Source organism: Methylobacterium oxalidis (assembly GCF_007992195.1).
GTDB lineage: Bacteria > Pseudomonadota > Alphaproteobacteria > Rhizobiales > Beijerinckiaceae > Methylobacterium > Methylobacterium oxalidis.
Window position 1 is genome coordinate 1 of the sequence record NZ_BJZU01000028.1, and the last position, 106,588, is coordinate 106,588.

Here is a 106,588-nt window from a genome sequence, read left to right on the forward strand (position 1 = left end):
CCGCACTGCTGCATCCTGACTTCAGGCCACGTTGCGTACCGGCCCGACCAGCGTCGTCGGGCCTCGCGACGGCGCTCAATACCGTGAGGCTCGTGGTCGACCATCTACTTGCGAACAATGAGCTAGGCCGGACGTTGGCCGGGATAGGCAATCGGAGGCGCCCATGCTCCAGAACGCCGAAGCCGAGTTAGCCCGCTACCAATTCATCGTGTATCCGCCGCCAGTGCCGGGCGCGCCCTGGCTGAGCGTCTGCATCGGCCCAGACGGGCGCGTGCTCGACTCCGAGGCGTTCGCCACCTTCGAGGAAGCCGATCTCGTGACCTTCAGGGCAGAGGCGGTGCTGTTCGACAGCATTGTGCGACAGATGGAGATCGCACACGTGTACGCCGTCGAGAGAGCCTTGCATTAGAGAGCCGCTGGCGGTCTTTCTGAAGCGATCCTGAGGCCCTCAGGATGCGATCGGAGTGGTCCTGTCAGGATAGGGGGAGGCACCACTGCTCGGCTTCCGCTTAGAGGCTGCAACCCGCGTCACACGGCAGATCGGCTACTATCTGTTCCACGCTCTGGATGGCTGACGTCCGCGGACACGCCCCGCCAGCCCGTGATCAGATCGGGCGGCGGGGCAGCTTCGGCTCATGCTGATCAGCGCAGCCTTGGTGCCGCGGCCTTGCACCGTATGCGGTGACCCGCCATGAATATGGCTGTTCGGAGAGCAGGATGAGACGACCTTTGGTCTGGGCTGTCCCCTTGCTTCTCGTCAGCTCCGTGCATGTCGAGGCCATGAGTGGGAACGAGCTTCACGAACTCTGCAAGGCGCCATCGACCTCGCAACGGTACGCTCTTGGCCTTCGATACACATTAGGCGAGATGAGCGCTGCAGACGCTTCGGGCAGTGCCCGCCGCTCGTACTGCCGAGCCTACGGCATGAAGGTGGAGCAGGCTCATCGAACGGTATGCCGGTGGCTGAAGCTGAACCCGCGACATCGGCATGAGGCGGCTGGTCCGCTGGTGGGTTCCGCTTTGAGAGAGATCTGGCCCTGCGCGAAGCAGCTGTGAGCCTAGATGTTTGATCCCGCGGTGTGGTGGTACGGTCGACCACCATGCTGCGAGGGATGCGCTATGGGCCAGGTTCTCCACGGCAGCGCCCGCACGACGGAGGCGGTCCGTCGCGCAATACAGCTACGTCAAGAGAGTGTGAGGGCGGCCGCCAGGCGCTACGGCGTCAGCCCCACGACGGTGCAGAAATGGCGCGCCCGGCAGACGACAGCGGACGCCGCCATGGGGCCGAAGAAGCCGCGCTCCACGATCCTCACGCAAGAGGAGGAGGCCATCATCGTCGCCTTCCGGCGGCATACTCTGCTGCCACTGGATGATTGCCTCTACGGCCTGCAGCCGAGCATCCCGCACCTGACCCGCTCCAGCCTGCACCGCTGCCTGGAGCGACACGGCATCAGCCGCCTACCCGAGATGGAAGGCGACAAGCCCAAGAAGAAGCGCTTTGCCGATTACGCCATCGGCTACGTGCACATCGACATCGCCGAGGTCAGAACTGAGGAAGGCAAGCTCTACCTCTTCGTCGCCATCGACCGAACCTCGAAGCTCGCCTTCGTCAAGCTGGAGGCAGAGGCCAACCGCTACACCGCATCGGACTTCTTACGTGCGCTGGTCGCGTTCGTGCCGTACCAGATCCATACGGTTCTCACCGACAATGGCGTTCAGTTCTGCCATGCCCCGCGCAACCGTTCAGGCCCGACCGCCCTCTACAGCCGGCACATGTTCTATCGCGTCTGCCACGAGCACGGCATCGAGCACCGCCTGACCAAGCCCAACCACCCGTGGACGAACGGGCAAGTCGAGCGGATGAACCGCACCATCAAGGACGCCACGGTCAAGCGCTACCACTACGAGACCCACGAGCAGATCCGGGCCCACCTGCAGCTGTTCGTGGATGCCTACAACCATGCCCGCCGGCTGAAGACCCTGCGGGGCCTCACACCCTACGAGCATGTCCTGCAGGTCTGGACGAAAGAGCCCGAACGCTTCAGGCTCAACCCGTCACACCACATCCCGGGACCATACACCTAGTACGAGCGCTCGATCCGTTCGGGACGCACGGTGCAGCCCTTAGGCGCCACAATCTTGTGCGAAGGCCGGGTCGAAGCCGTCGCCGCTCGATAGGCGGTGGGGGTGCCGCTCGGCACGGCAGGGCGCACAGGCGCCTCAACGGCCTCATGCAATCTCACGACCACCTGGATCGTCTTCGGCTCCTCCGGCTTGCTCTTCTGCACCCAGGCCCGGACCGTCTTCGCCTCCTCACCGTCGTGCGGCTTGAGCCAACTCATTGGATCGGATGGGTTCGGCATGTCGCTCATGGTTGTGTCTCCCGGACCAGCACAAGACGGAATAGGGCTCGCGAGCACATCAGCCCGGTCCTCGTGATCAGTGCTCCGCCAGCAGGTAGGGAATGCGCATGATCACGTCAAGTCTTAGCACAAACAATTCTCAAGATGTGATGTGATTTGCATTCATAGAAGTTTGGCGAATAGTAGCGATAAGCTGATGACTTTGACGAATGGGTTCGAACTGACCTGTAGCGCCATGTCCGATCCGCGCGCCCAGCCACGGATCAGGAGAGCCGACCTACTCCAGCCGTACCGCTCGGGTCGACCCGTTGGATAGCGCAGATCTCTTAGGGTCATGCTCGCGCGTCTTCGGAGTTGTGAGGGGCATTCATATCCCTCAGAGAACACAACGGCACCCTGTGTACTCGGCCTAAGTTGACAATTCGCCCGTTCTGTGAGATATTGCGGGCATCATCAAAGTTTTGCGTCTGGAGCCGCTACGGGGGAAGCCTGTGGCGGCTTCTGTCGTTTCGACATCAGGAGGTTCAACATCCGTTACACCGCTCTCCGCCTGTCCGAGCAACTTTGGGCAGAGCTTGCGCGGCAGGCTGCACAACGCGGATTGCCGCTTAGTACCTTCATCCGTTCACAGCTGGCCGCCAACATCGGAGCGCCTGTGAACATTCACGTAGTATCGAGCAACAGGAAACTGGCAGATGGCCGGTAGGTCACGCTTATACAAAGATCAGAGGACAGTCGAGATTAAGCTAGTCATCTCAGAGGACATGCGCATACAGCTTCGTGAGCTTGCGCTCACTTACGGTCTGGACGCCTCGGCGTACGTGAGATCGCTCCTGGCGACGCATCTTATCAGGGTGAAGGCCAGCCAGAGGGATGGGGTGCTCTGATGGCCGAGGCTACCCTTCGGGCGCTCGCCGGCCGGCTCTTGAAGGCTGAGATCGCCGCCCGCCGCGCCAGGGATGTGGAGGCCGTCGAAAAGGCTGTCGCCCCGCTACTTCGGCTCGATGCCGAGGGCGCCTTCATCGCGGTTGATGCCGCAGGCAATCCACTGGCCGGCCAGGGCCTAGATGACGTTCTGGCGAAGGTTCAGGCCGATCGTCCCGAGTTGTTCGAGGCAGGTGGGAAGGCTGCGGGCACCACCTCAACGACCAATCCGTTCGCTCAGGGGCCAGCCTACAGCGTCACAAACCAGATGCTGCTCTGGCGAGCCGATCCGGAGCGGGCTGAACATCTTGCGGCAGAAGCCGGCTTCAAGATCGGCCGGAATTAGCAAGGATTTTCCGATGAGTTTCACAAGTATTCCGGGCGGCTGGCGTGATCGTGCGAAGAAGGTCCGCGAGGCGCAGGAGCGTCGGGATCAAGCCGCTGAGATCCGCGCCGAGCGCGCCCGTATGGCTGAGGAGCACCGCGCTCTCTCCGAGCGGCAGATGGCCGAGGCCGAGGCTGCCCGCGCTGTCGCACGGGTGAGTTGCCCTTGCTGTGATGCGGGACATGTCACGGTTGATTTCGCTGAGCGCATCTACCGCGCGCTTGAACGGCTGCCCTCCCATTCCAAGCCCGACCCGGCCGTGCTGGAGCACCTGTTCGCCATCGCGCAGGGTGTCACCCCGCCCGCTGCGTCACGCCGGCCATATCTAACCGTGCAAGTGTCGCGTCCCCGAACAGTCGAACAGGCCGCTGCAAGAGCGGAAACGGCCGATCCCATCACGCATGTGACGGGCCCCGCGCCAGCCACGAAGGGCAAGGTGAAGCCCTCGCCTGAACTCGAGTTCACCGCAGACGGCGCGCTGATCGAACCATAGAATCGCGGTCGAAGGCGCACCCGGGATTAGGCCATGATCGCCGCGCCGAGCCTCCCGCGAAGGCGGCCGAGTTGCCATGCCACGCGACTCGGCCGCTCCCCTCTCGCCGATGCTGAGAAGCCGCCGATCACCATCCCCTTCATGGACTGGTACAGGGGGAACAGAAACCCATCACCCGGGCAGTGTGTCTGCTCTCGTCCCTGGATAGGGCGAGCCTCCGGATCACGCCCAGCCGGACCTGCAGCTTGCGTCTCGGCCTGAAACTCTGCCAGCACTCACGAGCCGGTCCCCAAAAAGGATCTTTAGAATTATTCTAGACAATATGAAGAAGCCCCGCCTCCGCGAGTGAGACGAGGCTTTCAAGAAGATGAGGAAGGTGTTGAGCGTTCCCGACAGCAGGCGTCGGGTAGGGGGAGCTTCAGTACCTGCCACCAGGAACGCCCGCGCGGGACTTGGATCGGCAATATCCGATGATCAACCCTTCTGTGCGGAAGCGTCTGAATCCGTTGAAGACTATGCCCTGAGCTGACCCGGACCGTGTTGCGGCACGACTCGGTGTGAGTGAGCATCGTCCCGCGTCTTGCACAGTTCGACTGCCGACTCGAAGCGTGCTCGCGCCGCGAGTTCGGTGGCGACGGTCCCCACGATGACCGGCTCTCCGTCTCGGTCGGTCGTCACTTGGTACGGCGGCGGCCGTAGGTCGTCTTGCTCCATCGCTTCCTCGCCCTGCAAGCTCGGGAGATGTTCCGGCGCCGGAAGCGGTCAAGCCGCGCGCTTGGCAATCTTCGCGATGGTCGCCCGGCTGCATCCGGTGGCGTCCTGGATCTGCGACCAACTCATGCCCTTGTCGAGCATGCCAGCGATTGAGGCGTTGCGCTTGGTATCCTCGGGGCGGCCCCGGTAACGGCCCTCTAGCTTGGCCTTGGCCTGTCCCTGTTCCTGCCGACGACGACGATCCTCATAGTCCTTGCGCGCGACGGCAGCGAGGGTGTCGAGCATCATCGCATTGACGGCCTCGAACATGCGAGCCGTGAACGGGTCGGCTTCCTTCGTCGCCATGATCCACGAGGTAGGCAGATCGAGTGCCACCACGCGCAGCTTCCGAGAGGCGATCTCGCCCTTCAACGTCTCCCAATCCTCGCTGGTGAGACGGGACAAGCGGTCAACCTGCTCAACCAGGATCATGTCGCCGGGGCGAGCGTCGCGCAGAAGGCGAAACAGCTCGGGCCGAGCGAGCTTCGATCCAGACTCGTTCTCCACGTACCATGCGGCTATGCTCAGGCCGCGGTCGGCCGCGAAGGCGTCGAGCTGGGCCCGCGCACGCTGCGCATCCTGTTCCGTGGTGCTGGCTCTCAGATAGGCCCGGACGAACATGGCGAACCCCGACGGTTCAATTAGGATGGTTCACTGATACTCGGTTCACTTTGAACGGTCAACCGACATTTGGTGAACCAGCCTAGCTCCAGTTCAAGATCGGCACACCCAAACTGAACCGGACGGCATTCCTAAGATGGCCAGTTTACCAGCGGAGGTTTGATCCATCTGCCGGGAGCGTGGTTGCCCGAGGATAGCCCCGCGAGTCGTCCCATGCCGCAGTTCTTCTTCCATCTCCGTACGCTTCAAGGGCTGGACGCCGACGACATCGGCTTGGAACTGGCCGACGCGGAGACCGCGTACCTCTGCGCCTATGAAGCGATACCGACCATGAGCGCTGACTACGTGCAGCAGGCCCATGACCCACGTCAGTTTGAGTTCGAGATTACTGACAAGGTGGGACGCGTCCTGTTCGAGCTGCCGTTCACGGAAGCCCTTGAACACAGGCCCACCGGGCGCTTGCTGCGGCGCTGACCGGCACCGACCGCCCACAGGGCCACTCGATGCCAGTCATGCCTCCCTCGTGCCGCTGCTCCGGCACTTGGCCGAGGCTGCCTGCCGCACCTGACACTTCCCCGCAGTTGTCGTGAAAGATGATCTCTGCCGCGGCCAGACGAGAGGGGTGGGGTCTTTTTTGTGACAGGTAGGGGGGTGGGTCAGCAGACCCCCATATGTTGTATATTAAAATTCTTCCGGAATACCACCCCCCTCTAACTGGTGATGACTGGCCACATTGCGGCCTCTCGCCGGTCGATCACTTGCGCCAGCCAGTCGAGATCATCCTGGCCGGCCTCTTTCCTCATGGAAACACTATGTCCGATGACAATTTAAAGCTCGGCATCGAACTCGACGTTGCAGCTCGCGGCGCCGATATGGTCGACCAGCTTCGAGCCAAGCTCAGGGCCCTCGACTCTGCCGTCCGCTCCATCAACGCCAATCTGCGCTCGGCCGCTCGGTCTGCCGACCCTCTTGGTAGGGGATCAGCCAGTTCGAAGCGGACTCCCGATCCCGCCCGGCAGACGCGCGAGGCGATGCGGGACCTCAAGAGCCGGTTCACCTTCGAGAGTCGGATGGCGGCACAGCGAGTCCGTGAGCAGCGGGCCGAGACCCGCGAGTGCATCGCACGGATGAAGGAGCAGCGCCGGGCCGAGACAGAATCCCTTCGGGCGGTCCGTGTGCAGACGCAGGAGCAGGCCCAATCCTTCCGGGACCGCATGTCGTTCGCTTCCCGCATGATCCGGCAGCAAGCCCGAGAGGAAGCCGCCCTTGATCGAGACCGCCAGCGCTCCGCTCGGGAGACGATCCGCCTCGACTCGTACCGCTACGGCTTGCGCGAGCGGGAGGAGCGTCGACTCCACCGTGAAGGTATCCGGCAGGATCGAGAACGGGCGAACCTGCGCAGCTCAGCCCTCGATAACGCCCGCTCGGCCGCCTCCCATGGCCGGGACACCTACCAGCGCCTGACCCGCACAGGTGCCGGTGCAGCTCTCGCCGGAACCGCAGCCTCTGCCGCGCTGGCTCGCCGGGCCCTGACAGCCGAGGCCGATATCGACAGCGCGGAGATCAATGCGCGCATCTATGGTGGGCTGAGCAAGGATGCAGCTCGCCAGCTCCGCGATCAGTGGGCCTCCCCGCTCGCGGAACAACTCGGCGTCTCAACGGCAAAGCTTCTGACGAGCTACACCGATGCGCTCAAGGTCGGCATTCCGGCGGAAGGGGCCAAGCAGTTCTCCTCCCTCGCGACGCAGACCAGTGAGGCGTGGTCCGTCCCGTTCGAGACCGTCACCGACACCCTAGGTACGGTGAACTCGATCCTGACCAGCACGGGCGAGGCGTTCTCGTTTGACCGCCTCAAGAGCGTTGCCAACTCCCTGCAATATCTCGCGGCGAAGCAGTCGACCACGCCCGAGAAGCTGATCTCGTTCTTGCAGCGCGGCGCGGGTGCCTCGCAGGTGCTCGGCATGTCGCAAGAGGCCGGGTTGGCGTTCGGCTCGGCATCGACATCGCTCGGCAACCAAGCCGGGCAGAGCGGACGGCTGTTCGACTACATCGCGGGCCGGCTCGTGAAGATGCCGGACATGGTGAAGAAGCACGGGCTCGAAGGCAAGCGCGCAAAGGAGCTGGTCCGGTATCTCGGTTACGGCAGTGTTGGGGAGATGGACCGCCGCCGCCGTGCAAGCCCGGACGAGTTCCTGCCCGACTTCATGGAGCGCTTCGCCAAGATCAAGGATCAGAAGAAGCAAGAACAGTTAATACAGTTCTTCGCTGGGCAGGAATGGTTGGGCGAGTTCGGCCGCATGGTCAAGGGCATCGCCACGTACCGCGAGGCCGCAAACCTTGCGAAGGAAGCGAAGGGACTGGATGCGATCGGCGAGGTGTGGAAGCTCCACAGCCTCAAGCTCGCCTTCGTCTTCAAGCAGATCAAGGCTGGTTTCCTCAACATCATGGGCGAGTTCGGCAAGGTGCTCTCGCCACTGGCCCGCCAAGTGGGAGATTTCTTCCTCGATTGGTCGCGCAAGCTCCAGGGCGGCGGTCTTCAGGCTCGCTTCCGGGCTGCGATCGATGGTTTGATCCAGGGCTTTGGGTTCAAGGATCTGCCTGACATGCTCCGCGGCGTGTTCGGGGCTCCCGGTGAGGGCAATGCGGGCGCCATCTCGCAGTGGCGCAGCACCGCTCTGGCCTTTGCCGAGGGCATCACCGACACGATCAACACCCTGAAGCGGCTCTTCTCCGTCTTCACAGGCGGCGATACCAGCTCGGAAGCCATCGCCCGCTGGACGGGAAGGCTCATCACTTTCGCTGCGGCCTGTGTGATTGCGGCGCCTGCGGTGGCGGTACTCGGCGGTCTCGCCTCCGGCATCACTGCCTTGGGCATCGCGATTCTCGGCGCATGGCGCATTCTGAAAGCGGCCGGTCTCATCGGTGCGGCTGGTCCTGGCGCGGCTCCGAACATGCCGAAGGGTCCTGGTGCGGCTACCGGCGGGCTCTTCGGCCGACTCCTTGGCCGGTTCGGGATCGGCGGTGCTGCCGCGTTCGCCAGTTCATCGTCTCTATCGAAGGGCGAACAGAATGCTCTCGCTGGCCGGCTCTACCAGTGGGCGGAGGAACAGGAGAAGGCCAAGGGTGGCGCTCCCTCTCGGGCCTGGAGCGATCCACCTCTGAAGAAGAGCCTCGACAGTCTGAAGGAGTCGGTCGACGAGAACGCCAAGCTGTTGAGGCAGAACGCGGAAGGCGACTGGCGGGGCTGATCCACAAGGGCGCCCTTACCGCCGGCCAGCCAGCGCAGGCCGTCAAGGCGTCTCTCTCTGACAGCGCGTCAGTTCTCCGCAACTCGGTGATGTCCGGCGCGATCGGCGGCAGCTCGGGCCTCGGCTCGGGCGGCTTCACCTCGGGTCCGCTCTCCGGCTCGACTCCGGGCGCAGCGCTCGGCGGCGGCTCCGGACTCTCCCGTCGCGGTATCCTCAGCGGCGGTCTCAACCCGCGGATCGGCAGGGGGGCAGGCTCTGGCACAGGCTCCGGTTCCGGGGCGGACGTGCCGATCGTTACGGACGGCAAGACGATCGTCGGGCTCGGCGAGGCTGGCACCGCGCAGTACGCCAACATCCTCGGCAAGCGCGAGTCGGGCAACCGCTACGGCATCCGGAATTCCTACGGCTTCTCCGGCCGCTGGCAGATGGGTGCCGCCGCACTGTTCGACACCGGCTACGTCAACACGAAGCGCAACCGCGAGCTGAACAATCCAGGGATCTGGACCGAGAAAGCCAGGGCCATGGGGGTCGGCAACATGGCCGACTTCCTGGCCAACCGAAACGGCGTCCAGGACAAGCAATTCATCGAATACACGAGCCGCAATCTCCGGGCGTTACAGCGCATGGGCGTGATCCGGCCCGGCATGCAGGCGAACGAACTGGCCGGCTGGCTCGCTGCCGCGCACCTCAAAGGTCCCGGTGGGGCCGCCGCTCTGGCCCGAGGCCGGGACAACTTCGACGCCAACGGCACCTCAGCCTCCTCCTACCGGCGGATGATGAGCGGCGTGACCGGCGGCGCTGGTCCGTCCATCCCGACTCCCGGTGCCGATCTGGCAAAGGCCGAAGCCCTCAGATCCTCTGGCTGGACCAAGGGCCTCGGTGGCAACGCGGCGGCCGGCTTCAAACCGGGCTTCGGCGGAAATGCACCGCTCGGAGCCGAAACCCCGATCCGGCCTCAGAACACGCAGCCGATCGGTGGCGGTGCCGGTGCAGGCGCCAGCTCCTCCACGCACTCCGTCTCGGCTCCGATCACGATCAACGGCGCCGGCCAGGACCCGCAAGCCATCGCCAATGCCGTGCAGCGCAAGTTGCAGGAAGCGATGAATCGGCGAACGCACGACATCTCGCCGTCCTTCGCCTAATCATCTCAACATTGGCCGGGCTCATTCCTCGTTCAGGGGAGGAGCCCGGCTGTCACAGCCTCTCACATAACACGGACGCAACATGCCAACGGGCTACAAGCCGATCTTCGAGATCTGGAAGGGCGGCGAGAACATCACGGCAAGATTTCAGGATCGGGCCGTTCACATTGCTGTCGAGCTAGCGGCCGGCGGCGGCTCTCAGGACTCGATCGAGATCACCGTGGACGACCGTGATTGGCTCGTTGCCACGCCACGGGTGAAGGACCGGATCGTCGTCTACTTGGGCTATGAAGGTATCGGCACAAGTTGGATGGGCAGTTTCGAGGTGAACTCGGTCCGCTTCAGCTTTCCGCCGAAGTCCATCGCCGTTCGTGGCACCTCTGCCTCGTCGCTCAACGATCTGAAGACGCACACAATACAAGAGTTCAAAGACAAGACCGCTGAGGAAATCTTGGCTGAGGCTGGATCGAAGATCGGGATGAAGGTCGATGTTCACCCGAGCATTGCAGATCAGAAGATTCCCTTCCTGAACTCGGTCACTTCGATGGGATCACTAGTCGAACGCCTTGAGTCGCACTACGGCGCGGTAGCCAAGATTACCGACGGACGCGTGATCCTGACACCGCGAGCCGGCGGCCGGTCTGTGTCCGATATCGCGATGCCGACGCTTGTCCTGCGCGAGTACAGTTTTGCCGATTTGGAGATTCTGACCGACTCCCGCGGAGAGACCGCCAGGACAATTGCCCAGTATAAGGACGGCGACGGCAACACGAAGACTGTAGAGACGAAGTCGAACATTCCGGATCTGGACACGGAGGCCTCTCACACGATCGGAAACATCTTCAACTCGCAAGCGGAGGCCGAGGCGGCGGCCAAGTCCGTCCAAGCCACGCTCGATCGGTCGACCGGGCGAATCCATGGCACGTTGGCTGAGGGCGACCCGTGGTTGCGCGACGGCCAGCGCGTCGTCATCTCCGGAATCCGCGACGGCATCGATGGCAGCTACGTTCTCGACATGGTCCGCCACGAATTCACGAAGCAGGGCGCCCTTCGCACTAGCTTCTCGGGCACCGCAGGCATCGACGGTCTTGCGGCCGAGTTCGGGTCAAGCACCTGCAATGATCCCGCCTTTATCGTGCCGGGTGCCGGGCAAGTGATGGGTCAGGTGCTGCCGCCTGCGGGTGCCCTCACCCTCGACCGAACCTTCGGACCGATTCCGGCGCTGACCGGCACTGCACCGCCTGTTCCGTGAACGGCACGCGCACGAATGCGCAGCCGATTCGACAACGTGCGCGACCGCTGCTATTGGAAAGATTGCTCCGGCGAATCAGCGCAGGACGCAAATGCGGCACGAAAGGATGTCTAGCGTTTCGACGAAAGCGAAGCAACCGAAAAATCGGTAGCCATCCACAGAAACAAGGAAGGGGACGCCCCGCTGCCCGCCGACTCGGTCGAAGGGGGAAGCAGGCAGGGGGTGCCGAAGACGATATTGAACACTGATAAAACCAGCACAAACCATGAACATTTGCAAGCCTCTGGCCGTGTGAGCTTCGCGGGTCCTCTCGCCAAGATCGCCCGGTTCGAGAAGAGCCCGGAGGCAGGCTGCAAGCGCGGAGTCGGCCTCAACACGCTGATCCTCTCCGATCTCGCCAAGCTCGCCCATCTCCGTCGCGGCTTAGGTCCCTGGGACGATGCTCGCGCCGATGCAGTGTTCGACGACGCTGCGCCCCGCATCGTGGCCGGGGCTCGTGCATCCCGGAAGCTGGCCGAGCGTGAGCTGGTCGCCTGGGCGCGCCGTCACTTGCCCGAGGTGATCGAGGGATGGGGGGAAGAGTGGGTGGCGGACCGCTGCCGTGAGGTCGAGGCAGAGCGCCACGGCTCGTTCCGCACCGTGGATGAGATCGCGAAGCGGCATGGCATCAGCCAGGACGAAGTGCTTGGTGCCTGTCTGGTGTCGCTCGTGGCGCAGGATCGGCCCAAGGCGGTGCGAAAGGCTGACCGCATGAAGGTCGATGCGCTCTATCAGCGGAGCAAGCGAGCACAGGAGCCCGGCTATACCGCACGCGAGAACAGCTTGGCCGCCCGGCACCGCCGCGGAGAGTTCGGTAGCGACAGCCTGAAGACCGTGAGGCGCAAGATCAAAGCTGGCCTGATCGATCCGGAGCCTCAGGGCCAGCCTGAAGCTCGTGTGCTCGACAGCGGCGATGTCCACTTTTCGTCGGCAACAGCACGTAGTGCGTGTAAGGTGAACGACGAAATGGGGACACCCGTTTCGGCGAGCACCGCCACCTCGATCGAGGCGACATCAGCCGAGAGCGAGACCCACGGTCAGACCGCAGCATCCGCCGTAGAGATCCGCACCTTTAGGGAGGTCTTGGCTGATCTTAAGGCCGGAGCCGATGCGGCCTGGGCCGACTTCATCTCGGACGATCCCTTCTACCGCGGGATCGATCGGGCCGAGGCCGAGGATGCCGCGCTAGCAACTCGCCTGGCTCTCGCGGCCTGACGGTCCCAACCCCCAGCCAACGGGTGGAGAGGGGCAGGCGGCCTCACTCCGCCCCACACGCACTTCCGAGCCCACGGCTCGCCAACTCGCCTCCGACGCCATCCAAGGGGAAGCGGGACTTCTTGGCGGTGAGCGCCCCACGCTGCCGCCCGAGCCCTCCGATATCGGCTCGCATCGCTCGCCTGCCGACCAGCATGGGATTGAGACGGCAGCCGTGATCGTGTCCGCCAGTCTCGGTTCCTCTTCATCGGCCTGCACGGCGGTCTCGCCTCGCCTCCTGGCTGGCGTCTAGCCACGCGACGAGATCTTCCGCTGTCTCGGGCGGACGGCCAAGCACATCCTTACTTCATGGACGGCCTCTTGAGCGCTCCGGAAGAGCGCGTCGCAGTGCTCGTACCGTTTTCGTGTTATGTTCGACTACGAACGACACCCATGATGCGCGCGGCTCATACCACAACACCTTAACTTCACGGATCGAGATTGATGCACCATCGCCTGTACACCATCGCGGGATTTGCCCGCTATCCGTCCCTCGACGTGCCGGACCGTCGCTTCCTCTCCTCCGGTTACTACCAACTCGGTATCGTGGCGGCCCGTGCCGACCTGCGCGCCTTGAAGGCGGCCTGCGCCGACCTGTTCGCCCGCGCCTACGGCCATCCCGGCAGCGACCTCTCGTTTCCCATCCGCGCCGAACCCGCGGGTCGAGAGTTCGTGCAGGCTCGCACTCGCGAGAGGCCGAACATCCTCATCCCGAGAGAGCGACGCGCGATCGGCATCCTGCGAGGCGATACCGTCCGGGTGAGCGGCACGCTTCATCCGTACCAGATGGATAGCCGTTGCGGAGTCCGGTTCCTCCTTGAGGCTGTCGAGTTCCTGGCCGCCGACACTGCGAGGGCTGCCTGATGCCGCGTCCCCGCAAGGCCGCTCGGGTCGTCCCCGCCGAGATGCGGGCCGCCGCGGAGTCTGGCTACGTCGATCGGCCCGTCTACGTGCCGGCGCCGGTCACGCTTGTCGCCACCACGACCGCTGAAGTCACCGACACCATGATCGGCTTGCCTGAAGACCCAATCGCGCAGGAAAGGGCCGTTGCCTACCTGAAGGCTGCCCTCGCCTTCCGATCTCGCCAGCACACCACCCTGCCCCGGCCGGTGATCACCGCCGTCGAGGTGCCGCTGCGCGACGACGCCTTGGAGATCATCGATCTGGTGGACCGCGACCTTGCCGACGCGCTGGGCCGCCTCGTGAACCGCCCGCTCGCTCGCTTCCTGACCGAGCCGCAATGATTCGGTGGGACCCCCCGAAAGATTCGCGACTTCGGCCACGGTTCAACGCTCCCGGAAGTGCGCACGTCCAGGTCAGCGCTCACTCAACCCGCCAGCATGGCCAAGGTTCCCTCACCGGATGCCGTTTCCTGCGGCTCAGGAGCCTCCAGACGGCCGTGGGCCTGTTTCCGTCACTCGGCGTCCTCGGATTGCGGCTGCCGCCTACGGGCTTCCTATGAGCCACCCACCGCAACGGCTCTCGCCCATACGCGAGGCCGCTCCTCACCTCTTGGCCGGCGGCAACCCGCTTCCCGCCTCAACCACGTTCCACGAACATGCTGACCCACCGACCCACCGACACTGCTCCCACCGTGAGCCTCGTGCTCAGCGACGATCTCCTCGACGCGATCGAGTACCTGCGCCGCATCAGCACCGACCCCGTGATCCCAAGCCGGTCACAGGTCGTCCGCGACCTTCTCAGCATTGCTCTCGCTCGGATTCTGTTTGACGGGCCTGACGAGCTTGTTGCGGACTTCGATGCGCCGTTCTTAAAGCCCGTAATGGGGCGATGATCCGTAATGGTATCCGCCGTTCTGATTTTAGCGGCTCAGTTTTGAGCCAGCGCAAAATTGCGCTGCCAAAAGCTGCTCGGCGATGGGCTAGCCGCAAGAGGTGCATCGTGATCGGCAACATGGTGGAGCAGGCGTTTTTACAAGCCCGTCAGCGACAGCCCGAGACCGCGAAGCGCTGGAGAGACCTTTCCTGGCGATGGGGCCCGGCGCTTCCGGACTCCGCGCTCACCGGCACGATCCAGAGCCACGGCAAGCTCGATCTGCTGGTTCGCGCCCCAGAGGATGAGGTGGCTGAGCGAATCCGCGCGGGTCATACTGATGAAGGCTCACGAGACGATGATGTGATCCTGCTCTCGCATCTCTGGGTCAGTGGTGCATACGAGACGGTGCGGCTCGTTTACCAGCGCAAGATCGAGAAGGACAACGGGCCATTTCGGCGTCTGCGGCACGAACTGGCCCTGGTGCGGATGCCGATCGACAAGCACGTCGTCGCCTACACGGACAGCAAGCGCTTCAAGGCGCCGATCCCAATGATGCGCTCGCCCAATCACGGCGACGCGCCAGCCCAATACGTCTTCGACCCGAACAGCTTGGCTCGATCGCACATCATGCCAGGCCGCCCATCCGAGCGCGGATCTTTGACGTGGCTCGCGACAGACGTTGTGAGCTGCACCACCACCTGGATCGAGCGGCGCGACCTCTCCGACCGCATCCTCGCCTTTGCCGAGGCCCTGCCGATCCAGCCGAGCCGGAGGTGAGCGGTCAGACCTTCAACATGGACGACGCAGTGCACGTTGAACCGGAGATCACCCAGCGCGGCCTCGTGCCGAAGGTGCAGATCATCGACGGCGAGCTGACGGCGGACAGCCGGGACGTAGCGGCGTTCTTCGGAAAGACTCACTTCCACGTGCTACGCGACATCCGCAACCTGCACTGCTCCGACGATTTTCGTGCAATCAATTTTGATTTGGTGAAAAACGGAGCCGGAACGACCTCGCATGTGATGATGCGGCGTGACGGCTTCACGTTCTTGGTGCTTGGGTTTGACGGAGAGGATGCCGGAGCTTTCCGCGAATCCTACATCGCCGAGTTCAACCGGATGGATCAGGCGCTGCCCAATCAGACACCGCGCTGCGGATTTTCGGCAAAGCAATTTTGCTTCGTTAAAACGGGACCGGTACCACTTCGCTCATGACGATTCGTCGACATGGCTTCACATCCCTGCTCGGACGATTTTCACCTCCTCAATATTGAGGCGCCGAAAAACGTAGCAGGAACCATCGCCTCGGTTACCCCGGCTCCGCCCGCACGATCGGTATTAGCTCGTGCTCGCTGCCGTGAGTGTGCGGTGTTGCAGGCAGAGGCACCATGGCGACCGCCTCGGCCATCTGCGCGATGCTGATGTGCCGGTACCGAGCCGCAGCGCCCTTGTCGGTGTGCCCCTGAATTGCGTCGGCGATGGAGTCGGGCGCTCCAACTCGCGATGCGGCGGACTTCCACCAGTGCCGGAGTCCGTGCAGGGGAGCGACCCGTTCGCGCTTGAAGCCCTGTGCTCCAATCCACGTCGCAAGGTGGTTCGTGACGCCCTTCGACGGGTGCTTGCCCTCTCCGACCCGTTTCGCGGGCCGCAGGTAGAACAACGGCCGATGCCCACGCTCTCGGGCGAAGGTGACGAAGCCGGCCTCAATGATGGCCGGGTGCAGCGGCACGAACCGCTCCGAACCCACGTTCTTCAGAGTCGCTCCATCCGGCGAAGGCGTGATCATGATGCCGATCACGCCCTCCCGCTCGATCACCGATGAGCCCCATAGCGCAGCCAATTCGCCGATTCGGGCGCCGGTCAGAGCCGCAAGCAGCGGCAGCCATCTCCTGGCCGGCGCCTTCTGATGTGCCGTGATCGCGAGAAGCCGGGCAACCTCCTCATCCTCGTAAGGCAGCATGCTCGTGCCGGGTTTCTTCTTCCCCGAGACCACGATGCCTTGCGCGGGGTTCTCCTTCAGGAGGTCGTTGCGCACGGCGAAGTTCAGGATGGCCTTCACTGCGGCGAGCGGGCCGTCCCCAAAGGCGGTCGCATCGAGGCCGCGGGCGATCTCGGCATCCTTCCACGCGAGGATATCGCGCCGGGTGATCCGAGCTGCATCCTCATGCTTCAGATGCCTGGCCAAAGAGTTGATCACGCCCCGCCACGTCGACACGGATGACGGCGCCGGCTTCCGCTCAGCTCGCCACTTCTCGAACAGCTCCGACAGGGTGACACCCGCCCCTTTCTGCCGCGCCTCGTAGGACGGGAACCGCTCGGCCACCGGGTCGGGCCGCCAGTCGCCTCCGGCGCGCTTCTTCAACGTGGCCGCCGCGTCGAGAGCTGCCCGTGCGACCCGGCGCAGAAGATCCAGCTCCTGGTCGGTGCTCATCACCACACCGCGCCGATCGAGCGCCCAGAAGGCGAGACGCCCCACCCGCTGCACAAGAGCCTGCCCGTCGTGCTCTGGCGGTAGCGCATCAACCCGTGCCGTCAGTTCCTCGCCGGTCGCGTCTCCGAACAGGAGATCGGCCATCACGGCATCATCGCTTCGCCCGTCCGCGGGAATTGGGGGCGCTCCCGGAATGCGGCCCTCCACGGCCGCACGGGTCAGCGCCTTGAAACGCTCCCATTGCTCCACCGTGCCGGGATTCTCATCGTGCTCTGCGACGAGCTGGCGGTAGACCTCGCCCGCGAGAGCGTCCATCTGCATCTGGCTTAGGACGGCTGGACCCTGCCGCACCGCCTCGTACACGCCCTGGAGATGTGCCGCGAGAGCGAGAGCCCGAACCTTCGCCACGTCTGAATGCCGGGTCCGCAGGGAGACTTTGGCGAACTCGCCGAGGCGGAAGGAGACCGGGATCTCATCCTCGCGACCGACCGCCGGCAGGGTGAAGCTGACCACCCTCCCCTTCAGGCGCTCGGCGACATCGGTCGGCACCCGCCGCTTGAACTGCGGCAGCTCGGAATCGGCGCGGGAGGCGTGACGCTTCATGCTCAGGATCATCGAAGGCTGTGTCCCGGTTTTGTGTACCGGTTCAGCGCCAGAAACCCAATGATCTCAATGACTCAGAAGCTTAGGAAGAAATGGTGCCCAGGGGCGGAATCGAACCACCGACACTGCGATTTTCAGTCGCATGCTCTACCAACTGAGCTACCTGGGCGACCGCCGATCCGCTGTGCGGCGTCGGCTGGAGCGGGGGTATAGTGAGTGCCGCCGTTCCTGTCCAGCCTCGTCTTGCACCGTCGGCGCGGGTTTTTCCGAAGGCCGGCGCCGCTCCTACTCGGAGCGCTTCTGGGGCGGTTCGGACTCCTCCTCGTCGTCGGTCGGGATGACGTAGCGGTCGCTCAGCCAGCGGCCGAGGTCGATGTCGGCGCAGCGCGCGGAGCAGAAGGGCGCGACCGCGGGCTCGGATGGGCGGCCGCAGATCGGACAGGGCGCGGCCTTCTCCGACGCGGCGCTCATGCCATCGCTCCCCAACGCTCGCGCACGGGGAACCCCTCGCCCTCGAGGAGCGCGCTCGTCTCGGCGAGCGGCAGGCCGACCACGGCGCTGTGCGAGCCGACGAGCTTCACCACGAAGGCGCCAGCGAGCCCCTGGATCGCGTAGCCCCCTGCCTTGCCCCGCCACTCGCCGGAGGCGAGGTACGCCTGCAACTCGCGCCCCGAGAGCCTCTTGAAGCGCACCCGGCTCTCGACCAGCCGCTCGCGGCGCGATTCCTTCGGCGAGACCAGCGCCACGGCGGTGTAGACCCGGTGCTGGCGGCCGGAGAGCAGGCGAAGGCAGTCGGCCGCCTCGTCCGGAATCTCGGCCTTCGGCAGGATCCGGCGGCCCACGGCCACCACCGTGTCGGCGGCGAGGACCCAAGCGTGCCGCATGTCCTCGCGGCGGCGCGCGGCCTCGTGTGCGGCCGCGAGCTTCTCCCGCGCGAGGCGCCGCACGAGCTCCCGCGGTGATTCCGACTTGCGCGGCGTCTCGTCGATGTCGGCCGGCAGGAGCGCGTCCGGCTCGATCCCGATCTGCTGGAGCAGCGCCAGGCGGCGCGGCGAGGCCGAGGCCAGGATGAGGCGTGCCGTCCTCGCCGGCCCGGTCTCGCCCGGCGCGGCGGGAGCCTCGGGCGCAGGAATGGTGTCCATGTCTCTCCAACGCGGTGCGCGGCGCCCGAACGCGGGGCGCCCGGCTCCGGCGACCACTAATGGAAAGCCTTCCCGATGTGAACGCGGGCTGCCCGCACCGGGGCGGCAGAGGGGCGTGGACAACGCGTCCGGCTCTGATATGGTCCAGCCGTGCCGCCGCGAGGCGGCCGCGTGAGCGCGAATGCGCCGCGCGCGCGGGCGTAGTTCAGTGGTAGAACGTCAGCTTCCCAAGCTGAATGTCGTCGGTTCGATCCCGATCGCCCGCTCCAATCCCTTTCCCTATAGCTGACAGGCCCTTGCGAGGCGTTCTTCACGCGCTTCGCGCTGCCCCTGAAACGGCGGGATACAACGGGGATACAACGCCCCCTCGAATCACGGCCCCTCTCCGAAGGCCAGGGAAGGGCTAACCGTGCCCCGCGTCGGCTCTTGCCGGGCGGCCCCCGATCCCCGAGGATCGCCCCATGACGCACGCCCCCTCGAAACGCTTGCCGGCCTGAAGGCTAGCCACCCCGTCCGGAAATCCGGACGGCCATGCGTTCCGTTCGAGGGGCCCTGCCCGTGACGACCTACCTGACCTCAGACACCCACGTGGGGCATGCCGGCATGATGTCCGACCGGATGGCCCGGCCCCGCCCGTTCGCCTCGATCGAGGAGCACGACGAGTTCCTCGTCAGCATGTGGAACAACAGGATCCGCCCCGGCGACCGCGTCTTCCACCTCGGCGATTTCGCCTATGGCTGCAGCCTCGCGCACGCCAGATCCGTGTTCGATCGCCTCGCCGGGCACAAGACGCTGATCCGCGGGAACCACGAGCAGAGGGGAGAGCGCCTGCCGTGGGAGGGCGGGATCCACGACGTCCTGCGGCTCTCGATCCAGGACCGGGGCATGCCAGCACCCGTCGACCTCTGGCTGAGCCACTATGCGCATATCACGTGGCCGGACGCCCACCGCGGCCGGATCCACCTCTACGGGCACAGCCACGGCTCGATCCCGCCGACGGCCCGGTCCTGCGACGTCGGCGTCGACGCATGGGGCTTCCGACCCGTGACCATGCCCGAGGTCATGGAGCTGCTCGCCGATGTCGCCCGGCGCGAGGGCGGCCCGGCCGCGGCGGCCGCCCTGGCCGAGGCAGCCTGACATGAGGGGCGGCTACACCTACAGCGAGCCCCCCGAGGGCGCGGTCACGTGCATGACTTGCGGGCGGATGGCTATCGGGATCTCCCGCGCGGAGGCGGAGCGCCGCGTCGAGGCGGCGAACGCGAACCGGCGGCCGGGGGATGCCCGACCTCCGATCACGGTGGCTTATTTCAGCTGCTGCATGCGCCCCCGGTACAGGCTGGCCAGGCTCGGGGATTGCCCGGACGGTGCGACGTACTCGTCGGTCCTGTGCGAGCGCCTGGACGAGGGCGGCTAGCCCGAGCCGCCCCGGTTCCGGCGGTAGAGGTTCACCGTCCGCCAGATCGCCACCCGCACGGCGTCCGCGTCGTCGCCCCGTACGGGCATCGACCAGACCTCGCCCGTATCGTCGCGCCAGAACCGCATCAGAATGTAGCGCTGCCCGACCTCGCACCCGTCCATGACGTCGGGATCCCGGCGCCGGAACAGAAGCGCTCGGCCGTGCTCGACGCCGACCACCTGCCCGAGAAACTCGTCGATCGGCTCGGCGCGCTCCTCGTCGTGCAGATGGAAGGGCGGGCACGCCACCCGGTGCGGCTTGCCGAGGGCCGGCTCGAACTCGATGCGGTCCTCGGCGTGGGCCTTCGTCCAGAAGCCCATGTCGAAGGTCAGCGCGAGGGCGGGTGCCCCGGCCGGCGCGGGCGCGACCTCGCCCGCGGAGGGCGGCGCCTCGGGCTCGGGCGTCGGCTCAGGGGCCGGGACCTCCGCCTCATCCTCCTCCACGCCCTCGGCATCCATGGTCGCGACCACGGCCGCGCCCCGCTCTCGACGAAGCCGGAGCCGCTTCTCCGCGAGAGGCGTCATCGGCTTCGGCGCCGGGATCTTCGGCTTGGCGGCCCGCGCCGCGATCGCGGCCTCGGCCCGCTCGCGTCGGAGCTTGGCTCGCTTCAGTGCGAGAGGTGTCGGCGGCGAGATCGCGCCGCCGAAGTGGTGCCGCAGGACTTCGTCGATCGGGAGCCCCTGCTTCACGTACCAGGGCTTCTCGTCGGCCGGGGCCGGCGCCTCCATCATGTCGACGAGGTCGGGCGCCTTCTCTGCGGGCGGGGCGGGCGCCGGCTTCGGGTGCACCAACCGGGCGAGCTCGCGCGGCCGGTGGAAGGGCGCCGCGACGGTCTCGGCGACCCACGCGCGGTGGGCGGCGACGTCGCCGGCGGGCAAGGGCGGGCGGGCCATGGCTACTCTCCTTGCCTGGCGAGGTCGATGCTGACGAGCGCGGCGACGTCGTCTGCCGGGGCCCGGGTGACGCGGGGGCGGCGACGGCGGAGCTGTCGCGTGCCGAGCATGACGTCGGCGAGGTGACCGAACGCGCGGTCCTCGTCGGCGCCGTTGACGCCGACGACCAGGTCGGGCGTCACGACGAGCAGGCGGTCCGTGTGCCGGAGCGCGACGCGCTCGGGCGCCGCGGAGGCGACCCGGCCGTTGAGGAAGTGCTGGTCGAGACGGAGGACGAGCGCGGCGTGCTCCGCGCTTCCCACGCGGCGGACCCGCCACCCGTGGAGAAGGGCCGGCCCGGCGTCGCCGTAGGAGGGCCGAAGGACGGCGAAGCGTCCTGCGCGCGTGAGGGGCGCGGCTTTCCAGATGCGGTCCTCGGCGAGCTCTTGGGCATCGTCGATCCGGCTCGTCTCGACGACGAGGCCGGGGTCGTACGTCCTGCCGTCCGGCCCGAACGGGAGGTGATGCGGCGTGACGGTGCGGCGGGTCCAGGTCATGGCTACTCCCCCTCGTTCCAGTTGAGGAGCACGGCGGAGTGCCGGCGAGCCATCCCGGCCTGACCTTCGAGCTCCTCGGCGCGCTCGGCGAGGAGCCTGCCGAGGACCGGGGCGACCCACGGCGGGATGGGGCGCCACGCCGGGTTGCGGTCTCCGTTCGGGAGGCGCTCGGGCGCGAGCCACCGGAAGGGCAGCCGCGGATCGAGCGTCGCGCGCGACCCGTCCGGGTGATGCGGCCCGAGCAGGCGGGCGAGCGGCCGCTTGAACTCCTCGCCGAGCAGGAGGCGGGCCGCGAATTCCAGGGCGTCCGGGTGCAGGGGCAGGGCCATCACAGGTTCTCCAGGTTCAGCGTCGGGCCGTTGAGCGTCCGGCGGACGGCCGCCTTGACCCGGCGCCGGCCGACCTCCAGGCCCCGGCGGTAGGCGCGGACGAGGGCGCGGTAGGCCGCGGTCGGGAGTCCCTGCGGCACCTGCAGCTCCGGCCTCACGCTCGCTTCCTGCACGAGATCGTAGTGGCCCGGCTTCACGCAGGGGCGGAGCTCCCAGCCCCCGCCCAAGGAGCCGATCGCCTCGATGGCGACGAGGTCGGCGTGGTGCCGGGCGGCGTCCTGCAGCCGCACGCGGGCGTCGAAAAGCAGGCCGTAGGCTCGGTCGCAGGGGGCATGTCGCCCCTCCTCGTATGCGCCTATCCAGACGAGGGCGGCTCCGTACGCGTCGAGCGCCGCGTGCTCGATCGCGCTGACCGACGTGAGCCACGCCTGCGGCGCGTCGGCGGGCGGGGTGCTCGCGTCGAGCGCGGCACGGACGAGCTCCGCGACCTGAAAGTTGGCCATGGCGTGCGTCGGCACGACGGCGAGCGGGACGATCTTGCCGCCGCCGATCCGGACCGGCTTCGGGGTGGGGGTGCGGGTCGCGCGTGCCTGCTGCTGCTGGGCCGGGAGGGGGACTGGGGCCGGCCCCGGCTCGGGCCCGACTTCTTCCATGGTGAGGACCGCACCCGCCTCCCGCTCGGCCGCGCTGAACTTCGCAGGGTCCCGGCCGCCGAGCAGCGAGACGATCTCGGCGGTCGCGTCCTGCGCCCGCTTGAAGATCATCGGGAACGTGACGGTCTGGAAGACGTCGGCGTCGTCGACCCACGCCTTGACGACGCGGAAGCCGGCGGCGGGCGGGTTCTCCATCGCGACGCGGTCGTGCTCGGAGAGCTGCTCGCCGAGGATTGCGCCGGTCGCGCGGATACCGTCGAGCAGCCAGGTGTCGAGCCTGCTCGGCTTGCCGTTGACAGCCCTGCGCTCGATCTCGGCGACGGCCTCATCGCGCTCCCGGTCGTGAGCCCGGATGCGGGAGAGGATCTCGTCGCGCGAGAGGCGCTGCGGCGCGGCCGAGGCGGCCGGGGCGGCGCAGGCCTGCTGCAACTGCGCGGGCTGGGCTATCGCCGGTGCCGCCTCCTCGGCCGTGCGCTCCAGGATCTCCTCGGCGTCGCGGGCGAGGTGGGTGCGGATCTCGGTGAAGTCGCCGCAGAAGCCGGACGCCTCGCCGTGCCAGATCTGCCAGGCGCCCTGGTGCCGGTGGACCGAGACGTCGCTGCCGCCGAGGGCGGCGTCGTAGGCGCGGACGACCGCGCTCATGTTGGGGGCGCGCTCGATGCGGGAGACGGCCGAGAGGATGGAGGACTTCGTCATGTTCGCGGTGTCCCAGCGAGTGAGGGAGCTGCTCTGAAGAACTGCTCTATGTCCATCAATCTATGGACCACCCCTGCCGGGCGCAAGGGCGGCCAAGCTTTTCAGTACGAGTAGATCCCGTTCGCCCGCCGCATCGCTCTGGGCATCTCGGCTCGGGCCTCCTCGTAGTAGGCGAGCAGCCGCGCGCGGAGATCGATCGCCTCCTCCAAAAGCGGGTGCCGCGCGAATCGGGGGTGCGTCACGATGATGAGGCGGCTGCCCAGGCCGGCCCCGATCGAGGCGCGCTTCCCCCAGACCGCGAGCTCTTCGCCCGGATGGGCTGGCTCGCGTCCCTTGTAGAGGAAGCCGGCGTCGAGCTCGGCGATCGCCCGGCGCGCCTCGATGACGGCCGGGGTCAAGTCGTCGAGGTCTAGGCGCGGAGGAGACCCTTCCAGCTCAGGTTGATCCGATGGCCGGGGGTCAGCCGGGGCCGCGGGCCGCCCTCCCACCAGGGCTCCCCCCGGAGCGGAAAAGGGCGCGGCGCAGCGGCCTCCTCGACCGCCGGGGCAGTGGGCTGCTCGGGAGCGGGAGCGGGCTCGGCCGCGCCGGAGGGCAGCTTCTTCAGCAGGGCGAGTGCCATCTCGCCGGCCTCCGCAACGCCGCCGTGGAGCCGGCAGTAGGCGCGGACCGCCTCGACGGGCATGCCCTTGTACTCGGCGCTCCCGTCGCCCGGCTCGAACCAGGACTGGTGAGGGCCGAGGCCGCTCGTGTCGATCTTGGGGTCTCGGTGCCTCGGCGGGGCGTAGAACATCACCGTATCCGAACCCGGGTCCTTCGAGACGGAGATGTAGACGTTGTCCCTGAGGCGGATCTCGGTGGAGCGGACGGCTCGGGTCACTGGCTTACTCTCCCTGCGTATCTTTCGAGTTCGGCGGCCTGACTTCGATACGAATCGGCCCGCTGCGCGCAGAGCCGGGACAGCCGCGCGTCGATTGAGGCGGCCGCCGCGGCGAGCTTGGCGTGGTGCCGCCACTGCGCCACCAGCGTCCGGCTGCTCGGGCGGCGGAGGTCGCGGAGCGGCGCGCGCTTGACGACGTTGCCGGCATCGAGGCCGCCCGGCAGCCAACCCTAGTAGAGAGTGACCGTGCGGTCCGCGTCGCAGAGGGTCGTGGTCGCGTAGGGGCTCACGATCGCCGCGGCCGCCTCCCGGTGCGGGCTCTGCAGGCGGTCGGCCGCCTCCTCCCTAGCCTGCAGATCGGCGAGGTGACCTCGGCGGAGGCGCCAGCCCAGGCCTCCGCGGGGGCCCGGGGCGTACTCAGTCCACCCGTAGCTCGCGAGGACGTCCATGAAGTTTCGGGACCGCTCGTGCCAGTCCAGCGGCAGGATCCGCCGGGGGCCGTACATCGTGAGGTACAGCTCGCGCGGGCCGAAGCGCTCGCCCCCGCGCTCGGCCACGAGGCGGTCGCGGATGTTGACGTGCCACTCGTCGGGTCGGCTCATCGCGGCCTCCTTCAGAACGGGATGTCGTCGTCGGTCAGGGCGAGCTGCAGCGCGCGCGGGGGCAGCGGCGGGAAAGGCAGTTCCGGCTCGTGCTCCAGGCGCCGCTCGCGCTCGACCTCTCGGGCGTGATCGCGCGCGCAGCCCTCGGGCATCACGGTGCAGTGCCGCGAGACGAAGAACTGGCGGTCTTCGTCGAGGCCGACGTGGATGCGGTAGCGCTCGCCGGCCCGGATCCCGCGGCCGCAGCTGCAGCTGTCGCAGACGTGCGCCTTGCGGGCGACCGCGTCGCGCCAGACGCCGCCGTCGGCGAACGTGGGCTCCGGCGGATCCGGCTCGAAGTCGATGTCGGGCCCGTAGTGATAGCCGGTCAGGTCGATCACGGGCGCGTCTCCCCGGCGGGCACGTAGCTGACGACGCGCTGCAAGCCGAGCGCGTCCAGAACCGCGTCGCCGGGGGCGCGGCGCCCCTTCCGCACGTCTCCGACGTATTGCGCCGACACGCCCGCCGATGCGGCCCACGCCTGCTGCGAGCCGGCCTCCCGGATCGCCTCCTCCAACCGCAGCAGGACGTCCTCGCCCTGCATTTGCCTCACCCCGCCAGACACCACCGCCTCCTGAAAACCAAGCCTCGGATCCGCTCATGCGCTGACCCGCTGATGTGAAGGTCGGCAATTCGCCGGCAGTTGTCCAGAGTGATGGATCGGGTTTTTCAGTGAATCCACTTATTTGTATTTTGCAAGTTACAAGAAACCCGCGGCGGTTGGGAGGTTCGGCAGATTAATTTGGCCTGAAGCGCATATTTCCGAGTACGACCACTTGCGAGATGCTTGCCTGAGTGGGACGCTACGCATGTCAGCGTATTCGCTGACCCGGCCGATAGAGCCGGCCACCCCGGTTTCTGGAGACCCTCTCATGGCCCCGCCGATCGAGTTCGGCACCGTCTGGCGCTGCGTCGGCATCCACCGTCGTTACGGCAACGAGCTCCCGCTCTGGCTCTGCGACGAGCCGACCACCGCGTTCCGCGACGCCTACAAGCGGGCCCGCGGCATGCTCGTCGGCGTCGGCTACAGCTGGACCGATCGCGGGCACGACCAGCCCCGCCTCGTGGCGTGCTGGTGGGACATCGGCGTCACCGTCGACGTCGCCGCCCTGCGCGCGGAGGTCGACCGCGTGGTCGCCGAGGCGGCCTCCGAGCGCGAGGCGAAGGCCCGCCGCGAGGAAGAGCGCCACGTACTCGACGTCGCCCAAACCGAGATCGCGGCTCCCCCGATTCGTTCGGCTCTGCGCACCCTCCTCGCGGAGCGGCCGTGGACCCTTGGGCGCGCGCTCACCGAGGCCCGCGATCTCGCCGCGGCGGAGAGCTGGACGTCGTGGGGGCTCCGCAGCGCCGAGCGCTACCTCGACAACGCCGCGGGCAACATCCGCCGGGCCGAGGAGCGCCTCGGACGGCCGGCCCCGGCGCTGTGGTTCGCCCGGGCCGCGGATCCGGCCGTCCGGGTGGCCGCCCTGGAGGCCTGCCAGCACCTGAGCTCGCTCGACACTGATTGGGCAGCCGATCGCAACTCGATCGGCTGGTCGCAGGCGACGTGCTGGACCGGGCACGTCCTCTCGGAGCGCGAGGCCCTCGACCAGGGCGAAGCCGCGCACGCCCTCGCGCTGCTGCAGGGACACCGGCTGCAACTCGCCGACGAGCTCAACGTCCGCCTGTTCGGCGAGGCCCCGAAGCGGCGCCGGCGGGCCAAACCCGACGCGCCGGCTGGCGCCTTGCTAGTCTGAGGCGGACGATCACCCCGCGAGAGAGGAGGACACGATGCGGTTTCTGGGACGGTTGCTCGCGACGATCCTGCACATGATGCTGGAGATCTTGCTGCTACCGCTGACGCTGCTTGGCTGGCAGCCCAAGCCGACAGCGTCGAGCGTTGCGGCGGCCGCCCTCGACGCCGTCCGCCGCGACGAGCCGGGCGAGCCCCTCGCGCCGGTCGTGCGCAAGCCATGCCCGATGGCGGAGCTCGTGCAACGGCACGCCCGAGCGCGGCTCTTCACGCACGAGCAGCACGCCCCAGTCGATCCGCTCCCGAGCCCCCTCGCGGCATGGGTCGCCGGGCTCGACGCGACGCAGCTCGGCGAAGTTCTCGGCTGCCCCGCGAGCCGGCTGCAGCGCCATATCAACGCCGGCCTTGGCGGGTCTACGGCACTTGGCCCGTTCCGCCTACCGCCGGTCGTCGCGGACGCTGTGCCGGCGGGGATCGCCGGCAAGGGCGCCAAGGGCGGGACCGGGGGGCCGAGCCGCTCGGTCGACGTGGCCGAGCTGCTGGCAGAGCTCGGGACAACGCCCGCATACAGCTACGGCCCGAGCCGCTAGACGCGGGCCACCCCATTTACCCCGAGCCCGCCGGTCACCCCGGCGGGCTTTTTCATGCGCGGTCCCTGACTGCCGCGAGGACGTGCGAGAGGGCGTGCTCCGCTCGATCGGCGCGCTCTCGCTCGGCACCGATCGCCCTCGCGCATGAGGCGAGCTCACGGCGGAGGCGGGCGGTCTCGACCTGCGCCGCGGTGGCCTGCTGGCGCGCGAGGGCGAGTTCGTGGATGAGTTCCGAGACCGCATCGACGCCCCGGCGGCGGTCGGTTTCGACAGCGCGGAAGAGGTCCTGGACCGCGAAATGCCCCATCATCAGGCCTTGAGCCATCCGCCCCGAGACGTCCGCGGTGATGTGGGCGGCGTGGTGCGGCATGGGGACGTCTCCAGTGCGGGGCGATCTCGTGCTCCCAAGGTGGGCCTGGCCGGAGTCCCGGGTCAAGAATCTGGGGAAGCCGTCCACAATCGACGGTAAACGAACCCCTGGCCCCTTGTGCCTTGCCCTGTGCGCCCGAATCGAGCGCACGTCGGGCCGACGTCGGACCAGATGTGCCTGCCGCTCCCGGAGGCCTCCGGGCATGGGGTGTCGGCGCCGTCCCGGGGCGCGCCCCGCACGGGCGCCGAGGGGCCATCGTCCGGACGGCATCCGAATTGGAAACTCGATTCTTAAATCCGCAGCCTCGATTCTGGATCTAGGAGTAACGGGGGGATTAGTCCTCGCCTCGCAAACCACTCCCGAGGGGTCACTGTTTTTGGGGGCCTGGTGTGTTGGCCGTCTCACCGGCTAGGGCGAGCCTCCCGGGCATGGCCAGCACCCGCATCAGGCTCGACGTCTCTGCCCTTCGCCGGGCCGGGATCACGAAGGCGAAGGAACTCCGGTCGGCGCTCGACGAGGCGGTCCTCTACCTGGCGGCCTGCGCCCGGAAGCGCCTGCGCGAGGTCGCCGCCGAGGTCTTCGACCGGCCGACCGCCTTCACCCTCGATGCCTTCCGGTACCGGAAGCTACAGGGCGAGGCGCCGGCCGCGCTCGTCTACGTCCTGCCCACCGCCGCGCGCTACCTTGCCCTGGTGGTATTCGAGGGCGAGCGACGTCCCGGCGATCCGAGGACGGTGTCCCGCGGCATCCTCGTCCCTGGCCGCGATGCCGTCCTCGACCGCTTCGGCAACCTGCCCCGGTCGCAGATCTCCCAGGCCGAGGCGGAGGGGGCCCGGTGGGTCCCGACGCAGGGCAACGCCGAGATCCTGATCCTGCCGGGGCGGGACCACCCCCCGGATCATCGCGGCGGCGGAAGACGTCGCGACCTACGAGCCGAGGCTCCCCTTCTATGACGGCCTCAGACGATAAGGAGGGGGATGGCGCTCTGCACGTCAGCGTAGGGCGCGCCCCGGATCGTCGGCTGCCCGCCGTTCAACTGGCTCCGGAATGCGGTCGCCTGACGCCAGCTAACGCCACCGTCGAACGAGATTTGCACGATCGCGGTGTCGGTGAGCGTGCCGCCCGCCCGGCGCGAAGCCGACGAGCAGCGCCGTGCCGTGCCTCACGGCCCGAGTGATCGCGTGCGGGACGTGCTCACCCCTCAGTTCGCTCGGTCGCACGATGACGCGTGTGTGCGGGTAGCCCACGGGGTTGCACCATCGCCTGCCGGAAGGGGCGCCCGGACGGTGGGGCTTGCCCCAGGCGCCAAGTCGTTCCAGCGAGGGTCAGGCTCTCGGCCCGCCGTGCGACGGACAACACACCACTCATCGCGACGAGGGTGGGTCCGGTCCCCGGGAAGGGCCTGGCGCTAGGCCACGGTGTCACGCGAGATCCGGGCGAAGAGGGCCGGAACGGTCGCGGCGGGCAGGTAGCCCCGGAGCTGCAGGGCGCGAGCGGCCCGGCGTACTAGGCCCTCGACATGGACGGCGTTGGGATGCGTCCGCCCCCGGGCCCCTTGGGAGCCGGTCAGCGGCGCGTCGCGGATCGCGTCGACGATGGCGCGGTCGAGCTCGCGCGGATCCGGCAGGCCAGCGGCCTTGCGATCGGCACGCTCCTTCCGTTTCCGCTCGGCATCCTCGCGCCGGCGCTCATCGGCTGCCATCTGCTCGATGATCGCGCGATGGCCAGGGGTGCGCTTGCGCGCGGGGGAGAGAGCGGCCTCGGACATGCCCGAATGATGCTCGCCCGGGACGCAAGGATCTAGGTCGCCCGCCGTGCAGATCCCCACCACCGGACCAGCTCCATGGCGTGAAGATTTGCACCACCTTACCGCCTCGGCTTCACCCCAGTTTCCCTCTAGGCTCCAGCCTGGGGCGGATGCGGTCTCGCGATACAATACTAATTGGGCTGACCATTCTCACCCGTCCCAGCCGGCCTCCCCGCCCTCTCTACCGCCCGCCGGGTTCTATATTTTAGTATTAGGGGACCGCCGGAGCCTCTGTCCCGAGCCCGTTCGTAGCCGCCTCCGCAGAGGGGAATGGGCTTGTTCCTGCCACGCCGAGTAGTACCTTCCGGTGGTGCAAATCTGCAAGCGTGAGCTCATGCCCGCCTCGCCCGAGCCCTCCGTCCCGTCCGCCCGCTCCCGGCGAGCGCCCTTCGTCCCGGGCGTGCGCGGCGACATGGAGGCGGCGGTCGCCTCGCCGGAGGCCTTCGCCAAGGTTGCTCCGTCCGTGCCGCGCCCGGTCGCCTACCTCCTCGACCGCCGGCTCTGCGCGATCCCCCGGCTCGGCGCGCGGGACGTGGCGCTCTGGGAGTGGGTCGTCTCCTACGCGATCGCGCAGCATCCCGACGGCCTGCCGGAGCGGATCCACGAGCCGGCGATCCCCGTTCGCCCCGCCCTCGTTGCGATGAGCGGGCGCACTCGGCTCGTGCAGCCGCGCGAGCTCGCGGACAGCCTCGTGCGTCTCCTCGGGGGCGAGCGCCAGGAGCTGAGCATCGACGGTGCGTTCCGCGCGTCACTCCCGGAATGGATCACGCCGCTCCTCCGCCGGGACCTCTACGGCTACCTCGACCTGGCCGCGCTCGCGCGCTTCTCCACCAAAGGCGCGCCGCTGCTCTACCGCCACCTCGTTGGGCGCCTCGCCGCCGACCGTGTCCGCTACCTGCCGGACGCGCCTTCTCATGTCGTCACGGTGCCCGTAGCAGAGCTCGGCGAGATCCTCGGCATGCCGGCCCCGCACCGTATGGGGCCGCTCCGGATCCGCTATCTGCAGCCTGCGCTCGACGACATCGCCGACCACGTGACGGCCTTCACGGTCGAGGCCGAGGAGGCCAAGGACGAGCGGGGCCGCAACCTCGCCGTAGCGTTCTCCGTTCGCCTGCGCCCACCGGAAATGCGGACGTCAGCCGCACGGCTACTACCCGCGGAGGACCTCTCGTTCCTGCAGGCGCACCCGGACGCGCCGGCCTTCCAGCTCCGGGCGTCAACCCTGGTGAAGCTCGGAAGCGCGCTCCCCTCTCGCCGGGTGACCCAGCCGAAGGCGGGATCGCGCCGTCGGCCCGTGGCTGCCCTGGGATCGGAGATGCATGCCTGGCGGCGGATCTGGCTCGCCGCCCTGGACGAGGCGCTCACCGGCTCCGCGCTCACGCCGGGCCATGAGACGTCGCCGTACCGGGGGCAGCGCCTGCTCGAAGCGATCACGAGGGACGGCGCCGACCAGGCGTTCTGGGCCTTCGTCATGGCCGAGGTGGAGAGCCCCGACCTGCAGGCGCGCCTCGACACCGGGGCCGGCATCGAGCCCATCCGCATTCTCGCGGCAGCCGAGCGGGCCCGGATCCTGCGCTTCCGGAACGCGCGCGCCGACCGCCGCCGCGCGTTGAGGCATGCGCGGGCCGAGGGCACGCTCCCGCCCTCGACCCCGAAATCGAAAATGACCGATTTGCAGCCGATGACCGCTCCCGTCCCCGTCGCCCCCCCTGTAGCCTCAGCGCCCGAGCCCGCCGTGCCTGAGACCGATGCCGCCCTTGTGGCGCTGCTCTCGACCGAAGAGGCGCGAGCCGAGGCCAAGAAGCTGTGGTGGTATTGGCAGCCCGCATCCGAGTTCCCGCGCCTGCACGCGGCCGCGACGGCCAAGCTGCTGCTCGACGAGGATCTCGACGGGCAGTTCCCGATCTTCGCCAGGGCGGACGAGGCCATGGGGGGCGAGTACCGGGCGAACCTCGCGAAGCTTGTCTCGACCTTCGACCTGCCCCGGCAGCTGCACGAGGATCGCGTCGCGACGCGAGTGCCCGACTTCATCGACGCGGACCTTGCTGAGACGCTCGTCACCTTCCTCGGCCGCACGTTGACGGTGCCGGTGCAGAACGGTGTCACCGCCGACCCGAAGAGCACGCTCCTTCGCGACCGAGCCTTCGTCCGAGAGCGGGTGGTGAAGGCCCGGGCCGAGTGGCAGGAGCGGGCCGCGCGCCGGGGCGATGCGTACGTGCGCGGAAAGCCGCGGACGTTCGAGCAGGTCCAGCGCGAGATCTACGGCGGCGCGCCGTTGTTCGTGGCGACGGTCAAGGATCGCGACGGGTTCAACCGCGCGGCCCCGCCACCGCCGGCCCCTCCACCCCAGCCCGAGGCCAAGCCCCCGGCGAAGGCCGAGTAGGAGCGCCCTTCGGAACCTTGGCCGTGTTGCCGCGTTTGGTCCCTTGGGCCTAGACTGGTCTAGACACTATCACAATCGGTGCACCCTCTCTAAGGCGCGGCGCGCAATAGGCGATTCGGTCCTTCGCGCCGGGGGGCTGCCACATGTTCAGTGTCTCCTCGTTCACCGAGGACATCCCCTCTACGGCTCGGACAATCCAGGCGTCATCATCTTGAAGCGCGCGGTCCAAACCCACTGCGTCCTCAGCTAGCACGCCGACAAGCTCACCGTCGTCGAAATGTGCCGGGTCCGGATCTGCCGGATGGACACCCTCGCCGAGAACATCCACCGGTCCCAGGCGGCCTGGCGCAAGGGCGAGCACTGGCCGCCTCCTCGGCGGCCACTACGATTGCGCACTTCCCCTGTAGCGAGCCTACCAGATCGCCGAGGCGAGCGCCCTGAGGAAGGTCGCCTTCGGGGTCGAGACTCCACACCTTCCCAACATAGCCGCTCCCTCGCCAGCCTCGGCCGCCCAGGTCCCCTAACCCCCGGTGTGTTGTCCGTCGCACGGTTGGGCTGTCTGCTAGCCGGACGCCACCACTCGGCGCCGGCGACGCCTCAAGTCTCCCGTCGAGCGAGGATGTGCCTACCAGAGACCGTGGGTGGCGGCAGCCTCACGCGAGCTGCAGACGCCCCAGCCTACAAAACCGCCCGCGGCCGGCGCCTGGCTCGCCAAGGAGCCTAGCCCCCGCATCCTCCTGGATGCCCGCGGCCTCTACGGTAGCCGCCAGGTCGCGGCACGGCAAGTAACCCCGCCATCCTCCAGTGTACCCGTGAGGTCGGGGTCGACTTCGACTACACGGGGCCAGGTCACCACGGTTGTGGCGCACAGGCAGGTCGCTCGGGGCTGAGGCCGCCCCCGCCTCGAGGGAACTGGGGTGACAACACGTTGAGCTCGTCACCTTAGGTAAGAAGCTCAACCTCAATGTTGTCGTGGCACCAAATCTTTCCAAAAGGAGTATCAACCTCAATGTGAAAAAGATCAACCTGACCAGACCTGTGGAAGTACATCAGATTTTTGTCTTTGAGACAACCATCAACTTCGCAAATGATGTAATCGCGTTTGTCGTATCCATCTTTTGATGACCACGACTTGATGCCGATATACTTTAGAACCCGGCCTTGGTAGTCATCTTCATTTCCAATGAGGTCGCTTGGAGAGAGACGAACCTGCTCCTTCTTCGTCGGCGCGAGTGCCGACTTGGCCTGAGCCCAGGCGCGGCGCATCGCTCCAGCAATGTGAGCCCGTGCGCGTTCACCAGCAATCGAGGCAGCCTCTCTGGCCAAGTTCCAGGCCTGGCGCATGATCGCGCCGAGATCGTATCGAGTGCTCTTTGACATTCTGACGCATCCATCGAATACATAGATTTCATGCACGATGTTGTTGCCAGATTATCGAGATGTCCAGCTAACAGGGTTGTAATTGTTCGGCGCTATATCGCGTGCGGCTCAGAGAGTTGCCACGCGGCAGGGGGCGACATCTCTGTGGCCCTAGCGCGGGTCAGAAGCGGTCTTACGCGCCCGAAGTTGGACGCCTTGGCAGAAAGTGCCAAACCGCCGCCTGATCGCCGAGCGAGGCGCTATCGCGGCTGCAGACCGCTGTTCTTATCCACAGCCAAAGTACGGTTTTCCGTGGCGCCCCCGCTATCGATGTCCCGGCCGAGCCGGGAGTGGCCATTCCGCCGTTATGATGCAGCGCAGCAAGAACGGTGGTGCCTAGTCTCCGAGGAAAGGCCAGGCCGTCGGGCGGCTATCAACAAGGTCCGCTCGGCGACACGGATGAGGGCGCCGCCCTGACCGCGGAGGCCCTGAACGCCGCGATCGAGTTTCTCGACGAGTTGCTCGCGAAGCGCGGTGATGAAGATCCTGCTCCCTAGATGTTTGATCCCAGGGTTTGATGGTGCAGTTTTCTCACGAGAGTGGAAGGACGCGCTATGGGCCAGGTTCAGCACGGGAGCGCCACGACGACAGCGGCAGTCCGTCGAGCGATACAGCATAGTCAAGCGAGCCTGAGGGCGCTGGCGGCCCGTTACGGCGTCAACCCGAAGACCGTCGCGAAGTGGAAGAAGCGGTCCTCGGTGACTGACCGGAAGACGGGGCCAACGGATCCCCGGTCCCCGGTGCTGACGGCCGAGAACGAGGCGGTGATCGTCGCCTTTCGCCGACACACCCTGCTGCCACTCGACGACTGCCTCTACGCGCTGCAGCCGACGATCCCGCACCTTACACGCTCAAGCCTGCACCGTTGCCTGCAGCGCCATGGCATCTCGCGGCTCCCCGAAGTGGATGGCGACAAGCCGCAACGTGCAAAGTTCAAGCACTACCCGCTCGGCTACTTCCACATCGATATCGCCGAGGTGCACACCGAAGAAGGCCGGCTCTACCTGCTTGTGGCGATCGACCGGACCTCCAAGTTCGCCTTCGCCGAGTTGCACGAGAAGGCCACGCGCCGGGTCGCCGGCAACTTCCTGCGGGCCCTTGCTGCCGCCGTTCCCTACAAGATCCACACCGTGCTCACCGACAACGGCACGCATTTTACCGAGCCGTCCGGCAACACTTGGACGCCGGAGGAGATCAAAGCGATGCGCGCCGAGAAGGTGCTGTTCCGCTGCCACTCCTTCGAGGGCGCCTGCGCCGACCTCGACATCGAGCACCGTCTCACGAAACCGCGTCATCCCTGGACGAATGGTCAAGTTGAGCGGATGAACCGCACGATCAAGGACGCCACCGTCAAACGCTTCCACTACGACAGCCACGATCAGCTTCGGCAGCATCTCGCTGACTTCGTGGCCGCCTACAACTTCGCGCGGCGCCTGAAGACCCTACGCGGCCTCACGCCCTACGAAGCTATCTGCAAAGCCTGGACGGAGGAGCCCTCTAGATTCACCCAGAACCCGCACCACCAAATCCCGGGACCAAACACCTAGACCGGTCGTCGCCCTCTGGAAGGGCGAACTGCGGCGCGCCGGACGCCGGGAGATTGGCGGGGTCCTGATGGGCGAGGCTGTCGCCCCGGACACGTTCCGTGGCGTCGAGGCCAGCGTGCAGCGCGCCGGCGGGACCGCGACCAGCTTCGTACGCGACCTCGGGCATCATGGCGACGCGATCCGCGCGCCCTATCGAAGGACGGGCCACGACTAAACGCGGTTCAACTACCTCGGCGAATAGCACTCGCACCCGTCGTTTCCGACGGCGCCCAGCCGCGATGACCTCACCACCATGCATGAGCTTCTCGCGCAGGGCCGGATCAGCGCGACCTTCGCATGCCTGTTGATCGTGCGGCTCCGGCTCTTCCGCCGCCTCGACGTGGGAGCCTACGTCTTCACGCCCGAGGGCGGGATGCAGAGCGTGACGGTCGTGCGCGAGCGGTAGCGGCCGGCGTCGCCGACTACACCGGGGTCGCATCCTCGGCCTTGAGCGCGCCCGTCACGCGGGCCGGGTCGACGCGCAGCCTCTCGATCCAGTCCGCGAGGTTGGGCGGCCGGTACCCGGGATTGTCACGCCAGCGCGCGAAGACGCTGCCGTCGATGGTCTCGTTGATCCGCCAGGTCGTGCGCTCGGAGCCGACCGCGGGCGGCGCCCCTACCGGCCGGTGGAAGCGCGGCGTGAACAGGCGCAGGAGCCTCGGGCCGAAGGCGGCGTAGGAATCCGCGATCTCCGCGTTCGGGGCGGGCGCGTCCAGGGAGAAGCCCGGCCGAAAGGCGAGGCCGTGCTGGGCCGCCTTGTCCAGGATCCACTTCAAGGGGGCCTGGGCGAGGATGTCACTCGGGTAGCCGCCGCCGACGTTGGCGTGGGCCCCGACGAACCAGCGCTGCTCGATCGCATCGAGGCTCCGGCGCGGGCAGGTCGCGACCTTGTCGTTGTCGGCGGTCTGCGTCCAGAAGGTCGGCTCGAAGGCCCGACGCTGCTCGTCGAGGGCGAGCGCGTGGAAGGCGTAGGTGTTTGAGCGGTAGAGGTGGGTGTCGAGGAAGCGGTACTTCGCGACCCGGGTGCGCAGGCTCGACAGCGGGTTGCCGACCGATCCGACCGTGTCCCATATCCCCATGAACTTGACGTCGGCGGGCACGCAGTGGGCGACGAGCCAGCGCTCCTCGATGCCGGCGAGCCGCGCCGGGTCGGTGACGAGCAGCGTGCGGATCGTGGGCTCGGTGCGGCGGCGGTAGCGGGCGTAGAGCTGCTCGATCGAGAGCGGGGCGCCCGGCCGGAGCACGCCGCACTTCGAGATCAGGCCGGACAGGCTGCGCGCCGCGTAGGCGCCACGGCTGAAGCCGAAGATGAAGATCTCGTCTCCCTCCTCGTAGGCCTGGACGAGCCAGGTGTAGGCGTCGACGATCTCGTTATCGAGGCCGTAGCCTACGATCCCGCCGCGCACCTTCTCACCGATGCGGGTGCCGACGCCCTGGCTGTAGTAGACGAGCTGCCCGGGGGCCGTCGGGTCGCACAGCGACTTCAGGCGCCAGACGTTCGTGTTGTTGTTGAGCGTGTTCCAGGTGCCGTCGAGGAAGATGGCGAGACGCTTCATGGCGGATACCCCCCGGTATCGCGGGACGGCGACGTGAGGCGGTCCGGACCGGCCCAGGCGCAGCTCAACGCTCACGGACCGGCGACGTTCCTGATGCGTTCCTGGGCGGGCCCGGCGACGAGCGCCAGCGCCCTATCCCCGTTATCCACAGCCCTCCACCGCGCATGCCGGAGGCCAAGCTCGGCCGCTTGGCGGAACCCGGCCGCCATGTTCCACTTTTGTTCCGTTGGATTCGGAGCACGCGCATGCAGGTCTCGGGCGTCACGATCGGGTTGCCGACACCGATCCCCATCCTGGCGAAACCCGTGCGTGCCGGCTTCCCGAGCCCGGCCGACGACTTCATCGAGGAGGAGATCGACCTGCAGCGGCTGCTCGTCGCCAACCGGCCGGCCACCTTCCTGGTGCGGGTCGCCGGCGACAGCATGATGCTCGCCCGCCTCTTCGACGGCGACCTCGCGGTGGTCGACCGCTCCCTGACCCCGCGCAACGGCGACGTCGTGGTCGTCGACATCGACGGCGAGCGCTCCTTCAAGGTCTGGCGCCGCCAGGGGCCCCGGGTCACGCTCTCCTTCGCCAACCCGCGCTTCCCCGAGTTCCGGCTCTCCCCGGACGCCGTGGTCGAGGTCTGGGGCGTGGTCTCGGGCTCGGTCAACCCGAGGCGCCGGAGCGGCGAATGAGCGCCCGGGCCTACGCGCTCTCGGACGGGAACAGCTTCTACTGCTCGTGCGAGCGCGTCTTCGACGCGAGGCTCGCGCGGGTGCCGGTCATCGTGCTCTCGAACAACGACGGCTGCGCCGTCGCCCGCACCAGCGAGGCCAAGGCGCTCGGCATTCGCATGGGCGAGCCGTACTTCAAGATCCGCGCGCTGTGCCGGGCGCAAGGCGTGCGGGTCTACTCGTCGAACTACGCGCTCTACGGCGACATGTCGGCCCGGGTGAACGCGGTCTACCGGGGGTTCTCCCCGCGCATCGAGGTCTACTCGATCGACGAGAGCTTTTTGGACCTCTCGGACGTGCGCGAGCGCGACCGTGTGCCGCTCGCGCGCGACATGCGCGAGACGGTGCGGGCCTGGACGGGGATCCCGACCTGCGTCGGGATCGGGGCGACGAAGACGCTGGCCAAGCTCGCCAACCACGTCGCCAAGACGGTGCCCGAGCTCGGCGGGGTCTGCGACCTGACCGACCCGGTGCAGTACGACCACTGGATGGCCCGCATCGCGCCCGACGAGATCTGGGGCGTCGGCCCGGCCAACGCGCGCAAGCTGGAGGCGCTCGGCTGCGTCAGCGCGGCGGACGTGCGCGATCTCGACACCCGGGCGGTGCGCAAGGCGATGACGGTGGTGGGCGAGCGCCTAGTGCAGGAGCTGCGCGGGGTGCCCTGCCTCAACCTGGAGGAGCTCGCCCCGACCCGGAAGGGCTGCGCCGTCACCCGCAGCTTCTCCGACCGGGTCGAGGACCGCGCCACCATGGAGCAGGCGGTCGCCGCGCACGCGACCCGGCTCGGGGAGAAGCTGCGGCGCGAGGGGCTCGGGACCGACCACGTCACGGTCTTCTTCCACACCTCCGAGCACGACCGCGACCGGCCGCAGCGCTCGGTCTCGACGGTGGTGACCCTGCCCGAGGCCACGAACGACACCCTGGTGCTGCTGAAGGCGGCGACGCACGGCGTGCGCAAGGTCTGGCGCGACGGCTACCGCTACGCGAAGGCGGGCGTGGTCACGACCGACCTGGTGCCGCTGGCGGCCTCGCAGCGGGCCCTGCCCGGCTTCGGCCAGCTCGACCGGGAGCACGGGGTCGCGTTGATGGCGGCGCTCGACGCCTGCAATCGCCGGTTCGGGCGCGGCGCCGTGGTGCCGGCGACGGCCGGGCTCGCCGAGAAGCGCGACTGGTCGACGAAGTTCGAAATGCGCTCCCCCCGCTACACCACCCGGCTCGACGAGTTGCCGGTCGTCGCGGCGGCCTAGCCGGGCGAGCCCGGCCCCTCCCTTTAATGTGATACAACGTCAGGAGGTTGTGCTACATTAGACGGCGCTCATCCCTCGCGCCTTCGGAGGCTTTCCTCTCCGTGGGCAAAGACCGGCCCTGTTGGTCGCCAGCGCGCGGGGCCCTGCGGCGCGCTCCCCCCGATGCAGTGCGGCCAGATCGACCGGGCGAGGCCCGCAACGCGCCCGCGGTTCCCGCTAGCCGCGCTTGGTCATGTTCATGGGCATGCCCTCGCAGCAGCACCCGCCCTTCTTCCCCTTTATGGCGCCGTGGTTCATGGCCATCCCGGTCTTCATGCCGGGCTTGCCGCACATCATGGCGCCCTTGTCCTTGCCGCCGCCGCAGCAGGACATCGCCATTACCGGGGACGGCGCCATCAGCAGCAGGGCGGCCGAGGCCAGGACGATCCGCTTCATGGTCTTTCCTCCGTTTCCCGCGGGCCCATCATAGCGGTGCTCCCCTCAGCTGCTCCGTAGGGCTTCCCGCGATGGGAAGGTCAAGGCGTAGCGCAAGCCGCCCGAGCTTCCCGCACCGTCTCCGTCAACCAAGCCGCGCCGTCCGCAGGCGCAGGGCGTTGCCGATCACGCTGACCGAGGAGAGCGCCATGGCGGCGGCTGCGATGACCGGTGAGAGCAGGATGCCGAGGAACGGGTAGAGCACCCCCGCCGCGACCGGCACGCCAGCCGCGTTGTAGATGAAGGCGAAGAACAGGTTCTGGCGGATGTTGCCCATCACCGCCCGCGATAGGCGGCGCGCCCGCACGATGCCGAGGAGGTCGCCCTTGAGCAGCGTCAGGCCCGCGCTCTCGATGGCCACGTCCGTGCCGGTGCCCATCGCGATACCGACGTCCGCCGCCGCGAGCGCGGGGGCGTCGTTGACGCCGTCGCCCGCCATGGCGACCACCTGACCCGCCGCCTTGTGGCGCTCGACCACGGCGGCCTTCTGGTCGGGCAGCACCTCCGCCTCGACCTCCTCGATGCCGAGCCGGCGCGCCACCGCTTCTGCCGTGGTGCGGTTGTCGCCGGTCAGCATCACCACCCGGATCCCCTCGGCCCGGAGCGCGGCGAGCGCCTCGGGCGTCGTCGCCTTGACCGGATCGGCGATCGCGATGACGCCCGCAACCTGCCCGTCGACCCCGGCGAAGATCGCGGTGGCCCCGTCGCGCCTCAGATCATCGGCCTCGGCAGCCTGGGCCACCACGTCCACCCCCTGCTCGCGCAGGAAGGCGGCATTGCCGAGCGCCACCCGGCGGCCCTCGACCGTGCCGAGCGCGCCCTTGCCAGTCGGGCTGTCGAAGTCGGCCACGGGGGCCAGGCCGATGCCGCGATCCTCGGCCGCCTTCACGATCGCCACGGCCAGCGGGTGCTCGCTCGCGCGCTCCACGCTCGCCGAGAGGCGCAGCACGGTGGCCTCGTCGAAGCCGCCCGCCGGCACCACCCGCGTCACGGCCGGCTTGCCCTCGGTCAGCGTACCGGTCTTGTCGACCACCAGCGTCGTGACCTTCTCCATGCGCTCCAGGGCTTCGGCGTTCTTGACCAGCACGCCGGCCTGGGCGCCGCGGCCGACGCCGACCATGATCGACATCGGCGTGGCGAGCCCGAGCGCGCAGGGGCAGGCGATGATGAGCACCGCGACCGCCGCCAGCAGTGCGAAGGTGAAGCGCGGTTCCGGCCCGAAGGCCATCCAGGCGACGAAGGCGAGCGCCGCCACTCCGATGACCGCCGGCACGAACCAGCCGGCGACTTGGTCGGCGAGGCGTTGGATGGGGGCGCGCGACCGCTGGGCTTCGGCCACCATCTGGACGATGCGGGCCAGCATGGTGTCGCGCCCGACCTTGGTCGCCTCGACGACGAGCGAGCCGGACTGGTTGAGGCTGCCGCCGATGACAGAGGCGCCGGCCTCTTTGGTGACGGGCATCGATTCTCCCGTCACAAGGCTCTCGTCGACGGAGCTGCGACCCTCCACGACAGCGCCGTCGACCGGCACCTTCTCGCCGGGCCGCACGCGCAGGCGGTCGCCAACGCCGATGGTGTCGAGCTGCACCTCCTCGTCGGTGCCATCCGCCCGGATGCGCCGGGCCGTCTTCGGCGCGAGGTCGAGCAGCGCGCGGAGGGCCCCGCCCGTGCTCTCGCGGGCCCGCAGCTCCAAGACCTGCCCGAGCAGCACCAGCACCGTGATGACGGCGGCCGCCTCGAAATAGGCCGGCACCGCCCCGCCATGCCCACGCAGCGCCTCCGGGAAAAGCCCGGGCGCCACGGTCGCGACCACGCTGTAGAGCCAGGCGACCCCCGTCCCGAGGGCGATCAGGGTGAACATGTTGAGGTTGCGGCTGCGGACGGATGCCCAACCGCGAACGAAGAACGGCCAGCCGGCCCAGAGCACGACCGGGGTCGCCAGCGCGAACTGGATCCAGTTGGACGTCTGCTGCCCGAGGCGCTCCGTCAGGCCGAACAGGTGGCCGCCCATCTCCAGGACGAAAACCGGCAGGGTCAGGACGAGCCCGACCCAGAACCGCCGGGTCATGTCGACGAGCTCCTCGCTCGGGCCTTCGTCGGCGCCGACCATCGCCGGCTCCAGGGCCATGCCGCAGATCGGGCATGCCCCGGGGCCGACCTGCCGAACTTCCGGATGCATCGGGCAGGTGTAGATCGTGCCCTCGGGTACCGGGTCGGCCTTCGTCGCGGCTTGGCCGGGGTCGACATAGCGGACCGGGTCGGCCTCGAACTTGGTCCGGCAGCCGTTCGAGCAGAAGTAGTAGGGGTGGCCGCCGTGCTCAGCCCGGTGCTTCGTGGCGTGCGGGTCGACCATCATCCCACAGACCGGGTCCTTTACACGGTTGGCACCCGCGTCGTTCGCCGCGATGCCGGCCTGGTCGCCGTGCGCATGGCCGTGGGCGTGCCCGTGCCCGTGACCGGCATGGCCGTGGCCGCCCGCGCAGGCATGGCCTCCCGGGGCGGGGTGATGTCCCTGTGGCGCGTCGCTCATGACCGCTCCTTCCGCATGGCCGAGGAGGCACCGCCGGCCCACGAGCGACCCGACGGCAGCCGGCGCCTTACTGGCGGCCTTCCTTCTGGGCGTTCTTGTCGAGCCAGGACTTGAGCTCGGCGATGCTCTTCTCCTGCTCCTGGATGGTCTTCTCGGCGATCTTCTTCGCCTCGGGATTGTCGCCGTTTCTCAGGCCGACCTGGGCCATCGCGATGGCGCCCTGGTGGTGCGGGATCATCGCGCAGATCCAGGCGACGTCGGCGTCCTTGGCCATCATGCCCTGCATCATGGGGCCGTTCATCGACATCATGGCCTGCTGCAGGCCCTTCTGGGCCTCGGTCATCTGGCCGCCCATGCCCTGCATGGCCTGGGACATGTGACCCTGCATGTCCTTCATCGAATCCTCCTTGGCAGCCGACGCCGCCTTGCAGGCCGCGGGCAGCTCGAACGAGGGCCCCTGCATGGAGCCGTGGTCGTGGTCGGCGGCGAAGGCCGCCCCGGTGCCGGCGAGCGCCAAAGTCGCGGCGAGGGTCAGGGTGCGAACGAACAAGATTGCCTCCTCAGGTCGGTTGGCGGGGGCGGCCGGTCGAGCCGCCGCGTCGGGTTCAGGCGGCCATCTTCCGGCAGGTCTCGGCGCAGGCCCGGCACTGCGCGACGCAGTCCTGCATGTCGCCGACCTGCTCGCAGCTCCTGGCGCAGGCCTCGCAGATCTCGGCGCAGGCCCGGCAGGTGTGCTTGTGCTCCGGCAGGCCGATCAGCATGAAGTGCGCCGAGGTCCGGCAGATCTCCGCGCAGGCCAGCATCAGCCGGAAATGCCCCGGCTCGACGTGCTTGCCCCCGGCCGGCAGGCAGTGGTTCGAAGCCATGCCCAGGCAGGTCTGGTAGCAGCGCAGGCACTCGTCGATGCAGGATTGCATCTCGCTCGACACGTGGCTCATTCAGATATCCTTCTCGCTTGTATTTGCGAATGAGGGCACAGCTAGAGATCTGATAAAGTATTAACTCAACCAGCTAGCTACAACCTGGATATCAAACTCCTCAATCCGCGAAGCGTTCAGAAATAAATACTCTGTACGATCACGGATTTGGGAGCTTCGCCTACCTGCGCGAGGGCGACCTCACTGGGTGCCCTTCTTTTTGAGGAAGGCCTCCATCTGGGCGATCTCGACGTCCTGAGCCTTGATGATCTCCTCGGCCAGCTTCCGGATTTCGGGGTTCTTCGAGTGCTCCAGCGCGACCTTGGCCATGGCGACGGCCCCCTTGTGGTGGGGGATCATGCCGCGCACGAAGTCGACGTCGACGTCGTTCGTGTAGCGGATGTCCATGTCCCGGTGCATTTCGGCGCCGACGTCCCGGAACGCCTTCGTGGCCGGCGTGTCCGACTTGTCCGTCGCCGTCATCGCGGCGTGGTCGTGCCCGGCATGGTCGTGGGCCTCGTGCGCCAGGGCGATGCCCGAGAGGCCGAGGGTCAGGGCCGCCGCGGCGAGGGTCGAGGTCAGGGTCTTCATCGAAGGGGTCTTCCTGGTGCGTGGGATCAGTTGAACTTGCCGCTGGCGGTTGCGCCGTCCGGGCCGGTGAGCTGCACGGCGCCCTTCGGGCTGTCGCCGAGCGCCGCGGCGGCCTTGCCGGTGAGGCGGTTGCCGTCGGCGGGCTCCAGGGGCACGCGGGTCGGCTTGCCGCCGACGACGAGGATGGCCGTGCCCTTGAAGCCCGCGGCCGGGACAGGCTTCTGGCCCTCGTCGGACACGAACACGTCTACGGTCTCGCCCTTGGCGACGAGCTCGACGTGGAACTTGCCGGCGTCCGCTACCCGGCCGCCGTGCTGGCCGGAGGTCTCGTGGGCATACACGGTCGTGGCGGCGAGCAGGCCGGCGACCAGGGTCACTCGCGGTAGGATCATGCTCAGGTCTCCTCTCGGGGTTCAGTAGGCCTCGGCCTGGCGCGGGCGCGCGCCGTCCGGGGATGGGTGGACCGGTGCTTCGGCGTGGAGGGCGCGCAGCCGCTCCAGCGGCTTGCGTCCGAAGCGCAGGAACAGGACGGGGGTCAGGAAGGTGTCGAGCAGCGTCGCGCTGACGAGGCCGCCGAAGATCGTCACCGCGACCGGGTGCAGGATCTCCTTGCCCGGGCTCGCGGCATCGTAGAGCAGCGGCACCAGGGCGACGCCGGCCGAGAGCGCCGTCATCAGCACCGGGGTCAGCCGCTCCAGGCTGCCGCGCACGACGAGGTCGGGGCCGAACGGCACGCCCTCGTGCAGCGACAGGTTCAGGTAGTGGCTGATCTTCAGGATGCCGTTGCGCGCGGCGATGCCGGTTAGCGTGATGAAGCCGATCATCGACGCCACCGACAGCGGCTGCCCGACCAGCCACAGCGCCGCCACCGAGCCGATCAGGGCGAGCGGCACGTTGCCCATGATGATGAGCGCCAGCGCGGCCGAGCGGTATCGGCTGTAGAGGATGGCGAAGACCAGGGCGAGGGACAGCGCCGACAGCGCCGCGATGGTCCGGCTCGCCTCCTCCTGCGCCTGGAAGGTGCCCTCCAGGCTGGTGAAGAAGCCGGGCGGCAGCGGCTCCTTCGCCACGGCCTCGCGGATGGCCGCCACGATGGTGGCCATGTCGCTCTCGCCGTTGGTGTTGGCCTGGACGACGATGCGGCGCCGGGCGTTCTCGCGCAGGATCTGGTTCGGCCCGTCGGTCTCGCGGATGTCGGCCACCTGCCGCGCCGGCACCCAGCCCGAGGGCGTCTCCAGCAGCAGGTCGCCCAGCCCGGTCGTGGTCCGGCGATTCTCCGAAAGGCGCAGGACCACGTCGAAGCGGCGCACGCCGTCGACGACCGTCGAGACCACCCGCCCGTTCGAGAGGCGGCTGATCTGCTCGACGACCGCGGCCGGCTGGACGCCGTAGAGGGCCGCCCGGGTGTAATCGACCCGCACCTCAAGCTGCGGGATGCGCACCTGCCGCTCGACCTGCAGGTCGACGAGCCCCGGGATCGCGGCCATCCGGTCGCGCAGGGAGTTGGCGACCCGGCGCAGGGCGTCGAGGTCCTCGCCGAACACCTTGAGCGCGATCTCGGCCCGCACGCCCGAGAGCATGTGGTCGAGCCGGTGCGAGATCGGCTGGCCGACGTTGACGGCCACCGGTAGGGCCGCGAGGCGCCCGCGGATGTCGGCGACGAGCGCCTCCTTCGGACGCTTGGCGCCTTCGTCGAGCGCCACCTCGATCTCGGACGAGTGGACGCCCTCGGCGTGCTCGTCGAGCTCGGCACGGCCGGTGCGGCGGCCGACCGCCTTCACGCCCGGGATGTCCAGCAGCAGCCGTTCGGCGATCAGCCCGACCCGGTTGCTCTCGGCGAGCGAGATCCCCGGGTTGAAGGTCATGTTGACCGTGAACGAGCCCTCGTTGAACGGCGGCAGGAAGGCCCGCGGCAGGTTCCAGGCGGCCACGCCCGCGGCCACCACCGCCGCCGCGACGGTGCCGACCAGCAGGCCCTTGTGGCGGAAGGCGACCCGCAGCAGGCCGGCGTTGCCGCGCTTGAGCAGCTTCAGGAAGCGGCTGTCGTGCTCCTCCAGGTTCTTCAAGCCCGGCAGCAGCAGGGACGCCAGCACCGGCGTCAGGGTGATGGATGTCAGCAGGCTCGCCAGGATCGAGATGATGTAGGCCTGCCCCAGCGGGGCGAAGAGCCGGCCCTCGATGCCCGACAGCGCGAAGAGCGGCACGAACACCAGGATGATGATGAGCGTCGCGTAGACGATGCCAGAGCGCACCTCGTTCGAGGCCTCCACCACCACCTGGAACACGCTTTTCGGGTTGCCCGCCCGCCGGTTCTCGCCGAGCCGCCGGTAGATGTTCTCGACGTCGACCACCGCGTCGTCGACGAGCTCGCCGATGGCGATGGCCAAGCCCCCGAGCGTCATGGTGTTGATGGACAGCCCGAACAGGTGGAACACCACGGCGGTCGTCAGCACCGAGACCGGGATGGCGAGCAGCGAGATGGCCGTGGTGCGCACGTTCAGCAGGAAGGCGAACAGCACCACCGCCACCACCAGCACCGCCTCCAACAGGACGCGCTCGACGTTGCGGATCGAGGTCTCGATGAAGTCGGCCTGCCGGAACAGGACCTGGTCGGCACGGATGCCGGCCGGCAGGGTCGGCGACATCTCCTTCAGGGCGGTCTCGATGCTGCGGGTCAGCCGCACGGTGTCGACGTCGGGCTGCTTCTCGACCGAGACGATGACCGAGGGCTTGGCCATGTAGCCGGCGTCGCCCCGCTTCGTCCGGGCGGCGAAGGAGACCTCGGCCACCTGGCGCAAGTGGACCGGCGTCTCGGCGACCGTCGCGACCACGAGGTTGCGCAGGTCGTCGAGGCTCATGGTCCGGCCGATGTTCCGGATGAGGTACTCGCGGGAATGCTGGTCGGTGAAGCCGCCGCCGGCGTTGGTGCCGAACTGCGCCAGCGCCGTTTCGAGCTGGGCGTTCGTCACCCCGAGCGAGCGCATGGCGGCCGGGTTCGGGCTGACCCGGAACTGGCGCACCTCGCCGCCGATGGGGATGACCTGCGCCACGCCCGGAATGGTCAGGAGCCGCGGCCGGATGGTGAAGTCGGCGACCTCGCGCACCTGCATCGGGGTCGCGGTCTCGCCGGTCACCGCCACCAGCAGGATCTGGCCCATGATCGAGGAGATCGGCCCCATGACCGGGGTCACGCCCCGGGGCAGCTGGTCCTGCACCAGGGACAGCCGCTCCGCGACCTGCTGGCGGTTGCGGTAGATGTCCGTGCCCCAGTCGAACTCGACGTAGGTGATGGACAGCCCCACGCCCGAGACCGAGCGCACCCGGGTCACCCCCGGCAGCCCGTTCATCCGGGTCTCGATGGGGTAGGTGACGAGCTGCTCGACCTCCTGGGGGGCGTAGCCCTCGGCCTCCGTCATGATGGTGACGGTGGGCTTGTTGAGGTCGGGGAAGACGTCCACCGGCAGCTTGGTCGCGGTGAAGGCGCCGAAGAGCACCAGCACCGTGGCCATGGCGAGGACGAGCAGGCGGTTGCGGACCGACTGGCTGACGAGGAACGTGAACATCTGGCCTGCCTCCTCAGCGCACCTGGTCGAGGAGCTCGGCGCCCTGGGTCACGACCCGCTTGCCGGGTCCGATCCCCTCGGCGACCAGCACGCGGCCGCCGTCGAGCGGCTCGACCCGCACGGGCCGGGCCTCGAAGCGCTCGGCGGTGGTGTGCTCGTAGACGACGTCCTGCCCGTTGCCGGTGCGCACGACCGCCGCGCGCGGCAGCGCCAGGCCGGACTGCTCGGTGTCGGTCCCGGCCAGCACGGTGACGAACTGGCCGACGCGCAGGCCGGAGGCGTCGCCCTGCACCGCGAACTGCACCGGGATGGCCTGGTTGCGGTCCGCGAGGCCCGTGCCCTGGTAGGCGAGCTTCAGGGCGCGTCCGTCGGCGAGCCGCGCCGTGGCGTTCTGGGCCGCCGTCAGGGCGTCGAAGCTGAGGGCCTCGACCCAGAGGCGGTTCGGGTCGACGATCTGGAAGACCATGGCGCCGGGTGCCGCCATCTGGCCGGCCACCGCGGTCGCCTGCGCCACCACGCCGTCGACGGGGGCGACCAGGGTCTCGGGCTGTTGCCTGATCTTGTCGAGAGCCGCGCGGCGGTCGTGCAGCCCGTTGAGCTCGGCGACCGCGTCGTCGAGCTGGGTCTGGGCGACGGCGCCGGTCGTGGCGAGTTTCCTGAAACGCTCGACCCGACGCTCGACGATGGCGATCTGCTGGTCGAGTTCGCCCTGGCGCTGGCGCATGTCGGAGACGTCGACGGCCTGGACCGGCGGTGTCACGGTCGCGAGCACGTCGCCCTTGCGCACCTTCGTGCCGAGGCGCGGGAACAGGCCGGACGGCGGCGGCGAGAGACGGCCGCCGACCGAGGACTGCACGACCCCGCTGGCGTTCGGGTCCGGGATGATGCGGCCGGGCAGCTCGACCGAGCGGTGGAAGCTGCCCTGCTCGGTCATGGTAGTGCGCAGGACCAGCAGGCGCTGGGTCGGTTTCGGCACGAAGACGGAGCCGTCGGGCAGGCGCTGCGCGAGGTCCGACGAGGCCGGCGTGGTCTGGCGCGGCTCGATCAGGGCGGCGCCCTGCACGGGCGCGCCGTGATCCTCGTCGCCGTGCGCGAAGGCGGCGGTGCCGAGGACGATGGTGATGCCGATGGCGACCAGCGCCACCGCCGGCGCGCCACGGCGCCCGCGTGCGAGCGCCGTCACGAGCACGCCGAGCAGGAAGGCGACGGCGACCGCGGCCACCAGGGCCGGGTCCTTGGCCGTGAGCCGCTCCCGGACGTCGTGGGCGACCTCGGACAGGCGCGCCAGGGCAGCCTGAGCCGGGGCCGGCTTGGCAGGCGCCGCGGCCGCGGCGACCTTCGGGTCGGGCACGGTGACCGCCACGGTCAGCACATCGACCGCGTCGCCGGCCGTGACGGTCGCGAGGAGCTCGTGCCGGCCGGGCTTCGACAGCCACGGGGCCGGCAGCGCGTAGCCGCCGTCGGTCGTGGCGGTCGCGACCTTGGGACCGTCCGGCGTCTCGACCTCGATGGTCGCGCCGGGCACCGGCTCGTTCGTCCGGAAGCGGTCGAGGAACAGCGTCAGGGTCCCGTCGCGCGGGATGGCGACGAGCTCGAAGGCGTCCGAGAGCGCCTCGCCGCGCGGGGCGATGGTCTTCGAGACAGGGGGCTGGGCGGCGCCGTGGTCGTGGCCCTCGTGGGCGAGCGCCGGCCCCGCCAGGACGGCGGCAAGCAGCGCCACCGCGCGCAGGGCGGCGGCAAAACGGGTCGACATGAACAGGAATCCTCGCGTCGGGAAGTCCGGACGGCGCCGTTCTCGGGCGCAATCCGGGCGTCGCGCGCCTCAGGCGCGCCCTACTTCACGCGAGGGTTCGTGGGGGCTTGGGCAGGGCCTCGGGGACGGGGCCCGAACGGCCGGCGACGTCGCGCGGGATCAGCGTGACGGTTCGGAACAGGGCCGGCGACAGGGCATAGGGCCCGGACAGGACGCCGGTGGCGCAGCAGGCCATCGTCCCGCAGCAGCGGGTCTTGCAGCCGACCGGGCAGCACTTGTCCTGGCTCGGCTCGATGCGCGCGCCGTCGACCGTGGCCGGGGCGAGCGCGACCCTGGCCCATGCCGGCAGGACGGCCCGGACGGCGACCTTGGGAGCCACGGAGACCGCGGGCGCAACAGCCTTGGGCGTCGGAGAAGGGGCGACCTTCGGCTGCGCCGCGGCGTGGTGGCCGTGGTGCGCGTGCCCCTCGTGGGCCTGGACGGCGGACGGCGCGACGTAGGCGATGATCGCGAGGATCATCGCCGCCATCAGGCGCACGATTTGCCGGTCGAGGCTCATGAGTTCTGGCTTACACCGATTCCGGTGGCGGGACTATGTCCGCCGTTGAGACGTGAATGCCGGGATGAAGGTTTGGTTGCCGTCGCGGCGTTTCAAGCGGCGGCGAGCAGCGGCTCGGCCGGGTAGCCGGCGGCGGCGATGACCTGAGCGATCCGGTCTGCCGGGACGGACGCTCCCGACACCGTGACGAGCTTGGTCCTGAGGTCGACCTCGACCCGGGCGTTCGGCTCGATGCCCTGGACCGCGCGGGTCACCGACTTGGCGCAGCCGCCGCAGCCCATCTTCTCGACCTTGAAGCTATGCATGACGCACTCCCTTGGATGACGTCACACCCAGATGGGGCTTCCCATAGTGGGAAGGTCAAGGCCCCTACCTTCAGGCCGGTCGCCGCCGCGGCGAGCACCACATAACGGCAGCCCGGCCATGGGAATCGTCGTTTAAAGCCACATAACGGACCGGCTTGTCGTTTTGAGGGACTTTGCGCGCCGGAGTCGGTCCTCACCGGCACCGTGCTCACGCGGCACGTTCAGACAAGCTCCTCACCCCGGTATCGGGCAAAGGTGTACCGGCCTTCCGGACCGAACAGGACCACATCGTAAGTGGCCGGCTCCATGCCGTCGACCTCCATGCCGGGCGAGCCGACCGGCATGCCCGGTACGGCCAGACCCGTTCCCTTCGGCTTCTCGGCGAGCAGGCGCTTGATCGCGCCGGCCGGCACGTGCCCCTCGATTGCGTAGCCGCCGACCTGGGCGGTGTGGCAGGAGGCGAGGTCCCGCGGCACACCGAGGCGGGCCTTCACCGGGTTCACGGGCCCCACGGTCACCGTCACCACGAAGCCGGCCTCCCGCAGGTGGGTGACCCACTTTTCGCAGCAGCCGCAGGTCGGGTCCTTCGTCACCGCGACCTCGGGCAGGCCCGCGGCGAGGGCCCGCGGCCCCACGGCCATGCCCGCCGCCAGTCCCGCGAGCAGCGCCCGGCGCGTCGTCCTCGTGTCGGCCTTCATCGTTCGCACCCACGCTCCCATTATCGAGGGCACGATACGGCTTCCCACGATGGGAGGGTCAAGCCTCGCCTCCCGGACGCGTCAGGGCTTGCGACCGGCCGAGCGAAATGGCGCGCCACAAGTCGGCGCCCCGGCGTCAGTAGCCGTGATGGTGATGGTGATGGCCTCGGTCGAAGTGAACGGGGCGGTCGTAGCCGTGATGGTGATGCCGCTCGTAGCCATGGCGGTGGCCGTGGCCATGGTGATGATGGTGGTCCCAATGATGGTGGTGGCGATGGCCCGGACCGTGATCGTACCACTGCGCGGATGCGGCGCCAGGGAGGAGCACGAGGGCGGCGGCGACCAGGCCTGCGATGCGAAGCTTCATGGAAGGACCCTCCTCGGTTTAGATGTCTCCAGACTGGGCAAGTCGCGTTGAACCGGTTCTGAAGCCTGCGCGCAGCCTCCGTTCAGCAAACGGCGTCGCTTCCCTCGACGACGTCCGGCCGCGCCCCCCACAAGGCTATCGCCATGCCGAGATTCGCCAGCGCGAGCGCCACCAGCACGCCGTAGGCCGCGTCGGCGCCGCCGTAGGTGAGCGCCACCGCGCCGAGGGAGGGTGCCACGGCCTGCGCGATCAAGCCCGGCCGCGCCAAGCGTCCAACGAGCACCGGGTAGCGGACCGGGCCAAACAGGGCGAGCGGCACCGTGCCCCGGGCGATGGAGTAGATCCCGTTGCCGGCCCCGTAGAGCGCCAGGGCGACGCCGACCGCCGGCACGCCGGCCGCGAGGACCGCCAGGCCGGCTGCCACCAGCACCATGGCCGCGGTCAGCGTCCAGAGCGGGTGGTGCCGCCCCTTCGCAGCCATCTCGACGATGCGGGCGCCGACCTGGGCTGGGCCGATCAAGGCGCCGTAGGACACGGCCGCGGCGAGCGCGACGCCGCGGGCCTGGAGCAGGGTGATCAGGTGCACCGAGATTAGCGTCATCACCGTGCCGCCTAGCACCAGCACGCCGGCCATCAGCAGGAAGGCCCGCCGCTCGCGCGGCGTCAGCGGCTCGCCATGCCCGCGCGTCACCTCCGCACCGGGTGCCGCCACGGGCGCCGGCGGGATCAGCCCGAGCACCAGCGGCAGGGTCACGGCGAGGTGCAGCCCGGCATAGGCGAGGCAGGCGCCGCGCCAGCCGACATGGTCGACGAGGAAGGCCGAGAGCGGCCAGCAGACGGTGCTGGCGAACCCGCCCCAGAGGGTCAGCTTCGTGATGGCCGGGCGCGCCTCCGCGCCGTAGAGGCGGCCCAGGGTCGCGAAGGCCGGGTCGTAGAGGCCGCAGCCCATGCCGAGCCCGATGACGAGCCAACCGGACAGGAACACGGGCAGGTTCGGCGCCAAGCCGATCACGACGTGGCCCGCCGCCAGCAGCAGGGCGGCCGATGCCAGGACCGGGCGTCCCCCGTGCCGGTGGATGGCGATTCCCACGCGGGGCGAGGCGATTGCCGCCACCAGGAGCCCGACGGACAGGCCGCCGACCACCCAGGCGAGTGGCCAGCCCGTGTCGGCGGCGATGGGACCGGCGAGCACCGCCGGCAGGTAGAACGACGAACCCCAGGCGAGGATCTCCACCACCCCCAGGGCCGAGATGACGGCCAGCCTGCCTCGCCCGCTCATGTCGGCACCCCGCGACCGCACCGCGGGCCGGTCGCCGCCTTCGCCTCGGGTTCGGCGCCGCGGCATCCATCCGAACCGGCCGACCAGGGCGTGGCGGCCAGCGCCGCCAGGCAGCGGCCCATGATCTCTTGGCCGGTCGGGAAGCCGTCCCCGGGCGGGGCCCGGCTCGTCCACGGGCCCGCCTCGTAGCCCCGCGCAGGGAGGCGAGCGGCCGCCGCCAGACCGACCCGGCCGGCGCCGACGACTGCGCCCGGTAGCGGCGTCGTCTCTGGCATGCGCTGCTCCGCAGGTTCCGGAATTATCGAAATAACGGGCACGTCGTCAGGCCGCCTCGCCCGTCCCGGAGCAGGTCTCGTCGGCGCAGCACTCGTCCGCGAGGAACCCGACGAGGTCGTCCATGGCGGGGTAGACGGCGCGGCAGATCAAGGTGGTGGCCTGCCGCTCCTGCGAGACTAGGCCGGTCAGGATGAGCCGGTGGAGGTGGTGCGACAGCGTCGAGGCGGCGGGGATGCCGACGCGGTCCTGCAGCCGGCGCACCGGCAGCCCGGCATGCCCGGCCCGCACGAGCGCCCGGTAGATCCGGAGCCGGGCGGGACTGCCCAGGGCCTCAAGCTGCTTGGCCGCTTGTTCGACGTTCATGGAAATACATGGCCATGGAACGCGTCGGCGTGCAATGCCTTATTCGGCATCCATCGAATAACGGGGCCGCCGCCGGTCGCCTCGTAGCCTATGCACGGACATGACCCACGCAAACCTTCTCGCTGCCCTCCGCAGCCATGACGCTCTCCTCGTCCATTGCTCTCGTCCTGGTAAGGGTCAGGATCCGAAGGAGCGGGTCTATCCAGACGACCTGCAGAACGCGATCCAAGTGCTCGACCGTGGCATTGGAACACTGCCGTGTTCCCTCATCTGGCCCGCTCATCAGGCCACGTATGGCTCGGTCGGCATCGTCATCAAGCCTCGTACGTTTGCGTCCGTGAAGGGTGTCGTCACCGGAGATGGCGGCACCACTTACGATGATGCTACGGGCGAGCGCTCCAAGGGAAGAACGGTGCCGCTCACCATGCAGAACCTGCCCTCTGCCTTCACACCCACCGGCGAGCACAACGAATGGACGGTCGCGGATGCCGACTGCGTCGGCATCTACTTCGCGCCCGGCAGGTATGCTCAAGTGGCCGAGCGGACGGGGCCGCTTGGACCGGATGCCAAGTACCCCACCAACTTCAGAAACCTGACGATGGATGACGTCCGCAAGGACTTTCCCGGCTTGCCCATCTTCAGCATCGTAGAGGGGCGGGTGCTCGGCTTCGTCCATAATCCGTACTGATTTACTCCGCCGCTTCCGTCCGGCTGCTCCGTGACGCTGGCAGCCGGACGGCCCCGCGCTCGTACCAGCCTTGGCTCCGGTTCACGATCCACACCACCGAGAGCATGACCGGCACCTCGATGAGGACGCCGACCACGGTGGCCAGCGCTGCGCCCGAGTTGAAGCCGAACAGGCTGATCGCGGCGGCCACCGCCAACTCGAAGAAGTTCGAGGCGCCGATCAGCGCCGACGGGCCGGCCACGCAGTGCTGCTCGCCCGCGGCGCGGTTCAGGAGGTAGGCCAGTCCGGAGTTCAGGTAGACCTGGATGAGGATGGGGACCGCGAGCAGGCCGATCACCGCTGGCTGCGCCAGGATCTGCTCGCCCTGGAAGCCGAACAGCAGCACCAGGGTGGCCAGGAGCGCCATGAGCGAGGCCGGCCCGAGCTTGGCGAGGAGTCGGTCCAGCGCCGCCTGCCCGCCCGAGGCGAGGAGGGCGCGGCGCACGACCTGGGCGATGATCACCGGGATGACGATGTAGAGCACCACCGACAGAACCAGCGTGCCCCAGGGCACCGTGATGGCGGAGAGCCCGAGCAGCAGGCCGACGATCGGCGCGAAGGCCACCACCATGATCGTGTCGTTCAGCGCCACCTGGCTCAAGGTGAAGTGCGGCTCGCCCCGGGTCAGGTTCGACCACACGAACACCATCGCGGTGCAGGGCGCCGCCGCCAGGATGATGAGCCCGGCGATGTAGCTGTCGATCTGGTCGGCCGGCAGGTAGGGCCGGAACAGGTAGCCGATGAACAGCCAGCCGAGCGCGGCCATCGAGAAGGGCTTAACGGCCCAGTTGATGAACAACGTCACGCCGATGCCGCGCCAGTGCCGCCCGACCTGCCGCAGCGAGGCGAAGTCGATCTTGAGCAGCATGGGGATGACCATGAGCCAGATCAGGGCGGCGACCGGCAGGTTCACCTTGGCGACCTCGGCCGCGCCGACGGCGTGGAAGAAGCCTGGCATGACGTGGCCGAGCGCGATGCCGGCCACGATGCAGAGGGCAACCCAGACGGTCAGGTAGCGTTCGAACAGGGACATCGGGCTTCCTCAGGCGGTGGCGACGCGGCGGCCGTGCTCGTCGACGACGCGCTCGCCGTCCTCCTTCACGAGTTCGCCCTGCTGGGCGGGAAGCAGATCCAGCACAGCCTCGGACGGCCGGCACAGGCGCACGCCCTTCGGGCTGACCACGAGCGGGCGGTTCAGCAGGACCGGATGGGCCTCGATCGCGTCGAGGAGCTGCTCGTCGGTCAGCGACCGATTGGCGAGGCCGAGTTCCGCGTAGGGCGTGCCTTTCTCGCGCAGCACGTCCCGGACCGAGAGGCCGGCACGGGCGAGCAGTTGCTTGATGAGCGCCCGGCTCGGAGGCGTCTTCAGGTACTCGACCACGTGCGGCTCGACGCCGGCGTTGCGGATCATCGCCAGGGTGTTGCGCGACGTGCCGCAGGCGGGGTTGTGGTAGATGACGACGTCCATCACGCGACCTCCGGGCGGGCCGAGGTGGCGCCGGCGAGCTGGCCGATCTCCCGGACCTTCGACGACAGGGCGACCTGGTCGAGGCTGCCGAGCGGCAGGGCAACGAAGGCCGCGATCCGATTCTTTAGGTAGCGCTGGGCGGTGACGAATGCGCGCTTGCGCTCCATCTCCGAGCCCTCCGCCGCCGCGGGGTCCTCGATGCCCCAGTGGGCCGTCACCGGCTGGCCGGGCCAGTACGGGCACGCCTCGCCGGCGGCGTTGTCACAGACGGTGAAGACGAAATCCATGACGGGGGCGTCGGGCCCGGCGAACTCGTCCCACGACTTCGAGCGCAGGCCCTCGGTCGGGTAGTCGCTCTCCCGCAGGACCTGCAGCGCCAGCGGGTGCGGCTCGCCCTTCGGTTGGCTGCCGGCCGAGAAGGCGCGGAAGCGCCCGCCGCCCTCCTTGTTGAGCATGGCCTCGGCCAGGATCGAGCGGGCCGAGTTGCCGGTGCAGAGGAACAGGACGTTGTAGGCGGGCTCAGGCATGGAGGGTGTCCCCGGTGGTGCAGTCGCAGGCGGCGAGCGCGGCGACGGCCGGGTTGCACACCTCCGGGTGGCCCTGGCAGCAGTCGCGCATGAGGAACTGGACGAGGTCGGACAGGCCGGCATAGGCGGCGCTGTAGATGACCGACTTGCCCTCGCGGCGGGACGTGATCAGCCCGGCATGCGAGAGCTCCTTCAGGTGGAAGGACAGGTTGTTGCCGGCGACGCCCACGGTCTCCGCGAGCACTCCGGCCGCGAGGCCGTCGGGACCGGCCGTGACCAGGGCGCGCACGACCCGCAGGCGATGCTCCTGTCCGAGCGCCGCGAAGGCGGCGAGGGCTTGCCGTTCGTCCATCGAATGACCTACATATCAACTCCTGTTGAAACGTAGAGGAATCAAGCGCCTTGGACAAGCCCCAGCAGCCGTTCGCCGACGGGATGCCCAACCTCTCCGAGGCGCATTTCGAGGTGCCGACCGCCGAGCGCGTGGAGGCGTCGATGCCGCTCGCCCACGCGCCGCGCTTCCTGATCCTCTACGGCTCGCTGCGCGCGCGCTCGTTCAGCCGCTTCCTGGCCTACGAGGCGGCGCGCCTGCTGGAAGCGATGGGTGGCGAGGTGCGGATCTACGACGCCCACGGGCTGCCGCTGCCCGACGACGCCACCGCCGACCACCCGAAGGTGCAGGAGCTGCGGCAGCTCTCGATCTGGTCCGAGGGCCAGGTCTGGGTCTCGCCGGAGCGCCACGGCAACCTGACTGGCGTGATGAAGAGCCAGATCGACTGGCTGCCCTTGAGCGAGGGCTCGGTCCGGCCGACCCAGGGGCGGACGCTCGCGGTGATGCAGGTCTCGGGCGGCTCGCAGAGCTTTAACGCCGTGAACTCTCTGCGGGTGCTCGGGCGCTGGATGCGGATGATCACCATCCCGAACCAGTCGTCCGTGCCAATGGCCTACAAGGAGTTCGACGACGCCGGCCGCATGAAGCCGGGCCCCCTGTACGAGCGCGTGGTCGACGTATGCGAGGAGCTGATGAAGTTCACGCTCCTGACCCGCGGGAGGGCCGACTACCTCGTCGACCGCTACAGCGAGCGCAAGGAGCGCGAGCCGGAACGGCTCAAGGCCATCGCTTCCGACATCGGTTTCGCCAAGCCCTAGGCTTGCGTCGTCGACGATGATCGTTCGCTGGACTCCGGCCCTCACGAGTGGGCGCGGTAGGCGCGACGGAGCAGGCGCGTGCTATGCCGCGCCTGTTCCTCGACCGGGAGCGGGCTAAGGCATCAGGCGAAGTCCTCGTCGTAATACATCGAGTCGTCCACCTTGCCGTCGGTCTCAAGCTCCGGTTCCATGTAGGCGATCCGCCCTGCGACGCGCTCGAACGTCATCACAGTCGTGAAGACGATCTTGTCGCCATGGAACGCCCGATCCTGGTCGTTCTCGCCGTTCAGCGATCCGGTCAGGGTCGCGACCAGCGCGTCGTCACTCGGCTTGAAATCGTATTCCTCGATGTAGAGCTCATCGAAGTAGGCGTTCGTCGAGGCGATCTCGCCGTCCAGGGCCCCCTCGATCATCATCGGGTCGTCCTGGACGAACGCGTTGACATCGTCGCTCAGATGCCTGGACCTCCAGAACCGGCCGTCGAAGTGGCCCTGGCTCGCGAGGAAGTCGCACAGCTCGGACGTGAGATCCTCGACGCCGGGCAGGTCGGCGGGAAGCCCCCGGAGCGTTCCGACTCGCTCGTCCATTAGGCGCAGGTCCGGGATGAGGATTTCGGCCTTGCCGATGTCGCTCAGGGGAAACCTGGTTTCCGCTCGGAGCGCCGCGGCCGTCTTGTATCCGAAGAATGCGGCCACGAGTTCGTGCGCGTGAGAGGAGCCCAGCTTGTTGCCGGTCAGGAGGCGATAGCGCGCGCGCAGGTGGTCCGCGCAGTCCTTGGGAAGGGACATGGCACATCCATTTCACACCGGCGTCTTGAGTGGGTGGTCACAAGCGCTTGATGATCACCCTGCGCCGGCAGAGATGGTTGCCGTTCAGGTATCGATCCGAGATCGAGTTCGCCGCCTTTTGGGTCGCTTGCAGCCCGGGCATCGGCTCCGGTTTGGAATGTAGCCGTCGCGACCACGCTCGGCAACTGGCATCCCGCGATCGGGCGTCTGGTTATCCCGCACCGGACGGGGCTTCGGCCTGCGGGCCCCATCGGACGCGCCGCGGCGCTTGCGCCCGTCCCGCGCCCCGCTCCTGGCCTTCGCACGCGCGTCCGTGCGAAAAGCCCGGCACCAAGCTCGACAGGGCGGCAACTGGGGGGATGCGGTGATCACGATCGGGATCAGGGCGGCGCCACGCGTGGTCACCTTCGCGGTCTACGACACGGACGCCAAGACGGTCATCAACGTCGAGGAGATCAGGATCCCGGCGGCCTTTGGGACCCCCGACGGGCTGAAGTACCTGCGCAGCAACCTCCTGGACGTCCTGCGCGAGTTCCGGGTCGAGAGGGCCGGCGTGCGGCTCACCGAGCCCAGCGCGCAGTCCCTCAGCATCGACCGCGTCCAGATCGAGGGCGTCATTCAAGAGGCCTTCGCCAGCAGCGAGCTCTCGGCCTATTTCGCGGGCCCGATCGCCACCGGGGCGGCCCGCCTTGGCATCGAGCGGACGCGGTTCAAGCCACTCGCCGACGGCGAGGACGGGTACGGCATCGAGAACTGGGGAAAGATGTCGAAGGAGGAGCGGGAGGCGATCCTGTACGCCATGGGGGCCGAAAATGCTTAAGCCGTACAACAAGGCCGAGCTGACCTTTGAGCGGGTGCGGGACATCGGCGCGGACGGCCGCAACTCGGAGACCTTCCTCTCGCGCGATCACCAGCTCAACGCGGAGATCGTAACGAAGCGGATCGCGAAGGCGAGCCTGGCCTCGCCGGCCGAGTTCTTCGCGGAGTCGCAGGCCCTCTACGCGAGCGCTCATCAGAACGTCGTTCAGATCCACTACGCCTGCTACGACGAAGACCATATCTACCTAGCGATGCCGTTCTACCGCCGCGGCTCGGTGAAGGGCCTCATCACGGGCCGCTACATGACCGTCCGCGAGATCGTCACGGTCGCCTGCCAAGTCCTGAGCGGGCTTCACCACATCCACTCGAAGAAGCTCGTCCACTTCGACGTGAAGCCCGACAACATCCTGCTGTCGGACCGGGGCGAGGCGCTGGTGTCGGATTTCGGGCAGGCCAAGCAGATGAACTTCGTCGGGAAGGCCGAGCAGGACCGGCACTACACCCCCATGATCCCGCCCGAGGCCCTGGCGGAGGATCGGTTCGACCTCACCTTCGACATCTACCAGTTCGGGCTGACCCTCTACCGGATGTGCAACGGGAACGAGGCCTTCCACGCGCAGCTGGCGAAGTACGGTCCGCCGGGACCCGGTTTCGACCGGGCCGGCTTCCGGTATGACGTCCGGAACGGGCGGTTCCCTGACCGCCGGGCGTTCGCGCCGCACATCCCGTCGAAGCTCCGCAAGGTCGTCCGCGCCTGCCTGGAGACAGAGCCCTCCGATCGATACGGTTCCGCCCTAGACGTGGCCAACGCACTGGCCGACATCGACGGCTGCCTGCTGGACTGGCGCCTGGAGGCAACAGCTGATAAGAGAGTTTGGAGGAAGAACGAAAACGGAACGTCGTACGAGTTCACCGTAAACGGGGACGGGAGCTCCGAGTGCTACAAGACGAAGGACGGCGGACGGCGGCAGCGCGTGACCGCCGCATGCCAGACCAAAATCTCCGAGCGGGACGTGGAGCGGCTGCTAGGTTCCTACTGATGGCCAAGATCAAGAACGACCCGAGCCGATACGTCAGGCGCTCCAGCCTTGCTGGGCGCCCGGCCGCCTGCGCGGGCGAAAAGGGCGATCAGGCGAACCGGAAGCCGGAGCGGGACTTCCTGGCCGCCCCCATCGGCGACGACTTCTACGTGGATTTCCGACCTCAGGGCCGTCGAGACAACACATAGAGATCCGCGCGACTGCGCCGCGGATCGCATTCGGGCCGTCCGGACGTGAGACGGGGCGAGCGACCGGCCCCGCACCGGCGCGACGAAGTCACCGCTTTGCACCGCAAGGCCGGCTGTAGACCGTGCCGTCGTGCTCCAGGGCGCCGTCCGAGCGCACGACGAGATCCACATCATACGGGACCTCCGCCCCACCCATGCCGTAGCAGCGCGCGGCTCGGACGCGGCCGCCGGGGATTGTCGCGTGCCGGCAATCCATCAGGTCGATGCCGACGTCAGGGCCTGGGCCGATGGTAATGTCGGGCATGCCCGGCGCGCAGTAGCGGCCGGGTGCGGGTAGGGGCGGACGCATCTCGGGCGCCATAGGCGGCTTCACACCCTAAGGCGCATTCTCTAGGTAGGCGCAGGGTGGTTCGCTCCCGTTCGCCTAAGCATCGTCGATGAGCAACGAAGCGCCGAGAGCCGACTTCGGGCTAGTCGGACTTGGACCGCCGCTCCCGACCCTTCTCGGGCCTTCGGATTGTCTGCTTATCGGCCATCTGATTGGCCCAGAACGACCGATCCTGGCCGCAAGCGGCCTGTCCTCTTAGGGGCTCAAGCTAAGGGCAAGCGGACGTCCTACGCCGCTCAGGTGAATGCCTCAAAGTGACCCATTGCAGACGGTCGGAATGTCCGCTTCCAGGCAGTTCAATGGACCCGGTTCGGCAACTTCTGGCCAGTAGTGGCCTGTCTGCTCTGGGGAGGGCTTGCCAAAAAGAGCAGACAAGGCCCTACCGAACCAACCCAGTCGTAAAGCTCGATTGGCGTCGGCCTCAAAAATGGACACCAGCACGCCGCCAGTCACCGCCGCCCGGCGGCCTCCAAGCGGGTCCGGTCAACAATCTCGACCGCGCCTCGACGAAGTTCGATCAGGCCCGCCTCGGCCCATTGTGCCAGAATGCGGCTCACCACCTCGCGCACGCTTCCGACATCGTCCGCGAGCTTTTGATGGGTCACCGCGGCGACGCCCCGCGGATCGGCTTCAGCGAGGAGGCGTTGCGCGAGGCGCTGCTTTAGCGGTGCGAACGCGACCTCGTCGATCAGCGTGAACAGGCCGGACATCAATCGCGTGTAGTCATCCATGACGAATCTGCGGAACGCCGCGCTGTCGCCGATCAGGTGCTGGAACGTGCCGACCGGCAGGGCCGCGAGTTCGGTCCGCTCCTCGGCCACGCTCTGCGCCGGAAAGGTGCCGCCGGACAGGAGACACTGAGTGGTGAGGGGGCAGGTGCCGCCCGGGCCAACCTTGTAGATCAGCACCTCGCGTCCGCCCTCCGACATCCGGAAGATCCGCGTGCGTCCCTCCAGGCACATCAGGTAGTTGGCACACTCGCCATTTAGTTCGTAGGCGATGGCGCCTGCATCCAGCACCGGGAAATGCACGGTTCCCCGAGCGATCTGAAGATGCGCCGGGCTGAGAGCTTGAAGAAGCGGAAACCGGTCGATCCACCGCTCGACCTTTTGGGCATCCGTCATGGCTGGCGTGGTCCCCCGGCCATGACGACGGGTTGATCGTCCGGCGCGCGTTGCGTTTTCCTCCCGCCGCGCCGGATTTGTGTGACCTGGGTCACCGACCGGGTGCAGCGGCCCGGCATAGCATCGCGACACAACGAACACGATAAGGGTGCCCGCCATGCGTGGCGCCCGCCGGGAGTAAACCGATGCGCCGCTTAGCCCTCAGCTTCATGCTCGCCGTCTTCGCTGCCGGCCCCGCCGCGGCCGAACAAGATCTGCTGCTCGGAGCCGACATGTCCTCGCCTGCCATGACGAAGGCCGAGATGAGCCGCGCCGACGTAGAGGCGATGATCCAGGCCGCGGACGGTAAGCCCATCGACCTGCACGACAAGGCGCTGTCGGGCCTCGATCTCTCCGGGTTGAATCTCCGGGGCGTCAACTTACGAACTGCGCGCCTGAACAAGGCCAATCTACGCGGCGCCGACCTCAGCGGCGCAAACCTCGAACAGGCATGGCTCCTGAAGGCAGACCTTTCCGGGGCCAAGCTCGCGGACGCGAAAATGTTCGGCATCACGGCGCGGGAGGCCAACCTCAGCGGGGCCGACCTCAGCCGGTCCATGCCCATCGGCGATTTCAAGGGCGCCAACATGAGCAGCGCCACGCTGGTCGATCTCAAGGGCGGAGCCAACATCAAGAATCAGTCCATGGGTCTGATGCGGGCGGTGTTCACCTCGGTGAACCTGTCGGGCGCGAACCTCAAGGGAGCCAACCTCGGCCGGTCACGCCTGGAGTATGCGAATCTTAAGGATGCCGATCTCACTGGCGTGGTGCTGATGGGCTCAGACTTGTCCGGGGCCAATTTGACCGGTGCTACGGTCACGGGCGCGGACTTCAAGAACGTCGATGTCAGCGGCGCTCGTCTCATCGACCTCCAAGGTCAGTCCGAGGCCAAGGACTGGGCGGAGAGGGTGAACATCGACCGTGCCGTCACTCAGGCATCCGATTGATCCGCCCGTTCACCAACCTGACGGCCCGCCTCTGACCTCAACGGTTTCTGTCTCAAGAAACCTAGTCAGCGGTAATCTACAACGTTCCCTGATATCAGCGAAGCCGCAAACTCGGGTTGCCCAATCGACAAGACTGGCTTCAAGCCAAAGCACGACGTTCGTCGTCCCCAGCCAAATCATCGCATCGCGTGATCAAAATGATCGATACGTTCCATTGGATCGAACGAATGGACGCGGTCATGGTCGTGGCAGATCCAGTCCGCGAGGTGCACGCACCATGCCCGCAGCAGCCTTTCTCCGATCACGCGCGCTTGCTCTGTCTTCCATCCTGCCCGGCCTGAGCCTTTGCCTCGCGGTGACGGGCGCCGCCCTCGGGCTGGAGATGGTCGAGAAGCATATCTTCGGCCGTGCGTGGCTGGAGGCTCTGGTCCTCTCCATCGTGCTGGGCACGGCCGTCCGCACGGCCTGGAACCCTGGTCGGCGCTTCGCTCGCGGTATCGCGTTCGGCGCCAAGACCGTCCTGGAAATCGCCGTCGTCCTGCTCGGCGCCTCGCTCAGCCTCGGGACGCTGCTCGCGGCCGGGCCGGGGCTCCTCGTCGGCATCGCGGTGGTGGTGGCCCTCGCCATTGCGGCGAGCTACGGCATCGGCCGAGTTCTCGGGTTGACCCCGCGCCTGGCCATCCTCGTCGCCTGCGGCAACTCGATCTGTGGAAACTCGGCGATCGCGGCGGCGGCCCCGGTGATCGACGCGGACGGCGAGGACGTCGCCTCTTCCATCGCCTTCACCGCCGTGCTCGGCGTTCTCGTCGTTCTCGGGTTGCCGCTGCTCGTGCCGCTGCTCGGACTCTCACCGATGCAGTACGGTGTGCTCGCGGGGCTCACGGTCTACGCCGTGCCGCAGGTTCTCGCCGCAACCGCCCCGGTGGCCGCCCTCAGCGTCCAAGTCGGCACCCTGGTCAAGCTGGTCCGCGTGCTGATGCTTGGGCCAGTGGTCCTGGCTCTCTCGCTCGGGATTAGCTGGCTGCGCGCGGGGACGGGCGTGACCGTACCGCACCGCACGGCCGGCGAGCGCCCCGCCTCGGGCCGGATGCCGCTGCACCGGCTGGTGCCGTGGTTCATCCTCGCCTTCCTGGCCTTGACGGGTCTTCGCTCCGCGGAGCTCGTTCCCGAAGCGGCTTTGCACCCCATGGCCGCGGCGGCGAACGCGCTGACCATCGTGTCGATGGCGGCCCTCGGCCTCGGCGTCGACGTGCGCAGCGTCGCCAAGGCGGGACCACGCGTCACCCTGGCGGTAGTCGCTTCGCTCGCCGCCCTGACGGCCGTGAGCCTCGGGCTGATCCGCCTGCTCGGCATCGCCTGAAATAGGCCTGCCACCCGGCGCGTATGAGCGCGTTGGAGTCCGACCTTCTGCGATAGAGACACCCATGTCGAGCTTGACCGAGCGTATGGCGCGCCTGATCGTTCATGGGGAGCGCCCCTACAATGCCGAGCCACCGCTGACCCGCCTGCGGGCCCGTTACCGGACCCCTGCGGAAGACTTCTACGTCCGCTCCCACGGCGACCTGCCGGAGATCGACGCCGCCGCATGGCGCCTGTCCGTCGATGGCGCGCATGTCGGTCCCCTCGATCTGTCGCTGGCGGATCTGCGCGCGCGTTTTCCCGAGGCGACCGTCACGGCCACGATGCAGTGCGCCGGCAACCGCCGCGCCGATATGCGGGCGGTCGCCCCAGTCTCGGGCGATCCTTGGGACGGCGGCGCCATCGGGACGGCGGACTGGACCGGCGTCCGCCTCGGCGACGTCCTGCGTGCGGCGGGCGTAGCGCCAGGAGCGAACCTCCACTCGGACCTCCATGTGGCCTTCGAGAGCCAAGATGTGGTGGAGGGACGGCCCTACGGCGTCTCGATCCCGCTCGCCAAGGCGGTCGCCGGCGAGACACTGCTGGCCTTCGCGATGAACGGGGCATCGCTGTTGCCCGAGCACGGCTTCCCCGTGCGGGCCGTCGTGCCGGGCTTCGCGGGCGTGCGCAGCCCGAAATGGCTGAAGCGCATCACGGTGCAGGACCATCCCTCGACCAACCCGATGCAAGCCGACGACTACAAGCTGTTCCCGCCGGACGTGACGGCCGAGACCGCCAATCCCGCGAAAGGCCACACCATCGAAACGATGCCGCTTAACGCCGCGATCTGCGAGCCCGCGCGCGGAGCCCGGCTCAAGGCGGGCGAGACCACCATTCGCGGGTACGCCATCGCGGGAGATCGGGCGATCGTGCGCGTCGATGTCTCGGGCGATGGCGGTCGGTCCTGGCATCAAGCTACGCTGGAACACGAGGCCGGCGCTCCCTTCGCCTGGACGTTCTGGGAGATCGTGCTGGACCTTCCGTCCGGCGAGCGCGACCTCGTGGTGCGCGCCTGGGACAGCACCGGGCAGACCCAGCCGGCGCGGCCGGACGAGACGTGGAACTTCAAGGGCTACCTCAGCGCCTCCTGGCACCGTGTGTGGGTCGAGGTCGCCTGAAGGGCCGCCCCCCGTCAGGGGGCGGCACGGATCAGGTCGAGCAAGGCGTCGGCGGCGCGACTGCGGTAGCGCTCCTTGTGGCGCAGGACCCGGAAGGTTCGCGTCGGCAGAGCGAAGGGCACGGCGACGAGCGCTCCGGTTCGCAGAGAGGGTCCGACCACCGCTTCGGATAGAACGCTCGCCCCGGCCCCCGCCACGACGGCGGCGAGGACAGCCTCGTTCGACGGCAGTTCGAGGGCAACCGTGAGTGCGTCCGGTGCGATGCCCAGCGCGACGATCGCCGCCTCGAAGGCGGAGCGCGTGCCCGATCCGGGTTCGCGCAGCACCCAGGAGACTGAAGCGAGGTCGGATCGTCCCGACCGCGCGCGTGCGGCCAACGGGTGATCAGGCGCGATGACGAGGATCAGCCGGTCCTCGGCGACCGGAGTGCTCGCGAGGCTGCCGTCCTCGATCGGGCCCTCCACGAAGGCGAGTTCCGCCGTCCCGGCTCGGACCGCCTCGGCGGCTTCGGCGGTGTTGCCGATGCCGAGCCGCAGGACGATGTCGGGATAGGCCGCCCGAAAGGCGACGAGGTGCCGGGGGAGCCAGTGGCTGGCGATGGTCTGGCTCGCCTGGATGGACAGCGTGCCGCGCCGCAAGCCGCTGAGGTCCGCGAGCACCTGTTCGGCCGCCTGGGCGCGGGCGAGCACCGCGCGAGCCTCGCTGAGAAAGACGCCGCCCGCTTCGGTCAGTTCGATGCCCCGGCCGACCCGGTGGAACAACTTGACGGCGTGCCGAGTCTCCAGTGCGCTGATGGCGGCGCTGACCGCCGACTGGACGAGGTTCAGCGCCTCGGCCGCCCGCGTGACGTGCTGGCGCTCGGCAACCGCCACGAAGATGCGCAACTGGTCGAGGGTCATGGCGTCTCGTGCTCGGCGGGGGCCTTGGCCGGCGTGGTCCGGCAGGGTTCGGATACGAGCATCACCGCGCGACTTCGCGCTTGCCCGAGACCTGCGCATCGACCGCCTCGGCGACCCGGAGCAGCCGCGCCTCGTCCGTGCGGGCCGTCACCACGTAGGACATCCCGGCATCGATCCACGAGAAGGCGGCCACGTCGTCGGCGCGGGCGTAGCGGAACACGCCGCGCCCGCCGGTCGGCCCGGCCCGGCTGTACAGGGTCAGGCGGGTGCCCCGGTCGTCGTCGTACATCAGCATCGCCGCCGGCTCGTCTCCGGCGGGGAGCAGGCGCCCGCCCATGAGCCGGAATCCCTGCGCCCGCAGGTCCGGCACGGTGACGGGCCGGCCCAGGCGCGCGCTGAGCCATCGCACGAGGTCGGTCGAGCCGTCGGCGCGGACCTCGACCGGATGGGCGGCCTCGACCACGTAGGTGCGGAAGGCGGAGACGGCCGCCTGCGTCATCGGTTCGGCGTGGGCGCCCGGGCCCGGCACGGCGCCGCGCCCGGCCCACCCGGCCGCGCCGCCGAGGGCGAGCAGGAGCGCCGCCGCCGCCGCGCTCGGCCACCGACGCGGGAGGCGCATCCGGCGCGAGCCTGCGAGGTTCGCGATGCGCAGGCGGGCGGGGATCGGCTCGTCCGCCACGGGCGCGAGGCGCGCCCGCAGGCGTTCCCGCACCTCCCGGTCGGCGGCGACCCGGGCGGCTGCCTCCGGATGCGCGGCGAGCCACGCCTCGACGCGGGCGCGGCGGCCCGGATCGAGCCGTCCGTCCACAAAGGCGTGCAGGTCGTCCTCGCCGACGGGACGCGGGTCGGACGCGGTCATTTCACCCTCCGCAGATGCCCGGTGACGATCGTGGGAGCCCGGTCGAGGAAGGCGCGCAACCGGCCGCGCGCCCGGCTGAGGCGCGACATCACCGTGCCGACGGGGATCGCGAGCACGGCGGCGACCTCGGCATAGGACATGTCCTCGACCGCGACGAGGAGCAGGACGGACCGCTGCTCCTCGGGAAGCGCGGCGATCCCGTCGAGCACGTCCCGCGCGCCCACGGCCGCCTCGGGATCGACCCCGACCTCCGCGATCTCCATCAGCGCCTCCGGGCCGACCTCGATGCCCCGGCGGCGGCGCACGCCTTCGAGGTAGCGGTTGCGCAGGATCGCGAACAGCCACGCCCGCAGATCGCCCTCGCGGCGCTGCGGCCAGGCGCGGATCGCCCGTTCCAGCGTGTCCTGGACGAGGTCGTCGGCTGCTTCGCGCTGCCGCAGCAGCGCGGTCGCGTAGCGCCGCAGGGCCGGAATCTGCGGTTCGATCAGGACGGCGAGGTCGTCCAAGGGTGGTCTCCGGATCGCGGCTACGGCGATGCCCGTGCCGCTGTTCGGAACAGAGATGCCGGAATTGCCCGAACTATTCCAAGCTTGGCCCCGGCGAGCCGATCACGCATCCGTGACCGCTTGACCGGGAGCGCCGGGGAATATCCCGGCCCGGCCGGCATCTCTCCCCGCGTGACCTCGACACTGCGGGAGAGACCATGCGCGGAGCACCGACGGCGATCCTCATCACCTTGTTCATGGCCGGGGGTGTCCTGGGCGGCGGCATGATGATGCGCGCCGGGCATGCGGAGACCGCCCCCGGCGGCTTCGATGCGATGATGGCCCAATCGATGGCGCGGATGCACGCGGACATGGCGGTGTCGCCGTCCGGCGACCCCGACCGGGATTTCGCCGCCATGATGATCCCGCACCATCAGGGCGCGATCGAGATGGCGAAGGCCGAACTCGCATACGGCCGCGACCCGGTCCTGCGTCGGCTCGCGCAGGGCATCGTCGTCGAGCAGGCGCAGGAGATCGAGGTCATGCGCCGCGCCCTCGCCGAGCGACCGGTCGCGCAGACCCCACCGACGCAGCCGCCGGCCCGCCACCACCACTGAGCGGATCGCCGTCCCCCGTCCCGACCATCAGCGCGAAGAGACCTTCATGATGCGACACCTCATTCCGGCGACCCTGCTGCTCGCCCTCCTCGGCGGGACCGCGCTTGCGGGCCAGGCGCCGGGGCCCGCCTCGGCGCCGGACGTGCCGGTCGGCCCCCGCGACCGGTTCTACACCTCGGACCAGTTCTCCAACACGGTCTCGGTGATCGACCCAGCCGCCAATACGCTCCTAGGCGTGATCCGTCTCGGCGACACGACGCCCGCGAACCTGAGCCCGCTCTATCGCGGCCAGCTCCTGGTCCACGGCATGGGCTTCTCGCCCGACCGCAAGACCCTGCTCGCCGTCTCGATCGGCTCGAACTCGGTCAGCTTCATCGACACCGCCACCAACACTGTGCGCCGCACAACCTATGTCGGCCGCTCGCCGCACGAGGCGTTCTTCACGCCGGATGGGCGCGAGGTCTGGGTCAGCGTGCGCGGCGAGGACTACGTCGCGATCCTCGACGCGGGGACCGGCAAGGAGACGGGCCGGATCACGGTGCCAAACGGGCCCGGCATGACGATCTTCTCGCCCGACGGGCGTTACGGCTACGTCTGCTCCAGCTTCAGCCCCGAGACGGTCGCCATCGACGTGAAGAGCCGCGAGATCGTCGGGCGGATCAAGCAGGAGAGCCCGTTCTGCCCCGACATCGCGGCGACGCCCGACGGCAAGCAGGTGTGGTTCACCCTCAAGGACGTCGGCCGCGTCCAGGTGTTCGAGGCCACGCCGCCGTTCAAGGCGCTCAAGACCATCGAGACCGGACCGATCACCAACCACGTCAACATCGCGCGCACGAAGGCCGGGCAGTTCGCCTACGTGACGATCGGCGGCCTGAACCAAGTGAAGGTGTTCCGCACCGACGACTTCTCGCAGGTCGCGACGATTCCCACCGGCGCGCTCCCGCACGGCCTCTGGCCCTCGGGCGATGGTTCGCGGATCTATGTCGGCCTGGAGAATGCCGACGCGGTCGCGGTGATCGACACCGGCAGCAACGCGGTGATCGCCACCATCCCGATCGGCCAGGGGCCGCAGGGGGTGGCCTACGTCCCGGACGCGGTGTCGGAGGGAGCGGGTGCGCCGAACCTCCAGCCGCTGGGCGCGGCGGGCCAGTCGAGCACGCTGACGCTGGCCGGGCCGGATGGCAAGGCGGCCACGCAGGTCACGCTGTTCGACCAGGGCGTGTTGCAGACCCTGCAGGCGGCGGTGACGGGCCTCACGCCGAAGAAGCCCTACGTGCTGGCCCTCTCGGCCGATCCGAAGGGCGCCGGGCCGCTGGAGCCGCTGGCCGCCTTCATGACGAACCCGGCGGGCGCGGCCATCGTCAACGCCGTGGGCCCGATCCGGCAGGTGACGCAGAACGCGAACGAGGCCGCGCGGCGAAGCCTCGTCATCGTCGAGGGCAAGCCCGGCGAGACCGGCGCGACGGTCCAGACGCAGGCACCGCGCTGACGGGACGAGGGGGGCGGTCGCCGGACCGCCCCCTGTTTCCAGCCGCGCCTCAGTAGGTGTCGGCGAGGTAGGCGGCGATGGCCTTGGCCTGCGCCGCGTCGATCGGCGCGTGGTAGACCTTGACCATCTTGGTCACCTCGGACTCCCAGAAGGCCGCGCCTTTGCCGGGCGGCTGCATCGCGATGTAGTCCACCGAATGGCAGACGAGGCAGTTCGCCTGGGCCGCCTCGAAGCCCTCCGCGTGCGTGCCGGCCTTCGGCGCCCGCAGCTCCGCGGTCGGCTCCGGCACCGCGTAGGATTTCGGGGCGGCGAGGGCCGCGCCGGTGGCGAGGGCAAGCGCCGCCGTCAGGGCGAGGGTGGTGCGGGTCATCGTCGTCACTCCCTCAGGCCGCGCGCACGCGGGTGGTCTCGACCACGTTGCGCAGGTACCCGGCCGGGTTCCAGCGCGGCTCCATCGGCTGGCTCGCCCCGTCGTTGGCGGTTGCCCGCACCCGGATCGCGTGCGCCCCCTGCGACAGCTCCGCGTCGAGGGTCCAGGGCCGGAAGGCGTAGGGGCCGAGATCCTGCCCGAGCCGCGCTTCCGCCCAGGTCTTGCCGTCGTCGGTCGAGACCGCCACCGACTTGATTCCCGAGCCACCATCGAAGGCGATGCCGCGCAAGGGCGTGCGCCCGGCCTTCACGTCCGCCCCGTCGGTCAGGTTGGTGAGAAAGGAGCGCACGGTGAAGCGGTTGATCGGCACGGTCTTGTCCGCCGCCTTGCCGGGTTGCGTGCAGGCGCAGTCGTTGTCGGGGATGCGATAGGCCTTCTGCATCCAGAAGCCGTCGAAGGATTTGTCGAGCACGCTGATGCTCTCCAGGTGCTTGACCCAGTAGGTGCCGTAGAATCCTGGCACGACGAGGCGCAGGGGATAGCCGTTGAGCCAGGGCAGATCCTGCCCGTTCATGCCCCAGGCGAGCATCACCTGCCCGTCGCGGGCGTGGTCGAGCTTGAGCGACTTGGCGAAGTCCGGCGTCTCCGGGATCACCGGGCCGTCAAGGCCGGTGAAGGCGACCTCGACGGCGCCCGCCTTCACCCCGGCCTTGTCGAGCACCGCCTTCAGCGGCACGCCGGTCCATCGGGCGCAGCCCATCGCCCCGTTGGCGAGCTGCCCGCCGGCCATGCGCGGTTCGAAGAAGCCGCGAGAGTTGCCCGAGCACTGATTGACCGCGACGATCTCGGTCGTCGGCATCGCCTTCAGGTCGGCGAGCGAGAGCGAGACCTCCTTCTCGACATGGCCCTTGATCGCAACCCGGTAGGTCTCGGGGTCGATCTCGGTCGGGATGTCGGCGAGGTGGTAGCGCACGAAGAACGCGTCGTTGGGCGTGATGGCGCCCTCGTCGAACACCGAGAACGGGGTCTCCAGTTGCGGCGGGCGCGCGGTCATCTGGAGCAGCGGGCGCTTGCCCGGATAGGCCACCAGGGGCCGCTCGCCGTTGCCGAAGGGCAGCGTGGTGGTGTCGCCCGCGAGTGCCCGCAACGACGCGAAGCTGCCGCCGCCGAGGCCCGCCAGGGCGGTGAGACCCGCCCGCCTGATGAGATCGCGTCTGTCGAGCATCCGATTCCTCCCCGGTTTCGCGCGTGACTCCGGCGACCGGGCCCGCGACGTGCGGAGGAGGAGACGCACGTCGCCCCCGGTCTATTCGCGGCGGGTCGAAATAAATTCCGCGGCCCGCGCCGGTCAGCCGGTGCAGGGGCGTTCAGAGAGGCCGGTGGCCCGGTCCAGGGCGAGCCGCAGGCGGTCCGTCTTGGTCGGTTCGGTGAGGAGCACGGCCGCCTCGGCCAGCAGGGCGAAGCGCTCGGCCGGCACCGTCTCGGACAGGAGGACGTAGCGGCGCCCCTTGCTGTCCCAGCGCGCCACACGCAGGTCGCGGTCCCCTTGCGCGATCTCGAGTCCGGCCTGCCCGCGCGACGGCCTGCTCCAGACGGCGAGCCGGCAGCCGTGACGCCCCTCGTAACCGGCAAGCCGGCCAGCCGAACCGTCACCCTCGGACAGGTAGACCAAGCGGAAGCCCGCCGCCCCGAGATCGAGGGGGAAGCCGTTCAGGCCGCCCGCGGGCTGCATGGCGTTCGCGGGTGCGCCCGCCGCACTCCAGGCCATGAAGGCCGCGCGCGCGGCGTCGGCCGGCGGGCGAGACGACGGGGCCAGCCAGCCGGTGCCGACGAGGACGACCAGGGCCGCGGCGCACGCCCATCCGAGGGAGGCGCGGGCCATCGGCGCGCGCGGGGGCGGCACGACCGCAGCCTTCACCTCCCGTTTCACCCCCTGCTTCAGCCGGGTCAGGGTCGCGACCCGCGCGGCCAGGACCGGATCGCGGGCCAGCGTCTCCGCGACCGCGCGCCGGTCCTTCGCATCAAGTTCCCCATCGACGTAGGCATTGAGGGTCTCCCAGCGCATCACGGCCCCTCGCTCCCATCGGACGGCTCGGCGATCCGGTGCAGCATGATCCGCCTCGCCCTGTGCAGACGGCTCATGACCGTGCCGACGGGAATGCCGAGCCGTTTGGCGGTCTCCCGGTAGCTCAGGCCTTCGACGTCCACGCAGGTCACGACCTTTCGGCAGGGTGCATCGAGGGTGGCGAAAGCCTGGCGCACGGCGATGGCCTCAATCAGGCGGTCGTCGAACCCTTCGTCGGGCCAATCCACGAGATCGTCCTCGCGGCGGGTCCGGTTCCGGCGGAGCCGATCGATCCAGGCGTGGCGCACGATCCGGAACAGGTAGGCGCGGGCCGCCCGCGGTTCGCTCGGCGTCGTCCCCGTCGAGAGCGCCTTGAGGGCGCTCTGCTGCATCAGGTCGCGCGCGGCGTCGGGCTCCCGCGTCAGCGTCAGCGCGTAGCGGAACAGGCGCGGCCACGCTTCGACGAGGTGCTCACCGATGGACCGCATCCTGATGTGTCATCCTCCCCGCACTCCATAGCACATCGATGCATGTCCACACAGAGTCGCAACGGTCGTCGATGGTTGTGGATGTCGGGAGGCCTTACACCTCTGCAGCTCTACTCGGAGCGTTGCTGTTGCTGAACAATCGATTGCAAGCTCGTATGTCTGCTTTCAGGCATTGTGAGGATGCGGTTTTAAGACCGGGGTGGGCGCGAAGCTGAATGTCCGGTTCCGGGTATCGAGTTGATGTCCGCTCATGGCGCACAGCAGAACCATCAGCGTGCGAACTCCTGACCCCTTGCGGACATTCAAGCGTGCCGGCCCAGAGGTCTGCTCAGTAGGAGGAAGCGGACCTAGCAGCGGCGGCCACGACATCAGGAGGTTGTGCTACATTAAACGTGGCTTCGCGAGGTGAAGATCATCCCGTCCTTCCCTCGTCGCGCCGGCATGGCCGACCGGTCCCGCGATGGTATCGGCGCCCCCGTCCTGATGCCGGTCGGCGTCCGGTGAGGGTGGGCGCTCTCACCCCCGAGGAGGTCCATGGCGCCGCCTTGCTCGGCGACCGCTACGAGACGCACCTCGCCCTCCTCTCCTCCGACCCGACGCGGGGCCGCGACGCGGAGCTGGCCCACAGCCGGGGGGAGCTTCTCGCCGCCGGACGCGAGTGCCTCTACCTCGGGCTGCCCACCGTCGGGTCGAACACGGCCGCCGTGCTGCGCTAAGCCGCCCGCCAGGGCTTCCTCGGCGACCCGCTCCTCGTGATCGGGCCCGAGGCGCCGATCACCTACGGGCTGGCCGCCGGCTCGCGGATCGGACAGGCCTTTCCTGCCGGCGCGCCGCTCGAATTGGTCGCCGGACCGGAGGACGCCGACACGGCGGCGTTCGACGTCCTCATGACCTTTTGCGGGAGTCCGTACCGGGCATCCCGCGGCAGGGCCGGCCCGGTCAGAAACCCGGCCGGCCACGAGGTGCGCCTGCACCGGCCCGACCTGGGGGCGGAGCCCGAGGGAGCGGAATGGCTTCTCGGCGGCCAGACCGTCGCCCGCGTCGTGGTCTCCGTCGAGGGGATCCCCGCCCAGATCGTCGCGCCGGAACCGCGGACCTTCGCCCTGCGCAAGCTCTGGCTGGCCCGGCGGACCGGCCGTGACCCGGCGGATCGCGAGCGCGACGCCCGTGATGGCGCGACACTGCTCGAAGCGCTGGCGGCGGGAATGCCTGGCTTTCCCCTGCACGAGGGCTTCGCGGGCGCGCTCCCCGGCCCCCTGCGGGAGGTCTTCGACCGCTGGCAGGCAAGGCGGCAACATCCCGCGCCTTCCCCGGCGCGGGACCTCGATATCCCGTCCTCGTCCGTTGCCGCGCCGAGGACGTGAACGCTCCGTCGGGCCGCCCTAGCCGCGCCGGGTCATGTTCATGGACATGCCCTCGCAGCAGCAGCCGCCCTTCTTCCCCTTCGTGGCGCCTTGGTTCATGGCCATGCCGCCCTTCATGCCGGGCTTGCCGCACATCATGGCGCCCTTGCCCTTGCCGCCGCCGCAGCAGGACATCGCCATCGCCGGGGACGCCGCCAGCAGCAGCAGGGCGGCCGAAGCCAGTGCGATTTGCTTCATGGTCTTTACTCCTCGCTTGAATGGGACACCGGAGGGGGTGCCCCTCACATCCGCTCCTTGATACCGGAGCCGACGAGCCACCAGTTCACCGGGTAGCTGGTCAGGAACCCCGCGACCATGGCGAGCTGCATGGCGAACCAGAACTCGACCGAGTGAACCGGCGCCCGCTGCCCGGCCAGGCGCGGGAAGAGCCAGAACTGCACCAGCGCCATCAGGCCGTACATCCCCACCTGCCAGGCGATCAGCGACAGGGTGTCGGCCTTGAGGGCAGCCACCAGGCCCTCGCCTGGCGAAAGGCCCCGCATCGGCACGATGGCGTAATACTGGAACACGATCCCGAGCGCGTAGGCGAAGACGAAGTCCAGCGCCCACACGGCGTACATCTTCTCCTCGAAGGCCCACTGCCAGCCGAACCAGACCGCCACCGCCGGAACCAGGAAGGCCAGCCACTCGGCGGCGACGTCGCCCAGCATGCAGCCGCTGCCGCAGTGGAGCGCGCCCTTGCCCACCATCACCGGGAACGGCGTGCCGGTCATGTTCGGCGGCTCCTCGCCCCGCTCCTTCGCGTGGTGGTGCGCCTCCATCGTCGCGAGGCGGCCGTAGCGGAAGTAGGCCCAGACCACGGCCACCGACCCGAATAGGGCGCTGACTGGCCAGACCACGTTCATCACGGTCATGTGCTGTGGGTGCCGGACCACCTCCACCGACAGCAGCAGCGCGCAGGCGGCCCCCAGCAGCAGCGCGGCAATCGAGACGGCATGGAGCCAGCCCGGGGCGGCGAAGGCGGCGCTCAATGGTGCGCCACCAGCATCCAGACGGCCATGGCGACCATCATCAGGTTCTCGGTCAGCGAGACGAAGCCGAGCGGCACCTTGCTCGCCCCGCCGACGCAGGCGCACTTGATCTCGCGCTTGTCGAGGTAGACCGCCTTGAACACCGAGGCCGCCCCGATCGTGCCGATGAACAGCGCCACCGGGATGGAGAGCCAGTTCAGGGCGCCCGCCACCATCAGGACGCCGGCGATGCCCTCCAGGAAGGGGTAGGCGTAGGCGTAGCGCACCCAGCGCTGCGCCAGCAGGTCGTAGCCCAGGAACATCGAGGAGAAGGTCTCGACGTCTTGCAGCTTGAGGATGGCCAGCACGCACATGCTGAAGGCGATGAACCACTCGCCCGCCCGCATCGTCAGCGGCGTGCCGTAGGCGGCGTAGCTCGCCGCCAACGCCATCAAGGCGGTCATCGCGAACACGGCGACGACGGGCGTGTAGCTCGTCGCGTTCGGGTCCTGAACCTCCCTGTCGAGGTGGCGGCGCAGGTCGTCGTAGCCACCGATGCGCCGCCCGCTGATGAAGGTCTGCGGGGTGGTCTTCACGCCGTGCTCGGCCTTGAAGGCGTCGGTCTCCTCGCGCGTCGTCAGCCAGTGGTCGTCGACCGTGAAGCCCTCGCGTTCGAGCAGGTCCTTGGTCTTCAGGCCGAACGGGCAGACGTGCTTCTCCATGACCATGCGATAGACGATGGCCCTGCGGGTGGTGTCGAGCATGGATCGGCTCCTCGTTGCCGGCGGTCCTGTTCGAGGGACAACCCGCGAACCGTCGGATCGGGCACGGGCGGCAATGATGCGTCTGCCGGCTCCGCCCGGAGGCCCGCCGAAACCGGTGACGGTCAGCCTGCCAAATCGCCGGCAACGTTGGCCACCGCCAGCAGGCAGAGACCCGCGAGCAAGGACGTCGCGACTACGGCCAGGACCACATCGGAGGCGCGCGGCGCCGCAGGGCATGGTCCGAAGGCGAGCTTCCGCCAGTGGCCTTTGCGAAGCATGGAACGGGACATGATGGGTCTCCTTCGCCCGGTTCGCTCCGGGGCGTGCGAATCGGGCTAGACCGTCGGCGTTCGCGAACGACCGGCATCAGGACACGAGGATACCGGCCAGGCCGACGAGCAGGAGCAGACCCACCGCCATCCCGCACGCAGCCGACAGCGGCCACGGGGTGGAGCCGTCGCCGTTGTCGTTGGCCGGACCCGGCAGCTCGCTCGGCCAGCGCCGCCACCGTCGGCAGGTCGACGGGGCCTGCAGGACCGACGGGCCCGATCCGGCGTCAGGGCGATGGCGACACGACATGACCTGGATATCGGATGCCGCGGCCGCCAGTGGCAGTGCCGCCAAGGACGCATCGGAGGTCGGCTTCGGCCGATGCCAGGCCACCGCCGAGGCGTGCCCAGTCCTCGATGGACACGTCCGCCGGGATCGTCGGCACCTGGGCGTCGCCCGTGCCGACCGCGCTTCCGGTCTCCGCCCGTCTTCCCCAAGCGAGCCGAGCCTTCCGAACGATGGTTGCCCTCATGTCTCTCCCTCGTCCCTGTGACCGGATCGGACGGGCACCGCCGCCCGCACGATGGCGGCAGGGTCGGCGGCTCCGGTTTAAGCTTTCGTGAACCAAACCGGCCGCGCAAGCCGACCCCGAGGACGCGCCCAGAGGCGTGTCAGGTTTGTCCTGACAGGAATACGGTCTTCTCCGACTGCGCGCCCATCCCCGGCGCCACAAATCACCCTATGGGCGGGGAGAGGGACGCCGAGCCCGAGCGTCCCCGGCGGTCCGGCGCAGCAACGTCCGGCCCGCGGGCTAAGGCATAGGCCACCCCGTCGAACCCGTCACGGTCGTGGCCCGCAAGGGTCAGTCACCACCATCACGGAGCTGATACCCGATGAAACGTCTCGCACTGGCCCTCGCGGCCGTATCGAGCCTGATACTGTTCTCGCCGTCGAGCGAGGCGCGGCCCTTCGGCAGGGGCCATGGCTTCCACCATGGCGGTTTCGCCGGCCACCACGGCGGCTTCCGAGGCGTCCGCCACGGCTTCCGTGGACACCGTTCGGTCGGCTTCCGTGGCTATCGCCGCGGCTTCGGCGGGTACCGTCGCGTCGGTTTCGGAGGTTCGCGCTACGGCTACGGGCGACGCTACGGCTACCGCCGCGGCTATCCCGGTCTCGGCCTGGCTGCCGGCCTCGGGCTCGGCCTCGCCGCAACGGCGGTCCGGCCGGCCTACTACGGGGGATACGGCGGCTACGGTTATGCCCCGGTCGGATACGGATACGGCGCCCGCGGCTCCTACTGCACCTGCGGCTACTGACCTCCGTCGAGGAGACCCGGCATTCCCGCCGGGTCTCCACCCATTCCCGACTCCCTCGGCGTGCGCCGGTCCGACCTCGGGACGGGTCGAGCCCACGTCAGCATAGAAAGGTGAAACCGATGAAGAACCTCGCACTCGGCGTCTTCCTCGCGAGTTCCGTGCTCGCCAGCCCCGCGCTCGCCCAGGACAAGGCGGCCCAGCCGCCCGCCGACGCTCAGACCAACCAGATGAAAACGCCGCCGGCCGGCACCGCGATGCCGACCTCGGCTGGCGGCATGGGCGGCATGACCATGGCCGACACCGCGACCGCCAAGATCAAGTTCGTCACCGCCAAGCCGGCCGAGGTGACCTCGTCGAAGCTCGTCGGCAAGAACCTCTACAACAACAAGAACGAGACCATCGGCGAGGTCGAGGATCTCGTCATCGACAACGGCAAGACGGTCACCGGCGTCGTCGTCAGCGTCGGCGGCTTCCTCGGCATGGGCGAGCGCTACGTGCTGGTCGACCCCTCGTCGATCTTCCTGCACAAGGCGGACGGCAAGCTCAAGGCGATGGTCGACACCGACAAGGACGCACTGAAGAACGCGCCCGAGTTCAAGTACAACAAGAACTCCTGACCCCCGATGCGTGGTCCCGTGTCCGCGGGGCCACGCCCAAGCATTCCAGCGCCCGGGCGGTGTCGGGATGAACCTGACAGGCGTCGGTGAGAACGGCGGCGCCCGGCGAAACCGCTTGTCGCCGGCTAGGATACGGGCGCTACTCGAAGCCACTTCGTAAACGTCGAGGCGGTGGAGGGAGTGGCGATGCTCATGGACGTCATCATGCAGGGATCCCGCGCCCGGGCTCTCGGGCGACCGCGGGATGCATGCCCCCATCCGGCCGACTCCCGCGAGCGCCGGGCCTGGTACGAGGGTTACGATGGATCGACCTGGGACTTCGCAGAGCGAGTTCCCCATCCGGCCGTGACGGCTCGCGGCCCCGCGACCAGGAACGGGGCGGTTGACCCGAACTTGGTCTAGGTCGCGGACCTTTCTCTCGACCCCTGGTTTCCCTGGCCCTTAGGCAGAAATTTGAGGACCGTCGGGAAGGCGGCGGAGAGGCGATGGGACGGAAGCGACCCCGCTCGTTCGAGGGCCGGACCTTCGGGAGCCTCGAACGGGTGGTCACCGCCCTGGTCGAGGCGGGCTTGCAGGACTGTGCGGCCGCGCCGCCGAACCTCGTCGAACGGCAGCGGGACCTGGAACGGAACGCCGCCACCGGGGGCGACCGCCAGGTCCTGCAGGTGATCGCGTCGGGACGTCGCCTCCTCGGCGACGAGCAGACGGTGACCGACCAGCGCGTGCTGACGGATGACGGCATGGCCGGCATGCCTGTCGAGGGCAGCGCGGTCTCGGCCGACCCTGTGGTGGAGAGCATGGCTCTGCCGGTCTCACCGGCGGGAACGTCCGCTACGGCCCCGCCTGATCGGTTGCCCCCGCATGTCCGCCGGACGTGAGAACGGCGATGCCGGCCGCCCCGAGATCCATCGCGGCAACGGCAGGACCTTTGTCGCGCTCGCGGTGGCGGCCGCCATTCCCGTGCTGCTGCTCAGCGGCTGGGTGGCGACGCTCATGGCGCAACAGGAACGTGGACTGACCCGCAGCGCCGCCGTGGCGAGCGCGGCCCGGGTGGCCGAGCGCGTCGCCTCCGACATCGCCACGCAGATCGCGGTCCTCCGAGCCGAGGCCGCCTCGGCGAGCCTCGACCGGCCGGACCTCACCGCCTTCTATGCCGAGGCCGAGCGGCTGAGGCGGGAGCACCCGCTCTGGGAGACCGTCGAGCTCGCCGGTCCCGACGGCGTCCAGGTCGTCAACCTGCTCCGCTCCCTTGACGACGAGCTCGGACCCACCGCCGACCGCGCGAGCTTCGATGCGGTGGTACGGACGGGGCGGCCGGTGGTCGGCGGGATCGGGCCGCTCGGGCCGATCTCGGGCAAGCGCCTCGTCGCGCTGCGGGTGCCGGTCGTCCGGGACGGAACGCTCCGCCACGTCCTCTCGGTCGGTCTCGCCACGAGCGCGGTCAGCGCGATCCTTCGCGACGCGGGCGCGCCGGAGGGCTGGGTCGGAACCATCGTCGATGCGGCGGGCAACACCATCGCACGCACCCGGGCCGAGGCGGAGGAACTCGGCCACCCCGCCGGCGCCGCCCTGCTGGCGGCGATCCGGCGGGAGCCGCAGGGCTTCTACACCGGATCGACGCTGGAAGGGCCGGACGTCGAGGTCGTCTACCGCACCCTGAAGGACACCGGTGGCTGGTCGGTGCATTTCGGTATGCCGGTCGCCACGCTGAACGCGCCGGTTTCGCGTTCCTACCTCCTGCTGGCCGGCGGCAGCGTGCTGAGCATCGGCCTCGGCCTCGCATTGGTCGGGCTGGTCGGGCGCGACATGGCCCAGCGGAGGGCGGGCGAGCAGGCGCGCTTCGCCCTCGCCCTGCGGTCGAGCGAGGAGCAGGGCGCCGTCGCCGCCGAGGCCGCGGAGCTCGGCACCCTACGGTGGGATACGGCCGAGGAGACCGTGACGGCCTCCCGACGCGCCGCCGAGCTCTTGGGTTGGGAAGCGGAGGTGCCGGAGGGGCGCGAAATGACCGCGGATGCCGACATCGCCTTCCGGGCGGTCGACGCCGGCGACCGGGAGCGGATGGCGGCGGAGATGCGGCGAAGCCTCGCCGAGGGCAAGCCCCTCGATGTGGAGTTCCGGGTCTTTCAGGCTGGTTCGGTGTCGCGCTGGGTGCGCCTGACCGGGCGAGCGCCTCGGCTTCGGCAGGGGGACCCCTCGGGCCTCGTCTACGGCGTGGTCTCGGACATCGAGCCGCGCAAGCGGGCCGAGGCGGAGCGGCTCGACCTGCTGCGCCGCCTCGGCGAGGCGCAGGAGAACGAACAGCGCCGGATCGCCCGCGAGCTGCACGACCAGGTCGGCCAGACGGTGACCGGCCTGTCGCTCGGCCTCAAGGGGTTGGAACGTCTGCTCGACGCGCAGGAAACCTCGGCCGAAGCCGGACGGCAGATCCAGTGGCTGCAGCGCCTCGCCGGCGAGATCGGGCGCGACATCCACCGCGCCGCCATCGACCTGCGCCCGACCGCCCTGGACGACCTCGGGCTGCGCGAGGCGCTGGCGACGCTGCTGCGCGAGTGGGGACAGCGCCACGGCGTCCGATCCGACCTGGAGTTCGTCGGGGATGCGTCGCGCCTTCCAGCGGCCGTCGAGAGCGCGGTCTACCGAATCGTGCAGGAGGCGCTCACCAACGTGCTCAAGCACGCCCGCGCGGCGACCGTCAGCGTCTGTGTCGACCGTCGCCCGGACGAGGTCCAGGTGATCATCGAGGACGACGGCGTCGGCTTCGAGCCCGGCTCCGGCACCTCCCCGTCCGAGGCGCGCACGCCGACCGAGCCGCGGCTGGGTCTCTCGGGCATCCGCGAGCGTTTGACCCTCCTGAACGGCACGCTCGCACTGGAGGCATCCCCGGGCGTCGGCACCACGCTGTTCGTCCGCATCCCGGTGACGCCAGCCGCCTGACCCACGAGGGGGAACAGCATGGACCGTATTCGCGTCATCCTGGCCGACGACCATCCGGTCGTCCTCGCGGGCATCCGGGCGCTACTCAACGCCGACCCGGAGGTCGAGCTCGTCGGCGAGGCCACCGACGGCGGAGAGGCGCTGCCGATGATCCGCGCCGTCGCGCCCGACGTCGCCGTGGTCGACGTCTCGATGCCCGGACTGAACGGCCTCGAATTGACGGAGCGGGTGAAGGGTGAATGCCCCGGCACCCGGGTGCTGGTGCTGACCGTCCACGAGGACGCGGCCTACGTGCAGCCGCTGATGAGAGCCGGCGCGCGCGGCTACCTCCTCAAACGCTCGGCCGCGGACGACCTGCTCCGGGCGGTCCGGGCCGTGGCCTCCGGCGGCGTCTATCTCGACCCCTCCATTGCCGGCCACGCCCTGGCGGAAACTTCCGGCTCGGACGGGCGCCCGGGCACGGCGGAAGGCCGCGAGCCGCTGAGCCCGCGCGAAGCCGAGACCTTGCGGTTGATCGCGCAAGGCTTCAGCAACAAGGAGATCGCCCGGCGCATCGACGTCAGCGTGAAGTCGGTCGAGACCTACAAGGCTCGGGCCGCCGAGAAGCTCGGGTTGCGGACCCGCGCCGAGATCATCCGCTACGGCGCCGCGAACGGCTGGTTCGACGCCTTGGCCTTGCGGTAGCGCCATACCTTTCACTCCGCCGCGCACGCCACGGCCCGAACGGGCCTGCCGCAGAGTGTTTCCCGACGATCATCGGCTCCTTGCGTCGCGCGCCTTCGATGGGGCGGGCGTACCCCGGACCGACGACCCCCTCCTCGTGATGATCGGAGGAGTCCCGACCGCGCCGGGCTTTGCCTTAGGTAGGGTGCGGTCCTTCGTGAGTGCCCGCGCGCGATCCACCGGCCCCCCGTCCTGCGCGGCGGCCGGTTGCGGCACCAAGCCTCCTGCGAAGGCCATCAACGGGATGATCACGAGCGAGCGTGCCAGGGTCGAACCATATCTCGGCTTGTCGATCATCGGATCCTCGTCAGGCGCGGTCCTTCGCTCAACTTGTACAGCCGCCGCTTGATCCCGACGGGTCGACCCCGCAGGCGCCACGCCCTTCATCGACCGAGCGTGCATTGCTCATTCACCCGACGGATCGATCCGCTCCGGTCCTCACCCGGACGAAGCGAGCGTGCCGCTCCTCAAGGTCGGCGAGGTCGCTCGGGTCGGCGACGTCGCGCCGCGCGGCGGCCAGGACGAGGTCGGCATGGCGCCCGAGCTTGGTCAGGCGCGAGGTCAGCCGCTCGACCTCTGCGGCGCGTGTCAGGACGTCCAGCATCCGCGCGAGCACGTGGACCGAGCCGGCGGCGTTCTGGCGGATCATGTGGAACATCGCGTCGCACAGGCCGTCGTAGTCCGTCACCGGATGGACGAGCACGATGCGACCCTCGCGCGCGACGGCCCCGGTCGGCAGGTGGCGCGGCGCGATCCGGCACAGGGCGTCGCCCAGGTGGTCCAGCACGCTGCCCGCCGTCATCGGGTCGTTGATGCCGGGCGAGAGCGCCCGCACCGCGATTTCGACGAGTTGCCGCACCGAGTATTCGAGATCCTGCAACGCCGCGGGGCGGCGTCCGAAAGTGAGCGCGCGGCCGACGGCCTCGGCGGCGTCCTCGACGCCCGCGGAAAGGAAGGCGACCGGGAATCCCCGTGGCACGAAATCGCCCGGACGAACCCTCAGGGCAAGGACGACGCGCCGCTCGTGCGCCCAGTCGGCGAGGCCATCCGTGTCGACCGCCTGCAGGTAGCCGCCGTCCGCCGGCGCGACCGGGCCGCCGCGCAGGGCTTCCGTCGGTGGCTGGACATCGGCCTCGTCGCGCGTCCGAGCCTCGACGGCCGCGCAGAGGTCGCGGTGGACGGCGTCGACCACCGTCTCGACGTTGATGCTGGTGGCGACGTGGTGGACGAACCACACCAGCGTCCCGAGAGAGACCAGCGCCAGCAGCACGGCACCCGAGATGGCGAGGTGCGGGACGAAGGTCTCCTCCTCGACGGTGCGCACCGTGCGCAGCACCATCAGCGCGTAGGCGAAGGTGCCGAGGAAGATGCCGAGCACGAGTTGGTTGCGGGCGTCGCGCACGAAGTTGCGCAGCAGCCGCGGTCCCATCTGGTTCGAGGCCAGCGTCAGCGCCGCGATGGTGATGGAGAAGGTGGTGCCCGCCACCCCGATGGTGGAGGAAGCCACCGCGCTGAGCAGCGCCCGCGCGCCCTCGGCGCCGCCGGTCCAGCCCCAGTCCGCGTCCGGGGAGGACGGGTCGTAACCGGCGATGTGCGCGGTCTCCAGCCCCACGGCGACCTGCGCCAGACCGATGCAGGCGAGCACGACGAGGGCCGGCCGCAGCCAGAATTGGTCGCCCAGGAACTCGATCCAGGCCCGTATCCTCGCCCTCACCGGCGCCCCTCCCGTTCCGCCGCCCGAACCCGGGCGGGTGCCACTTTCCCGCTCATCGACATCGGCTCAATCCTCCGCTTCCTCCCGGGCGAGACCGACCCGCTTGAGCGCGGTGATCAGCACCAGGATGGCCAGCCCGAAGCCCATCGCCGCCGCGAGCAGCGTGAACTGCGCGGCGCCGGCCACGATGCCGGCCGAGGCCGCGAGCCACACGCTGGCGGCCGTCGTGAGGTTGCGGACGGTTCGCTCCGCGTCGCCCCGGGCGACGAAGATCATACCGGCCGCGATGAAGCCGATGGCCTGCGCAAGCCCTTGAATGACGCGCAGGGGATCGGCGTCACCGCCGCGGGCCTGCACCTCGGCGTAGAGGCTCAGGGCCGAGGTGGTGATGACCGCGGAACTCAAGGCGACGAGGGCGTGCGTACGGATGCCGGCGTCCTTGCCCTTGCGCTCCCGCTCGAAGCCGAGCGCCAGCCCGCAGACCGTGGCCGAGCCGAGCCGGAGGAGGATGTCCGTCAACGAGATGGCGGTGGCGTCGAGAAGCATGAACGGGTCCGGTCCCCCCGGGAGGTTTGGCGAGTGTCGAGGGTTCAACACGCGCCGGCCGCCCCCTTTCCCGGATTGGCCCGCTCGGTTCAGGCCGGGCTTGGCCGCGCACGTTGTTCCCTCGGGGTGGCGACCAGGAGGACGAGCGCCCCGGCCACCATGCACGCGACCGAGCCGGCGAGCACGCCGATCTTGACCTCGGCCTCCAAGGCTGGCGCGTCCGCGAAGGCCAGCAGGCCGATGAACAGGCTCATGGTGAAGCCGACGCCGCAGAGGAGCGAGACGCCGTAGACCTGCGCCCAGGTCGCGTGGGCCGGGCGCTGCGCCAGCCCCAGCCTCACCGCAGCCAGCACGAGCCCGAACACGCCGGCCTGCTTGCCGACGAACAGGCCGAGCGCCACGCCGAGCGTGACCGGGTCGAGCAGCATGTGCGGGGCGAACCCGGCCAGCGACACGCCCGCGTTGGCGAAGCCGAAGACCGGCAGGATCAGGTAGGCCGACCACGGCTGCACCGCGTGTTCGAGGCGGTGCAGCGGCGAGGTCGGGTCGTCCGGCTTGCCCACGCTCAGCCGCAACGGAACCGTCATCGCCAGGAGCACCCCGGCGACGGTGGCGTGGACCCCGGACCTGAGTACGAGGACCCACAGGACCACGCCGAGCAGGAGGTAGGGCCAGAGGCGGGCCACGCCGGCCTTGTTCAGCCCGTACAGCACGGCGAGGACCAGAGCGGCCCCGCCCAGCATCGGCAGCGACAGGTCGGCGGTGTAGAACACCGCGATGATGAGCACCGCGCCGAGGTCGTCGATGATGGCGAGCGCCGTCAGGAACACCTTCAGCGATACCGGCACCCGCGATCCCAGCAGCGCCAGGACGCCGAGGGCGAAGGCGATGTCTGTGGCGGCCGGGATCGCCCAGCCCCGCAACGTCTCGGGCGAGGACCAGTTCACGGCGGCGTATACGAGGGCCGGGGCGGCCATTCCCCCCGCCGCGGCCAGCCCCGGCAGCACACGGTCGGGCCAGGTCCGCAGGCGCCCGTCCAGCATCTCGCGCTTGATCTCCAGCCCGACGTGCAGGAAGAACACCGCCATCAGGGCGTCGTTTATCCAATGCAGGACCGAGAGCGGGCCGAGATAGGCCTTGAGCGCGGCGAAGTAGGTGTCCGCAAGGGCGGAGTTCGCCACCACGAGCGCAAGCGCCGCGCTGGCCATCAGGACGAGGCCGCCGCCGGCCTCGCTGACGAGCGTGTCGCGCAGGGCCGAGATGGGACGGCGGCGAGGCCGCGCAACGGCATGGGGGGAGGACGACACGGGCACGGGTCTCCGGCGCTGGCGGCCCGACCAGCGCTCGTCCTGCCGGTCCGACCGACGGACCGCGCACCCTCGTGCGGGCTATCGCATCGGCGTGCCGCAGGCACAACCCGGCCCCGGTGACTACACACGGCGGGTGCGACGGGCGGCACCCCGTTCAGGTGGCCGGAACCGTGTCCGGTGTACGGGTTTCGGCCTCCGAGCCCCGCGAGTGAGCATTTCCAGGCGCATGCCACACCTGACAGAGAGGCTTCGAGCCCTGTACGAAGGCGACACCGACCGCGCCCACCGCTTCCGCTACGGCCTGCTCGCCTTCGACCTCGCCACGCTGCTGTTCATCATCGTCTCCTCTTTCATGCCGCGCGAACCGCTCGTGGAGGGCGTCGACGTGCTGATCGGGGCGGCGGTGACCGCGGACTTCCTGTCGCGGCTGGCCATCTGCCCGCGGCCGGGCCGCGAGTTCCTGCGTCCGACCACCTGGGCCGACCTCGCGGCCATCGCCTCGTTCCTCGCGCCCATCGTCGGCGAGGGCGCGGGCTTCCTGCGCATCCTGCGGACCTTGAGGCTGCTGCGCACTTACCAGCTGCTCGACCGGCTGCGCGCCGACTTCCCGTTCTTCCGCCGCAACGAGGAGGTGATCATCGCGGCGGTGAACCTCGCGGTGTTCGTGTTCGTGATGACCGGCATCGTCTTCGCCACGCAGCACGGGCGCAACCCGGCCATCGGCAACTACGTCGACGCGCTCTACTTTACGGTCACCTCGCTGACGACGACGGGCTACGGCGACGTCACCCTGCACGGGACCGGCGGTCGCCTCGTCTCGGTGGTGGTGATGATCTGCGGGGTGACGCTGTTCCTGCGCCTCGCCCAGGTGCTGTTCCGGCCCTACAAGGTACGCTTCCCCTGCCCGACCTGCGGCCTGCAGCGGCACGAGACGGACGCCGTGCACTGCAAGGCCTGCGGCACCGGCCTGAACATCCCTGACGAGGGCGCCTACTAAGGCGGGCGCTCAAGCGCGTTCCTACCCGTCGGCCTCTCTTCGCTCCCATGTGACCTGTCAGCGGCCGAGCGGGGGATTCCGGCCGGCGGGCAAGCCCTCGCACAGACGAGAGCGGTTTCCGTAGGTCTCCTCGACCTGGTCGTGGAACAGCACTTGGCTGGTCGGGTACGGCAGGTCGATGCCGGCGGCGTTCGGCGCTTCCTCGGCGATGGCATGGTCGAGGGCATCGACCGCGTCGCGACGCCGGGGCGGATCGATTTACAGCCGGGCGGTCATGTCGACGCTGGCCGCTCCCAGCCCCCAGACCTGGGCCTCGGGCGGCGGGTCGGCCAGCACGCCCTCGGTTAGTCAGCGGGAAGGCGAGGTGTCGCCTCTCGTGCGCGGTGATGACCGTGATCTTGTCCACGAACAGCGTCGCGTTCGGGGCAGCACACGCTGGTTGTCGTAGGTGCGAAGCACTGTGGCCCGCACACAGGCGTCCTCGACAGTGTACTCGTGGCTGCCCGCCCGGATCTGGTCGCCGATGACGAAGGGCTGCGTCAGCAGGTTCAGGATGTCGGCGAGCAGGTTATGCAGCGCGTCGTTCACTTCCCATCCCGCCAGGAACCAACCCGTGCGGGGAATACTTGCAACTCGGCATACCCGTCGCACGGGCGCATCGGACAAAGCGAGATATCTTGGTGACCGCCGGTCGTCTTCTCTCTTACCGTTGTATCGCAGCCATCCTATTTGCCGGCGCCGTCGCTATGCTCTCGGGGGTCGTGGCGCTGCCGGCCGCCGCGCAGTCAGCCGGCAGCGCCATCGACCAGCCGACGGCCGGAACGCTCCCGCCCGGGACATCGACGGTGAAGGACGATGGTGCCGCACCGCGCGACCAGCCCTCCGGCCAGGTCGCGCCGCCGAACGTCATCCAGTCCTCGACGGACGTGATGCAGTCGGAGGGGACGGTCCAGGGCAAGGGCGAGGGAGGCGGGACGCACCCGGTCAAGCACCTGCCCAAAGACATGCGCTGACGGCCGATTCTCGCACCCGTGCGGGCCGGCCTCCCGAATTGCCCTACGCGGTGGCGCTGCCCGCGGTCGACAATCCTAGAGGTCACCGTCGATGTTCTTCGACACTTGGCACGGCCTAATCCGGGTCCTGGTCGTCGGGCCGCTGGCCTATCTGGCCCTCATCCTGTTCCTCAGGATCTCCGGCAAGCGCACCCTGACCAAGCTCAACGCCTTCGACCTCGTCGTGACCGTGGCGCTCGGCTCGACGTTGTCCTCCATCGTGCTGACCAAGTCGGTGGCGCTCCTGGAAGGCGTGCTCGCCCTGGCGACGTTGATCGGGCTTCAGTTCCTGATCACGTGGTCAAGCGTGCGCTCGCCCAGGGTCAAGGCGCTGATCAAGTCGGAGCCGACCTTGCTCGCCCATGACGGACGTTTGGTCGAGGGCGCGATGCGCCGCCAGCGTATGACCTGGGACGACGTCCTCGCGGCGTTGCGCTCCGAAGGTCTCGACGACCTTTCGCAGGCCGCCGCGGTGGTGCTTGAGACCGATGGGTCGATCAGCGTGCTGAAGGCCCTGTCTGGGCGCGGGGACGGGCTGAACGGCGTCGCGCCGCTGGGGACGGACCGGTCCCGCTCGTGACGGCGCTCGCGCACGTCACGGTGACCGTGCTACCCGGGACCCTCGCGACCGCGAGCCTAGTCTCGCTTGTCTTGGCCGAGAGGCAGGTGGTGCGGCTGCTTCCACGAAGGCGGTTTCGCGGCGGTCTCGGTAGAATGTCTCGGCGCCTTTGGCTCGGACCACTTCCCTTATCTCCTGCGTCTCCGCGGCCGGTCCGGACCAGGCCCGGCGGCGGAGGCGCCGCGGGAGGCCAGGAACGTCGGCGCGACCGAACGACTGCAGGCGCATTAAGCCTGCTTTCCGCGAAGCCCCGAGCACCCGCCGGCGGCCTAAGGGGGGAACGCTCGTGATCTCCATCTTCGACCTCGCCGCTCTGCTGCTGACCCTGTCGGCCCTGTTCGGCTGGCTGAATCACCGCTTCCTGCGGCTGCCGCACACCATCGGCCTGCTGGTCATGGGGCTGCTCGCCTCGCTCGCCCTCGTCGGCCTCGACCTGGCCTTCCCATCTCAGCACCTCTACGAGGATCTTACGCAGGTCCTCCGCCAAGTCGACTTCACCGACGTAGTAATGAACGGCATGCTGGCCTTCCTGCTGTTCGCCGGCGCCATGAGCCTGGACCTGCGCGCCCTGCGCGACCGGGCCTGGGCGGTGGCGACGCTCGCCCTCGTCGGCACGCTGATCTCCACCGCCATCGTCGGAGGCGCCTTCTGGTTCGCGGCCGACGCCCTCGGCCAGCCCGTCCCCCTCGCTTGGGCCCTCGTGTTCGGCGCGCTGATCAGCCCGACCGACCCGGTCGCAGTACTGGCCACCCTCAAGAACGTGAGGGTGCCGGAGGCGCTTGAGGTCGAGATGCAGGGCGAGGCCCTGTTCAACGACGGCATCGGCATCGTGCTGTTCACGGTCCTCGTCGCGTTCGCCGCTGGCTCGGCCGGGGAGGCGACGAGCGCCGGCGGCGTCGCCCGCCTGCTCCTGCAAGAGGCCGGCGGCGGGCTCGTCCTCGGCGTGGTCACTGGCTACGTCGCCTACCGGGCCATGCGGGCCATCGACGACTTCCCCGTGGAGGTGCTGATCACCCTCGCGCTCGTCGCCGGCACCTACGCGCTCGCGCAGAAGCTCCACTTCAGCGGCCCGCTCGCGGTGGTCGCGGCGGGGCTGCTCGTCGGCGACCGGGCGCCGCGCGACGCGATGAGCGACGAGACGCAAGGGTACGTGTCCTCGCTCTGGACCCTGATCGACGAGGTGCTGAACTCTGTGCTGTTCCTGCTTATCGGCTTGGAGGTCTTAGTCCTGCGCTTCCAGGCCGGCGGGCTCGTCCTCGCCGCGTGCGCCGTCCCCATTGTGCTGGGCGCGAGGCTCGCGGCGGTCTCGACGCCGCTCCTCGCCTTCCGGTGGGGCGGCAACCTCTCGGCGCGCAACGTGCCGTTCCTGACCTGGGCCGGTGTGCGCGGCGGCATCTCCGTGGCGCTGGCCCTGTCCGTCCCCGAGAGCGACGCCAAGCCGGCCATCCTCGCGGCGACCTACGCGGTGGTGCTGTTCACCATCGTCGTCCAGGGCTCGACGCTCGGCCTCGTGGCTAGACGGACCCTTCGCGCGACATAGTCGCGCCAGTCGTCCCTCATTAGTCTCGGTCCCGGGGCCCTCCGACTAGCCGCGCCTCGCCTCAGACCGGCTGCGTCGCGTGTCCCGGCGGCTCGCGTCGCTCGGCAGGTGTCCCTTTCTCGTCCGTTTCCCTGATCCGCACGGGCACCGACTTCGCCGCTGGCGTCTTCGATGGTCCGTCGTGGTGGGACAGCGGCATCAGCGGGTTCATCTCGGGGTAGTAGGCGCCAATGCAGCCGTCCGGCAGTGAGAAGGGGACGACCTTCAACCCGAACACCTCACGCTCGACCCCGTCCTCCGCGTCGCTGACGAGCGAGACGACCTGCCCCTCGTGCAGGTTGGCCCGTTGCATCTCGTCGGGGTTGATGAGGAGCACGTCGCGGGTGCCCTCGATCCCGCGCATGCGGTCACTGTAGCCGTAGATCGTGGTGTTGAACTGGTCGTTCGAGCGCATCGTGATCAGGCGGTAGCGGCCCGGCGCCTCGCCGAAGCCGACTGCCGTCATCTGCTTGGGGGTGGTGAATATCGCCTTCTTGCTTTCGGTCTTCCAGATTCGCTCGCGTGCCGAGTTGCCGCGGTAGAAGCCGCCCGGTGTCCACATGCGCTCATCGAAGCCGTGGAACTCCTCCGGGTAGGTCTCGGCAATCGCGTTCCGGATCAGGGCATAGTCGCCGACCCAGGCGTCCCAGAGCACCTTCGGGTTCGGATCAAGCGTCGCCTTGGCGATACCCGCCACGATGGCGGGTTCCGACTTGAGGTGCTCGCTTGCGGGGCTCCGGCGTCCAAGCGAGCCGTAGATGCAGCTGAACGTGTCCTCCATGCTGACCGCCTGCGGACCGCTCGCCTGCATGTCCTCCTCGGTCCTGCCCCGGCAGGGCAGGAGGTAGGCAATCTCGCCGTTGACGAGGTGCGAGCGGTTGAGCTTCGTCGCCACTTGAACGGTGAGGCGCATCCGCGTCCAGGCCTTCTCCATACGGTCCCGCTCGGGGATGGCGCGCACGAAGTTGCCGCCGAGACCGAAGAAGCTTCGCACCGTGCCGGATAGGATGCCCTCGCAGGCCTCCACCGTGTTCATGCCCTTCTCGCGCGGCGGCTCGAAGCCGAACTGGGCGGCGAGCTTGTCGAGCGGCACCAACTCAGGTTTCTCCGAGATGCCGACGGTGCGCTGTCCCTGCACGTTGGAATGGCCGCGCACCGGCGAGATGCCGGTGCCGTCGCGGCCGATGTTGCCCTTCAGGAGCAACATGTTGACGAACAGCGCGACGTTCTCGAAGCCGTTCATGTGCTGGGTCAGGCCCATGCCGTAGATGCCGATGACGCGGTCGGCCTCGACGTAGACCTGTGCGGCCGCCTCGATGGCTTGGCGGCTCAAGCCCGATTCCCGCTCGATCTCCTCCCAGGAGCTCGCTCGCACCTTCGCCTCGAACTCGTCGAGCCCGCTCGTATGCTGCTCGATGAAGGCGACGTCGAGCACGCGCCGGCCCTGGGCCTTCGCTGCGTCATCGGCCGCGAAGACATGCTTGCAGATGCCCATGAGCACCGCGATGTCGCCGCCAGGCCGGACCTGGTGGTACTGCGTGCTGATCCGCGTCTCCTTGCCGGTCAGCATCTCGACCGGACTCTGCGGGTTCGTGAAGAACTCCAGTCCCTTCTCGCGGACCGGGTTGAAGGTGATGATCTGGACGCCGCGCTTGGCGGCCTCTTGCAGCGGGTGCAGGAAGCGGGGCGAGTTCGAGCCGGTGTTCTGGCCGAAGAAGAACATCGCATCGCAGTTTTGGAGATCGTCGAACACGACCGTGCCGACGCTGGCACCAATGACCTTCTTGAGCGCCACGGACGTCGTCTCGTGGCACATGTTCGAGGAGTCGGGCAGATTGTTGCAGCCATAGAGCCGGGCGAACAGCGCGTAGAGGTAGGCGGTCTCCAGGCTGGCGCGCCCCGACGAGTAGAACACAACCGACTTCGGATCGAGGCGCCTCAGCTCTGACCCGATCTTCCGAAAAGCTTCCACCCACTCGCAGGGGACGTACTTGTCCGTGGCCGGATCGTAGCGCATCGGGTGCGTCAGGCGACCCTGCTGCTCCAGGTCGTAATCCTTCCACTCACGAAGTTCCGTGACCGTGTGCTTGGCAAAGAAGTCGGGCGTGCAGCGCCGGGTCGTCAGCTCCCAGAGCGTGGCCTTCGCGCCGTTCTCGCAGAATTCGAAGGGATGGTAGTTCGCGGGCTTGGCCCACGAGCAGGACACGCACATGAAGCCCTTGGGCTTGTTCTGGCGGAACAGGGTCTCGGTGGCGAGCGGCGTTGCCCACTCCTTGCCGAAGATGCGCGAGATGCCCCGCACGGAGCCCCAGCCGCCGGACGGACCATCGTAGTGGGCCGTGTTCTCTTCACTCGGCATCCGGGTACTCCTCGTCCGCCGCACACGCGTGCGCAAAGGTGTACGAGACGAACCACCTGGCCGCAGTTAGGTTCTCCTCTCTCGCCCGGCAACGGTCGCTGGAACACGACCTACGGCCGCGGAAGACCCATCGCCCTTCCCGCCGCGCGGCGAAGATCGCCTCGGGGCGATCAATCAGGATGATCGTGAGCATCATGGCCGCACATCCCGAAGTCGTCGCCTTCGACATCATCGGCACGGTTTTCAGCATGGAGCCGATGCGGGCCGAGCAGGTGGCGCTCGGTCTTCAGCCCATGGCCCTCGACCTCCTCTACACGGCTGCCCTGCGGGACATGTTCGCGGTGGCGGGCACAAGCAAGTTCGCACCCTTTCAGTCGGTCTTGGAGGGGTGCCTGGACGAGTTGCTGGCCATGGAGGGTCTGGCTGTGCCCGCGGAGCGTAAGCGAGTGTGTTCGCGAACGAGCTCGGGCGCCTCGCCGGTCGCGAGAAGAGGCATGGGACCGCACGCACGGTCACCTATCTGCTGCTCAAGAACGGTCTCCGACCCGTCTGCTCCACGCCGGAGTTCGAGCGTTTTCTCTTCGAGCGGCCGGAGGCCGAAGCCCTGATCAGGCGCATCGGACTGCCCTGAAGATCCTGGACCCAAGGCTATGGCTTAAAGCCCAATCAGCCCGACCGTGCGCGAGGTGGCTGAAGGTCAAAGGCGGCTGCTCGGAGGTTGGTTGCCGAGCGTCAGATCGCGCCACTACCAGACCTTCATGGTCGCGCGGCGGCAGGCCCGCTGTCGATGCTTGAGGGGACCTGCATCTGAAAGGGTGGCTCGGAAGCGCCTGGGCCGGCGGAGGATGCCGGCCTGGTTGGCCCGGAGCAGAAATTCACATCGAGACCGAGGCCCAGGAGGACGGCTCGCTGAAAATACATTAGAAGCACCTAAATAAGTCAGTCCTAACGTTCTGGGATTTGGACCCATGGATGTCGTGACGCCAACCGACCTGCTGCGCCTCCAAGTCAAGGCGGCTGACGCCGCGCGCCTGTTGCGGCTCCTCGCCAACGAGAAGCGCCTGCTCATCCTGTGCCTGCTGGTCGCCCGCGGAGAGATGGACGTGACGAGCCTCGCCGAGGCGGTCGAGCTCAGCCAGTCGGCCCTGTCGCAGCACCTCGCCAAGCTCAGGGAGGACGGGCTGGTGACTTTCCGGCGCGAGAGCCAGACCCTGTTCTATCGGCTGGAGGACCCCAGGGCCGCGCGGCTGCTGGCGACCTTGAAGGACATCTTCTGCCCGGACATAGGCTGAGCGCACGGGGCCCTTACGCCCGCAGCCTTGACCTCTCTCGGGTAAACAAATGGGCTGGAGAGCGCGTCAGGGGTTGTGCGCCATCCACTACAGCTTTTAATTATTCCAAACCTAATATGCATTCCGTCCCTCGGTCGGCCTCCTTTCATCCGTCGTGAAGATGTCCGGCAAGAAATCCTCTCCGATCCGCCACCTGAAGCGCTATGCCGGCTGCCGGCTGTTCGACCCCGAGAGACGGGTCTATCTGTCCGCGGAGGACTTGGAGCGCCTCATTCGGCAGGGCATACGGGTCAGCGTCCGTGAGGTGGAAACGGGGCAGGACGTGACCGACACGGTGGTCCGCCCGAACCTGCAATAGCCTTTTGTCGGTCGGATAGCCGGGGCGGCGTCAGCCTCGCAGGATCTCCGCCTCTAGCCCTCGCCGGTCCGATCGATTGCGGAGGTGCAGGCTCAACCCGCTCCGACGGGAGGCCATCTCCGCGATGGCCAGTCCGAGCCCGCTTCCCGTCGCGCTCTTGTGGCGTCCTCGGAAGAAGCGCTTCGTGACCTGCGGCAACTCCTCCTCGGGGATGCCGGGTCCTTCGTCGCGCACGACGATGCCCCCACCGCCCGGCCGCGCGGCCCATTCCACGAGCCCGGCCTGCATGTGCTGCACGGCGTTCTCGTGCAGGTTGCGGACGGCGAGACGCAGGCTCTCGGGGTCGGCCCGCATCGTGTAGCCATGCAGCTCGGGATCGACGACGGTTCGGATTTCCGCTGGCACGCGCATGCCCGCCACGGTCTCGGCCACCAGCGCGCCCACGTCGATCTCCGTCAGAGGCCGGGTCTCCTCGGCGGCGTCGAGCCGGGCAGCGTCGAGGAGCTGGCGGACGAGGCGTGTCGTACGATCCACGGCTGCGAGAATCTGGCGAAGTGCGGCTCTCGTGATGTCAGGGTCGGTCGCGGCCATGGCGACCTGGGCCTGCGTCTTCAAACCGGCGAGCGGGGTGCGCAGCTCGTGCGCGGCGAACGCCGTCACCTCCCGTTCGTGCCGCCGCGCCGCCTCGACCTTGAGGAACAGCCCGTTGAGGGCATCCGCCAAGGGGCGGACCTCCGTCGGCGCCTGGCCGGCGTCGATGGCGCTCATGTCGTCGGCGTCGCGCGCCGCGAGGTTCCGGGCCATCAGCCGTAAGGGTCGCAGGCCGCGCCCGAGGCTCGCCCAGATCAGCATCCCGAGGAGCGGCACAATGAGGAGCGCGGGGGTGAGCAGGCCCATGATGAGGTCGGTGACGAGGCGCTCGCGCAGGCTGAGACGGTCGCCGACCAGGACACGCACCCCCTTCTCGGCATCCTCCGCCGTGAAAACCCGCCAGGTCTCGCCGTCGACCTCACGCTCGGAGAAGCCCGCCGGCGCGTCGGTCAGGCGTCGCTCCGGGGCTCCGCTCGACCGCGCGACCATGCGACCGTCCAGCGACCAGATCTGGCAGGAGAGCTGCCGCTCGTAGGCCGTCGGCGCCGGAAACGTGCGCGGCGTCCCGTCCGGGGCCGTGCCGCCGACCGCACCCACCAGGGAGCTGACCATGCGCGCGGCTTCCTGGAGGCGGTTGTCGAGGACCTGCTCCACCTCGCGCTTCGACCCCAGGTAGATCCAGGCGACCGCGCTGAGCCAGATCAGGCCGGTAGCGAGGAGCAGGATGGCGAAGAGCCTGACGCGTAGTGACATCATGCGGTTGCCCTCATGCGGTAGCCGAGGCCGCGCACCGTCTCGATGGCATGCTTGCCGATCTTGGCGCGCAGATTGTGCACGTGCACCTCGACCGTGTTGCTCTCGACCTCCTCCTGCCAGCCGTAGAGGCGCTCCTCCAGCTCCGCCTTCGAGCGCAGCACGTTCGGCCGTTCCATCAGCGCCGTCAGCACCATGAACTCGCGCCGCGACACCGGGACCGGTTCCCCATGGAGCGTGACGGCGAGCTCGGCCGGGTCGAGGCGAATGCCGGCATGCTCCAGGCAGGCCGAGGCCCGCCCTGACGCCCGCCGGACGACGGCGCGGATGCGGGCCGAGAGCTCGTCGAGGTCGAAGGGCTTGCCGAGGTAGTCGTCGGCTCCGCCGTCGAGCCCTGCGATTCGGTCCGCTACCGCATCCCGGGCCGTGAGCAGGACCACCGGCGTGCGGTCGCCCCGCTCGCGTAGCCCACGCAGCACGTCGAGCCCGGAGCCGTCGGGCAGCATCAGGTCGAGCACCACGGCGCCGAAGCCGCTTGCGGCGAGGGCGGCATCGGCGTCCGCGCAGGTCGCGACGCACTCGACGGTCGCGCCGGACAGCCCGAGCCCGGCCCTGAGGCCGTCCGAGAGGATGGGGTCGTCCTCGACGACGAGGATGCGCATGCGTGTCTCCGTTGGCTGCCTGGCATCCTCCGGGCCAGGCTTAAGCCTGGCTTAAGCTACGTTTCCGACCGGCGGCGGACCGATCCGAGCCCGGACCCCGCCCGCTCATGCCGAACGTTCTCGCCAACGTCATCCTCGCCGTCCTGGTCTGGGCGGGGTCATCGCTGTGGTCGCCGGGTCATTGCCGCGAGCCCGCCGCACGGCAGGCGCCGTTCACTCTCGACGTGACCCGCGACGAGGACCTCTCGCTTCGCCTGAGATGGACCACCGCCCCCGGCACCTACCTCTACCGAGACAAGATCGGCGCGTCGGACGGTAGCGGTCGGGAGCTTCCCGTGACGACCGCTGCGGGCGAAACCAAGGACGACCCGAACTTCGGGGCGACCGAGGTCTACCACGGCGCGGCCGAGGCCGTCGTGCCGGGCGCGGCGCTTGTGGGGGTACGCGACGTGCGCGTCACCTACCAGGGCTGTGCCGAGAGGGGCATCTGCTACCCGCCGGTCACCCGGGTCGTCGAGGTGCCTGCGCCCGGTCCACAAGCGGCGGCCGTGCCGGCGAACCCAGCGGTGCCCGCGAGTGCGCCCCCGGTCGATACGAAGGCCGAGACCGGGAGCGGTCTGCTCTCCGGCCATCTCGCGGGCGTCCTGGCGACCTTCCTCGGGCTCGGCCTGCTCCTGGCCTTCACGCCGTGCGTGCTCCCGATGGTTCCGGTGCTAGCCGGCATGCTGACCCGCTCCGGAGAGCAGCTCTCGGCCGGGCGCGGTTTCGTCCTGTCCGGCACCTACGCGCTCGCGATGGCGCTGGCCTACGGCACGCTCGGCGTGGCCGCGGCCTGGTCCGGACGCAACCTCCAGGTCGCGCTCCAGACGCCCGTGGCGCTGGGCCTGCTCGCCGCGACCTTCGCCGCCCTGGCGCTGTCGATGTTCGGTGCGTTCGACCTCGCGCTGCCGACCGGTGCCGCCGCCCGCCTGTCCCGCCTGAGCGGGCGCAGGCTCGGCGCCCTCGGCGGCGCCGCGGTCATGGGCTTCACCTCCGCCCTGATCGTCGGCCCCTGCGTGACGCCGCCGCTCGCCGCGGCCCTGCTCTACGTCGCCCAGACCGGGGACGTGGCGCGCGGCGCCTCGGCCCTGTTCGCGCTTGGCCTCGGCATGGGCTTGCCGCTGGTCGCGTTCGGGACATTTGGGGCGGGGATCCTGCCGAAGTCCGGCCCTTGGCTCGTTTCCGCCAAGCAGGCCTTCGGTGTCGTGTTTCTCGGGTTGACCATCACGATGGTCTCCCGCCTCGTGCCACCCGAGGTTACGCTCGCGCTCTGGGGCCTGTTGGCCGTCGGCGTCGGCGTGTTCGTCGGGGCCTTCGACGCCCTCCCGGCCGGTGCCGGTGCCGTGGGCCGGCTGGGCAAGAGCGTCGGCATCGTCGCGGTGACCTATGGCTGCGCCCTCGTCGTCGGCGCCTCGGCGGGTGGGACCGACCCGCTCCGGCCGCTCGCCGGCTTCGGTCAGGCCCAAGCCGTGCACGCCGCCGACACCCGCGCCGTGGCCTCGCTGCCTGCCTTCGAGACCGCCCTTCAGGCCGCCCGCGCCGCGGGCAAGCCGGTGCTCGTCGAGTTCGCCGCCGACTGGTGCACCGTCTGCAAGACGAACGAGCGGACGGTCCTGGCGGACGCCGGCATCCGGGAGCGCCTGAAGGCCGTCTCCGTCATCAAGGCCGACGTCACCCGCGACGACGCCGACACCCGGGCTCTGATGCAGCGGTTCGGGGTCGTCGGTCCGCCGACCCTCATCCTGATGCGCCCCGACGGTGACGAGGTCCGGGAGGCCCGCACCGAGGGAGAGCTCACGGTCGAGGACCTGACGCGCCGCCTTGCCCTGGTCGGCGCCTGAGCCACCCCCTTCGATAACCCCACGGAGACCGTCATGGACCGCAGGACCCTGCTCGCCCTTCTGCCCGCCGTCGCGCTCGCGCCCGCCCTGCTCTCGCTGGCGCCGCATACGGAGGAGGCCTTCGCTCAAGGCATCGATGCGAACGCCATCCTCAACGACCCGGAAGCGCCGATCTCCGGCAACCCGAAGGGCGACCTGACCATCGTCGCCTTCCTCGATTACAACTGCCCCTTCTGCAAGAAGGCTGAGCCCGACCTCACCCGCCTGGTGAAGGAGGACGGGCGCATCCGCGTCGTCCACAAGGACTGGCCGATCCTCGGCGACGCTTCCGTCTACGGCGCCCAGCTCGCCCTCGCGGCGAAATACCAGGGCCGCTACGACGCCGTGCACAGGGCGCTTATGGGCATCCCCGGCCGCAAGATCCCGAAGGAGCGGATGCTGGAGGCGGTGGCCGCCTCGGGCGTCGACATGGGCCGCCTGGAGGAGGACCGGCGGGCTCACCAAGCCGAGATCGGCGCCTTGCTCCAGCGCAACCTCGACCAGGCCGATGCCCTCGGCCTGCAGGGCACGCCGGTCTTCCTGATCGGCCCGCTGAAGGTCGCCGCGGCGCTTGACTACGACGGCTTCAAGCAGGCTGTGGCCCAGGCGCGCGCCAAGGGTCGCTCGTGATGCGGCGGGTCTCACGTCTATCGGCGCTGGTGGCGCTCGCCTCGGCGCTTGGCGCCTGCACGGCCTCGATGGGGGCGCCGGCCCCGGTCGCGGAGGCCCGGCCGCAGATCGCCCCGGATGCCCTGCGCCGATACGCGGCCATCACGGACGAGCTCTTCCCCGTCGAGGCGATCGATCCGCGCGACCTCAAGGCCCGAAATGTCCGCCAGGTCGTCGATTACCCGACGAAGGAGCCACCCGGCACCCTCGTGGTCGACCCCTACAGGCGCTTCCTCTACCTCGTCATGGAGGGCGGCAAGGCGATGCGCTACGGCGTCGGGGTCGGCAAGGCCGGCTTCGAGTTCACCGGCGAGGCGACGGTCGCCCGCAAGGCATCCTGGCCGCGCTGGACGCCGACGCCCGACATGATCCGGCGTGACCCGGCCCGCAACGGACGCTGGGCCGGCGGCATGCCCGGCGGCGACAGGAACCCGCTCGGGGCGCGTGCGCTCTACCTGTTCAAGGACGGCAAGGACACGCTCTACCGCATCCACGGCACCACGGAGCCCTGGAGCATCGGCGAGGCGGTCTCCTCGGGGTGCATCCGCATGCTGAACCAGGACGTGATCGACCTGCACCGGCGCGTGCCCACCGGCACCAAGGTCGTGGTGCTCGGGTCACGAGGCACCAGCCACGCCACGCGGCAAGTCGCGCCGGAGACGACCGGCAGCCTCGGGAGCGGCGCGTCGGCCGGACCGGAGCCGGACGACGGCCTCGACCATGCGCGGCTCGATAGCCTGTCCGCCCGCGCCTCGGAGGCGCCGGAGCCATTCACCGACGACGGAGAGCCGGATGACGACGGTCTTTAGGAGCCTGGCGCTCGCGGTCCTTCTCGCAACCCTCGGCATGGGGGCCGCCCACGCCGGCTCGAAAGCCCCGGCCGGGTACTACGCCAACCAGAAGGTGATCTATCATAACGGCGGCGGCCCCGACGGAGCCGCCTACTTCAAGCGCCTGCTCGGCAACCTGCGGAACCACGTCGACGCCGTGGGCAAGGATCACGTCGAGATCCGCGTGGTGAGCCTCGGCGACGGGTTGGCTCTGTTCCAGGCCGCCGCCGAGGACAAGGAACTCGCCGGACGCATCGACGCCCTCAAGGCCGCGGGCGTCAGGTTCCTGGTCTGCGCCAATACCTTGAGGGAGCGGAAGATCGACCGCGGCGCTCTCTATGCGGTGGGCGAGGACGACATCGTGCCGAGCGGCGTCGCCGAGTTGGCGCGCCTGCAGGGCATGGGTTTCGCCTACATCCACCCGTAGCGCGGGGAACGGGAAGCCGTTCCGGCGCCCTCTCGTCAGAGCCTAGCTGCCATGAGGGCGTGGCTTGCCCGGCTGTCGTGGTCACCCGGACCCGGTCCGATAGGGCCGAAATCACCTCTGAGCGCCTTCAGGGCGTTGCGCTCGACCTCGATCTCACGAGCCGTACGGAAGCCGAGGCGCCGAAGGACCGGCAAGGGCGGGCACCAGCCCTGCACTGCGTGCTGGAGGAGGAACGCGGTCACCGCCAGGGGCAGGGCAAGCCACCGTCGGTCCGTGGTCAGGCCCAACACCGTTCCGGTGAGCGCCAGCGTCGCGGCGTTGGCCTCCAGCGTCCGCTCGATGTCCCACTCCGCGTCAAGCTCGCGCAGGCGGCGACCGATGTCTTGCGGGCGCTCGGCATGCCAGCGGACGCTCGCATCGAGGTCGGCAGCGATGCGCCGGTTGTCGCGCACGCCTGTGTGAAGCGAAACCCGCTCCGCTGTTCCAGGGATCATCGATCGCCTCCTCTTGACGTTACATTAGATGTCACTAATTAAGCATCATCTAATTCTAGCGCGGTTCGGGGATGGACCCCGTCCATGACAACCCCAGTGGCGGCGTGTGGATCATGCATCGCCCACGGGTGTGCCCCTTGCCGCGCGTCGGGAGTGACTGACCATGGACAGCTTCACGCCATTGAGCGCCCTCCTCGGCGGCGGCCTGATCGGCGCTTCCGCAGCCCTGCTCCTGCTCCTCAACGGACGCATCGCCGGCATCAGCGGCATCCTCGGCGGCCTGCTCGCCTCGCCTTCGCGCGAGACCGGCTGGCGAGCCGCCTTCCTGGCCGGGCTGGTCCTGGCACCGCTAGTCTACGCCGGCTTGGGCGGGAGCCTGCCGGCGGTGACGGTCAGCGCCTCGTTTCCGCTCATCGTGGTCGCAGGTCTGCTCGTCGGCTTCGGTGCACGCCTCGGGGCCGGCTGTACCAGCGGTCACGGCGTCTGCGGCATCGGTCGCGGCTCGCCCCGCTCGCTGATCGCGACCGGCACCTTCATGGCCGTCGCCATCCTGACCGTCCTCGTCACCCGTCACCTGCTCGGAGCCTGAGCCATGGCCAAGACCGTCTCCGCCTTCACCGTCGGCCTGTTGTTCGGGATCGGGCTGCTCGTTTCCGGCATGGCCAACCCGGCGAAAGTCCTGGCCTTCCTCGACGTGACCGGACGCTGGGATCCGAGCCTCGCCTTTGTCATGGCGGGCGCCGTCGCTGTCTCGGCCGCCGGCTACCGCGTCGCGCGACGGCGCGGCCGGCCGGTGCTCGCGCCCCGGTTGGAGATCCCGACCCGGCGCGACCTCGACCCGCGCCTGCTCGTCGGCGCCGCGCTCTTCGGCGTCGGCTGGGGTCTGGTCGGCCTCTGCCCCGGACCCGCCCTGACCATCCTCTCGGTGGTGCCGGCCCCCGCCCCGACCTTCGTGGCCGCCATGGCCGTGGGCATGCTGATGTTCCGCCTCGTGCCATCGTCGACCTCGAACCCGAAGGCAGTCCGGGGAGCCGACGCTTGATGCCCGGCTTGCTCACATCCGGTCTCGCGACCGGCTCGGGCGGGGTCGTCGGCGTGATCCTCGGCCTCGTCGGCGGGGGCGGCTCGATCCTGGCGGTCCCGCTCCTGACCTACGTGGTCGGGGTGAGCTCGCCCCATGTGGCGATCGGCACCAGTGCCCTGGCGGTCTCGGTCAGCGCGGCCGGCAACCTTGTCCCGCAATGGCGGGCCGGGAACGTGAAGTGGCGCTGCGCGGCGGTGTTCTCGGCGGCCGGCGTCCTCGGTGCGCTCGCCGGCTCGACGGCAGCCAAGGCGGTCGATGGGCAGAGCCTGCTGGCGCTGTTCGGGGTGGTGATGCTCGTGGTCGGGGGGCTGATGCTGCGCAAGCGGCGCGGCGAGGGCGACCCGGAGGTGCGCCTGACCAAGGCCAGCGCCCCGGTGCTCCTGCCCTGGCTGCTCGGCATCGGCTTCGCTGTGGGCCTGTTCTCCGGTTTCTTCGGCATCGGCGGGGGATTCCTGATCGTGCCGGGCCTGATGCTGGCGACCTCGATGCCGCTGCCGATGGCCATCGGCACCTCGCTGGTGGCGGTCAGCGCCTTCGGAGCCGCCACCGCGGCAAGCTACGCCGTCTCAGGCCTGATCGACTGGCCGTTGGCCGGCCTGTTCGTCCTGGGCGGCGTGCTCGGCGGCCTCGTCGGTGCCGGCCTCGGCCGACGGCTCAGCCAGCACAAGCGCGCCCTGACCCTCACCTTCGCCGGCCTCGTGATCCTGGTCGGCCTCTACGTGGTCGCCCGCGGAGCCCTGCCGCTCCTCGGAGCCACAACCTGAACTCGGAAGGAGGAGATCCATGTCCGACCAGACCATCCCGTCGTTGCGCGGTCGACCCATCGTGACCGGCTTCCACGACGAGACGACCGGCAGCATCCAGTACGTCGTCGCCGATCCCGAGACGAAGCGCTGCGCCATCATCGACCCGGTGCTCGACTTCGACCCGAAGTCCGGGGCGACCGCCACCCGCTCCGCCGACGCCCTGCTCGCCCATATCGAGCGCGAGGGCTACGAGTTGGAGTGGATCCTCGACACCCACCCGCACGCCGACCACTTCTCGGCGGCCGGCCACCTGCACGACAAGACCGGCGTCCCGACCGCCATCGGCGAGAAGGTGGTCGAGGTGCAGCGGCTCTGGAAGGGGCTCTACAACCTGCCCGACACGTTCCGGACGGACGGCTCGCAGTGGGACCGGCTCTTCGCCGACGGCGAGCGCTTCCGGATCGGCAACCTCGACGCCGAGGTGATGTTCACGCCGGGCCATACCCTGGCCTCCATCGCCTACCGGGTGGGCGACGCCGCCTTCATCCACGACACCCTGTTCATGCCCGACAGCGGCTCGGCGCGGGCCGACTTCCCGGGCGGCAGCGCGCACGCACTCTGGCGCAGCATCCAGCGCATCCTGGCTCTGCCGGAGGAGACCCGGCTGTTCACCGGGCACGATTACCGCCCGGGTGGGCGCGAGGCGGCCTGGGAGAGCACGGTCGCCCGGCAACGGGCGGAGAACCCACACCTCGTCGAGACCCCGAGCGAGGAGGCGTTCGTCCGCATGCGCGAGGCCCGCGACCGCGAACTGCCGATGCCCAAGCTCATCCTGCATTCCCTGCAGGTAAACATCCGTGGCGGCCGCCTGCCCGAGCCCGAGGCGAACGGCCGGCGTTACCTGAAGATCCCGCTGGACGCCCTCGACGGCGCGGCCTGGGGCGCGTGACGGAGATGACCATGACCACGAAGAGCGCGAAGGACTTGGTGGCGGAAGCCAACCGCGAGGTGGAGACTCTATCGGCCGAGGAGGCGCTCGCACGCCTCGGCCAGACCGACACGGTGCTCGTCGACGTTCGGGAAGGCGAAGAATTGGCCAAGACCGGCAGGATCGCCGGCGCGGTCCATGTGCCGCGCGGCTTCCTAGAGTTCCAGGCCGATCCGAAGAGCCCGACCCACAAGGCCGAGCTCGGGGATGGCAGGAGGCTGGTTCTCTACTGCGGCTCGGGCAACCGATCGGCCTTGGCCGCCAAGACCCTCAAGGACATGGGGCTCAGGTCCGTCGCCCATGTCGCCGGGGGCTTCACCGCATTGGAGAAGGCGGGCGCGCCAGTCGACCGGGGGTGAAAAAGGCCGCCACGACCGGCGCCTGATCTACCGGAACGGATCAAGCTGGGGCGAAAGCGGCTCCTTACACGGGCAAGCTGATCGGATTTTCCCTCATCGCCCCGGAGACCTGTGTTCGCCCGACCGCGGCTATACCTTGACCGCATCGGTCGGGTGTTTCCCTTGACCAGTCGGCACCCTTACCGGATGCCTATCGTTCCGCCCCTGCGCGCCGCCATGCATGCTGCCCGGACAAACCTCGTTGCGGATGCGATCTGATTAGCCGCCGCGCCGTCGCGGCGCCCTTCACCGAAGACCGTACCAAGCCGCCCGCGAAGGATGACTTGACCGCGCACGGCAGTCCAAGGTGTCTCGGATGATCCTGCGATCGGCCCGGATCGAGCCGCACCCGGTCAAGTCATCCTTCGCGGGCTTGATAACCGTGTCCCAAATTATGGGGTCTGACAGGGCTTCGCTTGCCGCTTTATGGGTTTGCATCGTCGCGAATTATGGGGCCAGAGGGGCTCGAAAAAGGCAATCGCATCTGGAGTGCCAGCTCATTTTATGGGTATCTGCACAGCGAACGCCGGATCGCGCGGGCCCGGGCCGAGGCGCGCCCGACTGCGCAGGCCCTCGTCGGGCAGGCGGCCGTACTGGCAACGGGGGGCCAACCCATGCTCGCGGCCGTCGCCGAGATCCGGGCGATCGGCGAGCTGCTCTACGGGACCCGGTGGACCGCGGAGCTCGCCTGGGACGTCGGCAAGGACACCCGTCAGGTCCGACGCTGGCTCTCCGGCGAAGCCGCCGTCTCGGAGCGGGCGCTCTCGTGGGCACGCAAGCTGGCCCGGCGCCGGGCCCGCCAGATCGACGCCCTCGGCGGCCGGGACGACGACTAGCGGCAGCGCCGGAAGACCGCGCCGTCGTGCTCCAGGCTGCCGTCGGGGCACACGACGAGGTCGGTGTCGTACGGGACCTCCGCGCCGCCCATGCCGAAACACCTCGGGGCCCGGACGCGGCCGTCGGCGATCGTGGCGGTCGCGCAGTCCATCAAATCGATGCCGACCCCGCGCCCGGGCCCGATTGAGATGTCGGGGAGGTCCTGGCCGACCGCGCAGTAGCGGCCCGGCGCGGGCCGGGGCTCCGCAGCCGCCGGGGCGACGGCGAGGACGAGGGCGAGGAAGGTGCGCATCTCAGATCTCCATGACGAGGAAGGGGTCGAAGGCGGGGTTCTCCAGCTCGACGGCCCACATGCCGTCCCGGCGCCGGTGCGAGGTGTCGTGCCCGCGGGCGTTGGCGATCACCCTCGTGCGCCCGATGCGGTAGTCGGCCGACCGATGCACGTGCCCATGGATCCAGATGTTCGGGGCGCCGGGGCCCTCCATCAGCGGCGTCAGGTCGCTCGCGTAGGCGGCGTCGATCGGCTCGCGGACCTCGCCGTGCAGGAGGCTGCGCGGGTGTGGAGCGTGGTGCGTGACGACGATCCGTGGTCCGTTCCAAGGCTCCGCGAGCCGCCCCTCGATGCACGCCCGGTGCTGCCGGTGCAGCGCGAGCGCGGCCGGCGGCCGGAACGGCGCGGGGGTGCCGTTTCGATCCCGGATCTGCACCAGCCTGTGATCCCTCATGCCGACTTGGCGGTCCCCGGCGACGCGCATCGCGAGCTCGCGACGCTCCTCGCCCGCGATCGCGTAGTCCGTCCAGAGCGTCGCCCCGGTGATCTCGACGCCGTCGACGAGGCAGGCCTGCCCGCTGTCGAGGAGCGTGATCCCTGCGGCCTCGGCGAGGTCCCGGGCGCTGGCGAGCTCGTCCGGGTAGCGCGCGCGCCACATGTCGTGATTGCCCGGCACATAGACGACCTCCCGCGCCCGGGGGACGACGTGCTCCGCCAGCCACGGGAGCGCCCTCCGGGTGAGGCCGTCGGCCACATCTCCGGCGACGATCGCAATGTCCACGCGCGGGCCCGGCGGCGGCGTCCACGGCGTCGCGTCGACGTGCAGGTCGGACAGGATCCAGACCGTGACCATCACTCTCCCCCCTCGCACCAGGCGGTGCCGTCTGCCTCGAACCACGCGGCCGCCGCTCGTACGACGACCCGCCCCTCGATCCGGAAGCCGCTCTCCGTGAGCCGGTACCTGAGCCGGCGCGCGCCCGGCGGCCGGGGCAGGTCGGCGAGTTCGCCGGAGGCCCACGCATGGACGTCGCGCGCGCCCGCCCGCAGGCACCGGAGGCGGGCCACCTCGGATGCCCGGAAGGCGACACCGATGAGGACGACCCCGAGCCGGTGGCCGACCACGCGTCCGGAAATGCGGACGCTCCACCGGCAGCGGGTGCGGTTGCGGTAGACGTCAGCCACCGCCGACCACCCGCCTGCCGTTGGCGTGCTCCGGGCACAGGCACCGGAGCCAGCCTCCCTGGCGTACGCGGCCGGGCTTCCCGCATTCCTCGCAGATGTAGGCGGATAGATGCTCGACGGCATCGACAGTATTCGCCGTGTATTCGCAGTCTTCGTTGGCGTCGTAGTACCAGCGCGCCGAGCCGAACTTCTCCTTCATCTGCGTGGTGTGGAAGCCGTCGGCGATGCCGTGCTCGCGCAGGAGTTCGGCCGCGCCTTCCCACAGCCACTTCCATCCCGGGCCGCACTCGAAGCAGCCCTGGCCGAACACGCGCCGGTGCCGCCTGGCCAGGCGCTGCTGCCAGTCCGGCGGGCACCGGGGCGCGCCGTCTCGCCATCGGCACGCGAGGACGCGTGCGAGCAGGTCGAGCAGGAAGGGCCTCGGAAGGGGACCGACGAACGTGCTGGGTCCGTCGGCCCTGCGCTCCCGCTCGACGGCGAGGAGCGGCCCCTGCCACCGGACGAGCGGCCCGTGCGGCGAAGGCTCGACCGCGAGGACGGTGACGCTGTCGGCGCCCCGGTGGTGGCGCAGGGCGGGCCCGGCGATGCTCAGAAATTCCTCGGCGATCACGGCATGGGCTCCGGCGGCAGGGGGGCGAAACAGAAAGCCAGGGCCTCGACCTCGCGGGCAAGCCGCAGGCCGAGGGCGGGATCGAGCCGGCCGGCCTCGACGAGCCGGCCGATGCGGACGACGCGGGCGCGGCAGCCGCGGCCGACGAGGGAGCAGACCCGGCCGCTCTCCCAGGCGGCGCGGATCCGCGACGCGATGACGTCGAGCGTGTCGGAGCTCTCCACGGCACGCCCCCCTCAGTTCGGGAGGCGGCGCGCGAAGAGCTCGCGGCTGGCCACCACCGCCTCGATCATCCGGCGCAGGGGGCGCAGGCTGCCGCCGCGCCATGCCGAGAGGACGTCGAGCTCGCCCCCATCGAGGGCGGGGCACCACGCCTCGTCGAAGCCGCGCTCGCGCCGGAGCTCGTCGAGGATCGCCGCGGCGACGACCGGCAGGTCCTCCGCGCGCGGAGCCTTCCACTCCAGGGCCTGGCAACGGTCGCGCAGCGGGGCGGAGAGCCCGTCGAGCGAGTTGGCGGTCAGGACATAGGAGACGGGCGAGAGGTCGAGGGCGCACTCGAACGCTGGATCGTGGATCGCCCGGGCCGTGCTGCCCCTCTCCAGGAACGGGAGGAGCGTCTCGTCGAGGCGGCCCCATCGGCGGCTGTCGCCCGCCTTCTCGACCTCGTCGACGACGATGCCGTGGGAGGCCTTCCCGAAGCGGAGGCATGCCTGGGCCGGCACGGACGGGCGCCAGGATCCCCACATTCTGCTGGTACCAGCCCAGCTGCCGCCATCCATCTGGCCTGCACCGGCGTAGACGGTGACGTCGAGCCCGGCCGCCTCAAGCACGGCCCGCGCGAACGCCGTCTTCCCGCAGCCGGCTGGGCCGACGAGGATCCGCGGGGAAAACCGGGCGTAGGGGGCACCGACAAGGTCGGCCGCGTAGGCCTCGACCGCCTCGACCGCCCACGGGAAGCGGGCGCGCAGGCGCTTGACGAAGGCTGCCGGATCCGGCGCCGACACGAGCGGCATGGGCTTGCCGGCCCACGGCTCGGCGAGCGCGCGCGGGCTGTCGCCCCGGTCGCGGATGCTCTTCGACGGCTCCGGCAGGTGCGTCATCACGGGGAAGACGACGAGCGACAGGGCTGGCCGGGCCGCCCGACGGCGTGCGCCCTCGTCGAGGATCCGGCGCGCGTTAGCAACGGCGAGGATCTCTTCCGCGGAGAGCTGCCCCGGCGGCACATCCGGCAGATCGAGGGCGAGGTCGCCGTCCTGCACGACGGGGGGCTCGACCCGCTGCCCGGCGCCCCCGCGCAGGATCGTGTCCTCGTCCTCTACCATGCGGAGCGCCGACCCGAACGTCGTCCAAGCCTGCACCCACGCGGCCGCCTCCACGTCGAAGCTCTCAAGCCTCGGATAGCTGGGGCCGGGCACGTATGGCACGTCCCGGAACGTGGCTTGGGCGTCCTCGGCGCGCAGCAGCGCGTGCCGCACGACAAGGAAGGCGCGGTCGAGCTGGGCGGCCCGGACTTGCGCGGCCGCAGTCGAGAGGAGCTCGGCCGCCAGCCTGGCCGAGGCGAGCTCGCAGCCCAGCTCGGCGAGGTGGAACACGAGCACCCCGCCCACGTCCCGCACGAGCGCGAGCGTCGGCGTCGGCAGGCTGTTGCGGAGGGCCTCGCTCGCGAGCATGCGCTCCAGCGTGGAGATCCTGCCGACGGTGGCCTCCTCGAATGCGGCGGTCAGCGCGGCGTGCGTGCGGTCGCGCAGGCCCGGCGCGCCGAGGAGCGGCTGAAGGCGGGCGCGCAGATCCGTGACGGCGTCGTGGCCGAGCATCCCTCCGCCGTAGAGAAGCTGCACGCGGGTGCGGGTGCCCTGACCGTCACGGGGCCCGGCGAACGGGCGCGGGTCGAGGATGGCGGCGCGCACGGCGGCGGCCGACGAGGCAGCATGCTTGGTCACGGGAGGAGCTCGCAGGTACGGGATCAGGATGCGCGAAGAGGCGCGCCGAGCAGGGCTCAGGCGGCGGCTATCCGTTTCCGTAACAAGCGAGCTGCGAACACGAGGGCGATCCCTGCGGTGAGGCGGTTACCCTGGCAGGCGGGGACTCCCGAGGCAACGCGCGATCGGGGGGCGTGGTGAAGATATCCCTGGACGTTGGGGGCCGGCCCCTTCCCATCGCGAATCGTTCGCCGATGCTACACTTGGTCGGAGGGGTAGCGGAGGGGCGAACGATGGCGAGCGCGAGCGAAGAGCACCGGGCGGCGTGGGATTTCTATCGGCTCCCAAAACCGGCGCAGACGGTGTTCCGGGGCCGGGTCGTCGGCGCCAGGTGCGGAGAGCCCGACGTCGTCGCCGCCTTTGCGGCAGTCGGGGTGACGAACTCAATGAGGCCCCCCGTCATGGTCTACGACGACGTAGCGGCCGCGCTCGTCGCACTGCCGGTGGACGGCCGCCCGGCGATCGAGGTCGCCATGTTCGGGCAGGCTCTCACCCCACAGGAACCGGCCGCCCTCGTCCAGGAGACCCTCGCCCGCGGGCGCGCCATCGGCCACGACGACCGCCAGCTCGCCGGGGCGATCACGGTCGTCCTGAAGAGCCATGGGCACCTCGCGAGCAAAGCGGCCTTGTGGACATGCTCTTGATCTAAGGCGCCTGCGGGCCTCGTCGCGACCGCGACGTTCGTCTCTGCCACGGCAGTCCTCGGGACCCTGGCCCGGGCCGACCGGGCGCTTGCCGACCTGCG

The 106,588-nt window shown here is 69.1% G+C and carries 127 protein-coding genes and 2 tRNA genes; 63 read left to right on the forward strand and 66 right to left on the reverse strand.

The window, feature by feature from the left end; genetic code table 11:
* Positions 1–163: 163 nt before the first annotated feature.
* The 3 genes from MOX02_RS08505 (at position 164) to MOX02_RS08510 (ending at position 2,085) form a co-directional block, all read left to right on the forward strand.
* On the forward strand, positions 164–409 hold the full coding sequence (locus MOX02_RS08505; RefSeq protein ID WP_147025381.1) for a hypothetical protein: 246 nt from the start codon (positions 164–166) through the stop codon (positions 407–409).
* 371 nt (positions 410–780) lie between these two features.
* Positions 781–1,056 carry a Rap1a/Tai family immunity protein gene (locus MOX02_RS32935; RefSeq protein ID WP_373866727.1) on the forward strand — a complete coding sequence of 92 codons (276 nt, stop codon included), beginning with the start codon at positions 781–783 and terminating at the stop codon, positions 1,054–1,056.
* A gap of 63 nt (positions 1,057–1,119) precedes the next feature.
* Positions 1,120–2,085 (forward strand): IS481 family transposase, encoded by a 966-nt coding sequence (locus MOX02_RS08510; RefSeq protein WP_147025382.1) that lies wholly within the window; start codon positions 1,120–1,122, stop codon positions 2,083–2,085.
* On the opposite strand, the gene MOX02_RS08515 is transcribed toward MOX02_RS08510, so the two are convergent.
* Positions 2,082–2,372 carry a hypothetical protein gene (locus MOX02_RS08515; RefSeq protein WP_147025383.1) on the reverse strand — a complete coding sequence of 97 codons (291 nt, stop codon included), beginning with the start codon at positions 2,370–2,372 and terminating at the stop codon, positions 2,082–2,084. The two genes, MOX02_RS08510 and MOX02_RS08515, sit on opposite strands and share 4 nt — an antisense overlap.
* A gap of 877 nt (positions 2,373–3,249) precedes the next feature.
* Between MOX02_RS08515 and MOX02_RS08520 the strand changes: the two genes are divergently transcribed.
* A complete protein-coding gene (locus tag MOX02_RS08520) occupies positions 3,250–3,633 on the forward strand; it encodes a hypothetical protein (protein WP_147025384.1) in 384 nt (127 codons plus the stop codon).
* A gap of 13 nt (positions 3,634–3,646) precedes the next feature.
* Complete coding sequence (locus MOX02_RS08525) at positions 3,647–4,165, forward strand: hypothetical protein (RefSeq protein ID WP_147025385.1); 519 nt, start codon at positions 3,647–3,649, stop codon at positions 4,163–4,165.
* A 762-nt stretch (positions 4,166–4,927) separates the two neighbouring features.
* Here MOX02_RS08525 and MOX02_RS08535 read toward each other — a convergent pair.
* The gene (locus MOX02_RS08535; protein ID WP_147025387.1) at positions 4,928–5,539 is read right to left on the reverse strand and encodes a recombinase family protein; all 612 of its coding nucleotides are present in this window, start codon (positions 5,537–5,539) and stop codon (positions 4,928–4,930) included.
* Positions 5,540–5,752: 213 nt separating this feature from the next.
* Here MOX02_RS08535 and MOX02_RS08540 point away from each other — a divergent pair, with 213 nt between their 5' ends.
* The 10 genes from MOX02_RS08540 (at position 5,753) to MOX02_RS08585 (ending at position 15,464) form a co-directional block, all read left to right on the forward strand.
* Entirely contained in the window at positions 5,753–6,013 is a 261-nt protein-coding gene (locus tag MOX02_RS08540; protein ID WP_147025388.1) for a DUF6894 family protein, read from the forward strand.
* A 338-nt stretch (positions 6,014–6,351) separates the two neighbouring features.
* On the forward strand, positions 6,352–8,787 hold the full coding sequence (locus MOX02_RS08545) for a phage tail tape measure protein (protein ID WP_170267746.1): 2,436 nt from the start codon (positions 6,352–6,354) through the stop codon (positions 8,785–8,787).
* An 89-nt stretch (positions 8,788–8,876) separates the two neighbouring features.
* Positions 8,877–9,929, forward strand: coding sequence for a hypothetical protein (locus MOX02_RS08550; protein ID WP_147025390.1), 1,053 nt, complete (start codon positions 8,877–8,879; stop codon positions 9,927–9,929).
* Positions 9,930–10,011: 82 nt separating this feature from the next.
* Positions 10,012–11,181 (forward strand): phage late control D family protein, encoded by a 1,170-nt coding sequence (locus MOX02_RS08555; RefSeq protein ID WP_147025391.1) that lies wholly within the window; start codon positions 10,012–10,014, stop codon positions 11,179–11,181.
* Positions 11,182–11,403: 222 nt separating this feature from the next.
* Positions 11,404–12,435: a hypothetical protein gene (locus MOX02_RS08560; RefSeq protein WP_147025392.1), complete on the forward strand. Its 1,032-nt coding sequence runs from the start codon at positions 11,404–11,406 to the stop codon at positions 12,433–12,435.
* Between the two features lie 483 nt (positions 12,436–12,918).
* Complete coding sequence (locus tag MOX02_RS08565; RefSeq protein ID WP_147025393.1) at positions 12,919–13,338, forward strand: hypothetical protein; 420 nt, start codon at positions 12,919–12,921, stop codon at positions 13,336–13,338.
* Entirely contained in the window at positions 13,338–13,718 is a 381-nt protein-coding gene (locus MOX02_RS08570) for a hypothetical protein (RefSeq protein WP_147025394.1), read from the forward strand. The genes MOX02_RS08565 and MOX02_RS08570 overlap by 1 nt, the downstream gene beginning before the upstream one ends.
* A 350-nt stretch (positions 13,719–14,068) precedes the next feature.
* Positions 14,069–14,269, forward strand: a complete 201-nt coding sequence (locus MOX02_RS08575) for a hypothetical protein (RefSeq protein WP_147025395.1) — start codon at positions 14,069–14,071, stop codon at positions 14,267–14,269.
* Between the two features lie 107 nt (positions 14,270–14,376).
* Positions 14,377–15,027, forward strand: coding sequence for a hypothetical protein (locus tag MOX02_RS08580; protein WP_147025396.1), 651 nt, complete (start codon positions 14,377–14,379; stop codon positions 15,025–15,027).
* The gene (locus MOX02_RS08585; protein ID WP_147025397.1) at positions 15,024–15,464 is read left to right on the forward strand and encodes a Rha family transcriptional regulator; all 441 of its coding nucleotides are present in this window, start codon (positions 15,024–15,026) and stop codon (positions 15,462–15,464) included. The genes MOX02_RS08580 and MOX02_RS08585 overlap by 4 nt, the downstream gene beginning before the upstream one ends.
* Positions 15,465–15,558: 94 nt before the next feature.
* Here MOX02_RS08585 and MOX02_RS08590 read toward each other — a convergent pair whose 3' ends face one another.
* The 4 genes from MOX02_RS08590 to MOX02_RS08605 all read right to left on the reverse strand — a co-directional run bounded on the left by MOX02_RS08590 (position 15,559) and on the right by MOX02_RS08605 (position 18,425).
* Positions 15,559–17,295, reverse strand: a complete 1,737-nt coding sequence (locus MOX02_RS08590; RefSeq protein WP_147025398.1) for a tyrosine-type recombinase/integrase — start codon at positions 17,293–17,295, stop codon at positions 15,559–15,561.
* Positions 17,296–17,376: 81 nt separating this feature from the next.
* Positions 17,377–17,452 (reverse strand) — tRNA-Phe (locus tag MOX02_RS08595).
* Between the two features lie 116 nt (positions 17,453–17,568).
* On the reverse strand, positions 17,569–17,754 hold the full coding sequence (locus MOX02_RS08600; RefSeq protein WP_147025399.1) for a DNA gyrase inhibitor YacG: 186 nt from the start codon (positions 17,752–17,754) through the stop codon (positions 17,569–17,571).
* Positions 17,751–18,425 (reverse strand): Maf-like protein, encoded by a 675-nt coding sequence (locus MOX02_RS08605; protein WP_147025400.1) that lies wholly within the window; start codon positions 18,423–18,425, stop codon positions 17,751–17,753. Before MOX02_RS08605 ends, MOX02_RS08600 begins: the two co-directional genes overlap by 4 nt.
* A gap of 194 nt (positions 18,426–18,619) precedes the next feature.
* Between MOX02_RS08605 and MOX02_RS08610 the strand changes: the two genes are divergently transcribed.
* A tRNA-Gly gene (locus MOX02_RS08610) sits at positions 18,620–18,694 on the forward strand.
* 262 nt (positions 18,695–18,956) lie between these two features.
* A complete protein-coding gene (locus MOX02_RS08615; RefSeq protein WP_147025401.1) occupies positions 18,957–19,562 on the forward strand; it encodes a metallophosphoesterase in 606 nt (201 codons plus the stop codon).
* A gap of 273 nt (positions 19,563–19,835) precedes the next feature.
* Here the strand turns inward: MOX02_RS08615 and MOX02_RS31745 are convergent, their stop codons facing one another.
* From MOX02_RS31745 to MOX02_RS08665, 9 genes are all read right to left on the reverse strand, one after another.
* A complete protein-coding gene (locus tag MOX02_RS31745; protein WP_174804893.1) occupies positions 19,836–20,774 on the reverse strand; it encodes a hypothetical protein in 939 nt (312 codons plus the stop codon).
* Positions 20,775–20,776: 2 nt separating this feature from the next.
* Positions 20,777–21,310: a hypothetical protein gene (locus MOX02_RS08630; RefSeq protein WP_147025403.1), complete on the reverse strand. Its 534-nt coding sequence runs from the start codon at positions 21,308–21,310 to the stop codon at positions 20,777–20,779.
* Between the two features lie 2 nt (positions 21,311–21,312).
* Positions 21,313–21,639, reverse strand: coding sequence for a hypothetical protein (locus MOX02_RS08635; RefSeq protein WP_147025404.1), 327 nt, complete (start codon positions 21,637–21,639; stop codon positions 21,313–21,315).
* Positions 21,639–22,988 carry a hypothetical protein gene (locus tag MOX02_RS08640; protein ID WP_147025405.1) on the reverse strand — a complete coding sequence of 450 codons (1,350 nt, stop codon included), beginning with the start codon at positions 22,986–22,988 and terminating at the stop codon, positions 21,639–21,641. Before MOX02_RS08640 ends, MOX02_RS08635 begins: the two co-directional genes overlap by 1 nt.
* 101 nt (positions 22,989–23,089) lie before the next feature.
* Positions 23,090–23,386, reverse strand: a complete 297-nt coding sequence (locus tag MOX02_RS08645; protein WP_147025406.1) for an iron-containing alcohol dehydrogenase — start codon at positions 23,384–23,386, stop codon at positions 23,090–23,092.
* A gap of 11 nt (positions 23,387–23,397) precedes the next feature.
* Positions 23,398–23,865, reverse strand: coding sequence for a hypothetical protein (locus tag MOX02_RS08650; protein ID WP_147025407.1), 468 nt, complete (start codon positions 23,863–23,865; stop codon positions 23,398–23,400).
* A 230-nt stretch (positions 23,866–24,095) separates the two neighbouring features.
* Positions 24,096–24,467, reverse strand: coding sequence for a hypothetical protein (locus MOX02_RS08655; protein WP_147025408.1), 372 nt, complete (start codon positions 24,465–24,467; stop codon positions 24,096–24,098).
* 11 nt (positions 24,468–24,478) lie between these two features.
* A complete protein-coding gene (locus MOX02_RS08660; protein WP_147025409.1) occupies positions 24,479–24,847 on the reverse strand; it encodes a hypothetical protein in 369 nt (122 codons plus the stop codon).
* Entirely contained in the window at positions 24,844–25,050 is a 207-nt protein-coding gene (locus MOX02_RS08665; protein ID WP_147025410.1) for a helix-turn-helix domain-containing protein, read from the reverse strand. Before MOX02_RS08665 ends, MOX02_RS08660 begins: the two co-directional genes overlap by 4 nt.
* A gap of 328 nt (positions 25,051–25,378) precedes the next feature.
* Between MOX02_RS08665 and MOX02_RS08670 the strand changes: the two genes are divergently transcribed.
* The gene (locus tag MOX02_RS08670; protein WP_147025411.1) at positions 25,379–26,242 is read left to right on the forward strand and encodes a hypothetical protein; all 864 of its coding nucleotides are present in this window, start codon (positions 25,379–25,381) and stop codon (positions 26,240–26,242) included.
* A 34-nt stretch (positions 26,243–26,276) separates the two neighbouring features.
* Positions 26,277–26,828, forward strand: a complete 552-nt coding sequence (locus MOX02_RS08675; RefSeq protein WP_147025412.1) for a hypothetical protein — start codon at positions 26,277–26,279, stop codon at positions 26,826–26,828.
* Positions 26,829–26,880: 52 nt separating this feature from the next.
* On the opposite strand, the gene MOX02_RS08680 is transcribed toward MOX02_RS08675, so the two are convergent.
* Positions 26,881–27,198: a hypothetical protein gene (locus MOX02_RS08680; RefSeq protein WP_147025413.1), complete on the reverse strand. Its 318-nt coding sequence runs from the start codon at positions 27,196–27,198 to the stop codon at positions 26,881–26,883.
* Between the two features lie 428 nt (positions 27,199–27,626).
* On the opposite strand from MOX02_RS08680, the gene MOX02_RS08685 reads away from it, so the two are divergent.
* The gene (locus MOX02_RS08685; RefSeq protein ID WP_147025414.1) at positions 27,627–28,151 is read left to right on the forward strand and encodes a hypothetical protein; all 525 of its coding nucleotides are present in this window, start codon (positions 27,627–27,629) and stop codon (positions 28,149–28,151) included.
* A gap of 455 nt (positions 28,152–28,606) precedes the next feature.
* Here the strand turns inward: MOX02_RS08685 and MOX02_RS08690 are convergent, their stop codons facing one another.
* Complete coding sequence (locus tag MOX02_RS08690) at positions 28,607–28,966, reverse strand: hypothetical protein (RefSeq protein WP_147025415.1); 360 nt, start codon at positions 28,964–28,966, stop codon at positions 28,607–28,609.
* A 373-nt stretch (positions 28,967–29,339) separates the two neighbouring features.
* Between MOX02_RS08690 and MOX02_RS08695 the strand changes: the two genes are divergently transcribed.
* Positions 29,340–31,388 carry a hypothetical protein gene (locus MOX02_RS08695; protein WP_147025416.1) on the forward strand — a complete coding sequence of 683 codons (2,049 nt, stop codon included), beginning with the start codon at positions 29,340–29,342 and terminating at the stop codon, positions 31,386–31,388.
* A gap of 942 nt (positions 31,389–32,330) precedes the next feature.
* On the opposite strand, the gene MOX02_RS08700 is transcribed toward MOX02_RS08695, so the two are convergent.
* Positions 32,331–32,768, reverse strand: a complete 438-nt coding sequence (locus MOX02_RS08700; RefSeq protein ID WP_147025417.1) for a hypothetical protein — start codon at positions 32,766–32,768, stop codon at positions 32,331–32,333.
* A 593-nt stretch (positions 32,769–33,361) separates the two neighbouring features.
* Here MOX02_RS08700 and MOX02_RS08705 point away from each other — a divergent pair.
* Positions 33,362–34,354: an IS481 family transposase gene (locus MOX02_RS08705; RefSeq protein ID WP_147025418.1), complete on the forward strand. Its 993-nt coding sequence runs from the start codon at positions 33,362–33,364 to the stop codon at positions 34,352–34,354.
* A 292-nt stretch (positions 34,355–34,646) separates the two neighbouring features.
* Positions 34,647–34,799, forward strand: a complete 153-nt coding sequence (locus MOX02_RS31850; protein WP_210250374.1) for a hypothetical protein — start codon at positions 34,647–34,649, stop codon at positions 34,797–34,799.
* 16 nt (positions 34,800–34,815) lie between these two features.
* On the opposite strand, the gene MOX02_RS08715 is transcribed toward MOX02_RS31850, so the two are convergent.
* Positions 34,816–35,949: a T6SS phospholipase effector Tle1-like catalytic domain-containing protein gene (locus tag MOX02_RS08715; RefSeq protein WP_147025419.1), complete on the reverse strand. Its 1,134-nt coding sequence runs from the start codon at positions 35,947–35,949 to the stop codon at positions 34,816–34,818.
* A 245-nt stretch (positions 35,950–36,194) separates the two neighbouring features.
* On the opposite strand from MOX02_RS08715, the gene MOX02_RS08720 reads away from it, so the two are divergent.
* Complete coding sequence (locus tag MOX02_RS08720; protein WP_147025420.1) at positions 36,195–36,626, forward strand: LexA family protein; 432 nt, start codon at positions 36,195–36,197, stop codon at positions 36,624–36,626.
* Positions 36,623–37,912: a Y-family DNA polymerase gene (locus MOX02_RS08725; protein ID WP_147025421.1), complete on the forward strand. Its 1,290-nt coding sequence runs from the start codon at positions 36,623–36,625 to the stop codon at positions 37,910–37,912. Before MOX02_RS08720 ends, MOX02_RS08725 begins: the two co-directional genes overlap by 4 nt.
* A gap of 216 nt (positions 37,913–38,128) precedes the next feature.
* Here the strand turns inward: MOX02_RS08725 and MOX02_RS08730 are convergent, their stop codons facing one another.
* From MOX02_RS08730 to MOX02_RS08780, 11 genes are all read right to left on the reverse strand, one after another.
* The gene (locus MOX02_RS08730) at positions 38,129–38,347 is read right to left on the reverse strand and encodes a hypothetical protein (RefSeq protein ID WP_147025422.1); all 219 of its coding nucleotides are present in this window, start codon (positions 38,345–38,347) and stop codon (positions 38,129–38,131) included.
* A 124-nt stretch (positions 38,348–38,471) separates the two neighbouring features.
* Entirely contained in the window at positions 38,472–40,916 is a 2,445-nt protein-coding gene (locus MOX02_RS08735; protein ID WP_147025423.1) for a heavy metal translocating P-type ATPase, read from the reverse strand.
* 67 nt (positions 40,917–40,983) lie between these two features.
* Positions 40,984–41,466 (reverse strand): DUF305 domain-containing protein, encoded by a 483-nt coding sequence (locus MOX02_RS08740; RefSeq protein ID WP_147025424.1) that lies wholly within the window; start codon positions 41,464–41,466, stop codon positions 40,984–40,986.
* A 55-nt stretch (positions 41,467–41,521) separates the two neighbouring features.
* Positions 41,522–41,854 carry a four-helix bundle copper-binding protein gene (locus tag MOX02_RS08745; RefSeq protein ID WP_147025425.1) on the reverse strand — a complete coding sequence of 111 codons (333 nt, stop codon included), beginning with the start codon at positions 41,852–41,854 and terminating at the stop codon, positions 41,522–41,524.
* 180 nt (positions 41,855–42,034) lie between these two features.
* The gene (gene copM / locus MOX02_RS08750; RefSeq protein WP_147025426.1) at positions 42,035–42,424 is read right to left on the reverse strand and encodes a CopM family metallochaperone; all 390 of its coding nucleotides are present in this window, start codon (positions 42,422–42,424) and stop codon (positions 42,035–42,037) included.
* 26 nt (positions 42,425–42,450) lie between these two features.
* Positions 42,451–42,816, reverse strand: a complete 366-nt coding sequence (locus MOX02_RS08755) for a hypothetical protein (protein WP_147025427.1) — start codon at positions 42,814–42,816, stop codon at positions 42,451–42,453.
* Positions 42,817–42,837: 21 nt separating this feature from the next.
* A complete protein-coding gene (locus MOX02_RS08760) occupies positions 42,838–45,987 on the reverse strand; it encodes an efflux RND transporter permease subunit (protein WP_147025428.1) in 3,150 nt (1,049 codons plus the stop codon).
* 13 nt (positions 45,988–46,000) lie between these two features.
* Complete coding sequence (locus MOX02_RS08765; protein ID WP_147025429.1) at positions 46,001–47,740, reverse strand: efflux RND transporter periplasmic adaptor subunit; 1,740 nt, start codon at positions 47,738–47,740, stop codon at positions 46,001–46,003.
* Positions 47,741–47,825: 85 nt separating this feature from the next.
* Positions 47,826–48,299 (reverse strand): hypothetical protein, encoded by a 474-nt coding sequence (locus MOX02_RS08770; protein ID WP_147025430.1) that lies wholly within the window; start codon positions 48,297–48,299, stop codon positions 47,826–47,828.
* A 92-nt stretch (positions 48,300–48,391) separates the two neighbouring features.
* Complete coding sequence (locus MOX02_RS08775) at positions 48,392–48,604, reverse strand: heavy-metal-associated domain-containing protein (RefSeq protein WP_147025431.1); 213 nt, start codon at positions 48,602–48,604, stop codon at positions 48,392–48,394.
* A 221-nt stretch (positions 48,605–48,825) separates the two neighbouring features.
* Entirely contained in the window at positions 48,826–49,302 is a 477-nt protein-coding gene (locus tag MOX02_RS08780; protein ID WP_147025491.1) for a DUF411 domain-containing protein, read from the reverse strand.
* A gap of 145 nt (positions 49,303–49,447) precedes the next feature.
* On the opposite strand from MOX02_RS08780, the gene MOX02_RS31100 reads away from it, so the two are divergent.
* Entirely contained in the window at positions 49,448–49,720 is a 273-nt protein-coding gene (locus MOX02_RS31100; protein WP_170267749.1) for a hypothetical protein, read from the forward strand.
* Between the two features lie 31 nt (positions 49,721–49,751).
* On the opposite strand, the gene MOX02_RS08790 is transcribed toward MOX02_RS31100, so the two are convergent.
* From MOX02_RS08790 to MOX02_RS08800, 3 genes are read right to left on the reverse strand one after another with little or no spacing between them, the layout of a single operon-like run.
* Positions 49,752–50,948 carry an MFS transporter gene (locus MOX02_RS08790; RefSeq protein ID WP_147025433.1) on the reverse strand — a complete coding sequence of 399 codons (1,197 nt, stop codon included), beginning with the start codon at positions 50,946–50,948 and terminating at the stop codon, positions 49,752–49,754.
* The gene (locus tag MOX02_RS08795; RefSeq protein WP_147025434.1) at positions 50,945–51,223 is read right to left on the reverse strand and encodes a hypothetical protein; all 279 of its coding nucleotides are present in this window, start codon (positions 51,221–51,223) and stop codon (positions 50,945–50,947) included. The genes MOX02_RS08790 and MOX02_RS08795 overlap by 4 nt, the downstream gene beginning before the upstream one ends.
* Before the next feature lie 46 nt (positions 51,224–51,269).
* Positions 51,270–51,587 carry an ArsR/SmtB family transcription factor gene (locus MOX02_RS08800; protein WP_147025435.1) on the reverse strand — a complete coding sequence of 106 codons (318 nt, stop codon included), beginning with the start codon at positions 51,585–51,587 and terminating at the stop codon, positions 51,270–51,272.
* A 100-nt stretch (positions 51,588–51,687) separates the two neighbouring features.
* On the opposite strand from MOX02_RS08800, the gene MOX02_RS08805 reads away from it, so the two are divergent.
* The gene (locus MOX02_RS08805) at positions 51,688–52,275 is read left to right on the forward strand and encodes a hypothetical protein (protein ID WP_147025436.1); all 588 of its coding nucleotides are present in this window, start codon (positions 51,688–51,690) and stop codon (positions 52,273–52,275) included.
* A gap of 1 nt (position 52,276) precedes the next feature.
* Here the strand turns inward: MOX02_RS08805 and arsB are convergent, their stop codons facing one another.
* From arsB to MOX02_RS08825, 4 genes are read right to left on the reverse strand one after another with little or no spacing between them, the layout of a single operon-like run.
* Positions 52,277–53,347 (reverse strand): ACR3 family arsenite efflux transporter, encoded by a 1,071-nt coding sequence (gene arsB / locus MOX02_RS08810; protein WP_147025437.1) that lies wholly within the window; start codon positions 53,345–53,347, stop codon positions 52,277–52,279.
* 9 nt (positions 53,348–53,356) lie between these two features.
* Positions 53,357–53,782 (reverse strand): arsenate reductase (glutaredoxin), encoded by a 426-nt coding sequence (gene arsC / locus MOX02_RS08815; RefSeq protein WP_147025438.1) that lies wholly within the window; start codon positions 53,780–53,782, stop codon positions 53,357–53,359.
* A complete protein-coding gene (locus MOX02_RS08820; RefSeq protein ID WP_147025439.1) occupies positions 53,782–54,309 on the reverse strand; it encodes an arsenate reductase ArsC in 528 nt (175 codons plus the stop codon). Before MOX02_RS08820 ends, arsC begins: the two co-directional genes overlap by 1 nt.
* Positions 54,302–54,661 carry an ArsR/SmtB family transcription factor gene (locus MOX02_RS08825; RefSeq protein WP_147025440.1) on the reverse strand — a complete coding sequence of 120 codons (360 nt, stop codon included), beginning with the start codon at positions 54,659–54,661 and terminating at the stop codon, positions 54,302–54,304. The genes MOX02_RS08820 and MOX02_RS08825 overlap by 8 nt, the downstream gene beginning before the upstream one ends.
* Before the next feature lie 50 nt (positions 54,662–54,711).
* Between MOX02_RS08825 and arsH the strand changes: the two genes are divergently transcribed.
* Positions 54,712–55,458, forward strand: coding sequence for an arsenical resistance protein ArsH (gene arsH / locus MOX02_RS08830; protein WP_091882023.1), 747 nt, complete (start codon positions 54,712–54,714; stop codon positions 55,456–55,458).
* Between the two features lie 122 nt (positions 55,459–55,580).
* Here arsH and MOX02_RS08835 read toward each other — a convergent pair whose 3' ends face one another.
* Complete coding sequence (locus MOX02_RS08835; protein WP_147025441.1) at positions 55,581–56,246, reverse strand: hypothetical protein; 666 nt, start codon at positions 56,244–56,246, stop codon at positions 55,581–55,583.
* A gap of 364 nt (positions 56,247–56,610) precedes the next feature.
* Here MOX02_RS08835 and MOX02_RS08840 point away from each other — a divergent pair, with 364 nt between their 5' ends.
* Genes MOX02_RS08840 through MOX02_RS08850 form a run of 3 tightly spaced genes read left to right on the forward strand, consistent with a single transcriptional unit; the run spans position 56,611 to position 58,293 of the window.
* Positions 56,611–57,066: a hypothetical protein gene (locus MOX02_RS08840; RefSeq protein ID WP_091882029.1), complete on the forward strand. Its 456-nt coding sequence runs from the start codon at positions 56,611–56,613 to the stop codon at positions 57,064–57,066.
* Complete coding sequence (locus MOX02_RS08845) at positions 57,059–58,105, forward strand: serine/threonine-protein kinase (RefSeq protein WP_091882032.1); 1,047 nt, start codon at positions 57,059–57,061, stop codon at positions 58,103–58,105. The genes MOX02_RS08840 and MOX02_RS08845 overlap by 8 nt, the downstream gene beginning before the upstream one ends.
* Positions 58,105–58,293, forward strand: a complete 189-nt coding sequence (locus MOX02_RS08850; protein ID WP_109951700.1) for a hypothetical protein — start codon at positions 58,105–58,107, stop codon at positions 58,291–58,293. The genes MOX02_RS08845 and MOX02_RS08850 overlap by 1 nt, the downstream gene beginning before the upstream one ends.
* Before the next feature lie 88 nt (positions 58,294–58,381).
* Here the strand turns inward: MOX02_RS08850 and MOX02_RS08855 are convergent, their stop codons facing one another.
* Together MOX02_RS08855 and MOX02_RS08860 are read right to left on the reverse strand one after the other, a co-directional pair.
* Positions 58,382–58,597, reverse strand: coding sequence for a hypothetical protein (locus MOX02_RS08855; RefSeq protein ID WP_238179536.1), 216 nt, complete (start codon positions 58,595–58,597; stop codon positions 58,382–58,384).
* A gap of 533 nt (positions 58,598–59,130) precedes the next feature.
* A complete protein-coding gene (locus MOX02_RS08860; protein ID WP_091950950.1) occupies positions 59,131–59,805 on the reverse strand; it encodes a Crp/Fnr family transcriptional regulator in 675 nt (224 codons plus the stop codon).
* A 185-nt stretch (positions 59,806–59,990) separates the two neighbouring features.
* Here MOX02_RS08860 and MOX02_RS08865 point away from each other — a divergent pair, with 185 nt between their 5' ends.
* The 3 genes from MOX02_RS08865 (at position 59,991) to MOX02_RS08875 (ending at position 63,307) form a co-directional block, all read left to right on the forward strand.
* Positions 59,991–60,791, forward strand: coding sequence for a pentapeptide repeat-containing protein (locus tag MOX02_RS08865; protein WP_091950948.1), 801 nt, complete (start codon positions 59,991–59,993; stop codon positions 60,789–60,791).
* A 277-nt stretch (positions 60,792–61,068) separates the two neighbouring features.
* Positions 61,069–62,151, forward strand: coding sequence for a YeiH family protein (locus tag MOX02_RS08870; RefSeq protein WP_091950946.1), 1,083 nt, complete (start codon positions 61,069–61,071; stop codon positions 62,149–62,151).
* 64 nt (positions 62,152–62,215) lie between these two features.
* Positions 62,216–63,307 (forward strand): molybdopterin-dependent oxidoreductase, encoded by a 1,092-nt coding sequence (locus tag MOX02_RS08875; RefSeq protein ID WP_147025443.1) that lies wholly within the window; start codon positions 62,216–62,218, stop codon positions 63,305–63,307.
* Positions 63,308–63,321: 14 nt separating this feature from the next.
* Here MOX02_RS08875 and MOX02_RS08880 read toward each other — a convergent pair whose 3' ends face one another.
* The 3 genes from MOX02_RS08880 to MOX02_RS08890 all read right to left on the reverse strand — a co-directional run bounded on the left by MOX02_RS08880 (position 63,322) and on the right by MOX02_RS08890 (position 65,571).
* Positions 63,322–64,206: a LysR substrate-binding domain-containing protein gene (locus MOX02_RS08880; protein WP_091950942.1), complete on the reverse strand. Its 885-nt coding sequence runs from the start codon at positions 64,204–64,206 to the stop codon at positions 63,322–63,324.
* Between the two features lie 61 nt (positions 64,207–64,267).
* Entirely contained in the window at positions 64,268–65,065 is a 798-nt protein-coding gene (locus MOX02_RS08885) for an anti-sigma factor family protein (RefSeq protein WP_091950940.1), read from the reverse strand.
* On the reverse strand, positions 65,062–65,571 hold the full coding sequence (locus MOX02_RS08890; RefSeq protein ID WP_091950938.1) for a sigma-70 family RNA polymerase sigma factor: 510 nt from the start codon (positions 65,569–65,571) through the stop codon (positions 65,062–65,064). The genes MOX02_RS08885 and MOX02_RS08890 overlap by 4 nt, the downstream gene beginning before the upstream one ends.
* A 197-nt stretch (positions 65,572–65,768) precedes the next feature.
* Here MOX02_RS08890 and copM (MOX02_RS08895) point away from each other — a divergent pair, with 197 nt between their 5' ends.
* Together copM (MOX02_RS08895) and MOX02_RS08900 are read left to right on the forward strand one after the other, a co-directional pair.
* A complete protein-coding gene (gene copM, locus MOX02_RS08895) occupies positions 65,769–66,167 on the forward strand; it encodes a CopM family metallochaperone (protein WP_091950935.1) in 399 nt (132 codons plus the stop codon).
* Between the two features lie 49 nt (positions 66,168–66,216).
* Entirely contained in the window at positions 66,217–67,656 is a 1,440-nt protein-coding gene (locus MOX02_RS08900) for a YncE family protein (RefSeq protein WP_091950973.1), read from the forward strand.
* A 49-nt stretch (positions 67,657–67,705) separates the two neighbouring features.
* Here the strand turns inward: MOX02_RS08900 and sorB are convergent, their stop codons facing one another.
* From sorB to MOX02_RS08920, 4 genes are all read right to left on the reverse strand, one after another.
* The gene (sorB, locus tag MOX02_RS08905; protein ID WP_174804894.1) at positions 67,706–68,026 is read right to left on the reverse strand and encodes a SorB family sulfite dehydrogenase c-type cytochrome subunit; all 321 of its coding nucleotides are present in this window, start codon (positions 68,024–68,026) and stop codon (positions 67,706–67,708) included.
* A 13-nt stretch (positions 68,027–68,039) separates the two neighbouring features.
* Positions 68,040–69,251 (reverse strand): SorA family sulfite dehydrogenase catalytic subunit, encoded by a 1,212-nt coding sequence (sorA, locus tag MOX02_RS08910; protein ID WP_091950930.1) that lies wholly within the window; start codon positions 69,249–69,251, stop codon positions 68,040–68,042.
* A gap of 123 nt (positions 69,252–69,374) precedes the next feature.
* Complete coding sequence (locus MOX02_RS08915) at positions 69,375–70,091, reverse strand: anti-sigma factor family protein (RefSeq protein WP_091950929.1); 717 nt, start codon at positions 70,089–70,091, stop codon at positions 69,375–69,377.
* On the reverse strand, positions 70,091–70,579 hold the full coding sequence (locus MOX02_RS08920; protein ID WP_091950927.1) for an RNA polymerase sigma factor: 489 nt from the start codon (positions 70,577–70,579) through the stop codon (positions 70,091–70,093). The genes MOX02_RS08915 and MOX02_RS08920 overlap by 1 nt, the downstream gene beginning before the upstream one ends.
* 506 nt (positions 70,580–71,085) lie before the next feature.
* Here MOX02_RS08920 and MOX02_RS08925 point away from each other — a divergent pair.
* Together MOX02_RS08925 and MOX02_RS31750 are read left to right on the forward strand one after the other, a co-directional pair.
* Positions 71,086–71,295 (forward strand): hypothetical protein, encoded by a 210-nt coding sequence (locus tag MOX02_RS08925; protein ID WP_147025444.1) that lies wholly within the window; start codon positions 71,086–71,088, stop codon positions 71,293–71,295.
* A gap of 36 nt (positions 71,296–71,331) precedes the next feature.
* Entirely contained in the window at positions 71,332–71,943 is a 612-nt protein-coding gene (locus MOX02_RS31750) for a GSU2403 family nucleotidyltransferase fold protein (protein ID WP_174804895.1), read from the forward strand.
* Between the two features lie 18 nt (positions 71,944–71,961).
* Here MOX02_RS31750 and MOX02_RS08935 read toward each other — a convergent pair whose 3' ends face one another.
* The 4 genes from MOX02_RS08935 to MOX02_RS31105 all read right to left on the reverse strand — a co-directional run bounded on the left by MOX02_RS08935 (position 71,962) and on the right by MOX02_RS31105 (position 74,007).
* Entirely contained in the window at positions 71,962–72,180 is a 219-nt protein-coding gene (locus MOX02_RS08935; protein WP_147025445.1) for a hypothetical protein, read from the reverse strand.
* Positions 72,181–72,224: 44 nt separating this feature from the next.
* A complete protein-coding gene (locus MOX02_RS08940) occupies positions 72,225–72,974 on the reverse strand; it encodes a DUF4396 domain-containing protein (protein ID WP_147025446.1) in 750 nt (249 codons plus the stop codon).
* Positions 72,971–73,717, reverse strand: coding sequence for a MauE/DoxX family redox-associated membrane protein (locus MOX02_RS08945; RefSeq protein ID WP_147025447.1), 747 nt, complete (start codon positions 73,715–73,717; stop codon positions 72,971–72,973). Before MOX02_RS08945 ends, MOX02_RS08940 begins: the two co-directional genes overlap by 4 nt.
* A gap of 122 nt (positions 73,718–73,839) precedes the next feature.
* Positions 73,840–74,007: a hypothetical protein gene (locus MOX02_RS31105; protein ID WP_170267751.1), complete on the reverse strand. Its 168-nt coding sequence runs from the start codon at positions 74,005–74,007 to the stop codon at positions 73,840–73,842.
* 873 nt (positions 74,008–74,880) lie between these two features.
* Here MOX02_RS31105 and MOX02_RS08960 point away from each other — a divergent pair.
* From MOX02_RS08960 to MOX02_RS08985, 6 genes are all read left to right on the forward strand, one after another.
* A complete protein-coding gene (locus MOX02_RS08960; RefSeq protein ID WP_147025449.1) occupies positions 74,881–75,303 on the forward strand; it encodes a hypothetical protein in 423 nt (140 codons plus the stop codon).
* A 119-nt stretch (positions 75,304–75,422) separates the two neighbouring features.
* Positions 75,423–75,920: a PRC-barrel domain-containing protein gene (locus MOX02_RS08965; RefSeq protein ID WP_147025450.1), complete on the forward strand. Its 498-nt coding sequence runs from the start codon at positions 75,423–75,425 to the stop codon at positions 75,918–75,920.
* A gap of 204 nt (positions 75,921–76,124) precedes the next feature.
* Entirely contained in the window at positions 76,125–76,322 is a 198-nt protein-coding gene (locus MOX02_RS32835; RefSeq protein WP_306421681.1) for a ribosome modulation factor, read from the forward strand.
* Positions 76,323–76,405: 83 nt separating this feature from the next.
* Positions 76,406–76,798: a hypothetical protein gene (locus MOX02_RS08975; protein ID WP_147025451.1), complete on the forward strand. Its 393-nt coding sequence runs from the start codon at positions 76,406–76,408 to the stop codon at positions 76,796–76,798.
* A complete protein-coding gene (locus tag MOX02_RS08980; protein WP_147025452.1) occupies positions 76,782–78,854 on the forward strand; it encodes a sensor histidine kinase in 2,073 nt (690 codons plus the stop codon). Before MOX02_RS08975 ends, MOX02_RS08980 begins: the two co-directional genes overlap by 17 nt.
* Before the next feature lie 18 nt (positions 78,855–78,872).
* Complete coding sequence (locus MOX02_RS08985) at positions 78,873–79,538, forward strand: response regulator transcription factor (protein WP_147025453.1); 666 nt, start codon at positions 78,873–78,875, stop codon at positions 79,536–79,538.
* 448 nt (positions 79,539–79,986) lie between these two features.
* Here MOX02_RS08985 and MOX02_RS08990 read toward each other — a convergent pair whose 3' ends face one another.
* The 3 genes from MOX02_RS08990 to nhaA all read right to left on the reverse strand — a co-directional run bounded on the left by MOX02_RS08990 (position 79,987) and on the right by nhaA (position 83,144).
* Positions 79,987–81,291: a DUF2254 domain-containing protein gene (locus MOX02_RS08990; protein ID WP_147025454.1), complete on the reverse strand. Its 1,305-nt coding sequence runs from the start codon at positions 81,289–81,291 to the stop codon at positions 79,987–79,989.
* Between the two features lie 66 nt (positions 81,292–81,357).
* Positions 81,358–81,837 carry an MgtC/SapB family protein gene (locus MOX02_RS08995; RefSeq protein WP_017486776.1) on the reverse strand — a complete coding sequence of 160 codons (480 nt, stop codon included), beginning with the start codon at positions 81,835–81,837 and terminating at the stop codon, positions 81,358–81,360.
* An 89-nt stretch (positions 81,838–81,926) separates the two neighbouring features.
* Entirely contained in the window at positions 81,927–83,144 is a 1,218-nt protein-coding gene (nhaA, locus tag MOX02_RS09000) for a Na+/H+ antiporter NhaA (RefSeq protein WP_147025455.1), read from the reverse strand.
* A 229-nt stretch (positions 83,145–83,373) separates the two neighbouring features.
* On the opposite strand from nhaA, the gene MOX02_RS09005 reads away from it, so the two are divergent.
* Positions 83,374–84,144: a potassium channel family protein gene (locus MOX02_RS09005; protein WP_147025456.1), complete on the forward strand. Its 771-nt coding sequence runs from the start codon at positions 83,374–83,376 to the stop codon at positions 84,142–84,144.
* Positions 84,145–84,297: 153 nt separating this feature from the next.
* The gene (locus MOX02_RS09010; protein ID WP_147025457.1) at positions 84,298–84,492 is read left to right on the forward strand and encodes a hypothetical protein; all 195 of its coding nucleotides are present in this window, start codon (positions 84,298–84,300) and stop codon (positions 84,490–84,492) included.
* Here MOX02_RS09010 and MOX02_RS31110 read toward each other — a convergent pair whose 3' ends face one another.
* Positions 84,493–84,732 carry a mechanosensitive ion channel domain-containing protein gene (locus MOX02_RS31110; protein ID WP_170267753.1) on the reverse strand — a complete coding sequence of 80 codons (240 nt, stop codon included), beginning with the start codon at positions 84,730–84,732 and terminating at the stop codon, positions 84,493–84,495.
* 158 nt (positions 84,733–84,890) lie between these two features.
* Between MOX02_RS31110 and MOX02_RS09020 the strand changes: the two genes are divergently transcribed.
* The 3 genes from MOX02_RS09020 (at position 84,891) to MOX02_RS09030 (ending at position 87,355) form a co-directional block, all read left to right on the forward strand.
* On the forward strand, positions 84,891–85,157 hold the full coding sequence (locus MOX02_RS09020) for a hypothetical protein (RefSeq protein ID WP_147025459.1): 267 nt from the start codon (positions 84,891–84,893) through the stop codon (positions 85,155–85,157).
* A 91-nt stretch (positions 85,158–85,248) separates the two neighbouring features.
* Complete coding sequence (locus MOX02_RS09025) at positions 85,249–85,776, forward strand: DUF421 domain-containing protein (RefSeq protein ID WP_147025460.1); 528 nt, start codon at positions 85,249–85,251, stop codon at positions 85,774–85,776.
* Between the two features lie 325 nt (positions 85,777–86,101).
* On the forward strand, positions 86,102–87,355 hold the full coding sequence (locus MOX02_RS09030) for a cation:proton antiporter (protein WP_147025461.1): 1,254 nt from the start codon (positions 86,102–86,104) through the stop codon (positions 87,353–87,355).
* Positions 87,356–87,416: 61 nt separating this feature from the next.
* Here the strand turns inward: MOX02_RS09030 and MOX02_RS09035 are convergent, their stop codons facing one another.
* Positions 87,417–89,753: an FdhF/YdeP family oxidoreductase gene (locus tag MOX02_RS09035; protein WP_147025462.1), complete on the reverse strand. Its 2,337-nt coding sequence runs from the start codon at positions 89,751–89,753 to the stop codon at positions 87,417–87,419.
* Positions 89,743–90,003: a hypothetical protein gene (locus MOX02_RS09040; protein WP_210250375.1), complete on the reverse strand. Its 261-nt coding sequence runs from the start codon at positions 90,001–90,003 to the stop codon at positions 89,743–89,745. Before MOX02_RS09040 ends, MOX02_RS09035 begins: the two co-directional genes overlap by 11 nt.
* 198 nt (positions 90,004–90,201) lie before the next feature.
* Between MOX02_RS09040 and MOX02_RS31115 the strand changes: the two genes are divergently transcribed.
* The 3 genes from MOX02_RS31115 (at position 90,202) to MOX02_RS09055 (ending at position 91,403) form a co-directional block, all read left to right on the forward strand.
* Positions 90,202–90,384 (forward strand): hypothetical protein, encoded by a 183-nt coding sequence (locus MOX02_RS31115; RefSeq protein ID WP_170267755.1) that lies wholly within the window; start codon positions 90,202–90,204, stop codon positions 90,382–90,384.
* Between the two features lie 337 nt (positions 90,385–90,721).
* Positions 90,722–91,045 (forward strand): ArsR/SmtB family transcription factor, encoded by a 324-nt coding sequence (locus MOX02_RS09050; protein ID WP_147025463.1) that lies wholly within the window; start codon positions 90,722–90,724, stop codon positions 91,043–91,045.
* 160 nt (positions 91,046–91,205) lie between these two features.
* Positions 91,206–91,403 carry a polyhydroxyalkanoate synthesis regulator DNA-binding domain-containing protein gene (locus MOX02_RS09055; protein ID WP_147025464.1) on the forward strand — a complete coding sequence of 66 codons (198 nt, stop codon included), beginning with the start codon at positions 91,206–91,208 and terminating at the stop codon, positions 91,401–91,403.
* Between the two features lie 30 nt (positions 91,404–91,433).
* Here the strand turns inward: MOX02_RS09055 and MOX02_RS09060 are convergent, their stop codons facing one another.
* Positions 91,434–92,750 carry an ATP-binding protein gene (locus MOX02_RS09060; protein WP_147025465.1) on the reverse strand — a complete coding sequence of 439 codons (1,317 nt, stop codon included), beginning with the start codon at positions 92,748–92,750 and terminating at the stop codon, positions 91,434–91,436.
* Positions 92,747–93,409, reverse strand: a complete 663-nt coding sequence (locus MOX02_RS09065; protein ID WP_147025466.1) for a response regulator — start codon at positions 93,407–93,409, stop codon at positions 92,747–92,749. The genes MOX02_RS09060 and MOX02_RS09065 overlap by 4 nt, the downstream gene beginning before the upstream one ends.
* 107 nt (positions 93,410–93,516) lie before the next feature.
* Between MOX02_RS09065 and dsbD the strand changes: the two genes are divergently transcribed.
* Genes dsbD through MOX02_RS09085 form a run of 4 tightly spaced genes read left to right on the forward strand, consistent with a single transcriptional unit; the run spans position 93,517 to position 97,254 of the window.
* Positions 93,517–95,289 (forward strand): protein-disulfide reductase DsbD, encoded by a 1,773-nt coding sequence (gene dsbD / locus MOX02_RS09070; protein WP_147025467.1) that lies wholly within the window; start codon positions 93,517–93,519, stop codon positions 95,287–95,289.
* Positions 95,290–95,322: 33 nt separating this feature from the next.
* Positions 95,323–95,958: a DsbA family protein gene (locus tag MOX02_RS09075; protein ID WP_147025468.1), complete on the forward strand. Its 636-nt coding sequence runs from the start codon at positions 95,323–95,325 to the stop codon at positions 95,956–95,958.
* Positions 95,958–96,806 (forward strand): L,D-transpeptidase, encoded by an 849-nt coding sequence (locus MOX02_RS09080; RefSeq protein ID WP_147025469.1) that lies wholly within the window; start codon positions 95,958–95,960, stop codon positions 96,804–96,806. Before MOX02_RS09075 ends, MOX02_RS09080 begins: the two co-directional genes overlap by 1 nt.
* Entirely contained in the window at positions 96,790–97,254 is a 465-nt protein-coding gene (locus tag MOX02_RS09085) for a DsrE family protein (RefSeq protein WP_147025470.1), read from the forward strand. The genes MOX02_RS09080 and MOX02_RS09085 overlap by 17 nt, the downstream gene beginning before the upstream one ends.
* A 35-nt stretch (positions 97,255–97,289) precedes the next feature.
* Here the strand turns inward: MOX02_RS09085 and MOX02_RS09090 are convergent, their stop codons facing one another.
* The gene (locus MOX02_RS09090; RefSeq protein WP_147025471.1) at positions 97,290–97,748 is read right to left on the reverse strand and encodes a DUF2892 domain-containing protein; all 459 of its coding nucleotides are present in this window, start codon (positions 97,746–97,748) and stop codon (positions 97,290–97,292) included.
* 163 nt (positions 97,749–97,911) lie between these two features.
* On the opposite strand from MOX02_RS09090, the gene MOX02_RS09095 reads away from it, so the two are divergent.
* From MOX02_RS09095 to MOX02_RS32110, 6 genes are all read left to right on the forward strand, one after another.
* Positions 97,912–98,337, forward strand: coding sequence for a YeeE/YedE family protein (locus MOX02_RS09095; RefSeq protein WP_147025472.1), 426 nt, complete (start codon positions 97,912–97,914; stop codon positions 98,335–98,337).
* A gap of 3 nt (positions 98,338–98,340) precedes the next feature.
* Positions 98,341–98,790: a YeeE/YedE family protein gene (locus MOX02_RS09100; RefSeq protein ID WP_147025473.1), complete on the forward strand. Its 450-nt coding sequence runs from the start codon at positions 98,341–98,343 to the stop codon at positions 98,788–98,790.
* On the forward strand, positions 98,790–99,596 hold the full coding sequence (locus tag MOX02_RS09105) for a sulfite exporter TauE/SafE family protein (protein WP_147025474.1): 807 nt from the start codon (positions 98,790–98,792) through the stop codon (positions 99,594–99,596). Before MOX02_RS09100 ends, MOX02_RS09105 begins: the two co-directional genes overlap by 1 nt.
* Before the next feature lie 19 nt (positions 99,597–99,615).
* Entirely contained in the window at positions 99,616–100,527 is a 912-nt protein-coding gene (locus tag MOX02_RS09110) for an MBL fold metallo-hydrolase (RefSeq protein ID WP_147025475.1), read from the forward strand.
* An 11-nt stretch (positions 100,528–100,538) separates the two neighbouring features.
* On the forward strand, positions 100,539–100,925 hold the full coding sequence (locus MOX02_RS09115; protein WP_147025476.1) for a rhodanese-like domain-containing protein: 387 nt from the start codon (positions 100,539–100,541) through the stop codon (positions 100,923–100,925).
* Between the two features lie 653 nt (positions 100,926–101,578).
* Complete coding sequence (locus MOX02_RS32110; RefSeq protein WP_238179410.1) at positions 101,579–101,800, forward strand: hypothetical protein; 222 nt, start codon at positions 101,579–101,581, stop codon at positions 101,798–101,800.
* On the opposite strand, the gene MOX02_RS09125 is transcribed toward MOX02_RS32110, so the two are convergent.
* Genes MOX02_RS09125 through MOX02_RS09150 form a run of 6 tightly spaced genes read right to left on the reverse strand, consistent with a single transcriptional unit; the run spans position 101,797 to position 105,804 of the window.
* The gene (locus MOX02_RS09125) at positions 101,797–102,093 is read right to left on the reverse strand and encodes a hypothetical protein (RefSeq protein WP_147025477.1); all 297 of its coding nucleotides are present in this window, start codon (positions 102,091–102,093) and stop codon (positions 101,797–101,799) included. The two genes, MOX02_RS32110 and MOX02_RS09125, sit on opposite strands and share 4 nt — an antisense overlap.
* A gap of 1 nt (position 102,094) precedes the next feature.
* Positions 102,095–102,925, reverse strand: a complete 831-nt coding sequence (locus MOX02_RS09130; protein WP_238179409.1) for a metallophosphoesterase — start codon at positions 102,923–102,925, stop codon at positions 102,095–102,097.
* Positions 102,925–103,254, reverse strand: coding sequence for a L5-gp82 domain-containing phage-derived protein (locus MOX02_RS09135; RefSeq protein WP_147025479.1), 330 nt, complete (start codon positions 103,252–103,254; stop codon positions 102,925–102,927). The genes MOX02_RS09130 and MOX02_RS09135 overlap by 1 nt, the downstream gene beginning before the upstream one ends.
* Positions 103,247–103,864, reverse strand: a complete 618-nt coding sequence (locus MOX02_RS09140; protein WP_147025480.1) for a hypothetical protein — start codon at positions 103,862–103,864, stop codon at positions 103,247–103,249. Before MOX02_RS09140 ends, MOX02_RS09135 begins: the two co-directional genes overlap by 8 nt.
* Positions 103,861–104,088, reverse strand: coding sequence for a hypothetical protein (locus tag MOX02_RS09145; protein ID WP_147025481.1), 228 nt, complete (start codon positions 104,086–104,088; stop codon positions 103,861–103,863). Before MOX02_RS09145 ends, MOX02_RS09140 begins: the two co-directional genes overlap by 4 nt.
* Positions 104,089–104,100: 12 nt before the next feature.
* Positions 104,101–105,804: an AAA family ATPase gene (locus MOX02_RS09150; protein ID WP_147025482.1), complete on the reverse strand. Its 1,704-nt coding sequence runs from the start codon at positions 105,802–105,804 to the stop codon at positions 104,101–104,103.
* A 425-nt stretch (positions 105,805–106,229) separates the two neighbouring features.
* Here MOX02_RS09150 and MOX02_RS09155 point away from each other — a divergent pair, with 425 nt between their 5' ends.
* Positions 106,230–106,487, forward strand: a complete 258-nt coding sequence (locus tag MOX02_RS09155; RefSeq protein ID WP_170267758.1) for a hypothetical protein — start codon at positions 106,230–106,232, stop codon at positions 106,485–106,487.
* Positions 106,488–106,588: the final 101 nt, after the last annotated feature.

Excerpts from the sequence above, each read along its gene's own strand:
- MOX02_RS08505 (WP_147025381.1), top strand. The coding sequence starts at position 164 with ATGCTCCAGAACGCCGAAGCCGAGTTAGCCCGCTACCAATTCATCGTG.
- MOX02_RS32935 (WP_373866727.1), top strand. The coding sequence starts at position 781 with ATGAGTGGGAACGAGCTTCACGAACTCTGCAAGGCGCCATCGACCTCG.
- MOX02_RS08510 (WP_147025382.1), top strand. The coding sequence starts at position 1,120 with ATGGGCCAGGTTCTCCACGGCAGCGCCCGCACGACGGAGGCGGTCCGT.
- MOX02_RS08515 (WP_147025383.1), bottom strand. The coding sequence starts at position 2,372 with ATGAGCGACATGCCGAACCCATCCGATCCAATGAGTTGGCTCAAGCCG.
- MOX02_RS08520 (WP_147025384.1), top strand. The coding sequence starts at position 3,250 with ATGGCCGAGGCTACCCTTCGGGCGCTCGCCGGCCGGCTCTTGAAGGCT.
- MOX02_RS08525 (WP_147025385.1), top strand. The coding sequence starts at position 3,647 with ATGAGTTTCACAAGTATTCCGGGCGGCTGGCGTGATCGTGCGAAGAAG.
- MOX02_RS08535 (WP_147025387.1), bottom strand. The coding sequence starts at position 5,539 with ATGTTCGTCCGGGCCTATCTGAGAGCCAGCACCACGGAACAGGATGCG.
- MOX02_RS08540 (WP_147025388.1), top strand. The coding sequence starts at position 5,753 with ATGCCGCAGTTCTTCTTCCATCTCCGTACGCTTCAAGGGCTGGACGCC.
- MOX02_RS08545 (WP_170267746.1), top strand. The coding sequence starts at position 6,352 with ATGTCCGATGACAATTTAAAGCTCGGCATCGAACTCGACGTTGCAGCT.
- MOX02_RS08550 (WP_147025390.1), top strand. The coding sequence starts at position 8,877 with ATGTCCGGCGCGATCGGCGGCAGCTCGGGCCTCGGCTCGGGCGGCTTC.
- MOX02_RS08555 (WP_147025391.1), top strand. The coding sequence starts at position 10,012 with ATGCCAACGGGCTACAAGCCGATCTTCGAGATCTGGAAGGGCGGCGAG.
- MOX02_RS08565 (WP_147025393.1), top strand. The coding sequence starts at position 12,919 with ATGCACCATCGCCTGTACACCATCGCGGGATTTGCCCGCTATCCGTCC.
- MOX02_RS08570 (WP_147025394.1), top strand. The coding sequence starts at position 13,338 with ATGCCGCGTCCCCGCAAGGCCGCTCGGGTCGTCCCCGCCGAGATGCGG.
- MOX02_RS08590 (WP_147025398.1), bottom strand. The coding sequence starts at position 17,295 with ATGATCCTGAGCATGAAGCGTCACGCCTCCCGCGCCGATTCCGAGCTG.
- MOX02_RS08600 (WP_147025399.1), bottom strand. The coding sequence starts at position 17,754 with ATGAGCGCCGCGTCGGAGAAGGCCGCGCCCTGTCCGATCTGCGGCCGC.
- MOX02_RS08605 (WP_147025400.1), bottom strand. The coding sequence starts at position 18,425 with ATGGACACCATTCCTGCGCCCGAGGCTCCCGCCGCGCCGGGCGAGACC.
- MOX02_RS08615 (WP_147025401.1), top strand. The coding sequence starts at position 18,957 with ATGCGTTCCGTTCGAGGGGCCCTGCCCGTGACGACCTACCTGACCTCA.
- MOX02_RS31745 (WP_174804893.1), bottom strand. The coding sequence starts at position 20,774 with ATGGCCCGCCCGCCCTTGCCCGCCGGCGACGTCGCCGCCCACCGCGCG.
- MOX02_RS08630 (WP_147025403.1), bottom strand. The coding sequence starts at position 21,310 with ATGACCTGGACCCGCCGCACCGTCACGCCGCATCACCTCCCGTTCGGG.
- MOX02_RS08635 (WP_147025404.1), bottom strand. The coding sequence starts at position 21,639 with ATGGCCCTGCCCCTGCACCCGGACGCCCTGGAATTCGCGGCCCGCCTC.
- MOX02_RS08640 (WP_147025405.1), bottom strand. The coding sequence starts at position 22,988 with ATGACGAAGTCCTCCATCCTCTCGGCCGTCTCCCGCATCGAGCGCGCC.
- MOX02_RS08655 (WP_147025408.1), bottom strand. The coding sequence starts at position 24,467 with ATGAGCCGACCCGACGAGTGGCACGTCAACATCCGCGACCGCCTCGTG.
- MOX02_RS08665 (WP_147025410.1), bottom strand. The coding sequence starts at position 25,050 with ATGCAGGGCGAGGACGTCCTGCTGCGGTTGGAGGAGGCGATCCGGGAG.
- MOX02_RS08670 (WP_147025411.1), top strand. The coding sequence starts at position 25,379 with ATGGCCCCGCCGATCGAGTTCGGCACCGTCTGGCGCTGCGTCGGCATC.
- MOX02_RS08675 (WP_147025412.1), top strand. The coding sequence starts at position 26,277 with ATGCGGTTTCTGGGACGGTTGCTCGCGACGATCCTGCACATGATGCTG.
- MOX02_RS08680 (WP_147025413.1), bottom strand. The coding sequence starts at position 27,198 with ATGCCGCACCACGCCGCCCACATCACCGCGGACGTCTCGGGGCGGATG.
- MOX02_RS08685 (WP_147025414.1), top strand. The coding sequence starts at position 27,627 with ATGGCCAGCACCCGCATCAGGCTCGACGTCTCTGCCCTTCGCCGGGCC.
- MOX02_RS08690 (WP_147025415.1), bottom strand. The coding sequence starts at position 28,966 with ATGTCCGAGGCCGCTCTCTCCCCCGCGCGCAAGCGCACCCCTGGCCAT.
- MOX02_RS08695 (WP_147025416.1), top strand. The coding sequence starts at position 29,340 with ATGCCCGCCTCGCCCGAGCCCTCCGTCCCGTCCGCCCGCTCCCGGCGA.
- MOX02_RS08700 (WP_147025417.1), bottom strand. The coding sequence starts at position 32,768 with ATGTCAAAGAGCACTCGATACGATCTCGGCGCGATCATGCGCCAGGCC.
- MOX02_RS08705 (WP_147025418.1), top strand. The coding sequence starts at position 33,362 with ATGGGCCAGGTTCAGCACGGGAGCGCCACGACGACAGCGGCAGTCCGT.
- MOX02_RS31850 (WP_210250374.1), top strand. The coding sequence starts at position 34,647 with ATGCATGAGCTTCTCGCGCAGGGCCGGATCAGCGCGACCTTCGCATGC.
- MOX02_RS08715 (WP_147025419.1), bottom strand. The coding sequence starts at position 35,949 with ATGAAGCGTCTCGCCATCTTCCTCGACGGCACCTGGAACACGCTCAAC.
- MOX02_RS08720 (WP_147025420.1), top strand. The coding sequence starts at position 36,195 with ATGCAGGTCTCGGGCGTCACGATCGGGTTGCCGACACCGATCCCCATC.
- MOX02_RS08725 (WP_147025421.1), top strand. The coding sequence starts at position 36,623 with ATGAGCGCCCGGGCCTACGCGCTCTCGGACGGGAACAGCTTCTACTGC.
- MOX02_RS08730 (WP_147025422.1), bottom strand. The coding sequence starts at position 38,347 with ATGAAGCGGATCGTCCTGGCCTCGGCCGCCCTGCTGCTGATGGCGCCG.
- MOX02_RS08735 (WP_147025423.1), bottom strand. The coding sequence starts at position 40,916 with ATGAGCGACGCGCCACAGGGACATCACCCCGCCCCGGGAGGCCATGCC.
- MOX02_RS08745 (WP_147025425.1), bottom strand. The coding sequence starts at position 41,854 with ATGAGCCACGTGTCGAGCGAGATGCAATCCTGCATCGACGAGTGCCTG.
- copM (WP_147025426.1), bottom strand. The coding sequence starts at position 42,424 with ATGAAGACCCTGACCTCGACCCTCGCCGCGGCGGCCCTGACCCTCGGC.
- MOX02_RS08755 (WP_147025427.1), bottom strand. The coding sequence starts at position 42,816 with ATGATCCTACCGCGAGTGACCCTGGTCGCCGGCCTGCTCGCCGCCACG.
- MOX02_RS08760 (WP_147025428.1), bottom strand. The coding sequence starts at position 45,987 with ATGTTCACGTTCCTCGTCAGCCAGTCGGTCCGCAACCGCCTGCTCGTC.
- MOX02_RS08765 (WP_147025429.1), bottom strand. The coding sequence starts at position 47,740 with ATGTCGACCCGTTTTGCCGCCGCCCTGCGCGCGGTGGCGCTGCTTGCC.
- MOX02_RS08770 (WP_147025430.1), bottom strand. The coding sequence starts at position 48,299 with ATGAGCCTCGACCGGCAAATCGTGCGCCTGATGGCGGCGATGATCCTC.
- MOX02_RS08775 (WP_147025431.1), bottom strand. The coding sequence starts at position 48,604 with ATGCATAGCTTCAAGGTCGAGAAGATGGGCTGCGGCGGCTGCGCCAAG.
- MOX02_RS08780 (WP_147025491.1), bottom strand. The coding sequence starts at position 49,302 with ATGAAGGCCGACACGAGGACGACGCGCCGGGCGCTGCTCGCGGGACTG.
- MOX02_RS08790 (WP_147025433.1), bottom strand. The coding sequence starts at position 50,948 with ATGAGCGGGCGAGGCAGGCTGGCCGTCATCTCGGCCCTGGGGGTGGTG.
- MOX02_RS08795 (WP_147025434.1), bottom strand. The coding sequence starts at position 51,223 with ATGCCAGAGACGACGCCGCTACCGGGCGCAGTCGTCGGCGCCGGCCGG.
- MOX02_RS08800 (WP_147025435.1), bottom strand. The coding sequence starts at position 51,587 with ATGAACGTCGAACAAGCGGCCAAGCAGCTTGAGGCCCTGGGCAGTCCC.
- MOX02_RS08805 (WP_147025436.1), top strand. The coding sequence starts at position 51,688 with ATGACCCACGCAAACCTTCTCGCTGCCCTCCGCAGCCATGACGCTCTC.
- arsB (WP_147025437.1), bottom strand. The coding sequence starts at position 53,347 with ATGTCCCTGTTCGAACGCTACCTGACCGTCTGGGTTGCCCTCTGCATC.
- arsC (WP_147025438.1), bottom strand. The coding sequence starts at position 53,782 with ATGGACGTCGTCATCTACCACAACCCCGCCTGCGGCACGTCGCGCAAC.
- MOX02_RS08820 (WP_147025439.1), bottom strand. The coding sequence starts at position 54,309 with ATGCCTGAGCCCGCCTACAACGTCCTGTTCCTCTGCACCGGCAACTCG.
- MOX02_RS08825 (WP_147025440.1), bottom strand. The coding sequence starts at position 54,661 with ATGGACGAACGGCAAGCCCTCGCCGCCTTCGCGGCGCTCGGACAGGAG.
- MOX02_RS08835 (WP_147025441.1), bottom strand. The coding sequence starts at position 56,246 with ATGTCCCTTCCCAAGGACTGCGCGGACCACCTGCGCGCGCGCTATCGC.
- MOX02_RS08845 (WP_091882032.1), top strand. The coding sequence starts at position 57,059 with ATGCTTAAGCCGTACAACAAGGCCGAGCTGACCTTTGAGCGGGTGCGG.
- MOX02_RS08850 (WP_109951700.1), top strand. The coding sequence starts at position 58,105 with ATGGCCAAGATCAAGAACGACCCGAGCCGATACGTCAGGCGCTCCAGC.
- MOX02_RS08855 (WP_238179536.1), bottom strand. The coding sequence starts at position 58,597 with ATGCCCGACATTACCATCGGCCCAGGCCCTGACGTCGGCATCGACCTG.
- MOX02_RS08860 (WP_091950950.1), bottom strand. The coding sequence starts at position 59,805 with ATGACGGATGCCCAAAAGGTCGAGCGGTGGATCGACCGGTTTCCGCTT.
- MOX02_RS08865 (WP_091950948.1), top strand. The coding sequence starts at position 59,991 with ATGCGCCGCTTAGCCCTCAGCTTCATGCTCGCCGTCTTCGCTGCCGGC.
- MOX02_RS08870 (WP_091950946.1), top strand. The coding sequence starts at position 61,069 with ATGCCCGCAGCAGCCTTTCTCCGATCACGCGCGCTTGCTCTGTCTTCC.
- MOX02_RS08875 (WP_147025443.1), top strand. The coding sequence starts at position 62,216 with ATGTCGAGCTTGACCGAGCGTATGGCGCGCCTGATCGTTCATGGGGAG.
- MOX02_RS08880 (WP_091950942.1), bottom strand. The coding sequence starts at position 64,206 with ATGACCCTCGACCAGTTGCGCATCTTCGTGGCGGTTGCCGAGCGCCAG.
- MOX02_RS08885 (WP_091950940.1), bottom strand. The coding sequence starts at position 65,065 with ATGACCGCGTCCGACCCGCGTCCCGTCGGCGAGGACGACCTGCACGCC.
- copM (WP_091950935.1), top strand. The coding sequence starts at position 65,769 with ATGCGCGGAGCACCGACGGCGATCCTCATCACCTTGTTCATGGCCGGG.
- MOX02_RS08900 (WP_091950973.1), top strand. The coding sequence starts at position 66,217 with ATGCGACACCTCATTCCGGCGACCCTGCTGCTCGCCCTCCTCGGCGGG.
- sorB (WP_174804894.1), bottom strand. The coding sequence starts at position 68,026 with ATGACCCGCACCACCCTCGCCCTGACGGCGGCGCTTGCCCTCGCCACC.
- sorA (WP_091950930.1), bottom strand. The coding sequence starts at position 69,251 with ATGCTCGACAGACGCGATCTCATCAGGCGGGCGGGTCTCACCGCCCTG.
- MOX02_RS08915 (WP_091950929.1), bottom strand. The coding sequence starts at position 70,091 with ATGCGCTGGGAGACCCTCAATGCCTACGTCGATGGGGAACTTGATGCG.
- MOX02_RS08920 (WP_091950927.1), bottom strand. The coding sequence starts at position 70,579 with ATGCGGTCCATCGGTGAGCACCTCGTCGAAGCGTGGCCGCGCCTGTTC.
- MOX02_RS08935 (WP_147025445.1), bottom strand. The coding sequence starts at position 72,180 with ATGAAGCAAATCGCACTGGCTTCGGCCGCCCTGCTGCTGCTGGCGGCG.
- MOX02_RS08945 (WP_147025447.1), bottom strand. The coding sequence starts at position 73,717 with ATGCTCGACACCACCCGCAGGGCCATCGTCTATCGCATGGTCATGGAG.
- MOX02_RS31105 (WP_170267751.1), bottom strand. The coding sequence starts at position 74,007 with ATGTCCCGTTCCATGCTTCGCAAAGGCCACTGGCGGAAGCTCGCCTTC.
- MOX02_RS08960 (WP_147025449.1), top strand. The coding sequence starts at position 74,881 with ATGAAACGTCTCGCACTGGCCCTCGCGGCCGTATCGAGCCTGATACTG.
- MOX02_RS08965 (WP_147025450.1), top strand. The coding sequence starts at position 75,423 with ATGAAGAACCTCGCACTCGGCGTCTTCCTCGCGAGTTCCGTGCTCGCC.
- MOX02_RS32835 (WP_306421681.1), top strand. The coding sequence starts at position 76,125 with ATGCAGGGATCCCGCGCCCGGGCTCTCGGGCGACCGCGGGATGCATGC.
- MOX02_RS08975 (WP_147025451.1), top strand. The coding sequence starts at position 76,406 with ATGGGACGGAAGCGACCCCGCTCGTTCGAGGGCCGGACCTTCGGGAGC.
- MOX02_RS08980 (WP_147025452.1), top strand. The coding sequence starts at position 76,782 with ATGTCCGCCGGACGTGAGAACGGCGATGCCGGCCGCCCCGAGATCCAT.
- MOX02_RS08985 (WP_147025453.1), top strand. The coding sequence starts at position 78,873 with ATGGACCGTATTCGCGTCATCCTGGCCGACGACCATCCGGTCGTCCTC.
- MOX02_RS08995 (WP_017486776.1), bottom strand. The coding sequence starts at position 81,837 with ATGCTTCTCGACGCCACCGCCATCTCGTTGACGGACATCCTCCTCCGG.
- MOX02_RS09005 (WP_147025456.1), top strand. The coding sequence starts at position 83,374 with ATGCCACACCTGACAGAGAGGCTTCGAGCCCTGTACGAAGGCGACACC.
- MOX02_RS09020 (WP_147025459.1), top strand. The coding sequence starts at position 84,891 with ATGCTCTCGGGGGTCGTGGCGCTGCCGGCCGCCGCGCAGTCAGCCGGC.
- MOX02_RS09025 (WP_147025460.1), top strand. The coding sequence starts at position 85,249 with ATGTTCTTCGACACTTGGCACGGCCTAATCCGGGTCCTGGTCGTCGGG.
- MOX02_RS09035 (WP_147025462.1), bottom strand. The coding sequence starts at position 89,753 with ATGCCGAGTGAAGAGAACACGGCCCACTACGATGGTCCGTCCGGCGGC.
- MOX02_RS09040 (WP_210250375.1), bottom strand. The coding sequence starts at position 90,003 with ATGCTGAAAACCGTGCCGATGATGTCGAAGGCGACGACTTCGGGATGT.
- MOX02_RS09050 (WP_147025463.1), top strand. The coding sequence starts at position 90,722 with ATGGATGTCGTGACGCCAACCGACCTGCTGCGCCTCCAAGTCAAGGCG.
- MOX02_RS09055 (WP_147025464.1), top strand. The coding sequence starts at position 91,206 with ATGTCCGGCAAGAAATCCTCTCCGATCCGCCACCTGAAGCGCTATGCC.
- MOX02_RS09060 (WP_147025465.1), bottom strand. The coding sequence starts at position 92,750 with ATGATGTCACTACGCGTCAGGCTCTTCGCCATCCTGCTCCTCGCTACC.
- MOX02_RS09065 (WP_147025466.1), bottom strand. The coding sequence starts at position 93,409 with ATGCGCATCCTCGTCGTCGAGGACGACCCCATCCTCTCGGACGGCCTC.
- dsbD (WP_147025467.1), top strand. The coding sequence starts at position 93,517 with ATGCCGAACGTTCTCGCCAACGTCATCCTCGCCGTCCTGGTCTGGGCG.
- MOX02_RS09075 (WP_147025468.1), top strand. The coding sequence starts at position 95,323 with ATGGACCGCAGGACCCTGCTCGCCCTTCTGCCCGCCGTCGCGCTCGCG.
- MOX02_RS09080 (WP_147025469.1), top strand. The coding sequence starts at position 95,958 with ATGCGGCGGGTCTCACGTCTATCGGCGCTGGTGGCGCTCGCCTCGGCG.
- MOX02_RS09085 (WP_147025470.1), top strand. The coding sequence starts at position 96,790 with ATGACGACGGTCTTTAGGAGCCTGGCGCTCGCGGTCCTTCTCGCAACC.
- MOX02_RS09090 (WP_147025471.1), bottom strand. The coding sequence starts at position 97,748 with ATGATCCCTGGAACAGCGGAGCGGGTTTCGCTTCACACAGGCGTGCGC.
- MOX02_RS09095 (WP_147025472.1), top strand. The coding sequence starts at position 97,912 with ATGGACAGCTTCACGCCATTGAGCGCCCTCCTCGGCGGCGGCCTGATC.
- MOX02_RS09100 (WP_147025473.1), top strand. The coding sequence starts at position 98,341 with ATGGCCAAGACCGTCTCCGCCTTCACCGTCGGCCTGTTGTTCGGGATC.
- MOX02_RS09105 (WP_147025474.1), top strand. The coding sequence starts at position 98,790 with ATGCCCGGCTTGCTCACATCCGGTCTCGCGACCGGCTCGGGCGGGGTC.
- MOX02_RS09110 (WP_147025475.1), top strand. The coding sequence starts at position 99,616 with ATGTCCGACCAGACCATCCCGTCGTTGCGCGGTCGACCCATCGTGACC.
- MOX02_RS09115 (WP_147025476.1), top strand. The coding sequence starts at position 100,539 with ATGACCACGAAGAGCGCGAAGGACTTGGTGGCGGAAGCCAACCGCGAG.
- MOX02_RS32110 (WP_238179410.1), top strand. The coding sequence starts at position 101,579 with ATGCTCGCGGCCGTCGCCGAGATCCGGGCGATCGGCGAGCTGCTCTAC.
- MOX02_RS09125 (WP_147025477.1), bottom strand. The coding sequence starts at position 102,093 with ATGCGCACCTTCCTCGCCCTCGTCCTCGCCGTCGCCCCGGCGGCTGCG.
- MOX02_RS09130 (WP_238179409.1), bottom strand. The coding sequence starts at position 102,925 with ATGGTCACGGTCTGGATCCTGTCCGACCTGCACGTCGACGCGACGCCG.
- MOX02_RS09155 (WP_170267758.1), top strand. The coding sequence starts at position 106,230 with ATGAGGCCCCCCGTCATGGTCTACGACGACGTAGCGGCCGCGCTCGTC.